The 115,343-nt window shown below is 63.7% G+C and carries 110 protein-coding genes (2 of these 110 cut by a window edge); 11 read left to right on the top strand and 99 right to left on the bottom strand.

The genetic code is table 11. The features are described 5' to 3' along the window. Positions 1–336, bottom strand: partial view of a DUF2914 domain-containing protein gene (locus IPP68_10925; GenBank protein ID MBL0350868.1) — the 5' portion only. Its footprint begins 105 nt before the window's first position; the window shows 336 of its 441 coding nt (coding positions 1–336); the start codon lies at positions 334–336; the stop codon falls past the left edge of the window. A gap of 80 nt (positions 337–416) precedes the next feature. Between IPP68_10925 and waaF the strand changes: the two genes are divergently transcribed. Continuing rightward, positions 417–1,406 (top strand): lipopolysaccharide heptosyltransferase II, encoded by a 990-nt coding sequence (gene waaF / locus IPP68_10920; protein MBL0350867.1) that lies wholly within the window; start codon positions 417–419, stop codon positions 1,404–1,406. Between the two features lie 106 nt (positions 1,407–1,512). Here waaF and IPP68_10915 read toward each other — a convergent pair whose 3' ends face one another. The 40 genes from IPP68_10915 to recG form a co-directional block, all read right to left on the bottom strand. Further along, positions 1,513–2,787, bottom strand: coding sequence for a 4Fe-4S binding protein (locus IPP68_10915; GenBank protein MBL0350866.1), 1,275 nt, complete (start codon positions 2,785–2,787; stop codon positions 1,513–1,515). 2 nt (positions 2,788–2,789) lie between these two features. Then, entirely contained in the window at positions 2,790–3,593 is an 804-nt protein-coding gene (locus IPP68_10910; GenBank protein MBL0350865.1) for an electron transfer flavoprotein subunit beta/FixA family protein, read from the bottom strand. Positions 3,594–3,702: 109 nt separating this feature from the next. Further along, a complete protein-coding gene (locus IPP68_10905) occupies positions 3,703–4,932 on the bottom strand; it encodes an acyl-CoA dehydrogenase family protein (protein ID MBL0350864.1) in 1,230 nt (409 codons plus the stop codon). Positions 4,933–5,018: 86 nt separating this feature from the next. Beyond that, positions 5,019–5,801 (bottom strand): ribonuclease III, encoded by a 783-nt coding sequence (rnc, locus tag IPP68_10900; protein MBL0350863.1) that lies wholly within the window; start codon positions 5,799–5,801, stop codon positions 5,019–5,021. A 9-nt stretch (positions 5,802–5,810) separates the two neighbouring features. Beyond that, positions 5,811–7,055 (bottom strand): beta-ketoacyl-ACP synthase II, encoded by a 1,245-nt coding sequence (fabF, locus tag IPP68_10895; protein MBL0350862.1) that lies wholly within the window; start codon positions 7,053–7,055, stop codon positions 5,811–5,813. 96 nt (positions 7,056–7,151) lie between these two features. Beyond that, entirely contained in the window at positions 7,152–7,391 is a 240-nt protein-coding gene (gene acpP / locus IPP68_10890) for an acyl carrier protein (GenBank protein MBL0350861.1), read from the bottom strand. A 131-nt stretch (positions 7,392–7,522) separates the two neighbouring features. Then, a complete protein-coding gene (fabG, locus tag IPP68_10885; GenBank protein ID MBL0350860.1) occupies positions 7,523–8,266 on the bottom strand; it encodes a 3-oxoacyl-[acyl-carrier-protein] reductase in 744 nt (247 codons plus the stop codon). Positions 8,267–8,304: 38 nt separating this feature from the next. Further along, complete coding sequence (fabD, locus tag IPP68_10880; GenBank protein MBL0350859.1) at positions 8,305–9,240, bottom strand: ACP S-malonyltransferase; 936 nt, start codon at positions 9,238–9,240, stop codon at positions 8,305–8,307. Then, positions 9,237–10,013, bottom strand: coding sequence for a site-specific DNA-methyltransferase (locus IPP68_10875; protein MBL0350858.1), 777 nt, complete (start codon positions 10,011–10,013; stop codon positions 9,237–9,239). The genes fabD and IPP68_10875 overlap by 4 nt, the downstream gene beginning before the upstream one ends. Positions 10,014–10,093: 80 nt before the next feature. Beyond that, on the bottom strand, positions 10,094–11,077 hold the full coding sequence (locus IPP68_10870; GenBank protein ID MBL0350857.1) for a ketoacyl-ACP synthase III: 984 nt from the start codon (positions 11,075–11,077) through the stop codon (positions 10,094–10,096). A gap of 2 nt (positions 11,078–11,079) precedes the next feature. After that, a complete protein-coding gene (plsX, locus tag IPP68_10865; protein ID MBL0350856.1) occupies positions 11,080–12,105 on the bottom strand; it encodes a phosphate acyltransferase PlsX in 1,026 nt (341 codons plus the stop codon). Between the two features lie 49 nt (positions 12,106–12,154). Next, on the bottom strand, positions 12,155–12,361 hold the full coding sequence (gene rpmF, locus IPP68_10860; protein MBL0350855.1) for a 50S ribosomal protein L32: 207 nt from the start codon (positions 12,359–12,361) through the stop codon (positions 12,155–12,157). 17 nt (positions 12,362–12,378) lie between these two features. Next, a complete protein-coding gene (locus IPP68_10855; GenBank protein MBL0350854.1) occupies positions 12,379–12,795 on the bottom strand; it encodes a DUF177 domain-containing protein in 417 nt (138 codons plus the stop codon). A gap of 121 nt (positions 12,796–12,916) precedes the next feature. After that, on the bottom strand, positions 12,917–13,063 hold the full coding sequence (locus IPP68_10850; GenBank protein ID MBL0350853.1) for a hypothetical protein: 147 nt from the start codon (positions 13,061–13,063) through the stop codon (positions 12,917–12,919). Positions 13,064–13,129: 66 nt separating this feature from the next. Continuing rightward, on the bottom strand, positions 13,130–14,296 hold the full coding sequence (locus tag IPP68_10845) for a glycosyltransferase family 4 protein (protein MBL0350852.1): 1,167 nt from the start codon (positions 14,294–14,296) through the stop codon (positions 13,130–13,132). Then, the gene (locus tag IPP68_10840; protein MBL0350851.1) at positions 14,283–15,959 is read right to left on the bottom strand and encodes an O-antigen ligase family protein; all 1,677 of its coding nucleotides are present in this window, start codon (positions 15,957–15,959) and stop codon (positions 14,283–14,285) included. Before IPP68_10840 ends, IPP68_10845 begins: the two co-directional genes overlap by 14 nt. A gap of 85 nt (positions 15,960–16,044) precedes the next feature. Beyond that, complete coding sequence (locus IPP68_10835; GenBank protein ID MBL0350850.1) at positions 16,045–17,397, bottom strand: FAD-dependent oxidoreductase; 1,353 nt, start codon at positions 17,395–17,397, stop codon at positions 16,045–16,047. Next, entirely contained in the window at positions 17,394–18,419 is a 1,026-nt protein-coding gene (locus IPP68_10830; GenBank protein MBL0350849.1) for an undecaprenyl/decaprenyl-phosphate alpha-N-acetylglucosaminyl 1-phosphate transferase, read from the bottom strand. The genes IPP68_10835 and IPP68_10830 overlap by 4 nt, the downstream gene beginning before the upstream one ends. After that, positions 18,416–20,401, bottom strand: coding sequence for a glycosyltransferase family 39 protein (locus IPP68_10825; GenBank protein ID MBL0350848.1), 1,986 nt, complete (start codon positions 20,399–20,401; stop codon positions 18,416–18,418). Before IPP68_10825 ends, IPP68_10830 begins: the two co-directional genes overlap by 4 nt. Beyond that, a complete protein-coding gene (locus tag IPP68_10820; protein ID MBL0350847.1) occupies positions 20,371–21,126 on the bottom strand; it encodes a glycosyltransferase family 2 protein in 756 nt (251 codons plus the stop codon). Before IPP68_10820 ends, IPP68_10825 begins: the two co-directional genes overlap by 31 nt. After that, positions 21,119–22,591: a glycosyltransferase family 39 protein gene (locus IPP68_10815; GenBank protein MBL0350846.1), complete on the bottom strand. Its 1,473-nt coding sequence runs from the start codon at positions 22,589–22,591 to the stop codon at positions 21,119–21,121. The genes IPP68_10820 and IPP68_10815 overlap by 8 nt, the downstream gene beginning before the upstream one ends. Next, positions 22,588–23,559: a flippase-like domain-containing protein gene (locus IPP68_10810; GenBank protein MBL0350845.1), complete on the bottom strand. Its 972-nt coding sequence runs from the start codon at positions 23,557–23,559 to the stop codon at positions 22,588–22,590. Before IPP68_10810 ends, IPP68_10815 begins: the two co-directional genes overlap by 4 nt. Continuing rightward, a complete protein-coding gene (locus tag IPP68_10805; protein MBL0350844.1) occupies positions 23,556–24,284 on the bottom strand; it encodes a glycosyltransferase family 2 protein in 729 nt (242 codons plus the stop codon). The genes IPP68_10810 and IPP68_10805 overlap by 4 nt, the downstream gene beginning before the upstream one ends. Further along, on the bottom strand, positions 24,281–26,326 hold the full coding sequence (locus tag IPP68_10800; protein ID MBL0350843.1) for an O-antigen ligase family protein: 2,046 nt from the start codon (positions 26,324–26,326) through the stop codon (positions 24,281–24,283). The genes IPP68_10805 and IPP68_10800 overlap by 4 nt, the downstream gene beginning before the upstream one ends. Positions 26,327–26,336: 10 nt before the next feature. Continuing rightward, positions 26,337–26,990, bottom strand: a complete 654-nt coding sequence (locus IPP68_10795) for a hypothetical protein (protein MBL0350842.1) — start codon at positions 26,988–26,990, stop codon at positions 26,337–26,339. Between the two features lie 33 nt (positions 26,991–27,023). Further along, a complete protein-coding gene (gene pilQ / locus IPP68_10790; GenBank protein ID MBL0350841.1) occupies positions 27,024–28,925 on the bottom strand; it encodes a type IV pilus secretin PilQ in 1,902 nt (633 codons plus the stop codon). A 49-nt stretch (positions 28,926–28,974) separates the two neighbouring features. Next, positions 28,975–29,433 (bottom strand): hypothetical protein, encoded by a 459-nt coding sequence (locus tag IPP68_10785; protein ID MBL0350840.1) that lies wholly within the window; start codon positions 29,431–29,433, stop codon positions 28,975–28,977. Positions 29,434–29,437: 4 nt separating this feature from the next. Then, positions 29,438–29,986, bottom strand: coding sequence for a type 4a pilus biogenesis protein PilO (pilO, locus tag IPP68_10780; GenBank protein MBL0350839.1), 549 nt, complete (start codon positions 29,984–29,986; stop codon positions 29,438–29,440). 1 nt (position 29,987) lies between these two features. Next, positions 29,988–30,548, bottom strand: coding sequence for a PilN domain-containing protein (locus IPP68_10775; GenBank protein ID MBL0350838.1), 561 nt, complete (start codon positions 30,546–30,548; stop codon positions 29,988–29,990). 19 nt (positions 30,549–30,567) lie between these two features. After that, a complete protein-coding gene (gene pilM, locus IPP68_10770; protein ID MBL0350837.1) occupies positions 30,568–31,698 on the bottom strand; it encodes a type IV pilus assembly protein PilM in 1,131 nt (376 codons plus the stop codon). A 126-nt stretch (positions 31,699–31,824) separates the two neighbouring features. Then, positions 31,825–33,660 carry a tetratricopeptide repeat protein gene (locus IPP68_10765; protein MBL0350836.1) on the bottom strand — a complete coding sequence of 612 codons (1,836 nt, stop codon included), beginning with the start codon at positions 33,658–33,660 and terminating at the stop codon, positions 31,825–31,827. Continuing rightward, positions 33,609–34,415 carry a prepilin peptidase gene (locus IPP68_10760; GenBank protein MBL0350835.1) on the bottom strand — a complete coding sequence of 269 codons (807 nt, stop codon included), beginning with the start codon at positions 34,413–34,415 and terminating at the stop codon, positions 33,609–33,611. Before IPP68_10760 ends, IPP68_10765 begins: the two co-directional genes overlap by 52 nt. A gap of 107 nt (positions 34,416–34,522) precedes the next feature. Further along, positions 34,523–34,942 (bottom strand): prepilin-type N-terminal cleavage/methylation domain-containing protein, encoded by a 420-nt coding sequence (locus IPP68_10755; protein MBL0350834.1) that lies wholly within the window; start codon positions 34,940–34,942, stop codon positions 34,523–34,525. A gap of 155 nt (positions 34,943–35,097) precedes the next feature. Then, positions 35,098–36,324, bottom strand: coding sequence for a type II secretion system F family protein (locus IPP68_10750; GenBank protein MBL0350833.1), 1,227 nt, complete (start codon positions 36,322–36,324; stop codon positions 35,098–35,100). A 79-nt stretch (positions 36,325–36,403) separates the two neighbouring features. Continuing rightward, complete coding sequence (locus IPP68_10745; GenBank protein MBL0350832.1) at positions 36,404–37,990, bottom strand: response regulator; 1,587 nt, start codon at positions 37,988–37,990, stop codon at positions 36,404–36,406. 18 nt (positions 37,991–38,008) lie between these two features. Then, positions 38,009–39,082: a type IV pilus twitching motility protein PilT gene (locus tag IPP68_10740; protein ID MBL0350831.1), complete on the bottom strand. Its 1,074-nt coding sequence runs from the start codon at positions 39,080–39,082 to the stop codon at positions 38,009–38,011. 19 nt (positions 39,083–39,101) lie between these two features. After that, positions 39,102–40,763 carry a Flp pilus assembly complex ATPase component TadA gene (gene tadA, locus IPP68_10735; GenBank protein ID MBL0350830.1) on the bottom strand — a complete coding sequence of 554 codons (1,662 nt, stop codon included), beginning with the start codon at positions 40,761–40,763 and terminating at the stop codon, positions 39,102–39,104. Between the two features lie 14 nt (positions 40,764–40,777). Next, positions 40,778–41,821 carry a phosphotransacetylase gene (locus IPP68_10730; protein ID MBL0350829.1) on the bottom strand — a complete coding sequence of 348 codons (1,044 nt, stop codon included), beginning with the start codon at positions 41,819–41,821 and terminating at the stop codon, positions 40,778–40,780. 38 nt (positions 41,822–41,859) lie between these two features. Then, complete coding sequence (gene coaD / locus IPP68_10725; protein ID MBL0350828.1) at positions 41,860–42,366, bottom strand: pantetheine-phosphate adenylyltransferase; 507 nt, start codon at positions 42,364–42,366, stop codon at positions 41,860–41,862. A 40-nt stretch (positions 42,367–42,406) separates the two neighbouring features. Further along, positions 42,407–44,527 (bottom strand): ATP-dependent DNA helicase RecG, encoded by a 2,121-nt coding sequence (gene recG / locus IPP68_10720; GenBank protein MBL0350827.1) that lies wholly within the window; start codon positions 44,525–44,527, stop codon positions 42,407–42,409. An 85-nt stretch (positions 44,528–44,612) separates the two neighbouring features. On the opposite strand from recG, the gene IPP68_10715 reads away from it, so the two are divergent. Next, entirely contained in the window at positions 44,613–44,804 is a 192-nt protein-coding gene (locus tag IPP68_10715) for a 50S ribosomal protein L28 (GenBank protein MBL0350826.1), read from the top strand. A 49-nt stretch (positions 44,805–44,853) separates the two neighbouring features. On the opposite strand, the gene IPP68_10710 is transcribed toward IPP68_10715, so the two are convergent. From IPP68_10710 to IPP68_10580, 27 genes are all read right to left on the bottom strand, one after another. Continuing rightward, on the bottom strand, positions 44,854–45,918 hold the full coding sequence (locus IPP68_10710) for a hypothetical protein (protein ID MBL0350825.1): 1,065 nt from the start codon (positions 45,916–45,918) through the stop codon (positions 44,854–44,856). After that, positions 45,915–46,706, bottom strand: a complete 792-nt coding sequence (locus tag IPP68_10705; GenBank protein ID MBL0350824.1) for a thiazole synthase — start codon at positions 46,704–46,706, stop codon at positions 45,915–45,917. Before IPP68_10705 ends, IPP68_10710 begins: the two co-directional genes overlap by 4 nt. 42 nt (positions 46,707–46,748) lie before the next feature. Next, positions 46,749–46,949, bottom strand: coding sequence for a sulfur carrier protein ThiS (gene thiS, locus IPP68_10700; protein MBL0350823.1), 201 nt, complete (start codon positions 46,947–46,949; stop codon positions 46,749–46,751). Beyond that, positions 46,946–47,668 carry a ZIP family metal transporter gene (locus tag IPP68_10695; protein MBL0350822.1) on the bottom strand — a complete coding sequence of 241 codons (723 nt, stop codon included), beginning with the start codon at positions 47,666–47,668 and terminating at the stop codon, positions 46,946–46,948. The genes thiS and IPP68_10695 overlap by 4 nt, the downstream gene beginning before the upstream one ends. Next, positions 47,665–49,461 carry an ABC transporter ATP-binding protein gene (locus tag IPP68_10690; protein MBL0350821.1) on the bottom strand — a complete coding sequence of 599 codons (1,797 nt, stop codon included), beginning with the start codon at positions 49,459–49,461 and terminating at the stop codon, positions 47,665–47,667. The genes IPP68_10695 and IPP68_10690 overlap by 4 nt, the downstream gene beginning before the upstream one ends. Continuing rightward, entirely contained in the window at positions 49,458–50,591 is a 1,134-nt protein-coding gene (gene lpxB / locus IPP68_10685; protein MBL0350820.1) for a lipid-A-disaccharide synthase, read from the bottom strand. The genes IPP68_10690 and lpxB overlap by 4 nt, the downstream gene beginning before the upstream one ends. Next, complete coding sequence (locus IPP68_10680) at positions 50,592–51,287, bottom strand: Gfo/Idh/MocA family oxidoreductase (protein MBL0350819.1); 696 nt, start codon at positions 51,285–51,287, stop codon at positions 50,592–50,594. It lies immediately after the preceding gene. Then, the gene (locus IPP68_10675; protein MBL0350818.1) at positions 51,284–51,586 is read right to left on the bottom strand and encodes a Gfo/Idh/MocA family oxidoreductase; all 303 of its coding nucleotides are present in this window, start codon (positions 51,584–51,586) and stop codon (positions 51,284–51,286) included. Before IPP68_10675 ends, IPP68_10680 begins: the two co-directional genes overlap by 4 nt. Continuing rightward, complete coding sequence (gene lpxI / locus IPP68_10670) at positions 51,587–52,393, bottom strand: UDP-2,3-diacylglucosamine diphosphatase LpxI (GenBank protein ID MBL0350817.1); 807 nt, start codon at positions 52,391–52,393, stop codon at positions 51,587–51,589. Between the two features lie 22 nt (positions 52,394–52,415). Continuing rightward, entirely contained in the window at positions 52,416–53,261 is an 846-nt protein-coding gene (gene lpxA / locus IPP68_10665) for an acyl-ACP--UDP-N-acetylglucosamine O-acyltransferase (GenBank protein MBL0350816.1), read from the bottom strand. After that, a complete protein-coding gene (fabZ, locus tag IPP68_10660) occupies positions 53,258–53,674 on the bottom strand; it encodes a 3-hydroxyacyl-ACP dehydratase FabZ (GenBank protein MBL0350815.1) in 417 nt (138 codons plus the stop codon). Before fabZ ends, lpxA begins: the two co-directional genes overlap by 4 nt. 67 nt (positions 53,675–53,741) lie before the next feature. Then, a complete protein-coding gene (gene lpxC, locus IPP68_10655) occupies positions 53,742–54,683 on the bottom strand; it encodes a UDP-3-O-[3-hydroxymyristoyl] N-acetylglucosamine deacetylase (GenBank protein ID MBL0350814.1) in 942 nt (313 codons plus the stop codon). Then, entirely contained in the window at positions 54,644–55,666 is a 1,023-nt protein-coding gene (lpxD, locus tag IPP68_10650; GenBank protein ID MBL0350813.1) for a UDP-3-O-(3-hydroxymyristoyl)glucosamine N-acyltransferase, read from the bottom strand. Before lpxD ends, lpxC begins: the two co-directional genes overlap by 40 nt. A 10-nt stretch (positions 55,667–55,676) precedes the next feature. Continuing rightward, the gene (locus IPP68_10645) at positions 55,677–56,348 is read right to left on the bottom strand and encodes an OmpH family outer membrane protein (protein MBL0350812.1); all 672 of its coding nucleotides are present in this window, start codon (positions 56,346–56,348) and stop codon (positions 55,677–55,679) included. Positions 56,349–56,435: 87 nt separating this feature from the next. Next, on the bottom strand, positions 56,436–58,751 hold the full coding sequence (gene bamA, locus IPP68_10640; protein ID MBL0350811.1) for an outer membrane protein assembly factor BamA: 2,316 nt from the start codon (positions 58,749–58,751) through the stop codon (positions 56,436–56,438). Then, positions 58,748–64,093, bottom strand: a complete 5,346-nt coding sequence (locus IPP68_10635; protein ID MBL0350810.1) for a translocation/assembly module TamB domain-containing protein — start codon at positions 64,091–64,093, stop codon at positions 58,748–58,750. Before IPP68_10635 ends, bamA begins: the two co-directional genes overlap by 4 nt. Before the next feature lie 64 nt (positions 64,094–64,157). Further along, positions 64,158–66,659: an ATP-dependent Clp protease ATP-binding subunit gene (locus IPP68_10630; protein ID MBL0350809.1), complete on the bottom strand. Its 2,502-nt coding sequence runs from the start codon at positions 66,657–66,659 to the stop codon at positions 64,158–64,160. A gap of 134 nt (positions 66,660–66,793) precedes the next feature. Further along, a complete protein-coding gene (gene ilvE / locus IPP68_10625) occupies positions 66,794–67,657 on the bottom strand; it encodes a branched-chain-amino-acid transaminase (protein ID MBL0350808.1) in 864 nt (287 codons plus the stop codon). Positions 67,658–67,727: 70 nt separating this feature from the next. After that, positions 67,728–68,417, bottom strand: a complete 690-nt coding sequence (locus IPP68_10620; protein ID MBL0350807.1) for an ABC transporter ATP-binding protein — start codon at positions 68,415–68,417, stop codon at positions 67,728–67,730. After that, the gene (locus tag IPP68_10615) at positions 68,414–69,646 is read right to left on the bottom strand and encodes an ABC transporter permease (GenBank protein ID MBL0350806.1); all 1,233 of its coding nucleotides are present in this window, start codon (positions 69,644–69,646) and stop codon (positions 68,414–68,416) included. The genes IPP68_10620 and IPP68_10615 overlap by 4 nt, the downstream gene beginning before the upstream one ends. A 57-nt stretch (positions 69,647–69,703) precedes the next feature. Further along, complete coding sequence (gene lysS, locus IPP68_10610) at positions 69,704–71,194, bottom strand: lysine--tRNA ligase (GenBank protein MBL0350805.1); 1,491 nt, start codon at positions 71,192–71,194, stop codon at positions 69,704–69,706. A 51-nt stretch (positions 71,195–71,245) separates the two neighbouring features. Next, positions 71,246–71,620, bottom strand: coding sequence for a response regulator (locus tag IPP68_10605; protein ID MBL0350804.1), 375 nt, complete (start codon positions 71,618–71,620; stop codon positions 71,246–71,248). A 52-nt stretch (positions 71,621–71,672) separates the two neighbouring features. After that, complete coding sequence (locus IPP68_10600; protein ID MBL0350803.1) at positions 71,673–72,113, bottom strand: hypothetical protein; 441 nt, start codon at positions 72,111–72,113, stop codon at positions 71,673–71,675. A 122-nt stretch (positions 72,114–72,235) separates the two neighbouring features. Continuing rightward, positions 72,236–73,355 (bottom strand): peptide chain release factor 2 gene (gene prfB, locus IPP68_10595; protein ID MBL0350802.1). Its coding sequence is split into 2 segments (ribosomal slippage): positions 72,236–73,297 and positions 73,299–73,355, totalling 1,119 coding nucleotides; the frame shifts between segments, so codons are not numbered across the junction. Between the two features lie 55 nt (positions 73,356–73,410). After that, positions 73,411–75,060: a hypothetical protein gene (locus IPP68_10590; protein MBL0350801.1), complete on the bottom strand. Its 1,650-nt coding sequence runs from the start codon at positions 75,058–75,060 to the stop codon at positions 73,411–73,413. A 254-nt stretch (positions 75,061–75,314) separates the two neighbouring features. Next, positions 75,315–75,458 (bottom strand): hypothetical protein, encoded by a 144-nt coding sequence (locus IPP68_10585; GenBank protein ID MBL0350800.1) that lies wholly within the window; start codon positions 75,456–75,458, stop codon positions 75,315–75,317. 392 nt (positions 75,459–75,850) lie between these two features. Then, the gene (locus tag IPP68_10580; protein ID MBL0350799.1) at positions 75,851–76,081 is read right to left on the bottom strand and encodes an SEC-C domain-containing protein; all 231 of its coding nucleotides are present in this window, start codon (positions 76,079–76,081) and stop codon (positions 75,851–75,853) included. A 236-nt stretch (positions 76,082–76,317) separates the two neighbouring features. Between IPP68_10580 and IPP68_10575 the strand changes: the two genes are divergently transcribed. The 5 genes from IPP68_10575 (at position 76,318) to IPP68_10555 (ending at position 79,924) form a co-directional block, all read left to right on the top strand. After that, positions 76,318–76,920: a hypothetical protein gene (locus IPP68_10575; GenBank protein MBL0350798.1), complete on the top strand. Its 603-nt coding sequence runs from the start codon at positions 76,318–76,320 to the stop codon at positions 76,918–76,920. Beyond that, entirely contained in the window at positions 76,917–77,285 is a 369-nt protein-coding gene (locus IPP68_10570; protein MBL0350797.1) for a transcriptional regulator, read from the top strand. The genes IPP68_10575 and IPP68_10570 overlap by 4 nt, the downstream gene beginning before the upstream one ends. A gap of 61 nt (positions 77,286–77,346) precedes the next feature. Continuing rightward, on the top strand, positions 77,347–78,483 hold the full coding sequence (locus IPP68_10565) for an NAD(P)/FAD-dependent oxidoreductase (GenBank protein MBL0350796.1): 1,137 nt from the start codon (positions 77,347–77,349) through the stop codon (positions 78,481–78,483). Next, positions 78,480–79,655 (top strand): hypothetical protein, encoded by a 1,176-nt coding sequence (locus IPP68_10560; GenBank protein ID MBL0350795.1) that lies wholly within the window; start codon positions 78,480–78,482, stop codon positions 79,653–79,655. The genes IPP68_10565 and IPP68_10560 overlap by 4 nt, the downstream gene beginning before the upstream one ends. Next, positions 79,652–79,924, top strand: a complete 273-nt coding sequence (locus tag IPP68_10555) for a hypothetical protein (GenBank protein MBL0350794.1) — start codon at positions 79,652–79,654, stop codon at positions 79,922–79,924. The genes IPP68_10560 and IPP68_10555 overlap by 4 nt, the downstream gene beginning before the upstream one ends. Before the next feature lie 17 nt (positions 79,925–79,941). Here IPP68_10555 and IPP68_10550 read toward each other — a convergent pair whose 3' ends face one another. The 9 genes from IPP68_10550 to IPP68_10510 form a co-directional block, all read right to left on the bottom strand. After that, positions 79,942–80,769 (bottom strand): hypothetical protein, encoded by an 828-nt coding sequence (locus IPP68_10550; GenBank protein ID MBL0350793.1) that lies wholly within the window; start codon positions 80,767–80,769, stop codon positions 79,942–79,944. A 162-nt stretch (positions 80,770–80,931) separates the two neighbouring features. After that, the gene (locus IPP68_10545) at positions 80,932–83,094 is read right to left on the bottom strand and encodes a glutamine synthetase III (GenBank protein MBL0350792.1); all 2,163 of its coding nucleotides are present in this window, start codon (positions 83,092–83,094) and stop codon (positions 80,932–80,934) included. A 165-nt stretch (positions 83,095–83,259) separates the two neighbouring features. Continuing rightward, on the bottom strand, positions 83,260–84,003 hold the full coding sequence (locus IPP68_10540; GenBank protein ID MBL0350791.1) for a tetratricopeptide repeat protein: 744 nt from the start codon (positions 84,001–84,003) through the stop codon (positions 83,260–83,262). Next, complete coding sequence (locus tag IPP68_10535; protein MBL0350790.1) at positions 84,000–85,802, bottom strand: protein BatD; 1,803 nt, start codon at positions 85,800–85,802, stop codon at positions 84,000–84,002. The genes IPP68_10540 and IPP68_10535 overlap by 4 nt, the downstream gene beginning before the upstream one ends. A 12-nt stretch (positions 85,803–85,814) precedes the next feature. Next, complete coding sequence (locus IPP68_10530; GenBank protein ID MBL0350789.1) at positions 85,815–87,443, bottom strand: VWA domain-containing protein; 1,629 nt, start codon at positions 87,441–87,443, stop codon at positions 85,815–85,817. Then, complete coding sequence (locus tag IPP68_10525; GenBank protein MBL0350788.1) at positions 87,440–88,435, bottom strand: VWA domain-containing protein; 996 nt, start codon at positions 88,433–88,435, stop codon at positions 87,440–87,442. The genes IPP68_10530 and IPP68_10525 overlap by 4 nt, the downstream gene beginning before the upstream one ends. After that, positions 88,432–89,358, bottom strand: coding sequence for a hypothetical protein (locus IPP68_10520; GenBank protein MBL0350787.1), 927 nt, complete (start codon positions 89,356–89,358; stop codon positions 88,432–88,434). Before IPP68_10520 ends, IPP68_10525 begins: the two co-directional genes overlap by 4 nt. After that, complete coding sequence (locus IPP68_10515) at positions 89,333–90,214, bottom strand: DUF58 domain-containing protein (GenBank protein MBL0350786.1); 882 nt, start codon at positions 90,212–90,214, stop codon at positions 89,333–89,335. The genes IPP68_10520 and IPP68_10515 overlap by 26 nt, the downstream gene beginning before the upstream one ends. 20 nt (positions 90,215–90,234) lie before the next feature. After that, positions 90,235–91,221, bottom strand: a complete 987-nt coding sequence (locus IPP68_10510; GenBank protein MBL0350785.1) for an AAA family ATPase — start codon at positions 91,219–91,221, stop codon at positions 90,235–90,237. Between the two features lie 458 nt (positions 91,222–91,679). On the opposite strand from IPP68_10510, the gene IPP68_10505 reads away from it, so the two are divergent. Together IPP68_10505 and IPP68_10500 are read left to right on the top strand one after the other, a co-directional pair. Further along, on the top strand, positions 91,680–92,795 hold the full coding sequence (locus tag IPP68_10505) for a porin (protein ID MBL0350784.1): 1,116 nt from the start codon (positions 91,680–91,682) through the stop codon (positions 92,793–92,795). 164 nt (positions 92,796–92,959) lie between these two features. Next, the gene (locus IPP68_10500; GenBank protein MBL0350783.1) at positions 92,960–94,147 is read left to right on the top strand and encodes an EAL domain-containing protein; all 1,188 of its coding nucleotides are present in this window, start codon (positions 92,960–92,962) and stop codon (positions 94,145–94,147) included. Positions 94,148–94,282: 135 nt separating this feature from the next. Here the strand turns inward: IPP68_10500 and rsmA are convergent, their stop codons facing one another. Further along, entirely contained in the window at positions 94,283–95,020 is a 738-nt protein-coding gene (gene rsmA / locus IPP68_10495) for a ribosomal RNA small subunit methyltransferase A (protein ID MBL0350782.1), read from the bottom strand. 143 nt (positions 95,021–95,163) lie between these two features. On the opposite strand from rsmA, the gene IPP68_10490 reads away from it, so the two are divergent. Beyond that, entirely contained in the window at positions 95,164–95,538 is a 375-nt protein-coding gene (locus IPP68_10490) for a helix-turn-helix transcriptional regulator (protein ID MBL0350781.1), read from the top strand. Here IPP68_10490 and IPP68_10485 read toward each other — a convergent pair. From IPP68_10485 to IPP68_10385, 21 genes are all read right to left on the bottom strand, one after another. Continuing rightward, on the bottom strand, positions 95,535–96,758 hold the full coding sequence (locus IPP68_10485) for a competence/damage-inducible protein A (GenBank protein ID MBL0350780.1): 1,224 nt from the start codon (positions 96,756–96,758) through the stop codon (positions 95,535–95,537). The genes IPP68_10490 and IPP68_10485 overlap by 4 nt on opposite strands. 35 nt (positions 96,759–96,793) lie before the next feature. Continuing rightward, positions 96,794–97,501, bottom strand: coding sequence for an ABC transporter ATP-binding protein (locus tag IPP68_10480; protein MBL0350779.1), 708 nt, complete (start codon positions 97,499–97,501; stop codon positions 96,794–96,796). Further along, complete coding sequence (locus tag IPP68_10475) at positions 97,494–98,273, bottom strand: ABC transporter ATP-binding protein (protein MBL0350778.1); 780 nt, start codon at positions 98,271–98,273, stop codon at positions 97,494–97,496. Before IPP68_10475 ends, IPP68_10480 begins: the two co-directional genes overlap by 8 nt. Before the next feature lies 1 nt (position 98,274). Further along, complete coding sequence (locus tag IPP68_10470) at positions 98,275–99,240, bottom strand: ABC transporter ATP-binding protein (GenBank protein MBL0350777.1); 966 nt, start codon at positions 99,238–99,240, stop codon at positions 98,275–98,277. A 13-nt stretch (positions 99,241–99,253) separates the two neighbouring features. Continuing rightward, a complete protein-coding gene (locus IPP68_10465) occupies positions 99,254–100,138 on the bottom strand; it encodes a branched-chain amino acid ABC transporter permease (protein ID MBL0350776.1) in 885 nt (294 codons plus the stop codon). A gap of 27 nt (positions 100,139–100,165) precedes the next feature. Next, complete coding sequence (locus IPP68_10460; GenBank protein MBL0350775.1) at positions 100,166–100,756, bottom strand: M23 family metallopeptidase; 591 nt, start codon at positions 100,754–100,756, stop codon at positions 100,166–100,168. A gap of 28 nt (positions 100,757–100,784) precedes the next feature. Then, on the bottom strand, positions 100,785–101,912 hold the full coding sequence (locus IPP68_10455) for a branched-chain amino acid ABC transporter substrate-binding protein (GenBank protein MBL0350774.1): 1,128 nt from the start codon (positions 101,910–101,912) through the stop codon (positions 100,785–100,787). Position 101,913: 1 nt separating this feature from the next. Then, on the bottom strand, positions 101,914–102,279 hold the full coding sequence (locus tag IPP68_10450) for a hypothetical protein (GenBank protein MBL0350773.1): 366 nt from the start codon (positions 102,277–102,279) through the stop codon (positions 101,914–101,916). Further along, positions 102,276–103,337, bottom strand: coding sequence for a threonine synthase (locus IPP68_10445; protein MBL0350772.1), 1,062 nt, complete (start codon positions 103,335–103,337; stop codon positions 102,276–102,278). The genes IPP68_10450 and IPP68_10445 overlap by 4 nt, the downstream gene beginning before the upstream one ends. A gap of 1 nt (position 103,338) precedes the next feature. Continuing rightward, positions 103,339–104,667 (bottom strand): homoserine dehydrogenase, encoded by a 1,329-nt coding sequence (locus IPP68_10440; GenBank protein ID MBL0350771.1) that lies wholly within the window; start codon positions 104,665–104,667, stop codon positions 103,339–103,341. Then, complete coding sequence (locus tag IPP68_10435) at positions 104,664–105,890, bottom strand: LL-diaminopimelate aminotransferase (protein MBL0350770.1); 1,227 nt, start codon at positions 105,888–105,890, stop codon at positions 104,664–104,666. Before IPP68_10435 ends, IPP68_10440 begins: the two co-directional genes overlap by 4 nt. Beyond that, on the bottom strand, positions 105,883–106,182 hold the full coding sequence (locus tag IPP68_10430; protein ID MBL0350769.1) for a hypothetical protein: 300 nt from the start codon (positions 106,180–106,182) through the stop codon (positions 105,883–105,885). The genes IPP68_10435 and IPP68_10430 overlap by 8 nt, the downstream gene beginning before the upstream one ends. Before the next feature lie 13 nt (positions 106,183–106,195). Then, positions 106,196–106,471 (bottom strand): HU family DNA-binding protein, encoded by a 276-nt coding sequence (locus tag IPP68_10425; GenBank protein MBL0350768.1) that lies wholly within the window; start codon positions 106,469–106,471, stop codon positions 106,196–106,198. Positions 106,472–106,539: 68 nt separating this feature from the next. Further along, complete coding sequence (locus tag IPP68_10420; GenBank protein MBL0350767.1) at positions 106,540–107,523, bottom strand: alcohol dehydrogenase catalytic domain-containing protein; 984 nt, start codon at positions 107,521–107,523, stop codon at positions 106,540–106,542. A gap of 70 nt (positions 107,524–107,593) precedes the next feature. Beyond that, complete coding sequence (locus IPP68_10415) at positions 107,594–108,583, bottom strand: hypothetical protein (GenBank protein MBL0350766.1); 990 nt, start codon at positions 108,581–108,583, stop codon at positions 107,594–107,596. Then, entirely contained in the window at positions 108,580–110,046 is a 1,467-nt protein-coding gene (locus tag IPP68_10410; GenBank protein MBL0350765.1) for an aldehyde dehydrogenase family protein, read from the bottom strand. Before IPP68_10410 ends, IPP68_10415 begins: the two co-directional genes overlap by 4 nt. 17 nt (positions 110,047–110,063) lie before the next feature. Next, entirely contained in the window at positions 110,064–111,095 is a 1,032-nt protein-coding gene (locus tag IPP68_10405; protein MBL0350764.1) for an arginine N-succinyltransferase, read from the bottom strand. After that, a complete protein-coding gene (locus IPP68_10400) occupies positions 111,092–112,453 on the bottom strand; it encodes a M20/M25/M40 family metallo-hydrolase (GenBank protein MBL0350763.1) in 1,362 nt (453 codons plus the stop codon). Before IPP68_10400 ends, IPP68_10405 begins: the two co-directional genes overlap by 4 nt. A 60-nt stretch (positions 112,454–112,513) precedes the next feature. Next, complete coding sequence (locus IPP68_10395) at positions 112,514–112,858, bottom strand: hypothetical protein (protein ID MBL0350762.1); 345 nt, start codon at positions 112,856–112,858, stop codon at positions 112,514–112,516. Positions 112,859–112,901: 43 nt separating this feature from the next. After that, positions 112,902–113,198 carry an ATP-dependent Clp protease adaptor ClpS gene (locus IPP68_10390; GenBank protein ID MBL0350761.1) on the bottom strand — a complete coding sequence of 99 codons (297 nt, stop codon included), beginning with the start codon at positions 113,196–113,198 and terminating at the stop codon, positions 112,902–112,904. A gap of 20 nt (positions 113,199–113,218) precedes the next feature. Further along, positions 113,219–114,637 (bottom strand): response regulator SirA, encoded by a 1,419-nt coding sequence (locus IPP68_10385; protein MBL0350760.1) that lies wholly within the window; start codon positions 114,635–114,637, stop codon positions 113,219–113,221. Positions 114,638–114,726: 89 nt separating this feature from the next. Between IPP68_10385 and IPP68_10380 the strand changes: the two genes are divergently transcribed. Continuing rightward, positions 114,727–115,343 carry the 5' portion of a DUF547 domain-containing protein gene (locus IPP68_10380; GenBank protein ID MBL0350759.1) on the top strand. Its footprint extends 178 nt past the window's final position, so the window shows 617 of its 795 coding nt (coding positions 1–617); it begins with the start codon at positions 114,727–114,729; the stop codon falls past the right edge of the window.

Below are 115,343 nucleotides of genomic sequence, written 5' to 3'. Positions count from 1 at the left end.
CGGCCAGACGGTTTTGTAACTCCAGGTGCGGGCGGGGGAGACGCTCAAGGTCAGGGGAACTTCGGAAACCTCTTTCCCGTCCACGGACCACACGTGCTTCAATGAACCCGGGACCGTGGCCGCTTTGGCCTTGGTCCAGCAATAAACGCGGGTCACGCCGGCGTCGAACGTCGCCGACTCCCCGGTCAATTCCCGGTTGTCGACGCCCGTGCCCACCGAAGCGCCCAAAATCTCAACACCGGCCGGAGCGGGGGCCGCCACCGGGGCCATCTCCTCGGCCCGAACGAAGGACAAACCGCCGACGACCAAACCCACCGCCCAAAGGATTTTCTTCATTACACACCTCCCGAAAAGATTGGGTTAAGCATACATCCTGCCCATGAAAAAGACCAGACCCGAACTGGTAAAATCTCCCCATGTCTTCCCGCGTGCTGGTTCGAGCGCCCAATTGGCTGGGCGACGCCGTGATGTGCGGCCCCTTTCTCAAAGGGCTTCTGGCCCGGGGCCGGCCGGTGGACGTGTTGGCCCGGCCCGCCGTCGCGGGCCTTTTCGAAGGGTTCCCCGGCCTCTCCGAAGTTCTGATTCTCAAACCCGACGAAACGCTCCGGTCCGCCGCCCGGCGTTTGGCCGGCCGCGGCTACGCCGCCGCCTACGCCCTGCCCCCCTCCTTTTCCGCCGCCGCCCTTCATTTTCTGGCGCGCATTCCCGAGCGGGTGGGGCACGCCACGGATTTTCGATCGTTCCTCCTGACCCGCGCGGTCCGCCCGGACGAACGATTCCACTACACCCGGCGTTATCTCCAACTGCTGGGAGACTCCGCCAAGGAACCCGGTCCGGGGGACTTTTATGTGCCCACGGCCGATGATTCCACGATGGACGCCTGGGTCGGCGCCCGGGGGATCGACGCCCGCCGACTGCTGATTCTGGCCCCGGGAAGCCGGGCCCCCGCCCGGCGTTGGGACCCCGAACGATTCGCCGCCGTGGCGGACCGCGCGGGCTCGGACTGGTCGGCCGTTCTGCTCCTGGGCGCCGCCGAAGACCGCCCGGTCGCCGACGCGGTGGCCCGCGAAGCCGAACGCCCCCTGGTCAACCTCTGCGGGGAGACCCCCGTGCCCTTGGCGGCGGCGCTCCTTCGGCGGGCGGCCGCCCTGGTCACCAACGAATCGGGAATGATGCATTTGGGATGGGCCGGGGGAACGCCCACGGTCGTGGTGGCGGGGCCGTCGGAACCCCAGGCCACTTCGCCCTTTGGGCCCCGCGTTCGGGTGATCCAACACCGGGAAATCCCCTGCGTCCCCTGCGTCCGCAACGTGTGCGGGCGCCGCGGCGAGGAGACCAACCTTTGCCTTCGGGCGGTGGGGGCCGAGGAAGTCATCGCCGCCCTGGCCGAACTTTCCCGCCGGTAGATAGACGGGATCGGAGGCGTGGAGGAGAGGGGAAGACGGATCGGGAAAAACGCGGGAGCGCGTCCCCGGGAGGGGAGCGCGGGAAAAGGAAGGACGAAGCCGCGGCCTAATGGCCCCGGCGTTTTTCGATTTCTTTGACGAGAGCCGGCAGAATTTCGAACAGGTCGCCGTCGATGGAGAACGTCGCCATTTTGTTCAAGGGCGCCTCGGCGTCCTTGTTGATGGAAACGATGACTTCGCTGGAACTCATGCCGGCCAAGTGCTGGATTTGGCCGGAGATCCCGGCGGCGATGTAAAGCTTGGGACGCACGGTGCGTCCGGTCAATCCCACCTGATGGCGGTAGGCGATCCAGCCGGCGTCGACGGCGGCCCGGCTGGCGCCGACCGCGCCTTTCAACAAACGGGCCAACGCCTCGATGGACTTAAACCCTTCCGCCCCGCCCACGCCGCGACCGCCCGCCACGATGACTTCGGCGGAGGTGATGTCCTGGGCTTCGCCCTTTTCGGCTTCGTAGCGGACAAAGCGGGTGCGCTGTTTGACTTTGGCCAGATCGACGGCCACGTTGATCACTTTTCCCTGGCGCCCGGCCTGCTTGGGCGCCCGGGGGAAGGCCATGGGGCGCACCGTCGCCATTTCGGGGCGGTGCTTTTCGCACAAAATCGTCGCCATCAAATTGCCGCCGAAAGAGGGCCGCGTGGCGTGGAGCATGCGGGTTTGGGGGTCGATGGCCAATTCCGTCGCGTCGGCGGTGATGCCGGTGTTGGCCGAGATGGCCACCCGGGAGCCGAAGGACCGGCCGATGGTCGAGGCGGGCATCAAAAGCTTGTTGGGTTTTTCCTGGATGATCAAATCGGTCAACAGCTGGGTGTAAATTTCGTCGACGAAGTTTTCCAGGGTGGGGTGGTCGAGCACGTAGACGCGATCGGCCCCGTGGTCGATCAAATCCTGGGCGTGTCGGGCGACGTCCTTGCCCATGAGCACGGCCGCGACTTCTTCCCCCAGCGTCTGGGCCAATCCCCGGGCCACGCCCAACAATTCGTAGGCGGTGGGCATCAGCTTGCCGTGGCGCATCTCGGCGAAGATCCACACGTTCTTGTAAAGAGAAACGTCGACGGTGGTTTTCCCTTCCACCTTTTCCTTCACCATGGTGATGGCGTGGAAGACGTCTTTGTTCTTCGACTTCTCGAACAGCTTGTCGCAGGCCTGGACGCAGGCGTTGCAAAAAATGCATTTGGCTTCGTCGATCACGGCGAGCTTCCGCCAGGTGACGTTGGGTTCCTTCGGTCGCTCCACCATGTCGATGCAGGAGACGGGGCACACCCGGGCGCAGGACGTGCAGCCGGTGCAGCGGTGTTTGTCGACGAAGATCGCGTTGGGCATGGTTAGATCAGCTTCATTTCCTGGAGCTTGTCCACGAGATTTTTGGCTTTCTCTTCGGCGGTGGCGCCGTCGATTTTCACCCCGCCCTTGCGCGGCGGCGGGTTGAAGGACTTGGACACGATGGTGGGCGACCCGCCCAGCCCGATGCATTTCTTGTCGGCTTCGATGTCCGCCTCGGTCCACTTGGGGATGACCGCCTTTTTGGCGTTCATCTTGCCCTTGAGGGAGGCCACCCGGGGCTCGTTGATTTCCTTCACCACGGCGAGCACGGCGGGCAAATCCATTTCCAAAACGTCGACCCCGTCCTCCATCATGCGATGAACGACGATCTTCTTGTCGTCGACCGCCTCCACCTTCTTGACGTAGGCGATGTTGGGCCAGTCCAGCCAGGCGGCGATGCCCGGGCCCACGTGGCCCGTGTCGCCGTCGTTGGTCTGCTTGCCGCAAATCACCAGCTGGACCGGGCCTTTTTCCTTCATGATTTTGCGAATGCCCATCTGGATCGTGTAGGACGTGGCCCAGGTGTCGGCGCCGGCGAAGGCGCGGCTGGTCAAATGGAAAGCCTGGTCGGCGCCGCAGGCGATGGCCTCGCGGAGCGAATCTTCGGCTTGAGGGGGGCCCATGGTCACGACGGAGACCGTGGTGCCCGGGAGCCGTTCCTTGATGCGAACGGCCTCTTCGATGGCGTAGGCGTCGAACGGGTTGATGGCCGCGGCCATGCCTTCGCGCTTGAGCGTTCCGGTGGCGGGGTCGATTTGAATGTTCGATGTCGCGGGCGTCTGCTTGATGCAGACGACGATGTGCAGTCCCATGGCGGTCGTCTCTTTACTTAGGTTATCGGCAGGTTCGTGATGTTTTTCACGAAGCGATGCACCATTCTAACTGGAAAAGCTCGTCTTTTCAAGGAGGGAACGCTCAGTCCCCCTTGGACGCCAACTCCTTGGTGATCATCATCCCGATTTCGTTGCGCTGAATCTGGTTGGTGCCTTCGTAAATCTGGGTGATCTTCGCGTCCCGCAGGTATTTTTCAACGGGGAAGTCCCGCATGTAGCCGATGCCTCCGCACAGCTGGATGGCGTTGTCGGCGACTTCAAAGGCCGTGTCCGAGCAGAACAGTTTGCACATGGCGGAGTATTTGGTCCACCGGCCGGAGGCGACGCGCTTCATTTCCTCGTACACCGTTTTGCCCGATTGCTCCGACGCTTCCACCGCCGCTTTGAAATCGACGTCCATGGCCCGCACCACGCTGTAGAGCAGCGCCCGGGCCGCTTCCAGCTTGGTCGCCATGTCGGCCACCATGTGCTGGGAGGATTGGAAGGAAAGAACCGTTTGGCCGAACTGCTTGCGCACCTTGGCGTAGTTGAGGGCTTCTTCCAGGGCGCCGGTGCCGATGCCCAGGGCCTGGGAGGCGACGCCGGGGCGGGAAATGTCCAGCGTGGCCTGGGCCACGAACAATCCCTGGCCTTCTTTTCCGAGCATGTTGGCGGCCGGGATGCGGCAATTGTCGAACACCAATTCGTAGGTGGCGCTGGAGCGGATGCCCATCTTGTGCTCTTTTTTACCGAAGGAGAATCCCTTGGTCCCTTTCTCGATCACAAAGCAGGTGATGCCACGGGCGCCCCGGGAGGGGTTGGTGGACGCGAACGTCGAATAAATTTCGGCCACTTCGCCGTTGGTGGCGAAATTTTTCACGCCGTTCAAAATGTAGTCGTTGCCGTCTTTCTTCGCCGTGCAGCGGGTGGCGGTGGCGTCGGAACCGGCTTCGGGTTCGGTGATCGTGAAAGCGCCGAGGCGTTTGCCGGAGGCCAGGTCGGGCAGCCAGCGTTTCTTTTGCTCCGGCGTGCCGAAGAGCATGATGGGGAAGGTGCCCAGGGCCGTGGCCGCCAGGCTGAGCGCGATGCCGCCGCACACCTTCGACAATTCCTCGACGACCAGGGCCAATTCAAACACCCCGCCGCCCAATCCGCCGTAGTTGGTGTGGAAGTAGACGCCGCACAAATCGGCCTTGCGGAATTCCTCGACGATTTCCCAGGCGAAGGTGTCCTCGGCGTCGTGCTTTTCGCGGACGGGCTTTATTTTCTTCTGGGCGATTTCGCGCGCGACTTGGACGATGGCCTGCTGCTCTTCGGTCAAGAAATAGTTCATGACGTCTCCTTCGGGGGTGAACTCAAAATCGATGGGTCCGGCCGGTCAACTATACAAAAATCGCCGGGGGGCAAACGTGACGCGGCTCAGGATTTTTCCTTTTCCTCGGTTCGCCGGGCGGCCCGCCGGGGGCTGGGCTCCGACAACGCGTGATCCTCCGCCATGTGGTGGGGATCGATTTTGGGGGCCAACCGGTGCTGGCGGATCTTTTTCAGCGCCTGATACGCCGCGGCCTGCTCGGCCTCTTTCTTGGAATGACCTTCCCCCTGGCCCAGGAGCCGCCGACGGACGTTCACCTGCATGACGAAGGTTTTGTTGTGGTCGGGGCCTTTTTCCTCCAACAGCAGGTAGGACGGGGGAATTTTATACCGCTTCTGAATGATTTCCTGAAGTTTGCTTTTGTAATCGGTTTCGACGATGCGTTTCTTTTTCGAAAGGAGGCGGACCACGAACCGTTGGGCCACGGAAAACCCGGCGTCCAGGAAGATCGCGCCCAGAAGGGCCTCAAAGGCGTTGGCGAGCAAGCTGTCCCGTTCGCGCCCGCCCGTGGCCTCTTCGCCGTCGCTCATCCACAAATATTTCCCCAGGCCGATTTCCCGGGACCACACGACCAGGGAGGGGCGCGCCACCAGCTGGGATTTCAGCTTGGAAAGCTTGCCCTCGTCTTCGTCGGCGTAGCGCTTGAAAAGGTAATGGGCGACCACCGTGGCCAAAACGCTGTCGCCCAGGAACTCCAGCCGTTCGTTGAAGGTTTTGCTCCCCCGTTCGATCGCGTGGGACTTGTGGGTGAGCGCTTCCTCCAGCAGTTTGGTGTTCTTAAATTTGTGGCGAAGCGCCTTTTGAAGGAGTGCGGAGTCCTCGCGCGGCATGACGGCCCGTTAGGATTTGAACCGTTTCACCACCAAAACGGCGTTGTGCCCGCCGAACCCCAAGGAGTTCGAGAGCGCGACGTTGATCTGCGCCGGCCGGGCCACGTTGGGCACGTAATCCAGATCGCATTCCGGGTCGGGGGTTTCCTGGTTGATGGTCGGGTGAAGGGTGTTGTGTTCCATGCTGAGGAGGGTCGCGATCAACTCCGCCGCGCCGGCGGCGCCCAGGAGGTGTCCGGTCATGGATTTGGTGGAGGACACGGCGAGTTTCTTCGCGTGGTCGCCGAACACTTTTTTGATCGCGAAGGTTTCCGTCTTGTCGTTGAGTTCGGTCGAGGTCCCGTGGGCGTTCACGTAGTCCACGTCCTCGGGCCGGAGGCCCCCGTCGGCCAGCGCCAACTGCATGGCGCGACTGGCGGCCTTGGCTTCGGGGGAGGGCGCGGTGATGTGGTAGGCGTCGTCCGTCGCGCCGTACCCGGCCAATTCCCCGTAAATCTTGGCGCCGCGCGCCAGGGCGTGCTCCAGGGTTTCCAGCACGACCACCCCGGCGCCTTCGCCCATGACAAACCCCGAGCGGCCCTTGTCGAAGGGACGGCTGGCTTTTTCCGGCCGATCGTTGAAATCCGTGGTCAACGCCCGGGCTTGGCAGAAACCGGCCACGCCCAGGGGCGTGATGGCCGCTTCGGTGCCGCCGGCCAGGATGACGTCGGCATCGCCGTAGCGAATGTGCCGGAGGGCTTCCCCGATGGCGTGGTTGGAGGTGGCGCAAGCCGAGGCCACCGAGTAATTGGGGCCCACCAGGCCGTATTCGATGGCGATTTCGCCGGGGGCGATGTTGGTGATGAGCATCGGAATCAGGAAGGGCGACACCCGGCGCATGCCTTTTTCCAGAAGGACGGAGTGTTCGGCTTCGATGGTCGGCAAGCCGCCGATGCCGGAGCCCACGATGACCCCGCACCGCTCCACGTTTTCCTTTGCAAAATCGATCTTGGAATCTTCCACGGCCAATTTGGCCGCCGCGCAGGCGAATTGGGTGAACCGGTCCATGCGGCGGATTTTCTTTTTATCGATGAATTGCTCGGGCTGGAAATCCCGGACTTCCGCGTCAATGTGGCAGGGGTAGGTGGAGGGGTCGAAAAAACTGATCCGCCCGAACCCGGGACGTCCGGATTTGAGACTCTGCCAATAGGCCTCTTTGCCGATGCCGATGGGGCTGACGATCCCCACCCCGGTGATGACCACGCGCTTTTTAATGTCCATGGAATCCTCTTCGCGAACGCCGAATCCGCGGGCGTTCAAAATCGTGACCCCGAAGGGAGGCTGATCGTCCCTTCGGGGTCCGGGGAAAAACTATTTCTTGTGCGACTTGATGTAATTGACGGCCTGGGTGACGGTTTGGATTTTCTCGGCTTCTTCGTCCGGAATTTCCATGTCGAAGGCCTCTTCCAACGCCATCACGAGCTCCACCGTGTCCAGGGAGTCCGCGCCGAGGTCGTTGACGAACGACGCCTCCGGCTTCACCTGCGCCGCGTCCACGCCCAACTGCTCCACGATGATGTCCCGCACCTTTGTCTCGATGTCGTCTGCCACGTGTTGCCCCCTTCATTGAGGTTGTTGGCGTTTGAGGCCCAACGTGCGTGGGGCGACTTCCCCGCGCGCGTTGAGCTTCCTCCACCGTGCTGCTGAAAAACAAAGGCCCCGCGACGTCCGGGGCCGTTCCCTTACATGTACATCCCGCCGTTGACCGAAATCACCTGGCCGGTGATGTAGGAGCTCTCCGGCGAGGCCAAAAAGAGGGCCGCGTTGGCCACGTCCTGGGCTTCGCCCAAACGTTCCAGGGGGATGAGGCTGGAAAGCTTTTGCTTCTGCTCGTCGGTCAATTTGTCCGTCATGGCCGTGCGGATGAACCCCGGAGCGATGGCGTTCACCAGGACGTTCCGGCTGGCAAACTCCCGGGCGCAGGTCTTGGTCATGGCGATGACGCCGCCTTTGGTGGCCGAGTAATTGACCTGGCCGGCGTTCCCCATGAGGCCCACGATGGAGGCGATGTTGATGATGCGCCCCCCCCGCTGTTTGAACATGGGACGGTTGACGGCCTTGGTGCAGTTGAAGACGCCCTTGAGGTTCACGGCGATCACCGCGTCCCATTCCTGGTCCGACATCCGCATCACCAAATTGTCCTTGGTGATGCCGGCGTTGTTGATCAAAACGTCCACCCGGCCCATTTTTTCGGCGACGGCGGCGACCCACTTTTCGCATTCGTCGAACACGGTCACGTTGACCTTGGCCGCGTGGGTGTCCACGTTGTATTTTTGCTTGATCTCGGCGGCGGTCTGTTGGGCCGCGGCTTCGTTCACGTCGCAGAGGGCGATTTTGGCGCCTTCCTTGGCGAAGGTCTCCGCGATGGCCCGTCCGATGCCCTGGGCCCCGCCGGTGATGAGTGTCACTTGGTCTTTGAGTCGCATGGTGTGTCCTTTCGCGAGAGGAAAACGAACGCCGCGCCTTAGCGCGGGGCGACGGCCGCCAGCAGCGCGTCCGCCGATTTTTTGTCCTCTATATTAGAAAATTTCTTGGCCTTGTCGGTGCGCCGCAGAAGCCCCGACAGCACCCGCCCCGGTCCGACTTCAATGAAGTTCTCGACCCCCGCGGCGAAGAGGCCCCGAAGGGTGTCTTCCCAGAGAACGGCGTGGTCTATTTGCCGTACGAGCTTCGCCCGGATATCCTCGGGGGAACGGGTTTCCCGGGCATCCACGTTCATATACACCGGGACGGCCGGCGAAACGATGGTCGCGCGACCCAAGACCCCGGCCATGGCGTCCGCCGCGGGCTTCATGAGGGAGGAGTGGAAAGGCCCCGACACGTTCAAAACGATGGACTTGGGCGAACCGGCCGCCTGGGCCGCTTGGACGGCCGCTTGGACGGCGGCGACTTCCCCCGCCACGACGATCTGGCCGGGGCAATTGTAATTGACCGGCTGGCAAACGCCGTGGACCGACGCCGTCCGGCAAATCTCTTCGACGACGTTCCGGTCCAGCCCCACGATGGCGGCCATGGTGCCCGGCACTTTTTCCGCCGCGGCCCCGATGGCTTCGCCCCGGGCTTTCACCAGGTCCAACCCGGTTTCAAAATCGAAAGCGCCCGCCGCGCACAGGGCCGAATATTCCCCCAGGCTGTGGCCCGCCACCGCGTCGGCCTTGAAACCCGCCCCTTTCAACACCTCCTGGGCGGCCATGGACACGATGAACAGCGACACCTGCGTGAACCGCGTTTGTCGGAGTTTTTCCTCGGGTCCGTTCAGAAAAACGTCAATGTACTCTCCGCCGAGCTTGGCCGCCGCGCGGTCCAGCACGGCCTTGGCCGCGGGGAAATGGTCCGCCAATTCCCGCCCCATGCCCACGTATTGGGACCCTTGACCCGGAAACAAAAAAGCCGTTTTCATTCGATCGCTCCCGCTTTTGTCAGCGCTTTCCGGGCTTCCGCCACGTACGCCGCGTCGATATCAAACCCCACAAAATTTAAGCCCAGCGATCGGGCCGCCAGTCCCGTGGACCCCAACCCCAAAAAGGGGTCCAACACCGTTCGAACCCGGTCGACGCCGTGCAGCTTGAGGCACATCGCCGGAAGTTCCACCGGGAAAGTCGCCGGATGGGGACGATCCCCTTTTCGGGACTGAATCGTCCGGTAAGGGACAAACCACACGTTGCCCCGGCACCGCCGGTCGGCCGCGCGACCCCACCGGGCGATGTTTGATTTGTCCCGGTAGGGAACTCCGACGGCCAAACGGTCCAGGGGGACGCGCCCCGTCTTGGTGAAATGAAACACGAATTCGTGGCCGCTGTGCAAATACCGCCGGCTGTTGACGGGTTTGTAATGCCCCAGGGAAAGCCCCGGGCGTCGACCCGTGGGATCGTCCTCGGCCCCCGTGGCCAGGGATTTGACCCACAGAATCTGGTTCTGCAAAACGAAAAACGGCCGAAGGCGATTGGCCACGTCGCCGGGAATCCAGGGGTTTTGGGGCGTTCCCCCCACGTTCAAAAAAAAGGACCCCTCGGGGGCGAGCGCGCGGTGAACTTCCCGCCCGAAACGCTCGATCCAATTCAAATAGTCTTCCGGGGTGCGCCGATCGTCGTAGGCCCCGTAGGCGATGCCCACGTTGTAGGGCGGCGACGTCACCACCACGTCCACCGAGCCGGGGGCCAGCCGGGTTCGCATGCCGGACAAACAGTCCTCCGCGTAAAGAGCGACGGTGGGCGGCGCCTTCGCCGCCCGGCGCGCGGAGGAAACCGCGCCCGCTACCAACGAAGGACCGCGGCCCCCCAGGTCAGGCCGGCGCCGAAAGCGATCAGTTCCACCACGTCCCCGCGCTTCACCCGGCCGTCTTGCACGGCTTCGTCCAGGGCCACGATGGTCGTGGCCGCGGACATGTTGCCGAACTTGTGGACGTTGCGGAACACCCGGTCGTCGGGAAGGCTCACCCGTTTCGCGACCGCGTCGATGATGCGCAAATTGGCCTGGTGCGGAATCAAAAGGCGCAAGTCCGAGGGGGCGAGGCCGGCCTTGGCCAGGGCGCCTTCGGCGGCTTCCACCATGCGGGTCACGGCGTGCTTGAAAACCTCCCGGCCTTCCATTTTAATCGTCGGTGGAAATTCCTTGGCGTTGCCGTTCACGCCCAGGGGATGGCGGGAGCCGCCGCCCGGAATCGTCAGGATGTCCCCGGCCCCGCCGTCCGCGGCCAAATGGACCGACAACAAATCGCTGGTTTGGGACGTCGCCTGGAGCACCAGGGCCCCGGCCCCGTCGCCGAAGAGCACGCAGGTGCCGCGGTCGGTCCAGTCGGTGAAGCGCGAGAGGGTGTCGGCGCCGATCAGGAGGGCCGTTTTGGCCACGCCGGTTTCGAGGAGGCCTTTGACGCAGGCCAGCCCGTAGATGAAACCGGAACAGGCGGCGGAGACGTCGAAAGCGATGCAGGCCGGCACGCCGAGATTTTTTTGGACCAAGCACGCCGTCGAAGGGAAAAGGTGGTCGGGGGTGCAGGTCGCGACCACGATCAGGTCGACGTCCCGGGGTTGGAGGCCCGCCCGCTCCAGGGCCAACCGGGCCGCCCGGGTGGAGAGATCGGAGGTGGCTTCCTCGGGCGCCGCGATGCGGCGCTCTTTGATGCCCGTCCGCTCCGTGATCCACTCGTCGGTCGTGTCGACGATTTTGGAGAGGTCCGCGTTGGTCAGGATCTTCGCCGGGAGCGCCGCCCCGGTGGCCAAAAATCGCACGCCGCTCACGGTTAGGCCGACACCTTGAGCGGGATGATGTGGGCGTTGGTTCCCTGCAGGCGGTCCGAAATTTGACGGTTGATGCCGGCTTCAACGAAGACCCCCGCGGTGCGCACCGCGTTCTTGATGGCCTTGGCGTCGGCGCCCCCGTGGGAAATCAGGGCCACGCCGTTGACGCCCAGGAGCGGCGCCCCGCCGTATTCCGAGGGATCGGTTTTGCGCAGCAGTTCCTTGAAGGCGCCCTTGAGCAGATACTTGCCGAAAATCGCCAGGGGGTGTTTGCGCACTTCGTTCTTGATCAATTTCAAAACGGCCGCGGCCAGCCCTTCGCCGAATTTCAACAAAATGTTCCCCACAAACCCGTCGCAGACGAAGACGTCGGCCACGCCCGAGGGGACGTCGCGACCTTCCACGTGGCCCACGTAATTGAGTCCGCTGGCTTTGAGCATCGGGTGGGTTTCCACGGTGACCAGATTGCCTTTGCCTTCCTCTTCCCCGATGGTCAGGAGACCCACCCGGGGGGACGGAATGTTCAAAATGGCGTGGGCGTAAATCGATCCCATGACGGCGAATTGAAGGAGGTGTTTCGGTTTGCAATCCACGTTGGCGCCCACGTCCAGGACGATGGCGTTGCCGACCAGGGTGGGCATGAGCGTGGCGATGGCCGGGCGGGAGACCCCGGGCAACCGTCGCAGGTGCCAAAGGGAAGCGGCCATGGTGGCGCCGGAATTGCCGGCGGAAATCAAGGCGTCGGCCTTTCCCTGGGAGACCAATTCGGCCGCGACCATGATGGAGGAGTCTTTTTTGGAGCGGCAGGCGTCCGCCGGCTTTTCGTGCATGCCGACGACGGTCGGAGCGTGCTGGATCAGGAATTGGTCCCGGGCGCCGTGGTGCTCCAATTCCTGCTGGATCAGGTCCCGGTCGCCGACCAGAATGATCTCGTGGTCGGTTTCCTTTCGGGCCAGCAGGGCCCCCGCGATGTTGACGGGAAGACCGTGGTCCCCCCCCATGGCGTCCAACGCAATGCGGCAGGTCATCGGCGGTTCAAGAGCGCGCGGGCCGAATCCGGGGCGAGTTCACCAAAAACTATTTCTCTTCGCCTTTGGACTTCTTGGTCTTGGGGGCGACCACCAATTCCTTGCCGTAATAGCCGCAGGCCGCGCACACGCGGTGGGGCGGTCGGGCGGCCCCGCAGTTGGAGCAGCGGGACATCGATCCCATCACGAGTCGGAAATTCGCGGAACGACGGCTGTCGCGGCGCGCGGGGGAGTGTTTTTTCTTTGGGTTGGCCATGGGTTCTTTTCCTTCGCTTATTGAATCAATTTTTTAAGTTCGTCAAAGGGAGACGGGGCCGGCTCGGCGGGGCACCCGCAGGGGCCCTGGTTCAAGTTTCGTCCGCATCGGGGGCACAGCCCCCGGCAGGCGGGCCGGCAGAGGGGCTGGGACGGCAACGCCAGCAACAAGCTCTGGCGGACTTCGTCGTCCACCACCAAAAACGTTTCAGTCACGGGGACGCTCATATCGAGGGTCCCCTCCAAATCGGTTTCAAATCGAGCCAGGCAACGGGCGCAGGTCATGGCCACGCGGCCCCGGGCGGTGCCCCAGGCGTGCACGGCTTCTTTGTCCGCGTCGGCGGTCAAGGCCACCCGGACGGGCCCCACCAAAGCGGGCCGATCGGGCGTTTCCAGGGGGAGGGACGCCGCCGGGATTTCCCCTTCCACCGCCATCGAACCGTGATCCTGAATTTCGTGTATGCGGACTTTCACGGCTCCTCCGAAAAGAGCAAAAAACCCCCTTCCGGGGGTTCCGTTCGATTTTCGTGAGGTATTTTAGCGTTAAGCGCCGCTGTCAATCCGGGATGGGGTCGGCGCCGCCGCCGGGGGATCGGTCCCCGGGCCAGGGGCCCCGGAAAGGCTCGAATTTTCGAAAACGGAACATGGCGAGGAGGGGAAGCGGGGTCGACCCGACGGTTCGTTCCCGGATCCGGACTCGCACCGAGCCATCCCCCGGCAAGTCCGGCCCGCCCTTCCCCGAACACCCCCGAAGGATTTTAGCGGGGCTTTAAGCGGGCGACGTTTTGGGCGTTCGCGCGGACCAAAGCGCGCTGTACAGGCGTTCCTGGGCCCGAACCATGCCGTCGATGTCGAATTCGTCGCCGATGGTTTCCCGAGCGCGGCGGCCCAGGAGAAACGCCAGGTCGTCGTCCGCCAATATTTGGAGCAGGCGCTCGGCCGTGGTCAGAGGGTGCCGCGGCGGAACCAAAAACCCGTTGACCCCGTCGTCGATCAAATCCCGGCATCCGTCCACCGCGTTGACCACGCAGGGACGCCCGGCGGCCATGGCTTCCACCAGGGATCGAGGAAGGCCTTCCCACAGGGAGGTCATGCAAAACGCGTCCGTACGCGCCAACAGGGCCGGCACGTCCCGCCGCCACCCGGCGAGCACCACGTGGTCCGCCAAACCCCGGCGGCGAATCTCCTCTTCCAGGCGAACCCGTCCGTCGCCGTCCCCGATGACCAGGAATTTGACGTCGCGACGCCGCTGAAGGACGGCCGCGGCGGCCCGGAGAAAATCCTTCAAGTTCTTCTGCGGTTTGAAGGGCCCGATGGTGGTGACCAATTTTTCCTCCGCCCCCAGGACGATCCCCGGGGGGGCGTCGCGGCGGGACGCGAGGGACCGGTAGGGCGCCAACGGCACGCCGCTGCGAATGAGGTGGTACTGGTCCGGACGGCCGATCCCCCGGGCCAGGGCTTCGTCCCGGTTGGCCCGGGACACGGCGATGAGCGCCGTGGAAAGGCGGGCCGTCCACCGCTCCACGGCCACGTAGGCGGCTCGGACCGGCGCCGGCTGGGCCGGGTGGAAACCGAACCCGTGGAAGGTATGAACCACGACGGGGACGCCGGCGGCGCTCGCCGCCCAACGCCCGAGAATGCCGGCCTTGGACGAGTGGGTGTGGACGATGTCGGGGCGGAGACGGCGAAGAAGGCGGCGCAACTGAAAAAAAGCCGCGGCGTCCTTGACCGGATGGACCGCCCGCTGGAGGGCGGAAACGAATTCCACCGGCACGTCGTCGCGACCCGCTTCCCCGTCCAATATTCCGCCCGGACCGCAAATCAAATGAGCATCGAAGAAATCGCGATTCAAGGTTCGAACCGTGTGCAGGGTGTTTTGCTGGGCGCCGCCCCACTCGAGCTTGGTGACGATGTGGGCGACCTTAATTCGGGGCACGGGGGCCTTCCTTCAACTTTTCGTTGATTTGCGCCGTCAACGCCGCCCGCGCGGCCGGAGCGCTCGCCATCACCCGGGGGTCCGACAGGGCCCGCAGGGCCGATTGGTACGACGTGCGAGCCTCTTCCGACCGGCCCGCGGCGCGCAACACATCCCCCCGCCTCACCCAAGGGACGGGGCTCAGCGGCAGAAACCGCACGGCGGCGTCGTAATGGGCGAGCGCCTCGTCGTTTCGACCCCGGCGGAGAGCCAATTCGGCCGCGTCCCTTCGAAAACCGGCGCTCGTCGGGGCCAGGGCCACGCAGCGCGCCAAGTCCCGGGCCGCCCCGTCCGAGTCCCGGGCGATCAATCGCAGGGCCGCCCCGAGGTCGTAGAGCTCCGGGTTCCAACGGTTCCATCGAAGGCCCCGGTCCACCCACTCCCGGGCGGACGGCCACCGGCCGGTCTCAAATTCTCCCCGGGCCCGCTCCAGGCATTGCCCCGAACGAAAGAGAGCGTAGGAGGCGAACCCCGCCGCCGCGCACAACGCGACGCCCGCCAAGCCCAGGCGGCGGTGCGTCGCCCAACGGGGGGGGGCGCCGTCGAGATCGGCGTCCGCCCACAGAAGGCCGGCGCCGGCGAAACCGAGCCAATACAAGGCGGGAAAGGAAAATCCGAAATTGGCCAAATTGAACGCCGCGAAAGCCGCGGCCGAAAGCGTCAGCGCGGCGCGGCGCGCCGACCGCGCGCCGCCCCGGCGAACCGCCAAGAACCCAAAAGCGAGGAACGCGCCGAGCCCCAGGAGGCCCCGCTCCGCCGCCATTTCCAAAAACAGGTTGTGGGCGTAAAGCGTGTTCAACCCCCAGGCCGAGTTTCGGAAAGCGGGGTAAGCTTCGCCAAAGGCCCCCGGGCCGACGCCCAGCCAAGGGCGCGCCGCCGCCATGGCCCCGGCGGCGCGCCACCAGGACCAACGGTCGGCGTCGCCGGAAAACAATTTTCCCCAATCCGCCCGAAATAGAAAGGCCATCGCGCCCACCGACAGGACGGCCATCAAAAGGACGAGCCGACGATCGAGGGGGCGAGCGCGCCGACGAACCCACCAAGCCACTCCGGCGGCGGTTTCCGCCGCGAGGACCAAGAAACCCCAGAAGGATTTCGTCAACACCAACGTCCCCAGAGCCACGACGGCGGCCGCGCGCCACCCCCAGCGTTCCCGAGGACCGGACAAGGGCCCCCACCCCAGGAAAACGAGGAGAGGCAAACCCGCCACGGACAAACAGGCCAGCAGGTTCGCGTTGACGAGGGAATGGGCGAATTGGTCCGGGGAGGAGAAAGCGGCCACCCCCGCGGCGGCCAACGGCAGGACGGCTCCGGCCGCCAGGGACCGGAAATAAAGCGGGCGTAGGCGCGAAGGCGCCGCCGCGGTCAATAAGAAGAAAGCCACCGCCGGCAAATCGTTCAGGACCGCCGGTAGAACGCTGTTGGGGTATTCGCTCCCCAGGGCCGAAAGGATTCCGGCGCCCACAAAGAAACCCAGAGCCGGCCCCGCCCCTCGAACGACGTCAAATAAACCTTCCAAAGCGGCCGCCCGCCCCCGAACCAACAGAAGGGATTCCAATCCGCCCAGGAAGGCCCACGCCAGGAGCACGAGGGTTTGGGCCCATTGGTCCCAAGCCCCGCGCATCAGGGGTATCAGCAACAACAAACAAAGAAAAACTCCGTGAAAAATATGCGCGGAACGGTGAAAAGGGCGCACAAACGCCGGTCGGCTAGGCCGCCGGGCTCCGGCGACGTCGGGCGTCGGATTCGGCGACGCGCTTGCCGTCCAGCAGGGCTTCTTCCATAAAGGAATATTTCCAGGCCCCGTACCGGCCGATGGAATCCGCCCCCGCCCGGCGGTCGAGCCACCGGAAGATTCGGTCGAGCGCTTCGGTCCGGTGCCGGTCATACACCACGTAGGCGTAGCGGATGGGAACGACGTGGGCCACGGGAATTTGATCGGACCGTTTTAGGATTTTTGCGGCGATCAACCCTTCCCGCACGCGGGACAACAACCGCTCCCGCGCCCCGGGCCCGGCCGGTTCGCGTCCGGGGTCGCAGGCGATTTCGACGTACATGGACGAACAGCCGCGGGGAACGACGTGGGGCGTGAAATTCATGGGAAAACCGACGCGGTAGAAAGGGTATTTTTTTTCGGGGAAATAAATCCACGAGGCCGGCGAGATTTTGGGCCGGGCGACCCCCAGGTTCACGCACAGCACCGTCGTCCAGCGGAGCCGGGACCGGGGCTCCTCCAATTCCGCCGGAAAGGGCGTCAGGCGCTTCAACAGCTCGGGCAAGGGCAACGTGGACACCAGCCGCCGGTAGGGCTGCCATTCGCCGGTCGAGAGAAGGACCCGGCGCTTCTCCCAATCGACGGATTCCAGAGCCGCCCCGAGGCGAAGGCCCCGGACCTCCCGAGCGAGCGCGTCGGAAAGGACCTGAATGCCGCCGGTGCGCGGGTAGAGAAACGTCGTGTTGTAACCGAAAGCTTTCCGGTGCGCCGTTCGGGCGCCCGCCTCCACCTCGGCCAACGTGGGCACCGGGACGAAATTCCCGCACCACTCCGGCGTGAGGTCGTCCACCCCGATCCGCCAGAGTTTTTCGTTGTAGGGAACCATGAAGTGCTTTGAAATGCCGGCCCCGAAAAGCCGGTCGCACCATTGCCGAAAAGTGAGCCGGCCCGCGCCCTCCAACGGCCGGTCCCCCCACCGCGCCCGGGACCGTCGAACGCCCTCGACGCATTCCCGGATCACGCGGGGCGGCAAAGCGGCCAAATTGGCTTGAAACGGATAGGCGGAAAGCACCCCGTGGGAGTGTATCCGCGCGTCCCGACGGCAGACCACCCAATTGCCCTTCAGCAAGCGCTTCACCAGGGCCGTGGTGTACGGGTGATGCAAATGAAGGAGGTGGCCGGTGAAATCAAAGGTAAACCCACCAATTTCAAAGGAACGGGCGGTTCCCCCGGGTTGGGGCTCGCGATCGACCACCACCACCGGACCATCGGCGTGATAGGCGCAGGACAAACCGGCCAAACCGGCGCCGGCGACGATCAACGGCGCGGGGGTCGGCGCCGGCCTCACTCCGCCACCACGTCGTAAAGCTTCAGCATCACGAACAGCCCGAGGAGCCCCACCGCTCCAATGACCGCCACGGCGATGTAAAACGGAGTCAACGTCAGGAAAAAGGCGGCGGCGGACAGCGCGGCGGCCGCCGCGGCGAAGACGAGAACCACCTGCCGCCCGGTCAGCCCGAGGCCGCGCAATTTTTGCGCCAAGTGGTCCCGGGACCCCAAAAAGGGCGACTTCCCCTGAAGCAGGCGAAGGCACGAGACAAAAAACGTGTCGTACACCGGCAAACCGAGAATCAGCAACGGGGCGAACACCCCCACCTGGTTGAGGCGCGAATAGTCCGTCCCGAGCGATATGCCGGCCAGCCAAAACCCCAGCGTCAAACTCCCGGCGTCGCCCATGAAAATTTTATGGCGCTTTGAAAAATTATGCGGCAAAAAAGCCAGGCTGGCGCCCGCCACCGCCGCCGCGGCCACGTTCACGTAGACGGCTTCCGTCGGGATGGCGATCAGGAGAAACGCCGTCGACGCCACGAAGGATTGGGACGCCGCGAGGCCGTCCATGATGTCGATCAAGTTGATGGCGTTCGATATGCCCGTCACCCACAACACGGTGAGAACGTTGGCCAGCCAAACCGGCTGAACGAATCGAATTCGGATGTCGAAGGCGATCAACAACGCCGCCGCCGCGAATTGAAAAAGGAATTTCATGTAAAACGTGAGGCCGTCCGGCTTCTTGAGGTCGTCGATCAATCCCAAGGCGAGGATCACGAACCCGCCGCACAACAATCCCCACAAAGCGTGCAGGGTTCCCGTCGGAAAATGGGTCAACCCCCGAACGATCACCAACGACCCCACCACGCCGACAAAGATGGCGACCCCGCCCAGATACGGCACCGGGACCTTGTGGGTTTTAACCGGCGTGGCCGGATGGTCCAACACGTCGAAGCGCACGGCGAACCGGCGGATCAACGGGGTCAACAGAAAGGCCAAGGCGAACGCCACCAGGAAAACGCAGGCGTAAATGAAAATCACGGGGCCCCCAAGTCGAACAGCGCGGCCTGCGGCGTCGACGCGAGGACGGTCAACCCCTTCAGCATGGCCTCAAAAACGGAGGCCCCGTGAGGAGTCAAATCCAACACCCGGTAACTCTTAAGACGTTCCGCCTCCCGGCGGTTGAAAAAAAGATGGGTGAACCCCAGGTCGATCAAACGGCGCCGAAGCGCGTCGGCGTCCGCGGCGGCGTCCGACCATTCCCGAAGGGGCGGGGGCAGGAGCGCCATGGGGGCCAGGTACGGCCGGGGGCAATAGTATCCCCGCTGATCGCCGACGAACAACACCCGGCTGGCGGGGGGAAGCGTCGACATCCGCTGCGTCCAGGGGTAGTAATCGAGTTTCTGATTCAAATACGCTTCCCGATCCACGAGCCCAAAGGCCACGGGAAAGGGATCGCGGACCCGTTCGACCCAATAAAACAAGACGGCGTTGGAGAGGACAAAAAGGCCCAACCCGGCGGCGACCACGCGCCGAAACGCGGCGCCGCGCTCCACCACCACGGCGTTCAGACCCCGCCCGGCCAATAGGCAAATCAACGGGAAAACAGGGAATAAAAACCGGAGCACCGGCCGAAGGCACGCCCACAAAAGGACGTGCGCCGTCGCGTAGGCCAGGAGAAAACCCCCGGAACCGCCGTTTCGGCGAAGGCCCAAAAACCCCAGCGGAAGGAGCAACAACGGAAGGGCCCAGCCCAAATCGCCGGTGACGTCGAACCCGCCCCCGAAACGGGTGGCGTTCGTCGCCAATTGAAACGGCATTTTGAAAAGGGTGATCAACAAACCGCTCGTCCCTTTGTATTCGTCGAGCACGGCGAAGTAGGCTTTGGAGGATTCTTTGAACATAAAAACCTTGGACGCCGGGAAAATCGACGGTAGAAAGGGAAAAACGGGGTTCCCCCCCGTCAACACCGCGTTCTTCACCATCCAAGGGAGAAACACCGCGAAGGCCACGGCGCCCAACGCCCCGGCGTCTTTCCACCGCTCGGCCCAACCCCGGGCCCGGGGCCAAAGGAGGGCCCCCAGAAAAAGCAACCCCGGGGTGAGGACCCCCGTGTATTTGATCCCCGCGGCATACCCCCCGAACAACCCCGCGAGGCCCCACCAGCCGCGCCGGGAACTTTCCACGCCCTTGGACGCCGACCAAACGGCCAAACACGTCCAAAAAGCCATCGGCACTTCCACGTAGGTTTCGCTGGAAAGAAGAACCACGCAGGGCGCCGTTAAAAACAAAACCATGTCGAACCGCGTGTTTTTTTGCAAGAACGCGGATCGTCCCCACCGCCAAAGGCCCCACCCGGTCAAGGCCGCCAACCCCACGTTCCAAAATTGGGCCGCCACGTCCGTTCCCAACGCCAGGAACCAACCGAAGATCATCTCCGTGTTTTGAGGGAAATGACTGTAGTGGTTGTAAGGGACGAACCCCACGCGGCCTTCCTGCAAATATTTCGCGGGCAAAGCCAAGTGGTAAACCAAACTGTCGTAGTAGGTCGGCGGGGCCATGGCGCACAAGAACGCGAGAGCGAAAACCCCGAGCGCCAAGAAACCGACGCCGCCGGCGGGCGCCGCCCCCCCCTCCGAAGTCGCCTCTCGCCCCCCGGCCGCCAAGGCCGGGCCGGCCACGACCGCCGCCCCGACGGTTAGAAAAAAAATGGCGCCGGGGTTGAAATGCCCGGTCACGCCCAAACCCAAAAGCGCCATCGAAAAAGGCACGGCCCCGGCACCGACGGAAAGCAGCCAGCGCTCCGCGTTCCCACCGGCGTCGGCGAATTCCCTCGGCACGGTCCATTGGAGGAGGCGTCGGCCGAGCCCGGCCAAAAGAACCATCAACCCGGACGCCAGCAAGACGTTCCACGCCACCGACCAAAGCCCGGGGATGGGGTATTCCAGGAAATAAAACGCCGACAGCGTGACGAAAAAAGCGGCGTAAACGATCAGGAGGGATTTGCGGCGAACAGGGGGCATGGAACGAGGCGGCATCGATGAAGCACCCACCGGGTCAATACCCAGAGGGTTCCCAAACCGTACACGACGCTCCGACGGAAACCGATGGAGGAGGAGGAACGCTCGTACCGCGTGGGCACGGGGACGTCCCCCAATCGAAAACCGAAATGGACGGACTGGACGATGAACTGCTGGTCGAAAACAAAATCGTCGGAATTCCGCTCCCAAGGAAGGGTCTCCAGGACCCGCCGGGAATAGGCGCGAAACCCGCTGTGGGTTTCGCCCAAATTCTGCCCGAGGACGAGGTTCTCCAGGGCGGTGAGAACCCGATTAAAAAAATATTTGTAGGCCGGCATGCCGCCCCGGAGGGCCTCGGCGCGGGTTCGAATCCGACTGCCGAACATCACGTCGCAAACCCCCCGTTCGATAAAACCGGTCATCAGCGACGTGAGCCGCGCGTCGTATTGGTAATCCGGGTGAATCATCACGACGATGTCCGCGCCGCGGCGGAGGGCTTCCCGGTAACACGTTTTTTGATTCCCCCCGTACCCCCGATTCGCCGGGTGACGGACCACCGCCAATCCCAGGCGCTCCGCCAAGGCGACGGTGTTGTCGGTGGAGGCGTCGTCCACCAGAACAATTTCGTCGACGTCGGCCCGGGGAATGTCGGCCAAGGTTCTCTCCAACGTCTTTTCGGCGTTGTAGGCGGGCAACACCGCAATGATTTTGGCTTTTCGCTCAACCATGGCCGTCAAAAATAAAAACGCGCGGGTGGTGGGGAAACCGGGGGAGCCGCCGCTCAAAAGATTGCCGCAAGGCGAACCGCTCCTTCAAAGCGTCCAGCACGGCGTCGTCCCCCTTTTCGTAAGTGGCGTAAATCAAGAAATCCTGCCCCCGAAGCGCCGCGGGGACCGGGCCGCCCGGGGCCCAGTCCCGAATCGATTCGTTCGTAAAATCCACCTTGACGAAATAACCGTCCCGGGCATTGAATTCCGGCGTGTGCGCCCAACGCAGGATTTTGGACCCGGGCGCGACGCGCGCGCGCACCCAGTCCGCCGCCTCCAAACGCGAATCTCGCGCCCGAATCATCGACAATTCGGCCACGTCGGCCCCGAGACCGAACAGCACGGAGGTCCCCCACAGCAGAAGGGGGAGGAAGCGGTGACGCCGCCCGGTCCATTGAAACCCGAGCGCCGCGAACAACGCCGCTACGGGATAGAGCGCCAACGCGTAATGGGGGGCGTGCCCCCGCCAGAGACCAATAAATCCCAGAAGCAGAGCCGCTCCAACGCCGACCCGCTTCCAGGGTAAACGGTCTCGAACCACCCGCGCCGCGCCCGCCACCGCCCCCCCCATGACCAGGGGGCCCAAACCCACGATCAACCCCCCGACCATCGCGACGAGGGGGATCGAGGTCCCCGGCGTTCCAACGATTTTGGGGAACAAATGGCCGAAACGGCGGCAAAAGTCGGGCAAGGCGACCAGCGTTTCCGGCGACCCCAGGGCGTAAGCCCCCAACGAGGCGGCGCTTAGTCCGGCGGCCCACCCGGCGGCCCCCGGTCGTCGGCGCCAAAAGGGCTCTGCGATCAATAGAGGCAAAAGGATTCCCGGGTAATATTTCATGGCCGCGCCCAAGCCCACGGCGACCGCCGCCCCCGCACCGTTCCGCCGTGTGGGGTTCCCCCAAAAAACATCGATTCGATCCAGCGCCAAAAGCGTCATAAAGGCCGCCGCCACGTCCACGGTGCCGTAATGGCTGTGAAGCACGTGGAGAGGATTCACGGCCAAAAGCGCCCCCGCCGAAAGGCCCAAAGTCCAACCGGAACGGCGCCGCCCCATGTCCACGGTCAAGGCCACCGTGGCCAACGCGAAAATCACCGTTAACCCCCGGGAGACACCGAGGAAAAAACGGGAATCGCCGCTCATATACGCGGCCAGCAATTCCGGCATCGAAGGGACAAACCCGATCAAATGCCCGAGGGCATGAGCGGATCGGATCGCGCCGGCCAAAAGGCAAAAAAACAAACCCGGGTAGTCAAAGAAACCGGGCGCCCACGCCCCGTCGACCATCCGCAGGGAATAAAACAAAACGACCGATTCGTCGATATGCCCGAATTTGAGCGGAAACCCCCAATCGAAGGCGACCCAACGGAGGCCCAAGGCGGCCGCGCCGAGAAGCCCAAGGGCGACCAGACGTTTTCGACGCGTCATGGAGCGGATTTTATCAAATTTGCCGTGAGCTCCCCATCGCGGCGCCGACCCCGCCGCCAAAGCCCGGGCAAACCCCACACCGCTGATGATAGAATTTGCCCGGCGTGCAAAATCAAAACGAAGGGAAGGACCGCGGCGGGCTCTCGCCCCATGAGCGTCAAGGCCCCGACCCCCGCGGCTTCAAAGGTCCCCACATACCCCGGGGTCGAGGGAAGGGCCACGCCCGCCGCAAGGGCCACCAAGAACCACGCGCTTTCGCCCCAGGTCAGCCCCAACCCGAAGAGACCGCCGATCGTCCGGTCCAAAGCCACGTTCAATCCCCAGATTCCGGCGGACAAAAGAACCGTTTTCACCAACGTGCGCGGACGGCGCGCCACCGACCAGGAGGACGAAAACCCCGACAAGAACCGCCGGATCCCATCCGGCCAGGAGGCTCGCTTAACCCAGGAAAATAAATTCCCGCCAAAAAACGCAAAAAGGCCGACCCCAAGAATGACGGCGCCGAACAAAAACAAGGCGGAACGACCGGACAAAACACCTTTTTGGGGGGCCGCGGCCAATAGCAAAAACGTCAGAAGAGCCAACGCGGCCAGGTCCGCGGCGCGATCCAAGGCGAGGGCACCAACGGCCGCTCCCACGGAGCGCCCGGTGTCCCGGTGGGTCCAATAGACGCGGGCGGCCTCGCCCGCGCGGAAGGGCAAAACGTTGTTGAGAAAAAAGGACCCCGAGACGACGGGAAAAAGAACGCGGCGCTCCCCCGGGGAGGCCCCGAGCAAAAGACGCCATCGCTCCGTTCGGAGGAGATACTCCCCCAGGCCCGCCAACGGAATTACCAGAAGGAGGTACGGCCGCGTCAGGAGGGTCAGGGCGCGACCGATGTCCCCCCACCGCACGCCGCGAAAAGCGAACCACAACCCCGCCGCGCTGACCAGGCATCCCATCAAAAACCGAAGGCGGGGGTTTTTCACTTCGGTTTTCGAAGACGCCGCAAAAGGTCCAACGTGGCTCCGATGGTCCGAAGAACGGGCATTTTGCTGGGCGTGGGTTTCCGGTCGTAGCGAAGGAGAAGCGGAAGTTCCACCACGCGCGGCGACAGGCGCCCCAATTTAAGAAGCCACTCCGCCTGGCAAGCAAACCCGTTTTCCGTGATCATCCGCCCCGGGGCCTCAAACCCTTTCAAAATCAATCCCCCCCCGTACGCGCGGAACCCGCACGTGTAATCCCGGACGCCGCGCAAGGGGATCGCGAGACGGAACAGCCACGACGCGGCGCGCCCCGTCAATCGACGGAAAAAGGGGACGCCCGAGACCACCGCGCCGCGCACGAACCGGGACGCGATGGCGATGTCCGCGGTCCCATTTTCAACGGGCGCCGCCAGCCGGGGGATGAGGGCCGGCGGATGCGTGTTGTCGGCGTCCAAAGTGACCAGGACGTCCTTCTCCCGCAGTTGGCCTTTCAACGCCTCCAGCCCGGTTTGCAGGGCCGCGCCCAATCCCCGATTCACCGAGTGACGGAGGGAGATCAACGGGATTTTCTGACGCCAATCGGCGACCACGGCGGCCGTCCCGTCGGCGGACCCATCGTCCACCACCCAGACCTTGTAGTCCCCGTCGGCCAACGTCCGGGCAATGCCGTTTAGAACGTCGCCCAGGGCCGCCTCTTCGTTGTAGGCCGCCAGCAAAATGTGAATCATCGAATTCCCTCCCGCCGTTTTCGCACCTTCTCAAGCAAAGGCCCCGTTTCCGGGCGCTGGGGCGCTGTTTTTTGAACGGTTCGAAGAAGGGCCTCGGCCCGATTCAAATCGCCCGCGTAAAACCAACACCCGGCTTCCAGAAGAAGGCGCTCGGGTTCGTTCGGCGGAAGGCCGCTTAATAATGGCAAGGCGTCCCGGGGGCGTCCGGCGGACATCCGGGCGATCGCCCTTTCCCGAAGAAAAGAGTCGGCGTCCCGCCGGAGAATCGCCTGACGATACGGCGACCCCGGTTCGCTCGGCGCGGGGGGTGTTCCCCAACGGTTCCACCAGCCGGAAAGCCATCGATCGGCGCCGGCGGGATCGCCCTCTTTCCGGAGGAGGCGGCCGAGTAGAAGAGCGGCCTCCCCGTCCGCCGGTTCCAATCCCAAGGCCCGGTGGGCTTCGATCCGCGCGGCCCTCCGTTCCCCGCTTCGTTCCAGAACTTCCGCCAATTCCACCCGCCAAGGAACGTGCAAGGGCCACAACCGAAGGGCGCGGGCGTACGCCTCGACGGCGTCGGCGTCCCGGGGCGGCGATTCGTGTTCGGCCGCCAGATGCGCCAATCCGCGCCAAGCTTCCGCCCGTTCGGGAAATTGTTCCGCCACGGCTTCATAGAGCAACCGGGCCGACGCGGGGTCGGGGCGTCGGCCTTCCGCCGGGTCGGGGTGAAGGCGCGCGTCGGCCCGCGACAAACGGTTTTCCACCCACCGGGGATCCCAAGGCACAGGGATCCCCACCGCTTCGCCCAAGGCCGCCCCCCCGCTTGCCAGCGCAAGAACCACGAAAGCCACCCCCGCGATCGCCCGGACGGGGAGGGCCCCGGTGGTGGATTTTCCGAGCCGCGGCCGCCGGGAGAACGGCGCCAAACCGAGAAGACCCCCCATCATCAACCCGTTGATGGGCAAAAAAAGCGGGAAATTGAACAGCGCCACAACCGATTGGGCGGCCACCGCGGCGGCCGTGCCCCGGCCCCAGGGCCCCGATGGACGGAGGGCGAAAAAAAGGCCCACGCCGAAAAACCAAAAAATCACCGCCGGAATACCGAGAGTGGCCCCCGCCTGTAAAAAATCGTTGTGGGCAAAAAGGGTGGAACGTTCGAACCGGACCGGATCGGTCTCCAACGGCTGCGCGTGAGCCCGGTAAAGACTTTCAAACCGGCCCGGCCCCCATCCCACCACCGGCCGCTCCAAAAGGCCGGACACCGCGCCCCTCCAAATCAACGTCCGATCGAACGCGTAAGGATCGTCGACTTTGGACCAACGTCGGACGGTCGCGGTCGGCAACAAAGCGAATCCCAAGGCGGCGGCCGCCGCCAGCCCCACGGCGCCCCGCCGGCCCCACCGGTGAAGGACGACCACGGCCGTCCCCGCCAGCAGACCCAAAACGATTGATCGTGAACGCGTTAAAACCGCCCCGCTCATCAACCCCGCGGCCGCCGCGGCCGACAGGAGGCGCGCCCGTCGAGAGAGCGTCGCCTCAATGGCAAAAGAAAGAAACACCAGTCCGGCGACCGCCATCCAAAAACCGCCGTACACCGGATTCCCGGGAAACAAGTCGGGAACCGATGCCCCCCGGGACCGGACCCCCGCCAAGGCGGCCTCGGCCCCCCCCCCCGCTCCCAATAAAAAGAGAAAGGAGCGACGGGTCCGTTCGGTTCCGTGAAGGGCGGCCAGGGCGCCGAGACAAAAGGGGGCCATCGTCTTTTGCAACGAGGGAAAAGACGCCGCCCAGTCGTCGGACAACACGAAGGCGACCCCCGTCCACACGAGGAAGGGGAGGACGGCGGGAAAGAGCGGATGGCCACCCAAATCGACGGAACGGCGAGCCAAAAAAACGACGGCCGACAGAAAGACCATCGCGCAAAGACCGTTCCAAACCAACGGAACTTTGCCCCCGCGGCCCGCGGCGGTGATCGTTAAGGCGACCGGAAGGATCCAGGGCGCCGTTGATGTTCGGAGGAAGAAGGCGGCACGCTCGGCCCAGGGGGAAGGAATCGAGCGCACGGAAAAACCGTTAACGCGAGGAACGCAGGCGAAGGTAGCCTTGGTAGAAGAGATAACCCAAGATGGCGAAGGCGGAAAAACGGGGCAAGGCCGATTCCATCAGTTGCATCGTCGGAGAGAGGGAAGCGCCGTTGGGGCCGGCTTTGAGACGAAGGAAGAACCAGCCCAGGAAGCAGGCCAGAGCCACCAAGGGAAGAATTCTTCCGGCCACGATGTGAAGCAACCCTTGAGGGCCGGGGGTCGTTGGCTTGCGCGGTTCGGCGCTGAAGAGAAACAGGGTTTCGATTTTCTTGAAGGTGGTTTTGTACGCCTCCACCTCCGGATGCTGGTTCATGCGGGAACGAAACTCCTCCATCACCTCATCGAGTTGCCCCGCGTTGTAGGCCGCGGCCAACAACCCGTCTACGGCTTTGACGTCCCCCGGGTTGGCGTTCACCAACCGCCAATATTCTTGAAGGGCCATGAGAAAAAAAGGGTTCAAACCCGTTTGGCGGGCCTTCCCCTCGTAGGACTGGGCGAGTCCAAGTCGCAATCGAGTTTCATCGGGGAAGGATTTCAGGGCGGCCTGATGGAGCTTCACCGCCTCGTCCCACCATTGACGTTGACGAGCGTTTTCGGCCTCTTTGAGCAGAGTCTCGAGGGAAGAGGACGATTCGGGGGACATGGGCGCTGAGCGGGAGGGCGCGCCGACGGTCGGTCAGTCGGGGACGATGCGCGCCGTAATGAAAACCAAGAGTTCTTGACGTTTTTTGGTGTCCGACAGGCTACGAAAGAAAACACCCAAAACCGGGAGGTCGCCTAACAGGGGAACTTTATTGACAGACTTGACCATGTTTTCGCTGACCAACCCTCCGATCACAATGGTGTCGCCGTCCCGCAAAATGACCTCGGTTTCGGCGGTCGTGGTATTGATGGTCGGTCCGGCGTCGGTGGTCCCTTCGACGTTGCTGGATTCGGGCTTCACTTTAAGGCGAATTCGGTTGTCTTCGTTGATCGTCGGGGTCACGTCGATGATGAAACCGACATCGGCGAACACCGTGCTTTGAGTGGCCGTGCCGCCGGGGGACACCGTCGTTTGAAGAAAGGGAACTTTTTGACCGATTTGAATTTTGGCGTTTTGATTGTTGGTCGTGATGATTTTAGGGTTTGTGAGCGTTTTCGCTTCGCTCTCGGTTTCGAGGGCGCCCAAAGTCGCCGTCAACAATTCGGAACTGTTGATGAACCCGAAGGTAATGCCCGCCTTGGTCGGCCCGGCGAGGTTGACGCCCGTGCCACGAGTGGCGGAGTCCAATGCCGTGGTGACGGAATCCGCGCCCGTGCTGTCCTTCCCCACAAAACCCACCTTGCCGGTGGGAATTTCAGTTCCGGTGGTGGTGACGCGCTGGCCAATGAGGCGGCGGTTCGCCGGGTTGCGATCGCTGAGGGGACGCGCGTTGGCGTATTCCCACTGAATGCCAAGGTCCAGGGATTTATTGAGGGACAACTGAACCAACTTGGTCTCGATCAGCACTTGGGTGGGCTTTCGGTCCAATTCCGAAATCAATCGTTCGGCCGCGGCGAGCCCCTCCGGCGTATCGGTGACGACCAGCGCGTTGTTCGGCGCGTCCACGGTGAAACGAGCCGTGGGAGAAATTTTCACCGCGGCCAAATGGGTTCCCAGATCGCTGGCTTTCGCGTAGTTTAGGAAAAAGGTCCTGTAGCTCGTGACGGATCGGGCTCGGTCGGTATTCAGGCCTTCGGGCGTGAGAATCCGGAGAATGTTGTTCCCGATTTGTTGCGACACAAGCCCCTGCATGGTCAACACGGTGGAAAACACTTCGTCGAAAGGGACTTGATCCAAATGGATGGTCACAAACCCGCGGAGGTCGGAGGCGTAGATCATGTTGATTCCGCTCATTTCCGCCAAAACACGGATAACATCCCGGATGTCGGCGTCGTCGAAATCGATGGTGATGGGGTTCTTCGGAAGACTCGACAAGATGTCCTTGGGACCCCGCTTTCCCGTTTTTCCGGACGTGCGCACCTGGGCGGCGGCGGACAGGGACTCCTCCGCCTCCCCTTGAACAGCCTCGTCATTCGCCGACGACGCGACGGTTTCCGTTGTTTCCTTTCCCGCGTTGAATCGAATCACGACGCTGTCGCCTTCGCGGGCCGTTTTAAAGGCCACCATGCGAGGCAAATCGAACACGATGCGGGCCACCATTTCGGGGGACGTTTTAAATTGAGAACTACGGATCCGCTTGAGGACATCGTCTTTGACGGAAGCTTCGTAGGGTTTGGGCCCATGAATCGTGTTCGGGAGTTCCACCACCACGCGCGGGGGCGAATTCAGGGTAAAAACCCGATAGGCGACTTCCTTGTCCAAGGTGATTCGAACCGCGTGCTGGTCGTAGGAAATGCGTTTTAAGCTGGCTTCGTTGTTCGAGGAAATCGAGGCGCCGTCGTTGGACGGCCCCACGTGACCGGATTCCAAAACGGCCATGCCGAAGGCGCCGGGTTGCGGCGCCAAGAAAGCCGCCAACGCCAGGAGGCGCACCGCCCGACCCGGCCGCACCGGCCTGCTTCCAACGATGCGACGTGTCAATTGAAAAGATTTCATAAGTTTTGGAGCCTCCTCGCTCGCCCGTGGAATCGGCGGACCGTTCGCCTCATTGTTTCTTGGCCGCCTCTTCGTCCTTCTTCGTTCGCAGTTCGAACTCTTGATTGCCCGGCGCCAAAATCACCACGGTCTTTTCCTTCACGATTCCCTGAAAACCGGAGATGAGCTTTCGCTTGGGGTCATACACCCGCCCGTTTTGAACCATGTAGGTCAATCCGTCCGTCGTCCGAATGAGGGCCCAACGGCCCGTCGGCGTTTTCAAAATGCCTTTCAATTCGGCCCCGGTGGGGTTGAAGGGGCCCAAGTCAACCTTGGCCATGGCCGATTCCATGGACACGGCGCCTTGGCCCGTCAGGGGAATGAACGGATCCCTCATGCGGTCCCCTTTGTACACGTAGGCCGGTTCGGTCGGGGCCGCCGCGGAAGACACGGCGACCTCCTCGCCTCGGGCGACGCCCAAGAACGCCGTGGCCAACAAACCGGCAAAAAAAATCAAGGCGCGTCGCATGGCATTATCCATTGTAAATAAAAGCATAGAGGGTAAACGTTCCGCTGATCGTATAACCTTTTTTCGTGTTGGGCGAATAGGAAATGTTCAAGTTCTTAGCGCTGAAAATACGCTCCTGCTGACCGATTACCGACAAAAACTTTCCGATGGAATGCATCGTGCCGGTCACGTTCAACGTGAACGGCACTTCCGTGTAGTAAGTCTGCGAAGACTCTCCGGCCGGGGAAAACGACGAGAAGCTCACCCCGTTTTTTTTGGCCAATTCGGTGACGATTCGGATGATGTCTTCCAAATTGCGGGTCCGCGGCAACCGCTTTTCCACTTTGGCGACTTGAAGATCCAATTCCTCCGTTTGCTTTCGTAATTGAGGCAACCGACTGGCCGTCATTTTGAGGCTGTCGACGCGCTGCAGAACCGATTGGAGCTGGGTCTCCGTTTCGGCGATGCTGGCGCGAGTGGGCGCCAAAAGATATTTGAAATAGACATAGCAAAAGGTGACGACGACCACGACCCCCAGCAGGATTTTTTGTTGTTGGTCCTTGTTCAATGCCATATCATCCGCTCCGCCGATAGGTGAAATTCATTTGAAAGGTAAAGACCGACCGCCCCTCGCCATCCTCGGTCACGCTGATGGCCCCAAGGCGAACATCGCTGCACAACGGCGACGATTGAAGGTTGGTCAACCAATCCGCAATGGCAAAAGTCGAAAGAGCCTGGGCACTGGTCTGAACCATCAAGCCGTAGGAAGAGTCGGTGCTCGTGCTCAGGCTGCCTATCCAAACATCCGCCGGGAGCAACGACATGAAATCCTCGAAGAATTTAGGGTAAACCAGGGTGCCCGTCACCAAACGTTGGATAACGTCGTAGCGGGTGCTCAGCTGCTGCTTTTTGACTTCCAACTGCTGAACGTCGTTCGCGATGGCTTGGTATTTGGATTCTTCGGTTTTGGCTTCGTTCATTTGCTTCGCCAGGGAAATTTCTTTTTTCTTCAAAAGACCGTAAAAGCCGAGCAACAAGGCCGCGACGAGAACCCCGATGCCGACGCCCAAAGAGGCCAATTGTCGGCGGGCCTTGTCGGCGTATATTTCACGGGGAAGAAGGTTGATCTTAATCATGGAAGGTGGCCCCGGGAATCTAGGCGATGTCTCCTTCCCGACGAAGGGCCAAGCCGACGGCGACGGCGAACAAAGGACGCATGTCGGGCGCGATGGATTGGGCGCCGTCGATGCGCGCGAAGGGATCGAACATTTCCACGGGGAGACGAAGCTCCTGCGCCAAGTAATTCACCAAATTCCCCAACCGGCTCGTTCCGCCGGACAACAAAACGCGGGTCACCTGCCGGTCCGTCCCTTGGGACAAATAAAAATCCAGGGAGCGCTGGATTTCCGCCAAGAGGTCTTTCATGACCGGCAAAATAACGGTCGACATCTGAAGAACTTCCTTGTTTTGGTCCGCCATGGCTTTCTCGCGCTCTTCCTGCGTCGCCAGGATCACGGCCTTGGTTTTCATGTCGTCGGCTTTTTTAGCGTCCACTTGAAAATTCCGCTGCAACGCTTTGGTCACCGTGTTGCCGGCGATGAACACGTCGCGAACCACCTTGGGCACACCGGCTTCGATGATGGTCATGGTCGTAACGAAGGCGCCGACATGAACCAAGAGCGCGGTTTCCTTCGCGTTCGCCCCCACGTTCAACTCGTAGGCGTTTTGAAGGGCGAAAGCATCGACATCGATCAAGGAAGGGGTCAGGCCCCCTTGTTGAATGATTTCCAAACGGCCGTTGATGATTTCTTTTTTGGCCGCGACCAAGATCGTCTCCATTTTCTTCTGGCCTTCCTCAACAACGTCTCCCAGGATGTTGAAATCAATGTTCACTTCCGGGATGGCAAAGGGAATGTAGGGTTCGGCTTCAATCACGATCATCTTGGAGAGGTCGTCCCGGGACATTTTGGGGAATTTCACAAACCGAACAATGACCGAGTTGCCGGACACCGAGAAGACGGCGTTTTTGGAGATGCTGTCTTTTTGCTTGGCGACGTATTCCTTAAGGAGGCTGATGGCCTGTACGCGCCGTTCGGGGCCGGCCACGTCGGGACCGGCGTTCGGGAGAGCCAATAGGTTGGCGCGGTGAACTTTCCAGCGCCCGCCGGCGCCTTTCAACTGGACGATCTTCAAAGCCGTCGAACCCAGGTCGACGCCGATGGCGTCTTTGGATTTGATCCGGAACTTGTCCAGTCGAATATTTTTTAATGCGTCCGCCAGAGCCATGATGTCCTTTTTTCGACCGTTTTCTCAATACAAACGCCGAGGAATTCCCCCGTCAGGGGAATCGCTCGGCGTTGGATCATTTTTGTTCAGCACCACCCTATATATATAGGTTCCCCGCCAATCTTGTCAAGGGTTTTTTAGCAACACATCGGCCGCGGCGCGAACCGGGCTTTTTTTCCGACGTAAACAGTCCTCCCGGTGGGTTCGGGCCCCTTCGTGATCGGGTTCGATTTCAAGGACCCGGTCGAACATTTTCCGCGCCGCCCCCCATTGCTCTTGCCGAAGCAAAGCCAACCCCGCGTTGTACCACGCCGCGGCCGAGCCGGGGTTGCTCTCCGCCGCTTCTCGAAACATCCGTTCGGCGTCCGCAAAACGACCCCGCTGAAAATAAGCGGCGCCGAGCGATTCCGATAAACCGGACAGGGTCGGATCGCCCCGGCGCGCCGCTTCCAGGCGCGGGACCGCGCCGGGGGCTCCGCGCAACAAATCGATGTGCCCGGCCAATTGCAGCACGACGGGATCCGCGGGATCGAACCGCAGGGCGCGCTCCACCGCCCCGCTGGCCTCCTCTAAATCCCCGGCCTCCAGCGCCAATTGGGCGACGGTCAAGGCGGCGGAGGCCGACCCGGGATTCACCGCGGCCACTTGTTTCCAGAGGGAAACAGGGTCTTTCCAATGGGCCGTTTGCCGGTGGGTCAGGAACGCGGCGGTCGCCAGGATCGCCGCGGCGGTTCCCGCGATCCAGAGGCGCGACGATCGGCGCTCCTGACCGGCCGAGGACCAACGACCGAACCCGAGAGCCGCGGGAAGACACGACAAGTAACTGTAACGGTCCGCCACGAACTGGGCCCCGCTTTGAAAAATTCCCGAGGTTGGAAGAAAGAACGCGAGATACAGCAGCCACCCCACGGCGGGCGCCGGTCGACGATAAAGAAAAAACAGGGCCGCCGCCGTCCCCGCCGCGGTTCCGGCGCAGCGAACCAAGACGGCCACGCTCGCGGGCCCCTCCGCCGGGAACGGATAGAGAGCGGCCAAGGGATGGGGCCACAGGGTTTTTTGAACGTAGAACATCCCCCCGTATCCCATTTGGGCCAATCGGTGCGCCAGGGGATAGTGGTCCAGGGTCAGCGCCGCGGCGGCGGCCACCTGGGCCCGGGCGGCGACCACGGCCGCCGCCGCCGCCAAAACCAGGTAGGGGATTTTTTCGATGAGCAACGCCCGACGTTCCGAGCGAGCCCGCCAACGATCGAGCGGAAAATGATCGAGCAACAACAACACCGCCGGGAAAACCATCCCCAGCGATTTCGCGGTCAGAGAAAGAACAAAAAACGAAAAAGCGCCGATCGCCCACCCCGGCCGGCGGGAACCGCGGTCGTCGAACCGTTTCAGGTAGCACGCGGCGGAGGCCAGGAGAAAAAAAGCGCCCAGGACATCGCGCCGCTCCGTAATCCACGCCACCGATTCGACGCGAAGAGGGTGCAGGGAAAAAAAGAGGGCGCCCGCGCCCGCCGCTGCGAGACCCCGGGACCGCGAAAACCCGGGATCGGAACGGGCGAAAATCAGGAGCGCAACGACGAACACCAGCGCGGCGTTCAAGGCGTGAAGGAGCAAATTGGTGAAATGGTAACCCCGGGGGTTTAGGCCAAATAGCAGGTAATCCGCCCCCAGGGTCATCCACGACAGGGGCGTGTAGTGGCCGCGGTGAAACGTCGTCCACATCCATTTGAGTTGGGCGGATCCCAATCCGCGGAAGGCGGGGTTTTGGAGGAAATTGCTCCGATCGTCCCAAGCGACAAAACCGTTTTGCAGAACAGGCCAAAACACCGCGGCGGTGATCAGGGCCACCGCCACCGCGGCCAGGGCGGCCGCTCTTCCCGGAGCGACCCGCACAACCGGGGCGGTACGTTGAATCAGAAGGCCCACCACCGGTCCCAGACGCCGGGAAACATCAAGTAAATCCACGCTCCGGCGGCCAGGAAGGGCCCGAAAGGCAAATACGTGCCCCACGCCATGCGGCGGAGAGCTTTCATCGCCAGAAACAAAACCGTGCCGAACAAGGACGCGGCGAAAACCGCCGCGAACACTCCCGAAGCGCCCAGAAGGCTTCCCACGCCGGCCATCAATTTGACGTCGCCCCCGCCCAGGGCTTCCTTGCCGAAGGTTTTCGTTCCGACGTAACCCAACGTCCACATCAAGGAAAACCCCGTCAACGCCCCGGCAAAACCGTGGAGAACGCGGGCCGCCAGGCCCTCCGCCAAAAGCGGGTTCAAGGGCGTCAATACCAATCCCGCCCCGAGCAATCCCAGGGAAAAAACGTCCGGAATGATTTTCAAGTGATAATCGATCCCAGAGACGATGACCAAAACAAGCGTGAAAACAGCGCCCATCCAAAAAACAAAGGAGGTCCCCGACCAGCGTCCGGCCAAGAGGGCGAACAATAAGCCGGTCAACGCCTCCACCAGGGGGTATTGGCACGAAATGGGGCGCCGGCACCCGGCGCATCGGCCCCGCAAGAGCAGGAAACTCAAAAGCGGAATGTTCCGATACCAGGGAATCGGCGCCCGGCAGCCGGGGCAATGGGAACCGGGGAAAACAACGGATTCCCCCCGGGGAACGCGACAAATGCACACGTTGGCGAAACTGCCCAACGCCGCGCCGGCCATCCCGGACAACAACATCTTAACGAGGGGCGTTAACGGCCCCGTGTTCATTTCCACAAACGACTTCCCTCCCTTCCCCCGGGGCCCCGCGCCTCACCGGAAAAACAAGCGGGAGAGGGGTCCGAAGACCCCTCTCCCACTTTTGAAACGTTGGACGCTCGGACTTACCAGCTGCTCCAGGTCGAGCTCTTGGTGTCGGTGTGCGTGCAGTTGACCACCACTTGACCGGATCCCGGGGCATACAACCAGTTCCCAGCGTCGGGTCCGTTCACGGTCTCGGTGTTCACGCGGCCGTGTCCGTACGCGGTCTGCGGGATCTGCACGTAAGGCATGTCCTGCAGGTAACGCGAGCCCGACGTTAACGATACCGCCAAGGAACCCGAGGCGGGATACACGCCTTCCTGGTCGGAGTAGTAAATACTCACGGCGCTGCGGATGGTTCCCAAGCTGCCCTTGATGCTGGCTTCTTTCGACTTCGTCACGAGGTCGGCGAATTTAGGGATGGCGATAGCCGCCAAGATACCAATGATTGCCACCACGATCATCAATTCGATCAGGGTGAACCCTTTCGCGACCTTTTTCATAAGTTGACTCATGTTGCTCACCTCCTTCTCGGCGATCATTTCCGCCGAGAAATCCGAAAGTTTCGCTGAACATATCATTCGCCCTTAACGCTGTCAAGCGACGATCGTTCCCTTAAGCCTATCCCCCCGATCGGATATTTTCAAGTCCTTTACGATCACCCCTGCTTGCCCGCCAGCTGACCCAATTCAAACATGGGGATGAACATCGCGATGACGATGCCGCCGATCACGATGCCCATCAAAACGATCACGATGGGTTCGATCATGGACGTCAACCCCTTGACGGCCACGTCCACTTCCTGGTCGTAGAAATCGGCGATCTTGTTCAGCATGATGTCCATGTTCCCGGTCTCTTCACCGACGGCGATCATCTGAACCACCATGGGCGGGAACACCCCGGATTTTTTCAGCGGTTCCGCGATGCGCTCGCCTTCCCGGATCGACTCCCGGGCGCTCATGACCGCTTTTTCAATGACTTTGTTGCCCGCCGTTTGAGCCACGGTTTCCATGGCCTGTAAAATCGGGACGCCGGACTTGACCAACGTTCCCAACGTCCGGGTGAATTTGGCCACGGCCACTTTTCGCAACATGGGACCAAAGAGGGGGAATTTAAGAACCTGGGTATCGAAGATTTCCGCCCCCTTTTCGGTTTTCACCCAGCGCTTGAAAAGGAAGAATCCCCCCACGGGAACGCCCACAAAAACATACCACTGTTGCTGGAGCGCTTCCGAAATCCCGATGACGATTCGGGTCGGCAGCGGCAATTCGGCGCCGAAGCTGGAAAAAATCTCCTTGAACGTGGGGATAACGCCGACCAGCAGAAACACGGTCACCGCGGCGGCGATGGTGCTGACCACCGCGGGATACATCATGGCGCCTTTGACTTTTCCGCGCAGCTGCTCCGCGGCTTCCAAGTAGTTGGACAAACGTTCCAAGATGACGTCCAAAATACCGCCCACTTCGCCGGCCTTGATCATGGCCACGTACAAATCCGTGAAGGCGTCCGGGTGCTTTTTCAGCGCGTCGGCGATGGGGAGGCCGGATTCGATGTCTTCTTTGACTTTCAGGACGATGTCGCGAAAGGTTTTGTTGATGATTTGTTCCTGAAGGATGTTCAACCCCGAGACCAGGGCGACGCCCGCCGACACCAAGGTTGAGAGCTGGCGCGAAAAGAGCACGATGTCTTTTTGCGCGACTTTGGGCTTGAACAGGGCCGACTTTTTGATCGCGTCGATTAACCCGGGCGTGCTTTCGTTGATTTCAAGAACGATGAGCCGCTGGCCGCGCAATTGATCAATGGCGGCGCGTTGACCGCTGGCTTCCATCGTTCCGGAGAGAACGCTTCCGGAGACGGCGCGGGCTTTGTAGGCGAATTGGGGCATGTTTATTTCCTATTCATCAATGTATCCGACTTTGGGCGTCCTGTCCAGAGGCAAACCGGCGCGCGACGAAAAAGGCCCTTCATTTCTTGGCGGGGACCGACGGCGCGTCTCCGCGCAGGACCGCGACAATGCCCGCGGCCACCCGCGCGGCGGCGTCCGACGGCAACGAGGGCAACCCGGCCCCCCCGAACGCCAACCGCACCGCGCCGCCCGGCGTGGAGGGCAAGGCGCTGGACGACCACAGAAGCAAGCGGACGCCCTCCGACTGGCTGAACGCCTGGGCTTTTTTCACCAGGGTGTCCAACGAAGGCGCCGGGGCTTCCCCAATTAACGCCGCGGCCCGAAGGCCGAGCACGCTCACCAACCGGCTCTGGGCCAGCGGCCCCCGAGCCAACCCATACCACGCGGCCAACTTCCTGAGGCCTCGGCCCGAGGGCAAATCGGCCGATCGGGGCTCGATGATCCAGGCGATAATCTGGGGGCGAAACTGGAAGGCCTCTTTTTCCACGTACGCCCACTGATCGGCCGGGGAAAAGGCCCAGTGGGTCGCGTTGATCACTTGAAGGGTTTGCCCCGGCCGCACCCCCGACGATCGCAGGGCGTTTTCCAATTGCCGGGCCAGGGTGTCGTTGTCGGCGGTGCGCGATCCGAAAGCCGCCGTCCCTCCCAGGAGCAGGACGCGCAGGGTGTCGGGGGGCGCCACCAGAGGGAAATCCCGATCGCGCAGGCCCCAGGAATTCACGCGATAGACAAGACCGTCGGAGGCCCATTGGGCGTTGGGTTCAAACTGGTACGGAAGTTCTTTGTGACGAGCGGACCGTAAAGGCGGTAGGAACACCGGTTCGCCAATGGCCCCTTCCGTCCAACGACAAAGGACCTCGCCGAAAACCCCAAGCCCCAGGCCCAAGAGGGTCAGCCGCCAGGCGGCGCCCCAAAGGGCTTTGGCCCCCCTTCGAACGACGGAAGGGCGATCCCCAATGGGCTCGTCATCGGAAGCCAATCCGCGAAAAGCGGGAGGCGCCCCGGATCGGCCGCCGGCGGTAAAAACCGCGTTCGGTACCGCGGACCCCCCGGGGGACATCCGAGATTCCGAGCGGTCCTCCACCCGAGCGGCCAACCGCGTTTCGTAGCTGTGGGGCGACGGCACCGCGCCGACCGCCGAGCGCGGCGGAAAGTCCGGCGCGGTGGCCGGGGCCTTGATCACCAGGGAGGGCGTTTCGGCCTCCCCGCCCGACGACGTGGCCTGAAAGGTGCGTTGACCGGCCATGACCGACTGAATCATTTTGATCAACTCGCTCGGCTTAAAGGGCTTGTTGATAAACCCCAAGACGTTGGGTTCGGCCTTGATCATCCGGACGGTCGAATCGTCGTAATTTTTGGCCGTCATGACGATCATGGGAACGCCTTGGGTGGTGGGGTTGGCTTGGAGGGCGCGCGCCACCTCGTAGCCGCCCATGTCCGGCATGACAATGTCGCACAGGATGACGTCGGGCCGTTGCCAAATCGCCTTCTGAATGGCCGCTTTGCCGTTCAAGGCCACGGTGACTTCATAGGCGTCGGAAAGCCAATCCTCGATAAGGGTGGCGATGTCTTGTTCATCGTCGGCCACGATAATTCGGGGGCGCGGTTTGACGTCCAGTTCGATGAGTTTTCCGGGATCCGTCATGACCGAGGGACGGCGGGGTTAGAACCCCGACGACGCTTCCTTCGGAAGCGATTTGCGCAATTCATCCACGTCGTTGGAGTATTCCAACGCCGTCGCGTGGGTGATTTGGCCGCGGTGAACCAACCCGAGCAGGCACTGGTTCATGGTCAGCATTCCGGTTTTACTGCCCGTCTGCATGGCCAAATAAATTTGCTCGACTTTCTGTTCGCGCACCAGATTGCGAACCGCGGGAGTGACCAGGAGCAGTTCGGCCGCGAGCACGCGCCCCGAACCCGACGCGTGCATCATCAAGCATTGGCTCAAAATGGCCTGCAGGGTAAAAGACAACTGGCTGCGGGCTTGCTCCTGACGTTCCGGCGGGAAAGAATCCAGGATCCGGTTAACCGTGCCGGCGGCGTCGTTGGTGTGGAGGGTTGAAAACACCAGGTGGCCCGTTTCCGCGATGGTCATGGCCGCGGCGATCGTTTCGGCGTCCCGCATTTCGCCGACCAGGATCACGTCCGGGTCCTGCCGGAGGACGTATTTGAGGGCCGAGGCAAAACTTTGGGTGTCGGTGCCCAGCTCGCGCTGATTGACCAGCGACTGTTTGTGGAAGTGAATGTATTCGATGGGGTCTTCGATGGTCACGATGTGGCATTGGCGGTTCTCGTTGATGTAGTCGATGAGGCTGGCCAAGGTCGTGGATTTCCCCGACCCCGTCGGTCCGGTCACCAAAACCAACCCCCGCGGCAGGTTCACGATGTCGTTGATCACCGGCGGCAAACCCAATTCCTCAAAACTCATGAACCGGGACGGCACCGAACGGAGCGCCGCGCCCACGCTGCCGCGCTGGCGAAACACGTTCATCCGAACCCGCCCCAACCCCTTGATTCCAAAGGAGATGTCCAGCTCGTTGTCCGACTCGAAGCGCTGCTTTTGCACGTCCGACAACAGGGAATAAATGAGCCGCTGGCACACATCGGGCGTCATTTTATCCAGGTTGGTTTGAACCAAGACCCCGTCCACCCGCAGGGCCGGCGGAGCGCCCACGGTCAAATGCAGATCGGACGCCTTTTTCTGCACCATCAAAATCAACAAATCGTTCATGCTGATCATGGAAGATCCCCCGTGTTCAACTTTGGTCGCCGACCCGCAACGCTTCGTCGATCGTCGTGAGACCCGCCAGGGCTTTGTTCACCGCCGCCTCGCGGAGCGTCACCCGTTCCGAGGTTTCCCGCGCCAAGGCGGCGCGTCCCGCTTTTTCCCACATCAACCGACGGACCGCGTCCGTCGCCGGCAACAACTCAAAGACCGCCGCCGCGCCCAAAAAACCGGTCCCCAGGCATTGGCCGCACCCCCGGCCCCGGTACAGGGTAAAGGAATCCGCCCGCTTCGCGGCCCGCATTTCTTGGCTCCCGACTCCCTGGGCCATCAGTTGTCGAAGAGAAAACGTGTGGGGCTCCCGGCAATGGGGGCAAACGGTCCGAACCAACCGTTGACCGAGAACGCCGACGAGCGCCTGGGCCAGCTGGGCCGCCGACACGCCCAACTCCCACATTCGCTCGATGCCGGCCAAGGCGGAGGAAGCGGTCAAGGCGGCCAGCACCAGACACTCGGAGGACGCTTGAAGGGCGGCTTCGGCCGTCGGCAAATCCCGCAAATCGGAAACGTAAAGGACGTCGGGCCCCAACCGACGGAGGATATGAACCCCGGAGGCCAGCGTCAACCGCGCGTCGGGCCGGGCCTGCAGTTGGGAGACCCCGTCCAAATACCGTTCGACGGGATCCTCGACGGAGACCAGGTGGCGCGACGGGTCGCTCAACCGGGCCAGGGCCGCGTGAAGGGTGCTGCTTTTGCCCGACCCCGTGGGTCCCACCGCGAGGACGAGGCCCTTCTTCGCCTCGAGCATTTTTTCAAAATGGGCCCGGGACTCCCCCTCCAACCCGAGTTTTTCCAGATCCAGCGGCATGGCCCGTTCCGCGTCGACCAATTTGAAAACGACTTTTTCCCCCAAGGACGTGGGGAGCGTCGTCACGGTCAGGTCCATGGAACGGCCCGACGCGGTCCACCGAAGGCGGCCCACTTGAGGCACCCAACATTCGCCGACGTTCAACCGGGCCAAGGTTTTTAGGCGCGCCACGAGGGAGGCCTGGTGGGCCAAAGGAACGTCGGGGCGGGTTTGAAGTCCGGACTTGCTCCGGTAGCGCACGTGCAGCGCCCGGGCGCCGGGCTCCAGAAAAATGTGATCGGCGCCGGCCTTGGCCGCGTTTTCCACCAAGGCGCCGATGACCGTGTCCATGGCCTCCGAGGCGGGCCCGGCCTCGGTCACGGCCACGACGTCTTTTTTGTCGGGGTAATAGCGGGCCACGGCTTTTTGAATTTCCGATTCCGAGGCGAGAACGAGCTTGATGTCGCACCCGGTTTGTATTTTCAACTCGCCGATGGAATCAAACTCCGCAAAGGGGTCCGCCACGGCCACGGATAGGACGTTGCCTTCCTTGGCCACGGGGACCAAATTTTTCGACCAGGCCAAAGCGGCCGGGATGTGGGCCAGAACCGCGGGCGGCACCGCGGAGCGGGTGGAGAGGGCCGTGAGGTAACCGTATCCCGACCGTTTGGACAAGACGGACAACACGTCCTCTTCCGTGCAGAACCCCAGCCCGATCAGCAGATCGCCCAGTTTTCCGCCTTTGGTGCGTTGGGCTTCCACCGCCCGCTCCAACTGAATGGCGGTGATGAGGCCTTCTTGAATCAAAATGTCCCCGAGCCGTTTTTTGGGACCGTTTTTCGACATGAGCCCTCTTTTCGTCAGTCCAAAAGCGACGTCAACGCGACCGTGTCCACGATGTCTTCGTCCGTGCACCCGCGGGACAAATCGGCCATGGGTTTGGCGAGGCCCACCAGAAAGGGGCCCACCGCCCGGGCGCCGCCCAAATGCTGCACCAGCTTGTAGCCGATGTTTCCCGCGTTCAAATCCGGAAAGATCAAGACGTTCGCCGATCCCGCCGCGGGGCCGTCGGGCACGCCTTTTTGCCGGGCGATGTGGTCCACGAGCGCCGCGTCCGCCTGCCATTCGCCGTCCACCGACAACGCCGGCGCTTTTTTCTTCGCGTGGGCCGCCGCCTGCCGAACCGCCGTCACGGAATCGTCTTCCGCGCTTCCCAAGGTGGAAAAACTCAAATAGGCAACCCGGGGCGTTTCGCCCGTGTGACGTTTGAAAAATTCCGCCGCCGCCACGCCCACGGCGCCCAGGGCCCGGGGGGACGGATGGGGCGACACCGCCGCGTCCGCCAACAACAACCGCCGCGGACCGCCCGCCGCGTGGGGGCACTCCATGAAAAAGGCCCCGAAAACAATGTCGGCCCCGGGAGCGAGGCCCAACCCGGCGAACCCCGCGCGCACGGTGTCCGCCGTGGTGCGCACGGCGCCCCCCACGACCCCGTCGGCCCGTCCGGCCGCCAGGGCCATCGCGGACCAGTATAAAGGATCCTCCACCAAACGCGCCGCTTCCTCGGGCGTCGTTCCTTTGGCTTTTCGCCGTTCAAAGAGCGCTTGGGCGAAGGCGGCCCGCGGGGCCGCTTCCGTGGAATCCAAAATCTCAATGCCGTCCAGGGGGTGGCCCCCGCCGGCGGCCGCGACGCGGACGGCCGCGGGATCGCCCACCAATACCGGCCGCGCCAGGCCTTCGCGCTTTAAAAAAACAGCCGCCGACAACACCCGCGGGTCCGTGGCTTCCGGCAGAAGAATCCGGCGACCGCGCGCGGCCGAGCGTCGACGAAATTCTTCCCAAAACGGGGAGGTTCCGGGCGATTTCTCGCCGCGTTTCCCAAGAATAACGCGGGGATGGGACACTGTCAAGGGAAGTCCCCGGGCGCCGCCCGCGGGCCCCCCTATCCCCGCCCCGCCAATTTTTGGCGGATTTTGGGCACCAGCGCGGCGGGCACAAACCGGCCCACGTCGCCGCCCAAACGAACGATCTCCTTTAAAAGGGTGGAGGAAAGGTAGGTGTATTTCTCGTCGGGCATGAGAAACACCGTTTCCAGTTTCGGGGCCAGGTGCCGATTCATGAGGGCCATTTGAAATTCGTATTCAAAATCCGAAAGAGCCCGAAGCCCCCGGGCCACGGCCACCGCCTTTCGCCGCCGACAGTAGTCCACGAGAAGCCCCGAGAAAGTGTCCACCGTCACGGCGTTGGATCGGATTTCTTTTTTCAGGGCGGCGGTCAACAGGTCCACCCGTTCCTGGACCGTGAAAAGGGAATTTTTGGAGCTGTTTTGGGTGACGGCGACGATGACGTGGTCGAAAATATGGCGGGCCCGATGGATGATGTCCAAATGACCGTTGGTGACGGGATCGAAGCTGCCCGGATAGACAACGATGCGGCCCTGGTTGCTCACCCTTGAATTCTAAACCCAGAATCGCGGTGTGTCAACGACATTACGCGGTCCGGCCGAAATTCATTTTTTGCCCGAATCGCGCGCGCAGGGCGGCGGCCAGGCCCCGGTGCTCCGTACGGCGAAGATCCGGGTCTTCTTCGACGGTTTGAAAAGCGGCTTGGCGCGCGGCTTCGATGATTTCACCGTCGATGACCAGATTCCCCGCCCGAAACACGGGCGCCCCGTGCTGGGCCTCGCCCAGGAATTCCCCGGGACCCCGGAGGCGGAGGTCCTCTTCCGCCAGCCGAAACCCGCTGGACTCCCGGCAAAGGAGACGGAGCCGAACCGCGGCCTCCGTGTCTTTTAAATGGGACACCAGGTGGCATTCGGAGGCGTGGCGCCCCCGGCCGACCCGGCCCCGCAGTTGGTGAAGTTGGGCCAAACCGAAACGCTCGGCGTTCAAAATCACCATCACCGTGGCGTTGGGCACATCGACCCCCACCTCGATCACCGGGGTGGCGCAGAGGATTTGAGTTTCCCCCCGGGCGAAGGCGTTCATGGCGGCTTCCTTGTCCCTGCTTTTGAGGCGTCCGTGCAGAAGACCGACGGACAATCCCCCGAACACCTCGTCTTTGAGCCGCTTCCACCCGTCCAGAACGGCGCGGAGATCCAGGCGCTCGGACATTTCCACGAGAGGAAAAACAACGTAGGCCTGACGCCCCTGGGCCACGGCGCGCCGCACCGCGCCCCAGGCGGTGGGTTCCGGCGACCATTGAGTAACGATCCCGGGCCGTCCCGGGGGCGACTGATCGAGAACCGACACCGCCAAATCCCCGTAAAGCGTGAGGGCCAGGGTCCGGGGAATGGGGGTCGCGGTGGTGAGAAGGGCGTGGGGCGCGGGGCCCTTGGCGGACAGGGCGGCCCGTTGGGCCACGCCGAAGCGGTGTTGTTCGTCGATGACGACGGCCCCCAGGCGGCGGAAGGACACCCCTTCCTCCAGAAGCGCGTGGGTGCCGATGGCCAAGTCGATGTCCCCCCGTTCCAGGGCCTCCCGGTCCCGTTTTTTTTGGGCGGCCGTGCGCCCGCCGGTCAAAAGCGCCCACCGGAGCGGGAGCCCCTCGAGCAGGCGGGCGGCCCCGTGGGCGTGTTGTTCGGCCAGGATTTCCGTCGGCGCCATCAGGGCGGCCTGGCCGCCGTTTTCAATGGCCAGCAGCAGGGCCGAAAACGCCACCGCCGTTTTTCCGGAGCCCACGTCCCCCATGAGCAAACGGCTCATGGGCCGGGCTTCCGCCATATCGGCGAAAATTTCGTTGATGACGTGTTTCTGGGCCGCCGTGAATTCAAATCCGAGGCGTTCCCGAAAGGGCGTCAATAGGCGCCGGGTGGGCGCGCAGGGAACGGCCGGGGGGCCGTCGTGCCGGCGCCGGCGGACCTTGGCCATGGCCAGTTCCATCAGGAAAAATTCGTCGAAGGCCAGGCGCCGCCGGGCCCGATCCCGGGCGGCCTCGTCCGAGGGGAAGTGAAATTCCCGGAGACTCCGCGCGAGGGGGTCCAAATCCTGGGAGCGGCGAAGGGCGTCGGGCAGGGGGTCGGGAACGCGGTCCGCCCATCGTTGGAGGGCCGCCGCCGCCACGCCCCGAAGCCATCGGCCGTTCACTTTCTCCGTCAATTCGTAAACGGGCGTCCAACGGCCGACGTGAAGGAGGGCGCCCCCGTCGGCGGGCGGAAGCTCGAAATCCTCCACCCGCACCGACCAGCCCCGGGGCCCCCGCTCCAAAGGGCCGAAAACGGCCAAGCGGACGCCGGGGATTAATTGCTGCGTCAGGTTTTGGAAAACATCGTAGCGGTAGGAACGGCGGCGGAACCACACCGCCTCAAAGGGACCGGCGGCCCCCCGACACACCGCCCGGCCGAGACTCAAGTCTTTTCCGGCGGAGGAGACCTCGAAGGTTTGGACGACGCCGGCGAGGGCCGCTTTGGCTCCCGGAGGGACCCGGCCCGGGTCGTCGACGATTCGTCGATCTTCGTGGGCGCGGGGGAGGTAAAAGAGGAGGTCCTGGACCGTTTCGAGGCCCAATTGGCGCAGCGCCTTCGATCGTTCCGGGCCGACGCCCTTCAAAAACCGAAGGGGCGTCGCGTCGGGCGCGGCGTCGGGGGAGGAAAGGACCGTGGGAGGCGTCATTTGAATTCCACCGGGAAAATTGGTAACATTCTTCGTCTTAAGTAGACGGAACCGCCCCCCCGCGGGGCTTCCCAAGGAGATGTCAATGGCTTACCGTTGCAGCGTGTGCGACAAGGGCGTTTCGACCGGCAAATCCGTCAGCCACTCGCACCGCAAAACCAATCGCCGCTTTCTGCCCAACCTTCAGCGGGTGAAAGTCGCCACCGACGGCGGTCCCCGCCGCAAGTACGTTTGCACCCGCTGCCTGCGGTCGGGCCGCGTTCACAAAGCCGCCTAACGCCGCGGATTGTTTTTCAAAAAAACCCGGGACTTCGGTTCCGGGTTTTTTATTTCCGGGGCGATCCCCCGGACGATTTGGAAGAGGCCCGGGGATCCTCTTCCTGGGGCAAGGGGAAGTTCAGCGACAAACCATACCGGTAAACGCGCTGGTCTTGAAGGTGTTCGGTCCGCAGGGCCAAATCCAACGTGTGCTTCTGGGGGGTGGCCAGGCTCAAGCCGTAGCTGTAGACGGTCTTGTTTCGGTCGTTGAAATCCGAGCTCAGGGCCCCGCCCCGGAGGGCCAGCCAGGGCAGCGGCGCGATTTCCAATCCGAAGTGCCAGAAATGGGGTTTGGGCGCGCCGCTCTTAAACCGTTTTTCGTAGTCGCTGTAGAAAACGACTCCGGGCACCGGTTGAAACCCCAATCCGGCCCGTCCCACCACCGGCAGTTGATCCGCTTTGTAACGATCCCAATAAATAATGCCCGGGAAATTCAAAATCGACAGGCCGTAAAGCACGGGACCCTGCTGGTCCCGAAATCCCCAATCCAAAGCGAACCCGTTGCCGTCGGCGATTTCGAGAACGGGCGGCTGGCCGGAGGCGGCTTGGGCGAACCCCCGGCGGCCGGTGAGGTAGGAGAGGCCCAACCCCACGCTGTAGCCCTTTTCGGTCTTTTGCGAGGCGCTGATCCCGAATTGGGAGACCTGCAGGGAGCTTTGAATAAAATTATTCGCCGGGTCTGTGGCCACCGTGACCGTGGTTTCGTCAAAGTCGGCCAGGGGCCGATAGAACACCGCCTTGGTCGGGGCGGCGAACCCCACGTAGGTGAGCTTCCGTCCCCGAAGGGAGGAGGCCCGGAGAATGGCGTCTTTGGGAAGGGCGCTCTGATTGGCGATGTCAAAATCCAACCCCAGCTGGGTCGCCGAGAGGGTGTCCAGGGCGGCGGGATTGTACATGGGGGCCTGGGGCGTCCCGGGCAAAGCCGCGCCGGATTCTCCCAGCCCCAGAAAACGGGCGCCCGAGGGTTTTCCGAGAAAAACCGAACCGTCCAAACCCGACCGGGGCTTGGCACCGGCGGGCGCGGCCGCCAGGAGTGACCCCAGAGCCAGGCCGACCAAAAAGAGGCGCTTCATTTCGGCCCCGCGGCCGACACCGTGCCGGCCAACGGCGACGAGGCCTGGGCGTATTCGCGCCGCGGCATCCGCCCGGCGAGGAAGGCGGCGCGGCCCGCTTCCACCCCGAGCCGCATGGCCTCCGCCATGCGCACCGGGTCCTGGGCTTCGGCGATGGCCGTGTTCATCAACACGCCGTCAACGCCCAATTCCATCGCCACGGCGGCGTCCGAGGCGGTGCCGACGCCGGCGTCCACGATCACGGGCACCGTGGTCACGGCTTCCCGAATGAATTGAATGTGAATGGGGTTTTGAATGCCCCGGCCGGAACCGATGGGAGCGGCCAGGGGCATCACGGCCGCGACCCCCATGTCCTCCAACCGCTTCGCCAAAATGGGATCGTCGTTGGTGTAGGCCAGGACCTGGAACCCGTCGGCCACCAGAATTTTGGTGGCTTCCACCAGGCCGGCCGCGTCGGGCAAAAGCGTTTTGGGGTCGCCCAGGACCTCGAGCTTGATCAGCGGGGTGTCCAAGGCCTCCCGGGCCAGTCGAGAGACGCGCACGGCGTCGGCCGCGTTGTAGCAGCCGGCGGTGTTGGGAAGAATCACCATGTTTTTGGGCAAGTGCCGCCAAAATTCGTCGGCCGTCCGGTCGTTCAAATTGACCCGGCGAATGGCCACGGTCACCATGTCGGCGCCGGAGGCGCGCAGGGCCGCTTCCATGAGATCCATGGTTTTGTATTTGCCGGTCCCGACAATGAGGCGGGAAGCGTGGGTTCGTCCGGCGATGATCAGGGGTCGGTCGTTCATGAAATTCTCCTTGATTTTAACTTTTCGGAAGGGCCGCGAGGGTCAACCGCCGCCGATCATTTGAACAATTTCGATTTGATCGCCTTCGCGAAGGGCGGTGGCGCCGTAGTCGGCCCGCCGGACCACCGCGCCGTTCACTTCACAAGCCAGCCGTCCCGGGGCCAGGTTCAAAGCCGCCAAAAAATCCGCCAGGGTGGCCACGGACGCCACGTCCTTCTCTTCGCCGTTGACCTGGAGTTTCATGGGTGAGGGAGCGTGGCGCCCGCGATCATGCCCAGGGCCAAAAAGGCCCAGCACCACGGATCGCGATTGCGGTGAATCCGCGGCAAAACGTCGGCCATGCTCACATAAAGGAAACCGCCGCCGGCCAACCCCAGGAGCACCGCCAGCCCGGGACCCGTGGCCCGGGGCCCCAAAACGCCGCCGATCAAAACCCCGAGCGGAGTCGCCAACGACAACACGCCGGAGAGGCGCCCCGCCCGGCCCGGGGCGTGGCCCGCGCCCAAAAAGAGGGACGACAGCGTCATGCCGTCCGAAAATTTGTGGACGACCACCGCCAAAGCCACCGCGGTGCCCAGGGTTTGGGAGGATTGAAAAGCAAAGGCGATGGCCAATCCATCGGCCAAGCTGTGGAGGAAGAGGGCCGCCAGGGCGCCGTAGCCGACGTGGTGCCGCACGCAATGCTCCGCCACTTCGCCGCAAGCGTGAACCACGGTGAATTCCTCCAGGACAAAGAGCCCCCCCAGGGCCGCCAAAACCGCGCCGCTCGCCCACCGGGGATTCATGCCCCAGGCTTCGGGCAGAAGATGCAAAAAGGTCATGGCCAAAAGGACGCCGCTGCCGAAAGCCAGGATGCGCCAAAGATGGGCCTCGGCCCAGGCGGGGCGGCGCAAAATCAATTGGGCGCCGCCCAAGGTGGCGCCCACGGAAACGACGGAAAACAGCAGAGGCGCGACGGTCATCGTTCGAGCAGCTGCAATTCGTAAAGTCGCCGGTAAATCCCGTCTTTGGCCAGGAGTTCGGCGTGGCTTCCGGTCTCGGCGATTTGGCCGTGCTCTAGGACCACGATGCGCGTCGCGTTTTTGACCGTCGCCAACCGGTGGGCGATCACCAGAACCGTGCGATTTTTCATCAACCGTTCCACGGCCTCCTGGACCAGTTTCTCGGATTGGGCGTCCAAAGCGCTCGTGGCTTCGTCCAAAACTAAAATGGGCGGGTTTTTCAATATCGCGCGAGCCAGGGCCAGCCGCTGTTTTTGACCGCCGGATAGGAGAACCCCCCGCTCGCCGATCATCGTGTCCAACCCCTTCGGTTTATCGCGGATGAATTCCCAGGCGTTGGCGGCCTGGGCCGCGGCGATGATTTCCGCCTCGGTGGCGTCGGCCCGCGCGTAGGCGATGTTGTGGCGGATGGTGTCGTTGAAAAGAACCGTTTCCTGGGTGACCAAACCGATCTGTCGGCGGAGACTTTTAAAACTCGCGTCCCGCAGGTCCACCCCGTCGATGCGCAGGGCCCCGGACCGGGGGTCGTAAAAGCGGAGCAACAGGGCCGAAAGCGTCGTCTTTCCGGAACCCGAAGGGCCGACCAGGGCGACGATTTCCCCCCGCCGGACCGTGAGCTGGATGTCTTTCAGCACGGGCTGGTCCGGGCGGTAGGCGAAGGACACCCGGTCGAAGTCGATCCGGTCCGCGAAAGGCGCCAGGTCCGTCGGGTTCGGTTTTTCCACGACGGTGGGCCGGGCGTCCACCAACTCAAACATCCGTTCGGCGCCGGCGAAGGCCAACTGCAGCGTCGCGTTGGACCGGGAAAAATTCTTGACCGGCTGGTAGAGGGAGAGGGCGCTCCCGATGAAGGCGAAAAAAGCGCCCGCGGTCCACACGTGATTGACCACGTCTTTTCCCCCGAACCACAAAATAACGCCCATGCCGATGGCCCCCAAAAATTCCATCACGGGGCTGGAAAGGGATTCGACGCGGGCGTTCCGCATGTAGATGTTGAAGTAGGCCCGGTTCTCCGCTTCGAAACGGGCCTTCTCGTAATCCTCCCGTTGAAACGCCTTGACGACGGGCGCGCCCGCGATGGTTTCCTGAATCAAGGTGTAGAGGTCCGACATTTTGGCCTGGCCCTGGCGGGACGTCTTGCGCAGGCTTTTGCCGAACCGGGCGATGAGGTATCCCGAAACCGGCAACAACGAGAAGGCGATCAACGCAAAACGCCAGTGCAGGTAAAACAGGAACCCGGTGAGGGCCGCGACCGTGAGGCCGTCCCGGACGATCATGATGGGAATTTTGGTCAGGGCGTTTTGAACCAATTGGGCGTCGTTGGTCAACCGGGCGATGACCCGGGCGGAATCGGTTCCGGTGTAAAAATCCAGGGAGAGGTTGTGAATGTTGTTGTAGGCCTCGTCCCGAAGCTGCTTGACGATGGCCTGGCCGATGTAGGCGGTCACGTAATCGTGCACGTAGGAGAGGGCCGCCTTGGCGAAATAGAGCAGGAGGACCAGGAGGACCGTGTCGGCCAGCATGGCGAGGTCCCGGTCCAGGAGGGCCCGGTCGATCACCTGTTTTAAAATCCACATGGCGCCCGCGGTCAGACCCGCCACGCCCGCCATGGCGGCCAGAGCCAACGCCAGTCGGGGGCCGTGGGGCTTGAAATAGGGCAGAAGGCGGCGGGCCACGAGGGAGGCGGAAGGGTCTTTGGCCGTCCGCTCGTCCACCAGGGGTCCCTTGGAGATCAAATCGTTGATGCCGCTCACGACCGCGCCCTTTCCGCCTCGGCCTTGATGGCCTCGGCGGCCCGGCGGGCCGCGCCGGCGCCGCCCAGGGAAACCCGAAGAGCCAGGAGATCCCGGCGCATGCGCCGTCGGTGGGAGGCGTCGTTCATAATTTTCTCCGCTTCCGCGGCCAGGGCGTCCGGGGTCGCGGCCGATTGTATTTTTTCGGGCACGATTTCCCGGTCGGCGAGGACGTTGGGCATGGCGATGTGCCGAACTTTGACCAGGGCCCGGGCCAGGGCGTAGGTCACCCAGGAGGTTTTGTAAACCACGACCATGGGGAGGCCCAGGAGCGCGTTTTCCAATGTGGCGGTGCCGGAACAGGTGAGGGCGAGGTCGAGCCCGGCCCGCCATTGGTATTTTTCATCCCGCACCAATTCCATCAAATAGGGTCGCTTCGCCCGGCCGCTTAAAAAACCGTCGTAAAAATCGTTGGGAAGGTTCGGGGCGGCGAAAAGCACGAACCGAAGGCCGGGCCGCCGGGCGGCCAGGCGGTCCGCCGCGGCCAGGAAAAGCGGCAGGTGGCGCCGCACTTCCGACGGGCGGCTCCCGGGGAGAAGCCCGATCACGGGCTCCACGCGGAGGGGCGGGTTGGCGTCGGGTTCGGGCACCGCGTCCAACAGGGGATGGCCGACAAAAGTGACGGGCACCCCGGCGTCGCGGTAGATCTTTTCTTCGAAGGGAAAAAGCACAAGCATCCGGTCGATCACGCTTTTCAAAATCCCCACCCGCCCCGGGCGGCTGGCCCACACCTGAGGGCTCACGTAATAAACCACCCGTCGGCCCGCGTCCTTGGCGGCCCGGGCCACAAAGCGGTTGAACCCGTAAAAATCCGTCGGCACCACCACGTCCGGCGACCCGTCCTTCAAAAACGGGCGGAGAGTGCCTTCCAGGATTTTGGCGAAGCGCGGAATTTTTTTGAGCGGCTCCAAAAACCCCATGACGCTTTCGGCCACCAGATCCAGCAGAAATCGATCGGCCACGGCCCGCAGGGCGGGCCCGCCCAGAGCGGACACCTCGACGCCCGGCCAGAGGGTTTTCAGTTCCCGGGCCACTTCGGCCGCCCGCTCGTCCCCCGAGGGGTCCCCCGCCACAAAGAGAACGCGGGCCATTTAAAGAGAATGCAACCGCAGGGAACGGCGGATTTCGAGGGCCAGCTCCAGGGCGTCCCGCCCGTGGGACCCGCTCACGAGCGGCGCCTTGCCTTCCCGCACGCACTGAAGGAAATGGCGGAGCTCCGATTCCAAGGGGTCTTTCTTTTCCAACCGCGGCCGCTGCACCGCGATGTCCAAAAGGCTTTTGATTTCGTCTTTTTTCTTCCGGTAGATTTTAAGGCTCCGCTCGGAGTAATCCAGCGACAGGTAGGCGTCCTTTTGGAAAACCCGGATCTTTCGGAATTTTTTGAGGCTGACCCGGCTGGCCGAAATATCCGCCCGGCAGCCCCGGGAGAAAAACAGGGTGGCTTTCACGATGTCCTCGTGGGCGGAAAGCACGCGCCCCCCCACGGCGTCCAGGCGGACAACTTTGTCCTGGGCCAGGGCGAGGACGATGTCGATGTCGTGGATCATCAAGTCCAACACGACCCCCACGTGGGCCACCCGGGGGTCGAAGGGGCCCAGGCGGGAGGCTTCGATAAAAAGGGGATCCTTGGCCTGCCGGGCCATTTCCACCACCGCGGGGTTGAACCGTTCGATGTGGCCCACTTGCAGAACCAAATTCTTCTGCCGGGCCAGTTCGATGATCTCCTCGGCGTCCTCCACCCGTTCGGTGAGCGGTTTTTCAATAAAGCAATGCCAACCGCGGTTCAAGAACGACTTCGCCAGGGAAAATGGGTCGGCGTGGGAGCGGCAACAACCACCGCCCGGGTATCGGCGGGAAAATCCTCGGCCCGGGCAAAGGCCTGGGTGCCGTGCTCGGCCGCCAGGGCCCGGGCGCGGGCCAAATCCGGGTCAGCCACGCCCACCAAACGGGCGGCGGGCAAACCGGAGAGCAGCCGCGCGTGGTGGCGGCCCATGTTGCCGACGCCGACCACGCCCACGGACACCCGGTCCGCTTCGGACACGGTCGGCTCCACAACCGCCGGTTTCTTGGAGGAAAACAATCCCATTTAAACTTCCTTCACGCCGACCACCACGAGGCCCGCGGCGTCGGCCCGCTTCAAAAATTCTTCCCGGTCGAAAAACAGGGTTTTTCCCGCCTCCACCGCCAAGACCGCCCCCCGGGCGGCCCCCAGGGCCTCCACGGTGCCGAGGCCGACCACGGGCACGTCGAACCGAAGGTCCTGCCGCGGCTTGGCGACTTTGGCCAGAGTGAATCCGGCGGCGTGCTCGCCCGCCCGGCGGACGCAGGCGTCGGTGCCTTCGATGGCCTCGACCGCCAGGACGGCTTGATCTTTCACGCAGACCGACTGGCCCAAATCCAGTCCGGCCACGGCCTTCGCCGTCCGAAGCCCGAAGGCGATGTCTTTTTTTTGGTCGCTCGAAGGGTTCGCCCGGGTCAAAACGCCCGCCGGCGCCAATTGATCCGCCAGGTAGACCGTCGACGAGAGGAACCGGACGCCGTGCTTGGCGAACTCGTCCGCCACGGCGCCCAAAATCGTGTCGGTTTTCTTGTCCGGCAGGGTGGCGATGAGCTTGATGGCCGTGGCGTCCAGGTGGCGGAGGTCGAAGACGCTCACGTGCTTGACCTGTCCGGCCATGACGGCTTCGTCGGCGCCCGCGTCCCGAAACACCCGAAGGGTTTTTTTGATCTGGCCCAGCTTGAGCCAGTGAAATTGATCGACCAGGGATTCCAGGGACGGGTCGGTTTCGCCCTCGATGGCGGCGACCACCACGGGGCGTCCCCGTCGCCGGGCTTCCCGCGCGACCAGCAGCGGGAATTGGCCGTTCCCGGCGATGAGACCGAGGGGGTTCAGGGGAGCGGGGCGGCCCGGCGGTTCAGAAGAACCCTTCCGTGGCGTCCTCGCCGTCGGCCGATTTGGGCGCCGGGCGGCAGAGGCCCCGGTGGGAGGTTTTTTTCAGGAACTCCAGAAACACCTGGACTTCGGCCGGCCGCTCCGTTTTTTCAATGGCGGCGATGGCCTCGGCCAGGGGCAATCCCATGCCGAAAACCGTCCGGTAGGCGGTTTTAATGGCGGACAAAGCGTCCCGGGAGGTCCCCCGGCGGCGCAGGCCGACCACGTTCAAACCGACGATCTTGGCCCGGTCGCCCTGCACCATGCAAAAGGGGGCGACGTCGGCGGGCACCATGGACCCGGCGCCGATCATGGCGCCGGCGCCGATGCGGGCGAATTGGTGAACGCCCACCAGGCCGCCGATGAAGGCCCCGGGGCCCACTTCCACGTGGCCGGCCAGGGTGGCCGCGTTGGCCATGATGACGCCGTCGGCCAAGATCGCGTCGTGGGCCACGTGGCAATAGGCCATCAAAAGACAGTTGGACCCGACCACGGTTTCGCCCGCCGCGGCGGTGCCCCGGTGGATCGTCACGCATTCCCGCACCGTGGTGCGGGCGCCCACCCGGGCCCGGGTTTTCTCGCCTTTGAATTTAAGGTCCTGGGGCTCGGTGCCCACGAAGGAATGGGGGTGCAGTCGGCATTCCTCGCCGACGGTGGCGAATTCCACCACCGCGTGGGCGCCCACCCAGGTTCCGCGCCCCAACTCGACGTCGGGACCGATGACCGCGTAGGGATCGATTTTGACCCCCGCGCCGATCTTGGCGGAGGGGTGGACGACGGCCGTGGGATGGATCCCGGCGGAGGACGGGTCGCCGGCGGGGGAGTTCATTTGGCTTCCTGTTTATCGACGATCGCGAACATGAATTCCGCTTCGGTCACGATTTCGTTCTTCACGAAGGCTTCGCCGCGGCATTTGCCCACCCGGCCGCCCCGCAGCACTTCCACCCGAAGTTCGAGTTGATCGCCGGGCACGACGGGCTTGCGAAACTTGACCTTGTCGATCCCCATAAAGAACGCCAACTTGTCCTTGAGTTCGGGTTTCGACAAAAAGAGCACGCAAGCCGACTGGGCCATGGCTTCCACAATGAGGACGCCCGGCATGATGGGACGCCCGGGGAAATGCCCCTGAAAAAACGGCTCGTTGGCGGAAACGGATTTGAAGCCCGTGATTTTCTTCTCGGGTTCGGTGATCGTCGCCGTGTCGATCATGAGGATCGGGTAGCGGTGGGGGATGGCCCCCATAATTTCGACGGTGGTGAGGGTGCGGGGCGCGACGTTGTCCATGGGAAAGAGTCCTCCGGGATTTAAATCAGTGATTCGACGTGACGGCGGTCTGGGACGGCGCTTCGCCGGTCATCTGCGCCGCCAATTTTTTGACCAAATTGACGTTGTGTCCGTGGCCCACGCGGTGGGCTTTGATGCGCGCCTTCAGGGGCGCGCCCAGCAAAAAGAGGTCGCCGATCAAGTCGAGCGTTTTGTGCCGAACGAATTCGTCGGGATAGCGGAGGGATTTTTCCTTGTTGTGGATGCGGTCCATGCCGACCACGACCGCGTTGTCCAGGGACCCGCCCCGGGCCAAACCCTGCCGCTTCAACGCCTCGACTTCGAAATCGAAACAAAAGGTCCGGGCCCGGGAAATCTCGTTCAGGTAGGATTCGCGCGTCACGGTGAATTCCCGGCTCTGCTCGCCGATGAGCGGGTGTTTGAAATGGATGCTCGTTTCGATGATCAACTCGTCGGCCGGTTCGACTTGGTAATGGGTTTCGCCGGCCGCGTAATCCAAGGGGTCCGGCTGAAAGAACGTCCGGAGCTCGGACAGCTCCGTCACGCCGGCGGCGTCCAAGGCGTCCCAAAAAGGCCGGGCGCTGCCGTCGGCCACGGGCGGTTCGTTGGCGTTCACTTCAATCACGGCGTTGTCGATGCCCAAGCCGTAGAGCGCCGACAACACGTGTTCGACGGTGTGCACCCGGGCTTCGTGGTTCTTTTCCCCGTCGAGGCTCAAGGTGGTGCCGCGCACGACGCTGGAAACGATGGAGTGGTGGGCGGGCAGGCGGGGTTTCCCGGGAAGGTCCGTGCGGACAAAAACGACGCCGTGCCCCGCCGGGGCGGGTTTAAAAATCAAATGGCATTTGTTGCCGGTGTGGAGGCCGACGCCTTTGTACACCGCCTCGCGGGCGATGGTGCGTTGGCGTTCCCCGGTGGAAAAGAGTTTCACGCGGGCGGATTCCCCTTCTTTTTGAATTCGCGCCATTCCTCCAACACGGCCGGAAGACGGCGGAGGGCGGCCTGACATTTCAGCTCGTCGCGGATCGGCTGGGCGGGAAGACCCCAGAGGACTTCTTTGGGGGTTTTAAGGGACTGGGTCACGCCGCCCCGGGCCGCGACGATCACCCCGTCGGCGATGCTGAGGTGCCCCGCGACGCCGACCTGGGCGGCCAGGGTGACGTAGCGGCCGATTTTAACGGACCCGGCGATGCCGGTCAAAGCGACGATCAGACAGTGCTCCCCGATCTCCGTGTTGTGGGCGATTTGCACCAAGTTGTCGATCTTGGTGCCCCGGCCGATTTTGGTCACGCCCACCGCCGCGCGGTCGATCGTCGTGTTGGCCTGGATTTCCACGTCGTCGCCGATCTCCACCGTTCCCACCTGGGGGATCTTGTAGTGTTTGCCTTCGTGAACGGTAAAACCGAACCCGTCGCAACCGATGACGGCGCCGGGCTGAAGGATCACCCGGTCGCCCAGGGTCACCCGTTCGCGCAAGGTCGCCCGGGGGTAGATCAGGCAGTCGCGGCCGATGCGGACGTCGAACCCCACGTAGACGTGGGCATACAACACGCTGTTGTCGCCGATCACCGCGCCCTCTTCCACCACGGTAAAGGCGCCGATGGTCACGTTTTTCCCCACCCGGGCGGTCGGAGCCACCTGGGCCGTCGGATGGACGCCCGCCGGTCGCCGGGTGCGGTCTTTTTCCAAAACCTCCAAGACCCGGGCCCAACCGTAGGGGGGGTTCTTGACGACGACGGCCGGAAGCGAGCCCGTCTCCACATCCGGGGACACCAGGACCGCCCCGGCTTTGGTCGTTTCCAATTGGGACCGGTATTTGGCGTTCCCCAGAAAAGTGATGTCCCGGGCCGTGGCTTCGCCCAACCCGGCCGCGCCCTCGATGACCGTGGCCCCGTCGCCGCGAACCGCCCCGCCCGTCAATTCCGCTATTTGCGATACCGTTAGTTTCACGTGAGGATCCTCAAGGTTTTCCGTCGTCCGGAAGCCCCCGCAAACGCCGGGCCAAGGGTTCCGTCAAATCGATGGCGCTTTGGCCGTAGAGAATGGCCGATTTATCAACCACCAGATCAACGCCCTTTTCCTGGGCCAACTGCACGAGGGTTTTGTACAAAGCGCCCAAAATCTGAACCGATTTCTTTTCTTCGAGTTCCTTCAACTCCCGAGCGGCCGAGGCCCGGGCCGCGGCGATCTCCTCGCGCTTTTGGCGTCGTTCCGCTTCCCGTTCCTCCGGATCCGGAGGAGCGGGCGGGGCGACCGCGGCCGTCCCCGTGGAAGCCGCGGGCGGGGTCAATTCCAGGGGCAAGGAGAACAATCCGGTGGACACCGCCGGGGGCGTCGAGGTCCCGCCCACGGGGCCGGGTCCGTCCAAGGAAGCCAATTCCTTTTCCCGGGACGCCAATTCGGAACGCCGTTTTTCCAGAGCCTTGTAGTAATCCGCCCGGGCCTTCTGGGTTTCCGGATATTCCCGGAAAATCTTGTCCATGTCCACGAAACCGACGCGGGTCGCCTGGTTGGTGCCCCGTTTCAAGGGAATCTCGAGGGACCGCAAGGGGGCCCCGGCCGTCGCCAGGAATCCGGCGACCGCGAAAAAGACGACGTGGAAACGTTTCCAATGGGATTGGGCGGACAACAAAAGATCCTCCCCCGTACGGGGCGAAACCGCTTTAAAACGCTGATTTTACACTATTGGATCGGGGCTGTCCACCGCCGAGGAACGGGGTTAAAAAATGTTCCCGATGGTGAAATAGAACTGGCTCAGGGGTTGGCCGGGCAAATGGTTCAGTCCGTAGCCCCAGTCCAATCGGATGGGAAAGACCGGGGTTTTGAAACGAACGCCGAACCCGACGCCCGACCGCATTTGGTTGAGGCGGCTTCCGATCCCGAGGTTGACGTCCCGGTTGCCCGCCCAGCTGCCACCCACGTCGGCGAAAAAGGCGCCCTGGAGAATGGTCCGGTGACTTTCCTGGACGATGGGGAATTTATACTCGGCGTTGTACACCATGTAGGTGTGGCCGCCGTCGACGCCCACTTCGCCGATGTCGTAGCCCCGCACGGTGTCGACCCCGCCCACGCGGAACAATTCCGAAAAAGGCAGCTCTTTGCTGGGCGGGAATTCTTTGACGAACGCCCCCCGGACGGAAAGCGTCAGAACGAATTTCCAAAAGGTCGGGAAATAGCGCGCCACCGACAGTTCGGGCTTGTAGAAATTCAAATCGCCGCCGAAGGGCCCGCCGGCCACTTCCACCGTGGCGCTGTGCCGGCCGCCCCGGGACGCGTCAAACACATTGTCGCGGGTGTCCCACACGACGCCGGTGGTGACCGCGGATTTGATGTCGTCCGACGGGGCGATGTTGTTGGCGGGGTCGTCGTTGCCGATGAATTTGGGTTCGATGTCGAACACCCGGACCCGCTCGTAGTTGTAGTTTTCGATCAGGGACAGTTCGTCCGAGAGGCGGGGCCCCAGGCGCAGGCCGAACCCGCGATTTCCCTTCTTGTAGGCGAAGGAATCGTTCTGGAAGGGCAGGGTCCGGACGGTGTCGAAGAGGTCGACGCCGAAGCTGACGGGCTTGTTGAGGAACCAGGGGTCCGTCCAGCCGATTTCGTAATTCTGTTTTTTCCTCCCGAATTCCCACATCAAGTTGAGGCGCTGACCCAAGCCGAAGAGGTTGATGTGTTGCACCTGGAGGGTGCCGACCACGCCGTCCAAACTCGAAAAACCCGCGCCGGCGGACAGGATGCCGGGCTTGCCTTCCTTGACGGAAAACACGACGTCGGCCAGGGAGGGCGACCGGGGCTGCTGGATGTCGACCTGCACGTCGTCCAAAAAGCCCAAATTGTAAATACGTTCGACGGAACGCCGCATTTTCCCCGCCGAAAACACGTCGCCGGGCTTGAGCAGCACCTCGCGGCGCACCACGTTTTCCTTGGTGTAGGTGTTGCCGTCCACGTAAACGCGGTCCACGTAAACGACCGAACTTTCGACGATGGCGAAGGTGACGTCCACGGTGCCCTGGGAATCGTCCACGGGGTGGGTCACGGTTTGGGGATCGATTTCGGCCCGCAAATACCCCTTGTCCGCGTACAAGTCCTGGAGCGACCGGAGGGATTCGTTCATCCGGGATTGTTCATACAGTTTGCCCGACCGCAGGGCGACGGCCTTGGCGAGTTCCGCGTCTTTGTAAAGCGTTGCCCCGGCGAAAGCGATCCCGCCCACGGTGTAACGCCGGCCTTCCCGGACGCCCAGGGTCAAGGTCACCCGCGTGTGATCCTCGGAGAACGTGCGGCTCGAGGCGTCCACCTGGACCTCCAGGAACCCCTGGTCCCGGTAGGCTTCGATCAGGTGATCGATGTCCTCTTTGTAAGTGTCTTCCTTAAAAACTTTTTTGCGGCGGGTTTTTTTAAGCCGTCCACGAACCTTCCGCGCCGTCATAAACCGGTTTCCCTCCACGCGGACCGCGTCCACCAGCACGCGGTTCCCCTCGGTCACGAAGAAGGTCAAAATGACTTTGTTGGTCCGGGGATTCAGCGAAACGTAGGACTCCGCCTGGGCCTCGGCGTAGCCCTCCTCGCGGTATTTGGCCACGATTTTTTGGACGTCCTGGCCGGCTTTGAATCGATCGTAGGGTTCGTCGGACTTGGACGACAACTCTTCGCGGAACTTGCTGTCGGAGAGCCGGCGGTTTCCCTTGAAATCGATGCGGCGAACCACGGGGCGTTCTTTGATTTTGAAAACCACCCGGACCTTGGGCGCGCCCTGGGCCGTTTTTTCCCCCGGAACGTCTTCCAGGGAAACCTCGACGTCGTCGTACAGGCCGGTTTCAAACAGGCGGTCGATGTCCGCCCGAAAGGCGGGGTCGGTCACCGTGTCGCCGGCCTTGGCTTTCACTTTGGAAAGAACCGTCCGGGAGCGAAGGAAGCGGTTCCCTTCCACCCGAAGATCCTTGATCACGGGATCGGCGTCGGCCCGCAGGCGTCCGAAGGACCCCAGGACCAACGACAACATCATCAGCACGCACCAACGGTTCGTTCGCTTCATGGAGGCGGTTCCTTCGGAATGGATTGGCGCCGGGGAAGCCCGAACCGCCATTGATTTTCCAACGCGATCCGCCGGTTGGGCGGTTGCCCCAGCAATTTTTCCGAGTCCAGTTCCGTGCTGGCCCGCAAGTGAAGGCTTTTGGCCACGCGGTAGACCAGTTCGATTTCGTCCCGGAAATAAAATTGATTCTGCGCTTCGTCCAGCTTCACTTTGTAAACCCCGAACAACCGGTCGGTCAGGCGAATGCGGGCCGACGCGCCGGCCCCGCGCAAATAGGTGGCCAAATCCCGGGCCGGGGCGGCGGTGGCGGACGGGCTTTGGGTCGGGCTCAAAGGGGAAGCGGACTCGGTCGTCTCCGGGGGCTCGTAAATCGTGTTGATCATATAAATTCCGAAGTTTTGAGCCAACCGCGTCGCCAGGGGGGCCGCGCTCGCCCCCACCAACTGAACGAGTCCGGCCCGAAAAAGTTGGTCCCGGTCGGACTGGGAAAGCTGATCCTCTCCCGAAAGCCCCAGGGCCCGCATGGCCACCCGGTCCGATTTTAGGCCCGGACTGTTGCGGGAAATGAAGCGCGGTTGGATTTCCCCCAACCGGGCGCGGTCCACCACCATGGTGACGACGTCGTCGTTGGCGAACCCCCGGGCGTCCACCCCGGCCACGGTTTTTTCCGCCACGCCGGAAATGTACGGGTAGACGCCGTGCGTGAGGCCGGGGCGGGTGTCGGTCTCGACCTCGAAGGCGCCTTGGGTCACGATGAAGTTTTGCCCCAAATAATTGATGACCCCTTGGCGGGCGCCGATCTTGCCGTTGGCCAACCAGGCGCCCGGCCGTCCGGCCAGGGCCAGGTTTCCGTCGATTTCCACGTTGACGTATTCGTTGCGGTACCAGGTGTCCTTCCCCGTGTGAAACCGGACGTCCCAGGCCGCTTCGCGCCAGAAGTCCCGCCAAAACCGGGGGCCCGGCACCCGGTGAAAAGCGCCCTTGGCGGGGGGGTAAGTGAACTGGGAATTGTTCAACGTCACGTCGGCCGTGATCACGTGGCGTCCCTGGGGACCGGTCGCGTGAAGGACGAAGATCGGTTCCCCCCGGGAAACACCCTTCAGGGATTCCTGAAAAACGGGCAGCCGGCTGAACACGGGTCCCGGCGGCACGGACAATTGGGGGACTTCCACCTCCACGCCCCGGTCGCCCAGGGTTTCCAGCCAGAGGTTGTACACGGGGGGCGCGTCGCGCGGAAGGAGGACGTCGCCCCGCAGGACCGCCCGGCCCGCGCCGATCCGGGCGGCGCCGGACTCCACCATCAACCGGTCGTCCACGAGCAATAGTCGCACCCCCAAATCCTTGACGTGCCGGGCGTAGGCCCGGTTGGTCAATTGGCCGTCCCGAATCTCAAAGTATCCGGCGGAACGGAGGCCGCCGTTCTTGGATTCGACGTTCAGCTCTCCGGAAAACGCTCCGCGGGCCTTTTTGCAGGTGGGCCACATGTCCTGGAGGATTTTCAATTCGCCGTCCTGGAGCCGCAGGTGCGCTCCGACGTCCCCGCCCCCGGACGGGTCGCCCGCGGCGGGACCGTGGGCTTCGCCCGTCAACAAATAACCGTTCGAACGGGCCACGCGCAGATCGCGCACCGTCACGGTGGATCCGGACCAGGCGACGTCCGCCTCCAGGCGGTCGTAGGGGACCGGCCCCAGTCGGCCGTCCCGCCCCCGAATCTCGGCGTCCAGACCCGGATCGGCGGGCGTTCCCCGGCCGCGAACCCGCGCGTTCCAACGCCCCGTCACGGGCCAGTCCAAATTGGCGATGGCCACGAGGGTCTCGGCCTCCATGCCCACCGCGCGGAGGTCGAAATCCCACCGGCGGGGACCCACCTCGCCGGACATCCACAAACGCCGAACGGAGCCCTCCCAGAGCGTCAAATCCTCCAAACGCGTTTGGGGCCAGTCGGCCAAATCCATTCGTCCGGTCAAATAGGGGGCCTCCCCGGACAACGGCTCGAATTCCAGGTTCCCGGGCGTCCAACGGATTTGCGCGAGATCGCGATCGACCCATTGCTGGTTGACCCACAGGGAACGGGCCGTCAGACGGGCGGAAATTTCTTGAGGGTCGCCGCGCCAAGCGCCGTCGACGGCCACCGCGCCGAAAAAGGTCAGGGGGCCCGCGTGAATGTTTCGGGCGTCGGCGACGAATTGGGCCCGCTCCCCGCCGGACGGGCCGGGAGCGAGGGTTCCCCCGGGCCGGATCTTTAACGACCCCTCGGGGGTGCCAAAGTCCGCCTGGCGGACGGTCCAAACCCGGTGGACGCAATCCGCTCCGATGGTCCATTCGATGGTTTCGCCCCGTTGAAGGTTCCCCGACGCGCGAAATTGCACCTCGGGATCGTCCATCGTCCCGCGACCTTCCACGCGGCCGGTGGCGCGACCGTCCCAGAGATTATCGGGGACGACGGCCGTGAGAACGGGCCCAAGCCGCAGGTCGTTAAAATCCGCCGACCATTGGGCGGCGGGCGGAGCCCCGGTCGTTGAAAACACCACTTCGCCGCGGGCGGTGGCCCCGCCGCCCGAGCCCAACCGCACCGAGGCTTTCGAAACGCTGAGACGGTGATCGGACCACGCCGCGGTCGCCTCGATGTCCACGCCGACGGATTTCCATTGAGCCCCGTTCACGGAACCCTGGAGCTCGACCCGGGGGTCGGCCCACGTTCCCGAAAAACGGGCCAGGGCCCGCCCCCGCCCCGGGACGACGTCCGAACGGCGAAGGAGGGGCGAGCGCACACCGACCGGAAGCAATTCGGCCCAACGGGCGTTGTCCAAGGAGGCCCAACCGTTCAGGAAGCCCCCGGCCCTTTCCCAGCGAAGTTCCCCCCGGAGGCCCGCGCCCGATTGAAAGGGCGCCACGGAACCGCCGGATCGGTCGGCGTGGAAACCCGCGCGGATCTCGCCCAACCCGATGCCGTCCCAGGACAACCCGGGCGAAATCGCCGTCCCCGTCCATCGGCCCCGATCGAGGGCGCCCGACACGACGGCGCTCCCGTCCCAGGCGCCCGCCGCGCGAAAATCGGCGGCCCGAAGATTCGCGCGCCAGGCCCAACGCGCCGGAGCCTCGCGGGTCCATTCCCCGTCCGCGTGGAATGCCCCGGACGATTGACGCAGATCCAAACCGTCCAACAAGATTTTCGAATGATCGAGAAAAAACACCCCGGTGGCCCGCCGGAATTCCACGGGCCCCCAGCGGCCGTCGGTCCACTGAAGATTGCCCCAGCCCCGCGTCTCGTCCAACGGGGCGCCGGGCGCCCCGGAGAGGGACAACTGCCCTTCCACCGTTCCGGACAGGAAACCCGCGCCGGACCAAAAATCGAAGGCCCGGGCCGCGTCCGTCTTGTTGAAGGTCGCCGACAATTGCCACCCCCGCTCCGGAATCCAGGCCCCGTCGGCCGTCACCGTGTCGTCCCAGGACAACCGCGGCAACCGGAGGTGTCGGCGGCTCCCGTGAAATTCCATGTCCGCCGCGTGAACGGCGCCGCCCGGGCGCCAACGAACGCCTTGGAGTCGGACGCCGCCTTCAAAACGGGGTTCGTTCAGGGGCCCGGTCAAAGCGCCGTCGGCGGAGAGCGTTCCAACGACCTCGGGGAATCGCCGAAGGATGGGCGGCACGTCCCGAAGGGGAAAGGCCTCGAGCCGGGCCCGCAGGTCCCAGGCCGCGGGATCTCCGGTCAACCGGCCGTTGCCCTCAAACGAAAAACCTTCCGGCGCGGCGTAGGCCAACCGATCGATCCGCCAGCCCCCGGAGGAGACGTCGACCGCGGCCACAAAACGCCCGCCGTCGCCCAAGGCCCGAAATCCGTCCTCCCGCAGGGACAGGTGGCCGGAAACGGTTTCCGCCCGATGGTGGGCCCCCCAGCGAAAATTTTCGACGGCCCAAGCGCCTTCGCCCTGCACCGGCCATCCGCCGGACACCGCCTCGGAACGTCGGCCGAACACGAATTGCCCGCTGGCCCGGCCGCCCACCTCGGGCCAACCGTTCGCCCCCGCCCAAACCCCCAAATCCACGTTTTCCGCCACCGCGGTCCAGGACGACACGGCGACGCCCGTGGACGGCGCGGGGGCCTCCAACGAGATCGTTCCCCCGCAGATCGCGGCCCGCCCCCCGAACCGACCGTCGGCCCACCGGGCCTCCACGCGAAGCGGCGGCAACGAGACCCCGGCCAACGTCCCTTGGTCCAAGGCGGCGGTCCCGTCGATTTTGGGGTGGACCCAGGGCCCGGCCCAACGGCCCGAAACTCCCAAGCGGCCCCCCAGAGGCAAATTGCGCCACAGGCCCCCGGCCCCGGCCTTGACGTCGGCCAAATCCAACCCGCCGCTTTCAAAGGAGAAATCCACCGTTCGCTGGTCGCGCTCCCAGGGACGGAGAACGGTCCCCGTCAGGGTCAACGTCCGCCAAAGCTCCAGACGGCCGACCGAAAGCCGGCCGCGATCCATTCGGGCTTGAAAACTCACGGGAATGCCCCGCGTCTCCACCGCGCCGCCTCCCCCGGGAATCCGGGGCCACCAACGGGCTTCCCGGGCCTCGGCCTCCACGTCCCAATCCGTGAGCGCCACGCGCCCGGCCTTGTCGGTCCCTCCGGTTCCGGCCCGGGCTTCAAATCGGGCCCGGACCAGGACCCGCCCCGACCCCGTCCATCGGCCCACGGCGGGCGGGAGAGCCCGGGTCAAAAATTCGGCGGGCAAACTCTCCAAGAGGACGCGCGCCGTCCCGACGGAAAGTCCCCCGCCGCCGTTCTTGAGAACGCCCGAAACGGCCCAGGCGCCGGGGTCGCCCACGCCCCGAAGGTTCCACGTCCATTGGTCGGCCGCCAGGTCGACCCCGCCGGCCACGTCCGCCAAACGAATCGGCGATTCGCCGACGCGATCCCATAGCAAAGCGCCGTGAATGCAATGGATCGAATGGCGCGGAAGGCGGGACCACAAATCCGCGGGCCAAACCAACGGCCCGCCGGTGGACGTCCAGCGAACCACGGGGACCTCCACGTCGGAACGCCCCAGGGAAAAAAAGAGCCAGGACCAGGGGGTTTCTTCGGTGACGGCCGTGTAAAACGTCCACCGACGGCAGGCGAAGAGAGGCGCGTCCGGGTCGCCGACGCGAAGATTTTCAACGGAGAAATGAAGGAGGAAGGGAGAGAGGCGAACGGCGTCGGACCGCACGGGTCGGCCGAGGGCCTGGGACAAAACCGATTCCAATTTGGATTTTAGCCAGCGCTGGGCGCGCGGAACCCCCGCGCCCCACCAGAGGGCGAAGAGAGAAACACTTAGGAGGGCGAAAAAACCGCCCCGTTTTCGCCAACGCATGATTGAGCCCCGTCGGGGGCGTTCGGACGCTCGCGGCGCCCGCCCCGGTCCCGCCGGGGACCGCTTATCCGCCGCTCTTGACGGCTTTTTGAGGAGGGGTGGTGGAGAAGGAGAGCTTCTGGCCTTGGGAATCCAAATCCACGAAAACCGACGTCCCCGCCGCGATCTTCCGCGAGAGGATGTCCTCGGCCAGGGGGTCTTCCAGAAGACGCTGAATGGACCGTTGCAGCGGCCGGGCCCCGTAATTGGGGTCGAACCCTTTGTCCACCAGGAACGCCCGGGCCTCTTCGGTCAGATCGACGGTGAAACCCTGGACCGCGAGTTTTTTGGAAACGCGGGCCAGCATGAGGTCCAAAATCTTCCGGCTGTCTTCCCGGGTGAGAGGATGGAAAACGATGATGTCGTCCAACCGGTTCAAAAATTCCGGGTTGAAGGCTTTCTTGACCTCTTCCATGACGGTGTCTTTCATGGCGGCGTAGTCCTTGGCCGCGTCCTCCTGCACGAGGAAGCCCAGGGATTTCCCCTTGGAAATCAACCGCGCCCCGACGTTGGAGGTCATGATGATGACCGTGTTTTTGAAGCTCACCCGGTGGCCCAGATTGTCCGACAGGGCGCCGTCGTCCATCATTTGGAGCAGAATGTTGAAGGTGTCCGGGTGCGCTTTTTCGATCTCGTCCAAAAGCACGACCGAATAGGGTTTCCGACGGACGGCCTCCGTCAATTGGCCGCCCTCTTCGTACCCCACGTAGCCCGGGGGCGCGCCGATGAGGCGCGACACCGCGAATTTTTCCATGTATTCCGACATGTCGATGCGGATCAAGGCCTCTTCGTTGCCGAAGAGGAATTCCGCCAGGGCCCGGGCCAATTCGGTTTTTCCGACGCCGGTGGGGCCCAGGAAAATGAAGCTGCCGATGGGTTTCTTCGGATCCTTCAAACCGGTTCGGCTTCGCCGGATGGCCTGGCTGATCGACACGATGGCTTCCTGTTGGCCGATCAGGCGCTTGTGGAGTTCGGCTTCCATGTGGATCAGCTTTTCCTGCTCGGTCTCGGTCAATTTGGTGGTGGGGATGCCGGTCCATTTGGAGACGACGGCGGCGATGTCCTCGCCGACCACGACGGGCACCGTGGCGTCCCGTTTCTCGCGCCAATTTTTGCGCGCCTCTTCCATCTGCCGGCGCATTTCCTTTTCTTTGTCGCGCAGCTTGGCCGCTTTCTCGTATTCCTGGGCGGCGATGGCGGCTTCCTTGTCCTTGGTGACTTTGTCGATCTCCCCCTCGCGGTCCTTCAATTCCTGGGGACGCTGGGTGACTTGAAGCCGCGAACGGCTGCCGGCTTCGTCGATCAAATCGATGGCTTTGTCCGGCAGGAACCGGTCGGTGATGTAGCGGTCGGACAATTCCGCCGCGGCCGAAAGCGCCGAATCCTCGAACTTGACCTTGTGGTGGGTTTCGTAGCGGTCTTTGAGGCCCTTTAAAATCTTCACGGTGTCTTCGACCGACGGCGGGTCGACGACGATGGGCTGGAACCGGCGTTCCAGGGCCGCGTCGTGTTCGATGTACTTCCGGTATTCGTCCAGGGTGGTGGCGCCGATGCACTGGAGTTCGCCCCGGGCCAGGGAGGGCTTCAGCATGTTGGAGGCGTCGATGGCCCCTTCGGCGGCGCCCGCGCCGATCACCGTGTGAAGCTCGTCGATGAAAAGGATGATGTGATTTTTCGCGCGGCGGATTTCTTCCATGATGTTTTTGAGCCGCTGCTCGAATTCGCCGCGGTATTTGGTGCCGGCCACGACCGCCGCCAAATCCAGGGTCATGACCCGCTTGCCCTGGAGAAGTTCGGGGGCTTCGTCGGAGGACAGGCGCTGGGCCAGACCTTCCACGATGGCGGTCTTGCCCACCCCGGGGTCCCCGATCAGGACCGGGTTGTTCTTCGTGCGGCGGAGCAAAATCTGGATGACGCGCTCGATTTCGGTTTCGCGGCCGATGACGGGATCCAGCTTGCCGTCCTTGGCCATCAGAGTGAGATCCCGGCCGAATTCATCGAGGGTCGGGGTTTTCGATTTGGTCCGGGCCGGGGTTTGGTGGTGCGCCGGGGGTTGGGAACCGCCGGGAGCGCCCTGGGCGCCGGCTTGTCCCTCGCCCAAAAGCGAGATCACTTCTTCGCGGACGACGTCCAAACGAACGCCGATGTTTTCCAGAACGCGGGCCGCGACGCCCTCCTCTTCCCGAATGAGCCCCAGGAGGAGGTGTTCGGTGCCCACGTAATTGTGGCCCATGTTCTGGGCTTCTTCGACGGCCAGTTCCAACACTTTTTTGGCGCGGGGGGTGAAGGGGATTTCGCCGAGGAGCATGACGTTGTCCCCGGTGCCGACGATTTTTTCGATTTCCGCGCGCACGCGCCGCAAGTCGACGCCCAAGTTGGCCATCACCTGGGCCGCCACGCCTTCGCCCAGGGCGATCAGCCCCAACAGCAAATGCTCCGTGCCCACGTAGTCGTGGTTGAGGCGTTTGGCTTCTTCCTGGGCGATCAGAATGACTCGTTGCGCGCGTTCGGTGAATCGGTTGGACATCTCGACCTCCGCGATCGACGGCTGTTTCGACTTCGCTGAATTCTAGACCCTTTTCCGGGGGCTGTCAATTTCAACTTCGGCCGGAACCCGCCTTTACTTGAACGCGCCCCGGGGCCGAAAGTTCCCGACGGAAATTAAATCGGCGTCCCCTCGCGGGCGGCCAATTCCCGGAACGCCTGGATGAGCTTTTGCGTTTTCGGGCCCGGACGGCCCGCGCCGATGGTGCGGGCGTCGATGCGGACCACCGGGATGACTTCCGCGGCCGTTCCCGTCAAAAAGACCTCGTCGGCCGTGAACAGGTCGAAGGGCGTAAAGAGCATTTCCTCGGGCGCGAGCCCGGCGACGGACGCCAGGTCCCAGACCACGGCCCGCGTGATGCCTTCCAGGGCCCCGGCCACCGTGGGCGGCGTCACCAGGCGGTTGCCTTTGATGAAAAAAATGTTGTCCCCCGTGCATTCCGCCACGTAGCCTTCCAGGGAGAGCATGATGGCTTCCCGGGCGCCCGAGAGGCCGGCTTCGATCTTCGCCAGAATGTTGTTCAAATAATTCAGCGATTTGATGTTCGGATTGAGCGCCTGGCTGGAATTGCGCCGGGTCGACACCGTGTTGACCTCCAAACCGTCGGTGTAGCATTCCGGCGGGTACAGGGCGATGCGGTCGGCGATGATGAACACCGTGGCCTTGGGACACTTCTTCGGGTCGAGGCCCAGATCGCCCACGCCCCGGGTCACGACCAGGCGGATGTAGGCGTCCCGCAAATTGTTGGCGCGCAGAGTGTCCAGGACGGCTTTTTCCATCTCCGCGATGGGCAGGCCGATTTCCAACACGATGGCCCGCGCCGAGCGGTAGAGGCGCTCCAAATGTTCCTTCAACCGGAACACCCGGCCGTTGTAGGCGCGAATGCCTTCGAACACGCCGTCGCCGTAGAGGAGCCCGTGGTCGAACACGGAGACCACGGCCTGTTCCTTGGGAACCAAGCGACCGTTCAAGTAAATCATCAGGGAGGTCCCCCCCGGAAGGGAGGCGGCGGTTGTTGCGGACTGGGTTGGAACGGTCACGTTTTCTCCTTCACCGGGCGGGTCCCGGAACCGGGTCGGCCAAGCGGCCGTCCACCAGTCCCAGCCGCCGGTCCATGTGCGCGGCCAACGTTTCGTCGTGCGTCACCACGATCAAGGTGGCGCCCCGGGCGCGCGCTTCCTCGTTCATCAGGGCTTCCACCTCGCGGCCGATGCCGCGGTCCAGATTGCCGGTGGGTTCGTCGGCCAACAGCAAAGCGGGTTCGCCCACCAGAGCGCGGGCCAGCGCGGCGCGCTGACGTTCGCCTCCCGACGCGTCCGCCGGACGGTGGTCCAGCCGGTGCCCCAGGCCCAACCGGACCAGCAGGTCCCGGGAGCGGGACGCCGCTTCGTCGGGAGACCGCCGTCGGATGAGAAGGGGAATCATAACATTTTCGAGGAGGGACAAATCCGGCAGGAGGTGGTGGAACTGGAACAGAAAACCGATCTTTTCGTTCCGCCAGCGGGCCCGCTCCGCCACGGAAAGACCGCCGACGTCCCGTCCGAAGAGGCTCAGGGTTCCGGCGGTGGGCGGGGTCATGAGACCCAGCACGTGAAGGAGGGTGGATTTCCCCGCCCCCGACGGGCCCCAAACGCAGACCCGCTCCCCCGGGCGCACGTCGAAGGCCAAGTCCGTCAGCACCGGGACGGCGCCGAAACGTTTGCCCAGCCCTCTCGCCGACACCGCCGGCGCGTCGTTCATTGGCGCACGGCCTCCAGGGTGTCCATTTTGGCCGCCGCCCGGGAGGGGTAGAGGGTCGCCACCAGCACGATGACCATGGAACAGAGGAGGACCAGGAACACGTCGGAAGGGACCACGCGGACCGGCAGTCGCTCCACGTAGTAAACGTCCGCCGGCAGTTTGACGAATTCGTATTTCTTGAGAAGCCACGAAATGGAGAGGCCCAGGGCCGTGCCCGCGGCCGTGCCGAAAGCCCCCATGAGCAGGCCCTTGAGCAGGAAGATCCGCTGGATCATGCCGGGGGTCGCGCCCATGGCTCCCAAAATGCCGATTTCCCGGGTGCGCTGGGCCGTGACCAGCAGCAGGTTGGACAAAATGGTGAAGGCCGCCACGAGCGTGATCAAGGCCAGGATCAGGAACATCACGATTTTTTCCAGGCGAAGGGCGGCGAAGAGCGGCCGGTTGAGGGCCAGCCAGGAGCGCACAAATCCCAGGGAGGAGAATTTCGCCTGGAGCTTCATGGCCGGTCCCGTGAATTCGTCGGCGTCTTCCAGCCGGACGCCCAGGCCGGTCAAGCGGCCGGGAAGACCAAAAAGGGTTTGGGCGGACCCCAGGCCCATAATCAACAGCGACGAATCGTAGTCGTAGAGCCCGGTTTCGAGAATCCCCGCCACGGTGTAGGCCGATAGATCGGGCAGAGAGCCCAGGCCCGCATCGCCGCCGTTGGAGACGGCGAGAACGATCCGGTCGCCCAACCCCGTTTCGAGCCGCGCGGCCAATTCCTTCCCGAGGAACACCGGGGGCGGGTTGCCTTTGGCCGGCGGACGGCCGAGTTCGGCCCAATTCCCAATGACCAACCGTTTGTCCAACCCCGTGACGCCGGGTTCCCGGGCGGGGTCGACGCCCTTGACCACCACGCCCTGGGCGCCCTGGGCGCTGCGAACCAGGGCCTGACCCAAAACAAAGGGCGACCAGGCGACGACGTCCTTCACCCCGGAAAAGCGTTCTTGGTAGTCGGCGTCGGGCAGGGTGCCGTTCCCCGGCGGCTGAATCAATAGGTGCGGTTGGGCCCCGAGGATTTTGGCCCGGATGTCCTCCCGAAACCCCGTCATGACGGCCAAGGTGGCGATCAAGGCGGCCACACCGACCGTCACCCCCGCGATGGCGATGGCCGAGGTCAGGCTCCCCCCCAACGTGCGGCGGGACCCCCGCAGGTACCGGAAGGCCAAGAAAAGTTCGAGGGATTTCATCGGGCGACGCCCCGCGCTGGACCGTCGGAGAAGGGGCGGCGCCTCATGGGCGGCGGGTCAAGAGGGACGGAGAAGCGGGAAGAGGATCACTTCCCGGATGGAATCGGTTTCGGTCAAAATCATGGTGAGGCGGTCCACGCCGATGCCGAGCCCCCCGGCGGGCGGCATGCCGTGCTCGAGCGCGATCAGAAACTCCTCGTCGGCCGGCATGGCTTCGTCGTTGCCGGCTTTTCGTTGGCGGGCCTGTTCCTCAAAGTGTTTGCGCTGAACGTCCGGGTCGTTTTGTTCGGAGTAGGCGTTGGCCACTTCCTCGCCGCAGATGAAAAGCTCGAACCGTTCGGCGATTTCCGGGGTGGCGGGGCTTTGCTTGGCCAGGGGCGAGAACACGGCGGGATAGCCGTAGACGAAGCTGGCCGGGGGCACCTTGGACAAAATCCGCTCGTCCAGGATGGCTTCGAAACATTTGGCCTCCGGGGCGCCTTCCACGTCCAGTCCCACCTTCGCGGCGGCGGCTTTCCAACTTCCGTCCCGGCAAATGGCCCGGTAGTCCAAGCCCAACTTCGTGAATTCTTCTTCGACGGAAACCCGGGCGAAGGGCTCCGCCAGGGCCACCGTTTTGCCCCGGTAGGAAAAAGAGAGCCGGGCGGGGTCCGCCGGGGGCGCGCCTTCCACCGGGGCACGGGGAACGGCTTTGATTTTGCGCGCGGCGTTGCGGATCAACTCCTCGGTCAAATCCATCATGCCGTTCACGTCCGTAAAGGCCTGATAAGCCTCCAGGATGGTGAACTCGGGGTTGTGGCGGGTGTCGATCCCCTCGTTCCGGAAGGCGCGGCCGATTTCGAACACGCGCTCCAACCCCCCCACGAGGAGGCGCTTTAAAAAAAGTTCGGGGGCGATGCGCATGAACAGCTCCATGCCCAAGGCGTGGTGCTGGGTGACGAAGGGCTTGGCCGCCGCGCCGCCGGCCACGGCCTGCAGGATGGGGGTTTCCACCTCGATAAAATTCTTTTGGAGAAGGACCTCCCGCAGGGCGCTCACGATGCGCTGGCGGTCCAGAAAACGCTCCCGGGCTTCCGGGTTGCTGAACAAATCGACTTCCCGCCGGCGGTAGCGGATTTCCACGTCCGTCATGCCGTGGAATTTTTCCGGCGGCGGGCGAAGGGCCTTGGCCAGGAGGCGCCAGCTTTTAACGTGGACGGTGATTTCGCCGGTGCGGGTGCGGAAGGGCGATCCCTCGACCCCGACGATGTCGCCGGAGTCCACGGTTTTCTGGAAAGCCAGAAAGGCGTCGGGGAGTTCGTCCTTCTTAAAATAAATTTGGATTTTCCCGGACAAATCCTGAAGGTGGGCGAAGATGGTTTTCCCCATGTCGCGGCAGGTGACCACCCGGCCGGACACGGCCACGGGTTCGTCGGCGTGGCCGCTGGGGGGCAGGTCTTTGTGGCGGGCCAGCACGTCGGCGGCCGCCGAAACGCCGTCGAAGCGGGTGGGGTAGGGATTCACGCCGTCGGCGCGGAGCGCCGCCACTTTGGCCCGGCGCTGGGCCATCAATTCATCGAGCGACGTCGTGCGGGGGGGCGTTTCGGTCACGGAAAAAAATCAGCGGCGCCCGTGTTGGGCGAGGATTTGCAGGACCCGTTGACGAAGGGCCTTCACGTCGAAGGGCTTGGCGAAGAAGTCCGCCACGTTGGTGAATTGGCGGAAGGTGTCTTCCAGGGCGTTTTTGCCGGTCATGACGACCACGGGAATGTCCCGGGTGGCCGTGTCGGCGCTCAGATGGGACACCATGGTGTAGCCGTCCATCTCGGGCATGGACACGTCCATGAGGATCAGGTCGGGGGTTCGTTCGCCCAGCGTGGCCAGGGCTTCGGCGCCGTTTTTGGCGGTGTGCAGGGTGTGTCCGTCTTTCTGAAGAACGGCGACCAATAAATCCGAAGTGGTGTTCTCGTCATCGACAATAAGAAGGTAAGCCATGGGGCTAGTGTATCACGCCCCGGCGGACCTGTCAAAAGCGTTCGCGGGAAGGTCAGCCGGGCTTTTTGTTCTGGGGGAGGCGGTCAAAAAGCTTATTGATCATTTCCGCCAGGCTGTGAAGCTCGTCGCCGTCCCGCAGCTTGATGGGCCGGATGGGCCCTTCGGTTTCCAGGGCTTCCCGGATGGATTTCTCCAGGCGGTACAGGGGGCCGGCGATCTTGTGGGAAATGAAGATGGACAGGATGGGGATGACCACCATATAGATCAAACCGCTGGACAGCATCCAGAGTTGCAGGGAATGCATCGTATCGACCATGCCCGGGGTGGCGTTTTCCGGCTCGATGGTCCGAATGACCAGAAAGGTGTGGGCCTGCATGAGGATGACCATCAAGGCCAAGACCGCGCTGATGATGATGGCGTACTTGATCTGGAGGCGCTTGTTGACCAAGTAATTGCGCCGCATGGCCTTGTAGTTCGGCTGTGGGTTCTCCATCGAATCCTCCTCAATGTGGGCACCGACAAAAGCCCCGCCCTCTCCCCCGGAGGGGAAGACGGCGTCTCCGCAATTATAGGGCGGGTTTGTCCCCTTTGCAAGGGGACGCCCGGCCGCCCCGTTCAATCCGGTCCGGACCCCTTTCGCGGGGGAGCCCCGGACAGCTTCCATTCCAAATACGCGTGAATAAAAGGATTCAAATCCCCGTCCATGACCGACTGGATTTGACTCGTTTCGTAACCGCTCCGAAGATCTTTGACCATTTGATAGGGCATGAACACGTAACTGCGAATCTGATTGCCCCAGGCGATGTCGCCCTTGTCGTCGTGGTGCTTTTCGGTCGCGGCCCGCTGTTTTTCCATCTCCAGGTCGTAGAGCCTGGCCTTGAGAAGTTTCAAGCACATGGCGCGGTTTTTGTGCTGACTGCGTTCGATTTGGCAGGCCACGACGACGCCCGAAGGCACGTGGGTGATGCGCACGGCGGATTCGGTTTTGTTCACGTGCTGGCCGCCGGCCCCGCCGGACCGGAAGGTGTCGACTTTCAAATCCGCCTCTTTGATGTCGATTTCCACGTCGTCGTCGATTTCCGGGATCACGTCGCAGGCGGCGAAGGAGGTGTGGCGGCGGGCGTTGGCGTCAAAGGGGGAAACGCGCACCAGGCGGTGGACCCCGGACTCGGATTTGAGGTGGCCGTAGGCGAATTCGCCTTCCACCAGAAATTCCGCCCGCTTGTAGCCCGCGCCGTCGCCGGGCATGAGGCTGGTGGTCGTCACTTTAAAACCGTTGGCTTCGGCCCAGCGGGTGAACATGCGGAAAAGCATTTCCGCCCAGTCGCAGGATTCCGTTCCCCCCGCGCCGGCGTGGACGGACACGATCGCGTTTTTGGCGTCCATGGGGCCCGACAACTTGGCCTGGAGGGTCAGCCCGTCGATTTTTTTTCCAGCGGCGTCGACGCCCTGGGACAATTCCGCCCATTCGGCGTCCCCGCCCCCTTCCTCGCACAATTCCCGGAGGGCGTCCAGGTCCGTGATCTGGCGCTCCAAACTTTCGTATTTTCCGATGGTGCTTTTAAGGAAGGCGGTTTCTTTAAGGATTTTCTGGGCGGCCTGGTTGTCGCTCCAAAAATCGGGACGGGCGGTCTGGGCTTCGAGGACGGTCAGCTTTTCGCGTTTGTTGGGGACGTCAAAGAAACCTCCCCAGCCGGGCCAGCGATTCGCGGGCGCGGGTCAAGCCTTGGGTCAATTGCTCGACGGTTGGATTTTCCACGGAGGGACTTTACTTCAGTCGGCCCCCTCTGTCAATCGGAAAGAGCGGCCTCCAGAACCGGGGCCGCCGCCGGGACTTCCGCGGAATCTTTTTCCAGCGGCCGACCGTACTCCGTGCGGGTCAGCGGGGGGTGTTGGAAAAGCTGGAACCGCAGCGTGAACCCGGTCCACAGGGCCATGCCGAAGGCCAGGAGCGACTGGGCTTTTTCCAGCCGGGTGGCGGGGCCGAACGTTCGATGAACGTCCGCTTGCAATTCGCGGATCCAGGCCCGGACGACGCGGTTGGGGCCCAGGAGGCGGCCCGCCAGAAAGATCGGGTACGAATTGCGGATTTCCTTCGCGTAAAAATCCGCCTTCTGTCGCATCAAGGGGTTGGGCGAATCTTTCAGTTTCCGATACCCCAAAAACCAGGATTCGATGACCCGGAACAGGCTGGGTCCCAGGCGCTGGAAGTCCTGGTCAAAGCACCATTGCTGGATTTCCTCGATTTGGGTCGGCGTCAAGGTTGGATGCTTGATCATGGTGGTGAACCCGTCGGCCCGGCGGTAGAACTTTTCGGGCTCGTTCTTGTAATCGTCCCGGAGCAGGTCCGCCTTCCGCACCCGGTCGTAAAACGGGGTGCTGGGAACGGGACCGTAGATGAGGAATTGAGCCAGGGAGGGTTTCAACTTCATCAGCCCCGCCAATTCCTCGGCGACCACGGCGTGGTCCTGGTAGTCGAAGCCGACGATCATGGAGGCCAAGATCGTGATGCCGTGTTCCCGGAACTCGTTAAAAATCTCCTCCACGGGCCGGCCCTGCTGTTTGGCGTAACCCGATTGGGTGCCCTCGTAGCCCACCCAGAAACCGTCGATGCCCATTTCCAGGATCTGCTCCACGGGGTATTGGCTGATGGCCTTGACGCTGGAGAAAACGAAGATGGACGGCAACCAGCCGCTTTTCATCACGTGGTCCCGAAACTCCAGGGCCCGGGTTTTGTTGAGCAGGAAATCCTCGTCGAAAATGATGAAGACGAGCTTCGGGTCTTCTTTCCGGTAGCGCTCCACCTGGTCGAAGATGTCCTTCCCGGTGGGAAGCAACTTCACGTGGCGGCGCTTGAAGAAGTGGGAGGTGCAGCAGAAGTCGCAACCGTTGGGGCAGCCCAGTCCGGCGAAAATCTTCGCCGTTTTGGACACGGGCACCGAAAAGATCTTCAGGTCGCTCACCAGGTGCGGGTGGCGGTAGGGTTTGGGAAGCTCGGGTTCCCCCAGGAGCCGGCGGAAAAACGCCACGCCCTCCTCCCGGCAAATGAAATCGCCGTAGGGCTTCAGGTCTTCATCGGTCAAAATGGTGCCGTAGCCGCCCAGGACGATCTTGCTTTGGGGCGCGTGCTCCCGAACCAAGGCCACCGCGTCCTTCATTTTATGGAACACGGCCATCAAAAAGGAGACGCCCACGTAGTCGTACCCTTTTTTTAATTCGCGGATCAGTTCGCTCTTGGAGGGGTATTGGAGCACCACCGTGGGGGCGTCCAGATTGGCGGCAATGTAGTCCAGGGCGAAATGAACGTGCAGGGCCCGGGGGCTGAAGATGCCCTGGGCGCGGGTGACTTGCTTGTGGAGCAGTTCGTAGCCGACGGAAGCGGCGTCGCCTTCTTTTTCCCCGAAGGGGCGGCAGACGCTGGTTAAAAGGACTTTGGGCATGTTTTTCCTTTGACGTGGGGTGTGCGGTTGGAACGGATGGGGGTCCAACGGGCGAAGGCCGGCGGAACGGGATCAACCGTTTCGGAGCGACCGCCTGTGCGCCATATCGTTGGGAGACTCTAGTTGAATGCGCGGCGTTACCGATATGACCACGGTCATACGCGTTGGCGTTCGCCAACCCAAATCGGGACGCCGCCCGGGGCGGAGAACCGGGGCGCGAAATCCCCCTCGCAAAGGCGGATCGTGTCGTTGGCCTACAGGCCGGGGCAATCCAGGGATTCCCGATCGGAACAAAAATAAACGACGGCGGGTGGAACCGCCGCGGCCCCCGCGTTCAACGCCGCCAATTTTTTGGCCGGGGCCTGCCTTTCCGCCAACACGGGATCAACGGCGCTCAAGGGGGGTTCCCGATCGTCGCCCGGGGCCAGGGTCTTCTCCAACCGGTCGATCGATTCAAGAAGGGGCGGGGGCCTTTGGGCATGGAGCGTTGCCGCGATCGTCCTCCACCCGAAGGCGCCGATTCCCCTCCGCGCTGTTCTCAAAAGATTCGTCAGGGGCCAACGCCGCCTTGCCCCCCCCGGCCCCATCGAGGGCGGGTCGGTTTAATGGCCATGCGGTTTGGACAAAAAAACAACCTCCAGCAATCAAATCGTTTTTATCGTCCCCCGGCGAAAACCGGGGTCCAGTTTGTAAAACTTCTCTCGAAGGCTGAGCCACCAACTGGATTCCGGCTTTCGCCGGAAGGACGAACTTATCGATGGAAAATGCCCTTATCCAAACCGTGTTGGGTTTAAGGGGGTCCGCCTTTGGGCGGGTTTCGCCGAAAGGGCCGGCTCCACCGTGAAAAACCCCGGCGGGAGACTTCCCGTTCATTGAGCGGCACGTTGCCGATGGCGACGGCGTCGTGAGCCGCCTGGGCGCCGGCCCGGGCGTTCTTCTCCCCATCGGAATCCCGATGGCACGCTTTGTATTTTTTTCCGCTTCCGCAAAAACAGCGGTCGTTCCGCCCGAGGGTCTTCAAACGCTTCTCCGCCTCGGAAGCGCCGGCGGGAAAGGGATCGCTCCAAAGGACCCGCACAACGACAAGGATTCCAACGATCAACGATAAAAGGAGTGCCACGGTTAGGAAGGTCATTTTGAGTCGACGCCCGCGTCGTCCGGGAATTCTAACATGAAACGCGCGCCCGCCACGGCCCCGGGAACGACCATAAACTTTCTATTGCAAAGTTCTTTGTTTGCTGCTATCCTTAAATCGCCATGGACGCCATCGCCTCCCACATTCACGACGCGCTGACCCAGGTGCGGGAACTTCGCCGGAACATTCTGTCGAAGCAGCGTTTCAAAGGCTACTCCGGCCGGGCCCGCATTCTTTCGGGCTCCCTGGCTCTCGGGGCCGCGGCCTTGATTCAAACCCTTCCCCCCTCCAAATACACGGTGCTCTTCGGCTGGCTGACGGTTCTGTCCCTGGGGCTTTTCATTAATTACGGCGCGCTCCTTTACTGGTTCCTCTTCGACCCGGAGGTCCGGCGGGACGTGACGAAACTCAAGCCCGTCCTGCGGGCCATTCCCTCCCTGGCGGTGGGCGGCGTGCTTACCCTGGCCATGCTTCGGTCCCGGATTTTCTGGCCCCTTTACGGAATTTGGATGACTCTTTTCGGGCTGGCCAATTTGACCGGGGAGGATGTTCTTCCTTCCCGCATTCTTTACGTGGGTCTATTTTATCTGGCCTGCGGAACGATCTATTTAATGTCCCCTTCACCCACCTTTTTGAATCCCTGGCCCATGGGCATCGTTTTTTTCACCGGGGAATGGGCCGCGGGATTGGTCATGCACTTTGACCGGGAGGAAACCCAGCCGTGACAAACCCCTTTGATGAAATCAAAAAAGTGTTCCACGAACCCAATCGACTGGCCATCATGTCGGCCCTTCTGCGGGCCCCGGAGGGATTGTCCTTCGCGGACCTCAAGGCGGCCTGCCGGTTGACGGACGGCAACCTGAGCCGCCACCTCAAAGCCCTGGCCGATTTGAACGCCCTCAAAATGAAGAAATCCTTCGTGGGCGTAAAACCCCGGACCACGGTTTATGTCACGGAGCGGGGCCGGGATCACTTTCTGCGTTACCTGGCGGCGCTGGAAGAGGTCCTTCACGCGGCGCAATCGGCCCGGTCGACCGCCCCCGATCGGCACGCCCATGGACCGGACGGGGCCGCGGCCGCGGCGGGCTAATTTTTTTGATCACATGCTTTGCAATGCAAAGAACTTTATTACCTGCACCCACGGAGGCTCTATGAAAAACATCGACGTGTTGGTGGTCGGAGGAAGTTTCGCCGGATTGGAGTGCGCCCGCATGGCCGCGCGGGCCCGTTGCCGCGTGACCCTGTGGGACCCGAAACCCGACGCCGGGGCCGGCGTTCGCACGACGGGGCTTCTGACACCCGAGGCCATGGCCGATTTGACGCCCCCCCGCTATCTGACCCGGCCCATCGATGGGGTCCGTCTCTATTCCCCCCGTCTGCGGTGGGCCGACCTGGACGGCGGCGGCTACCGCTATCACGCCACCGACACGCCGGGACTCCTGCGTTGGATGGCCAACCGGGCGGTGGACGTCGGCGCGGAACTGGTGTGGGGCGAGCGGTTGATCTGGGCCCGGCGGGACGGCGACGCCATCCGCGCCGGCGACCACCGGGCCCGTTACCTGGTGGGGGCCGACGGCGCCCGCTCCCGGGTGGCGACGACTTTTGGCCTGGGAATCAACCGGCGGTTTCTCTTCGGCGCCGAGTGGGAGTTCGAGGGGTTGCGGGGGATCGACGAAAATCGCCTGCACTGCTTTCTAAGCCGTGAATTCGCCCCGGGGTACCTGGGCTGGGCCGTGCCGGGACTCGGCGTCACCCAGATCGGCGTCGCCGGAACGGCCCCCTTCCACCCCCGACTCGACGCCTTCGTGGAGCGCCTTTCGAAAATCTTCGATTTCGGTCGGGCGCGGGTGATCGCCCGGCGCGCCGGGTGGATCCCCGTCGGCGGGCCGGTGTCCCCGGCCGACGCGCCCGGGGTGCTTTTGATCGGCGACGCGGCCGGGCACGTCTCGCCCTTGACCGCCGGCGGGATTCGGCTGGCGCTGCAGGGGGCGTCGGCGGCCGGGGCGGCCATTGCGGAATTTCTTCAGGGGAAAGGCCCCGCCCCCGCCGCCGGACTCGGCGTCGACAAAACCCGATTCCTTGCCAAGTCGGTCTTTCGGTGGCTCCTCGAAAAGGCTTTTTCCGATGGCATGGCCGAAACCCTGATCGACGTGGCCGCGGCGCGAAAATGGGCCTCCGATATTTTCTTCTCCCCCCGGGGTCTTCCCACGCCGGGCCGGGTCCGGCCGCCGGCTCCGGCCGCCTGGACCCGGGAGCTCGCCGCCCCCCGAAAGGAGAACCGGTCGTGAGCGGCGCCCTTCGTCGATCGGCGATCGGGGGCGGCGCGGCCGTCCTCGGCCTTGTTCTGGTCAAGGCCCTCTGGGTGGGGGGGGTCCGGGTGTCCGCCCGGGAGCTCTTGGAGGGCGGCGCTCGGGAGGATTTGATGACCCGCCGGGCCTACCTGCTTGACCGCCTGGCCTTTCAAAAAGGCGAAGGGGATTCGCCCGCCGGACTTCCCGAAAAATTCCGGGGCGAATGGGCCCTGGGCGCTTTGTCCATGTCGGGCACGGCCATGGTCCAAATCGCCCTGGCCGATCCCGAAACCCGGGAGGAATCCCGGGACCGGGTGGCCCAATGGATCGACCAAGCCCAGCGTCCCGCCCTCCAGCGGTTCGACACCCGGGCCTGGGGCCGGAACGCGTTGGCGACCCTCGAAAGCCCCGAGGGGCACCTGGGCTACCTGGGGCACCTGAACCTCCTCCTGGCTTCCCACAAATATCTGGGCGGGGACGGCCGATTCGACGGCCTTCACCGGCGGATTACCGAAAGCCTGCGCGCCAAATTGGAGCGATCGCCGGTCCTGGTGGCCGAAACCTACCCGGGAGAGATCTACGTTCCCGACGTGGTCGCCGCAGTGGCGTCCATCGCGCTCTTCGAAAAAGCCACGACGGGCGATTCTCCCTTCGCCCGAAGATGGGTGGCCCGGGCCCGGGAGCGCCTGCTCGACCCCGCGACGGGAGCCCTGCCCTTTTCCGTTGACCTCCCAGGGCGTGTCCGCCAGGGGCCCCGGGGGTGCGGCATGGGGTGGAACAGTTTTTACCTGGGCTTTGTGGACCCGAAGTTCAACCGGGAACAATACGACGTCATGAAAACGGTTTTCGCCGGCCGGGCCGGGGGGATCGTCCCGGGAATCCGGGAATGGCCCCGGGGCGTCCGGCGGGGGGGCGACGTGGATTCGGGACCCTTGATCGGGGGTCTCACCCCCTCGGGCACCGGTTTCGCCATCGCGGGCGCGGTCTTGAACGGCGATCGGGCGTTCCTGGGAGACCTACTCAACACCTCCGAAGGAGCGGGCTTTACCGTTCAATGGAAGGGGCGTCGGCGGTATGCGACGGCGCCCTTGGTGGGCGACGCGATTCTCCTTTCCATGAAAACGGCGCGCCCCTGGGACACGCGCTATCTTCGGAGGAACCCTCGATGAAAATCTCTTCGGGCTTTCTGGCGGCCGCCCTCACCCTGGGGCTCCAGGCCTTGTGGTGGGTTCAAAACAACGGGTGGGTCTTTCACGGGCGGGGGTACAACTATCAAAACTATTACCGGAACACCGACGCCGTTCGTTGGTTGGCGGCCTCCGCCGCCAATCCGGTGACGGTGATTCGGTTCTTCATCTTCTGGGGAGCGCTCGCGGCAATCCTCCGGGCACTTTCCCGGGACGGCGGGAGGCGATCGATCCGCCGCCCGATGGAATAAAAAGGGGAGGACCCCCGTTAGGACTCCTTGGGCCAATGGGTGTTCAGCCAGTCCGACAGTTCCAGGGCCCCCCGGCGTCGGGCCCAAAATCGAAGGTCGCCTTCGGGCGGGGGGGACGCCTCGCCGTCAAATCCATAGTCCGGCAACCCTCCCTCCCGATGGATCTGGGTTTTCCATCGGGAAGGCGAGACCGACCAAAGCCGCTCAAACACCCCCGTCGACACCCCGCCCAAGACGCCGGCCAGCAGAGGGGTCGGCGTGTCCGCCCAGTCGGGACGGACGTCCTCCGCCGGGCCGTCGGCCAGGCACCGGGCGAGGTCCAGCCGGTCGAGCCAGGCTTCGTCGTTCATTCGCAAGGCGGTGAGAAGGGCGTCGAAACGGGTTCCCCGGGGCGCGTACGGCCATAGGCCGGTGTATATCTCCTCCCCCCCCAGGGCCCAGGCCGCCGTTAAAAGGTTCACCTTGGCCGGCCAAGGGAGTTCCACATAACCGGACGGACGGCCGGGGATCCAGGGGACCCCGGACGTGTCCACATACCGTCCGCTGGGGAAAAGAGAGGATCCCGACGTCCATCGGTTGGGAGCGGCGATCGAGGAATCCACCGACGCCGGATCCGCCCCGAGTTCGATCAACCGGCGGACGTTGGCCAAAGACTTGGATTCGATGGCGAGGAAGATCGGCCGGGCCCGATCGGGAACCGGATCGTCAACAAGTCGCGGGTCCTTTTCAAAGCAAAAAAGCGCCGACTCCCAGTCCCCCCGGTCAAGCGCTTGATACAGCGCCGACCGGAAGTTGGGATGGCCCCAGGCGGACCGCCATTCCAAGACCCACTTTGTCCAATTCATGACCGACCGCCCCCTTGAGGCAAGAATTTGTTGATCTTATTGCCCCGCCGATAATCTGTCAATGGAGAAACGGCGGGCCGCCCCCAAAAAAAACGAAGCCGCCCCGCGAATTTCGCGGGACGGCTTCGGGGAAACCGATGTTCCGGTTGAACCGGACGGTTTTTAGAGGTTGAACAGCATCTCCGCGTAGGTCGGAACGGGCCAGAGGTCCGCGGGCAACAGCGTTTCCAGCGCGTCGATGTCCTTGCGGAGATCGGACTGGGCGGTGAACACGTTGTCCCGGAAGGCTTCGGCTTTCTTTTCCACGTCGTCGATGTTGTTGGCCATGGCCGTCGCTTCCTCGAGGGCGCCGAGCTTGTCCGTGGCGGAGGCCAGGAGCTCGTTGACGTCCTTGAGCAGGGCGGCTTGAACCTTGGTGTCCGCGCCGGCGGTCTTCAGGGCGTTGACCGTTTCGGCCAATTCGCCCGTGTAGGCGATGACGGCGGGCAGATACTGGTTTTTGACCATCTGGATGGCGCAGCGGGCTTCGATGTTGATGTGCTTGGCGTACTGCTCCACGTAGATTTCGTAGCGGGAGTGCAGTTCGCGGCCCGAGAGCACCTTGTATTTTTCGAAGAGCTTGACCGCGCCGTCGGTGGCCATGGCGGCGAAGGCTTCGATGGAGGATTTGATGTTGGGAAGGCCGCGCTTGGCGGCTTCCTTCACCCATTCCTCCGAGTAGCCGTTCCCGTTGAAAATCACGCGCCCGTGCTTTTGCACGGCTTCGCGGACGATGGCGTTGACTTCCTTCTCGATGTCCTTGCTCTTCTCGAGGCGGTCGGCGATCTCGTCCAGGGCTTCGGCGGCGATGGTGTTCAGGATCGTGTTGGCGCCGGCGATGGAAGCCGAGGAGGGCACCATGCGGAACTCGAACTTGTTGCCCGTGAAGGCGAAGGGCGAGGTGCGGTTCCGGTCGGTGTTGTCCATGGGGAGCTTCGGCAGGGCGTCGGCCCCGATGGTCATGAACTGCTGGCCCTTGCTCTCGGTCTTTTTGCCCTTGGCGATGTTCTCGAGGATGTCCGAGAGCGATTCGCCCATGAAGATCGAGATGATGGCCGGCGGGGCTTCGTTGGCGCCCAAGCGCAGGTCGTTGCCCGGGTTGGCGGCGCCGGCGCGGAGCTTGTCGGCGTGGCGGTCCACGGCGGTCAAGGTCGCGGCCAGGAACACCAGGAACTGTTCGTTGTCGTGGGGCGTGTGGCCCGGCTCCAGCAGGTTCAACCCGTCGTCGGTGGCCATGGACCAGTTGTTGTGCTTGCCCGAGCCGTTGACGCCGGCGAAGGGCTTTTCGTAGAGGAGGCAGACGAGGCCGTTGCGGAGAGCGACCTTCTGCATGGTTTCCATCACCAGCTGGTTGTGGTCGGCGGCGATGTTCGACAGGGAGAAGATGGGCGCCATTTCGAATTGGGCGGGGGCCACTTCGTTGTGCTTGGTTTTGGAGGCGATCCCCATTTTCCAGAGCTCGACGTCCAAGTCCCGCATGAATTTGGAGATGCGGTCCTTGATGGCGCCGAAATACTGGTCTTCCAATTCCTGCCCCTTGGGCGACGGCGCGCCGAAGAGGGTGCGGCCGGCCAACTGGAGGTCGGTGCGGCGGTCGAAGTAGTCCTTGTCGATCAGGAAATATTCCTGTTCGGGTCCGACCGTGCTGATCACCCGTTTGGATTTCTTGTTGCCCAGGGCGCGGAGAACGCGCATGGCCTGGGTGGACAGCGCTTCCATGGAGCGAAGCAGGGGCACCTTTTTGTCCAGGGCTTCGCCGGTGTAGCTGACGAAGGCCGTGGGGATGGTGAGGGTGACGTTCCCGGCGGCGTCTTCCTTGAGGAAAGCCGGGGAGGTCGTGTCCCAGGCGGTGTAGCCGCGGGCTTCAAAGGTGGCGCGGATGCCTCCCGAGGGGAAGCTCGACGCGTCCGGCTCGCCTTTGATCAAGGTTTTGCCCGAGAAAGCGGCGATGGCGGATCCGTCGGGTTGGGGGTCCAGGAAGCTGTCGTGCTTTTCGGCGGTTTTGCCGGTCAGCGGCTGGAACCAGTGGGTGTAGTGGGTGGCGCCTTTTTCGATGGCCCATTCCTTCATTTCTTCGGCCACGACGTGGGCGACGTCCAGGGTCAGCTCGGCTTCGCCGGCGATGACTTTTTGCATGGCGGCGTAGACGTTTTTCGGCAGGCGTTTGCGCATGACCCGGTCGTTAAAAACATTGGACCCGAACAGGTCGGTCAATTTCGCGTCGCCGGCCTGATGCTTGCCGTTGGTGTGGGTGGAAACTCCAAGAATTTCTTGTTTGGGTGACATCGTAACCTCTCTTTTTAAAAGTCAATAACGGTCGCGGGAGCGACCCCAATGAATCCCCTAGTCCCGCGTCATTGGCAGGTGTTGTTATCGGTGGACGCCGTTGTCCGGCCGTGGTTGGATTGTTACTGGTTGCTGCGGACCTATTATACCAAAATTGGCCAAAAATCAACCGGCGGGGGGCGCCTCCGGAAATTCGACGGGGGCCACCGTGTCCGCGCCCACCCAGCCCTTGAGGCCCTTTTCGGGCAGGCCGATTTGAACCCATTCGCCCGACGCTTCCAGCCACGCCACCCGCTGGCCTTCGGGAACCAGAAATCCCACGCGCTCGGCGGCGCTCGGACCCGTGCGGGCCTCGACCCGGGCGGCCACGACCACCGCTTCGGGCCGGGCGGCCTGCCGTTGGGCGGCCACGAAAGCCACGATCAAAACGGCCAATACCACGCCGCCGATCCACCGCCCCCACCAGAGGGTTTCGCTCTCCCGAAACAGGGACAACGCGCAACAGGCGAAGAAAAGCAGATTGGCCAGGCCCAGCAGACCGGAAAAGAGGACGACGTGGTCCGCCCAATAATCCTGGACGTCGGCTTTTTCTCCCACTTGGCTTCGAAGCAAATCCCGGTTGTGGAGAACGTCCTCGTCCCCCGGGGATTCTTTGAGGGCCCGTTCATACCACAAACGCGCCCGGCCGATTTGCCCCTGGCGATAATAGGCGTTGCCCAGATTGAAGTAGAGGGGAGCGCCGGCGTATCCCCGGGCCGCGAGTTTGCCGTAGGCCGCTTGGGCGTCGGCGAAGTTCCCCGCCGCGTAGAATTTATTGGCCGCTTCGAAGGCCGTATCGGGAGCTTCCGCGGCGCGCCCTATAATAGGAAGGGCCGCCAGGAAGAGCCCCCACAAAAGTCTCTTTTTCATGGACGCCCCTTCCATTGGGTTTCCAGGGATCGGAGGAGTTTCCGCAGTTCCGCGGCCCGGTCGCCCGCGTCTTTCGGGGTCAACAACCCGGGAGTAAATCGGGCCTGGTCCAACAGGTCGGACAAGGCCCGGGCCCGGCCGCGGGTTTCGGCCGGGACGCCCGCTTCGCCCATGGCGGCCTCGATTCGGTCGGCCGTCAATCCCTGGGCCGGAGCCCCGATTTTGGCCGAGAGGAAATCCGCGTAAATTCGGTGGAGGCGGTCCATGAATGCCGCGGGGGCGGCGGTCTCTTTTTGGGCCGAAGCCACCTCCCGCTCCGCCCGGCGCAGGGCCGCCCGGAAGGAACGGCCGGACAAGTTCGCCAGGGAATGCTGGCGGAAGCTCACGGTTCCCCAGAGGCCCAAGAAAAGGACCGCCGGCATCAGATTCAATAAAACCCAGGTCCGGGACCCCGTCCAAGGCGGCCGCCGTCGGCGGAGCTTCCCGTTGGATTTGATGTAGCGGATGTCCCGACCGATGACTTTGACCCCTTCCGAGAGTGGAACGGTGACCGCGCCGGAGGAATCCGCCACGGGTTCCAGGGAGAGCGTTCCCGGAACCACCTTCAAGGGCAGGGCCGCCGAGCGGACCGTTCGGAAAATCCGGGCCCCGGGGTCGAAATAGGAAAAAACAATGGGCGGCACCGTGAGGGTTCCCGTGACCTCGGGCTTGAGAACGGTGGTGAACACCTTGGACCCCAGGACGCGGCCGTCTTTTTTGGCGATGTTCAGGCCGCTCAAGGTCTCGTAGGTTTTGAATTCCGGCAAAGGCGGCAAGCCCGGCGCCGACAGGGCTTTGATGTTCCCCTCCCCCTCCACCGCGACGGTCAACGTCACGGGTTCGTGCACCTGGGCCTCCGCCTTGTCCAATCGCGCCGAAAGGGCGAACCGTCCCACATCGCCTTTGAATCCAGAGGGGCGGCCCGCGGTCGGGAGCGGAGCGACGCCCACGGAGATGGGATCGCTTCGAAGGACCACGCGTTTGGCGGCGCCGAAGGCCTCGTCGAAGAAAGACGGGAAACCGCCCGGAAAGGATTCCCGGGAGAAATCCTGAACGCGGCACTCCAGGGCCGCGGGTCCGACGGTCCATCGGCCGGGCGCCGTGGGGTAAAGGGCCGTTCGCAGTTCCACCACTTGATAACGCCGCCCGCCGATGATTTCCGTGTATTGGCGCTGGGGCGGGAGGTCCTCGGTCAAAAACCCCGTGACGTCCGGGGCCTGGTAACGGGGCTGGGAAAGAAGGGGCGCCCGGCTGTAAAATCGAAAGGACAGGACCACCGTTTCGCCCACCACGGGATTCTTTTTGTCGATGGTGGTCGTCACGAAAAGATCGCGCCCGCCATCGACCGGGGCGGGACCGCCGCCGGAGCGGGGCGCCGGGGCGGCGCCGGCCGAAAGGACTTTGATTTTGATCGGCCGGCTGGAGGCCTTCTGGCCGCCGGCCTCGATCGTGAGGGACGGAAGGGTGTATTCGCCGGGGGCCTGGGGCTCCAGGGCGTAGGAGTAAACCACCTGATTGGAAACCGTCCCGTTCACGAAGCTCAGGTTCTGGGATTGGCCCGCGGACACGGCCCGGAATCCGGGGAGGGGCGGCAGTTCCGGCCGCGACACCGAGAGGCCCGCCCCGGAAATCGAGAGCCGAAGGGTCAGGCTGTCGTTCATGGTCAGGGCGTCCCGGTCCACGGTCGCCTCGAAAGAAAGGTCCCCGGCCCGGAGGGATCCGGCCGTTAAAAACAGGACGAGGGTCAACAGTCGTTTCATGGGCGAATCATTTTACCAGTCCGGGCCCCGGGGCGGCTCCTGGGGTTTGCCGCCGCGGGCGTTGCGCTGGGCCCTCTTTTCCTGGTCCTCGACGGCCTGCAACAATCGTTCCGCGTCTTCCTGGGTCATGGCGCCGGCGCTCTTGGGTTCGCCTTTCTTGGAATCCTTGGGGTCGCCGCCCCCGCCCGGGGATTTCGGATCGTCCTGGGGGGAGCCGGATGGGCCCTGGGGTTTCCCCCCGGCCTTTTTCATTTTTTGCGCGAATTCCAGATTGTGTTTGGCGTCCGGGTCCGACGGCGCCAGGCGAAGGGCCTCTTTGTATTTTTTGATGGCCTCGTCCAATTTCCCCTGCCGAAAATAAGCGTTGCCTTCGTTGTAAAACGCGGCGCTTTTTATTTCCGGCGCGGCGGTCCGGGTCCGGGCCTTTTCAAAGGCCTCCGACGCGGCCGCGTAACTCCCCTCCCGATAAAGTCCCTGGCCCCACTGAAATTGGGCCCGGGGGTCCTCCGGATTTTTTTCAACCGCCCGGGAGAGTTCGCTCGAAGTCGGCGCCCGGCCCATGGCCCGGGCCGAGGGGGTTAAAAAAACCAGGCCCGCCGCCAGGGGCACCGTCGACCGAAGGGCCTTCCACATCCGCCGTCCCTGCCCCCCCGCCTCCGGGATTAGAAATTCCAGGAGCAACAGGCCGAAGGCGATCCACAAAGGCCACCGGTAACGATTCTCCCATTGCCCGTAGACCCGGCTTTCCAGGGACCGTTTTTCCATTTGGCGGAAGGCCGACAGGAGGCGCGGCACTTCAATTTCCCCCTGGCTGGCGGGAAAGTAAGTCCCGCCGGTCTTCTCCGCCATGGCCCGGAGGGCTTTTTCATCCAGTTTCGACACGACCGTTTGGCCGTCCTTGTCTTTTTTGTAACCCGACAAACTCCCGGATTCGTCCCGAAGGGGGATGATTTCCCCCTGGGGACTCCCGAACCCGATGGGGAAAATCCGAACGCCCTCCTCGGCGGCCCGGGACACGGCCGCGTCCAGGACCCCGGAGTGGTCCTCGCCGTCGGTCAGGAGCACGACGGCCTTGTATTTATGGAGCCCGCGCGGGAAGGCGTCCAACGCCTGGCGAAGAGCCGCGGCCAAATCGGTGCCGGGCCTGGGGATCAGATCGGGGCCGATCAAATCCAACAGGGTCCGGGCCGCGCCGTAGTCCAGGGTCAAGGGGCATTGCAAAAAGGCCGCTCCGGCGAAGGCCACCAACCCGACCCGGTCGCCTTCCAGGCCGTCGATTAAAAGCGTCAGTTCCCGTTTGGCCTGGGTCAGGCGGTTGGGTTTCACGTCCTCGGCCAACATGCTGGCGGACACGTCCACGGCAATCACCACGTCGATTCCCCGGCGCTGGATTTCCTGGAACAGGGCCCCCCACCGGGGTCCCGCCAAGGCCAACACCAAGAAAACCGCGGCCAGTAGTCGGAGGACCGCCTTCCCCCGTTGATAACGGCCCGTCCGCGGATCCACCAGCCGGCGAACCACCGCGGGGTCGCCCAACCGGGCCGCGACGCGGCCCTTCCATCGGAAGGCGGCCAGCGTGAGCAGACCCAAAACCGCCGGAAGGGCCAGGAGTCCCAGAAGAGCGGGCGAGGTCCACATCACGGGTAGCGCCTCCAGAGGGTTTGGGACAAAACCCCCTCGGTGATAAAAAGCAGAAAGGCCAACCACAACCAGGGCGGATAGACGTCCCGGTATTCGGCGAAGGTTTGGGTTTTGACGTCGGTCTTTTCCATCCGGTCGATTTCTCCGTAGATTTTCTTAAGGCTCGCCAGGTCCGTGGCGCGGAAATAAGCGCCGTGGGTGTCCTCCGCCACGCGCCGGAGCGTGGCTTCGTCCAATTCGTTTTCCGGGGTCCGCACCAGCCGCTTGCCGAAAAAGGGATCGTCCACTTCGATCATGCCGCCCCCGGGGGCCCCGGCCCCCACGGTGTAAATTTTGATCCCGAAGGCCGCCGCCGCCCGGGCGGCGGTCGGCGGATCGACTTCCCCCGCGTTGCTTTGGCCGTCGGTCAAAAGCACGATCACTTTGCTTTTGGCCTCGCTTTTTTTCAGGCGCCCCACCGCGGTGGCGATGGCCGTTCCCACGGCGGTGCGGTTGGGGTCCACGACCCCGATGCCCACGCTGTCCAGAAAACCCAACAGGGCCCCGTGGTCCAGGGTCAGGGGGCACTGGGTGAAGGCCCCGTTGGCGAACAAGACCAACCCGATCCGGTCCGCCGGCCGGTGTCCCACGAATTCCTTGATGACTTCCAAAGCCGCGTCCAACCGGTTCTTGGGCTTGAAATCCAGGCTCCGCATGCTGTCCGAAACGTCCAGACAGAGAACGATGTCCGTGGCGGGGCTGGTGACTTCCTGCCGTTCCTGCCCCTGTTGGGGACGGGCCAGGGCCACGAGTAAAAAACCCAGAGCCCCCAGGCGAAGGCCCGCCAGGAATCGGGACGGCCCGTCCACCTCCTTCCCCGTCCCCGGCGGAAGAAGGGCCAGGGACGACAGGCGAATCCGCGCTTTGGCCCCGGCGCCCCAGCGGACGTCGTAGAACGCCAGGAGCGGCAGGAGGAGGAGTCCCCAGAGAACGTGCGGGTGGGCGAAGGTCACGAACGTTTTCCTTCCGCGGGAGCGGGAATGGTCGATTCCACGAAGGAGCGGACCAAATCCAAATGGGTCAGTCGTTCCTCGTTCTCCGGTTCCGTTTTAGCGAACTTGGCCAGGTCGCTCACGTCGAGCAATTCCCGAATCCGGCGTTTCTGTTCCGCCGTCACGGGAAGATTCTTCAGGGATTGGGCGATTTCGCCGGTGGTGCGGTCCAGGGCGGGCAGGCCGAACCGGGCCTCCAGGTAGGCGCGCCAGATTTCCGTCAAACGGCTGTAATAGGGTTTCGCCGGTCCGACGATGTTTTTTTCCAACGCCTCCAGAGCCTCCAGCGCCAGGACGTGGGCGGGCCGGGGCGGCGGCGCGGGCGGAAGGACGGCCCCCGGCCGCCGGCGGATTAGAAGGAAATAAAACAGGGCGCCCAGAACCCCCGCCGCGGCCAGGGGCCCCCAAAACCATTCGTTCGGGACCCGCGGCAACCGACCCTTGAGGCCGCGAATGTCTTTGGCTTCCGGCGGAAGGACCGATCGGACCGTCACAAGGATCTCCGGGGTGGACTGGGATTTCGCCGGACCGCGACCGATCCGGTAGGGGACGGACAGCGGGGGAATCGTGGCCACGCCGACCTCGAAAGGGACGAGGGTGTAGCGAAAAACGCGAACCCGGGAGGAGGCGTCCTCGGGCGCGTCGGCCTCCGCCGCCGCGACGTCGAAAATTCCCAGGGACGCGCCCACCGACGGGGAGGAAATTTGAACCTCGCCCTCGGTCACGACGCGAACGCTCAACACCAACCGGTCCCCCACCGTGGCCGTGGAGGGATCGACGGTCGTCTCCAGGCGCACCCGCCCTTCCCCGGCCAAGGCCGAGCCCGCGCCGAGGAGGAGGAAGGCCAGGGCCCGGCGTTTAATGTTGGCGTTTGGCGCGTTCATGGAAAAATTTGAGAAACGCTTTGGCCTCGAAGGGGCCCGTTTCGGCGAAGACGGCGTCGGTGCCGCTCCGACGGAGGTCGCGGGCCAGCCGGTCCCGGCGCTCGCGGTTGTGGCGGTCGATGGCCCCGCCGGCGGCGGCCGCCGGAACGCTGGCGGGGCGGCCGGTCTCGGCGTCCTCCACCAAAAGGCGGACGCCCGCCGGCCAGATTTTTTCCCAGGCGTCCCGGAGGGGCACCGCGACGACGTCGTGGCGCCCCTGGGCGATCCGGAGGGCGCGCTCGTAGCCCGCGTCCATAAAATCGGAAATCAGAAACACCACGGCCCGCCTCCGCTGAACGCGGTTCAAGGTGTCCAGGGCGGTTTTGATCGACGTGCCCCGGCCTTGGGGCGCGTGGGAGAGCACCTCCCGAACCAGTCGCAGAACGTGGCCCCGGGTTTTCCGGGGCGGAACGTATTTTTCCACCCGATCCGAAAAAAGCATTAGGCCGGCCTTGTCGTTGTTGCGGAGGGCCGAGAGGGCCAGGAGGGCCGTGATCTCGGCGGCCCGTTCGGATTTGAATTGGCCCCGGCTCCCGAACCCCAGGGAGCCGCTCACGTCCACCAGGAACATCACCGTCAGTTCCCGTTCCTCGACGAATTTTTTGACGAAGGGATGGCCCAGGCGCGCGGTGACGTTCCAGTCGATGCTCCGCACGTCGTCGCCCGGCAGGTATTCCCGCACCTCGGCGAACTCCATCCCCCGGCCCTTGAAGGTGCTGGAATAGGACCCGGCGAACAAATCGCTCACCAGGCGCCGGGCGGTGATTTCGATCCGGCGAACGTGCCGAAGGACTTCGGGAGACAGCGCGGCGGGCATGGAGGCCGACCCGGGCGGGGTTAGGGAACGTCGACTTCGTTAAAAATGTGCTGGAGGACGTCCTCGACGGTTTTCTCCTCCGCCTCGGCTTCGTAGGTCAAAATCACCCGGTGGCGAAGGACGTCGGGGCCCATGGACTTCACGTCCTCGGGGGTGACGTAGCCCCTTCCTTTAAGGAAGGCGAAGGCCTGGGCCGCCTTGTGGAGGGCCAGGGTGGCCCGGGGCGAAGCGCCGAATTGGATGAGGCTTTTCAGGGGGGCCAGGGCGGCGCCCTCGGGGCGGCGGGTGGCGCCCACGATGTCCAGAATGTAGTTTTTGATCTTCTCGTCCACGTAGATCTCGTCCACCACCCGCCGGGCCTGGGCGATCCGGTCCAGGGTAATGACCCGACGGGCCCGGGGCGGTTCGGGAAGGGACATGCGCTCCATGACGGTCTTTTCCTCCTCCCGGGAGGGGTAGGTCACTTTGATTTTCAGCATGAACCGGTCCACCTGGGCCTCCGGCAGGGGGTAGGTGCCTTCCTGTTCAATGGGGTTCTGGGTGGCCAACACCAGAAACGGTTCGGGCAGGGCGTGGGTCGTGTCGCCGATGGTCACCTGACGCTCCTGCATGGCCTCCAAGAGAGCGCTCTGCACCTTGGCGGGGGCCCGGTTGATTTCGTCCGCCAGCAGGAGGTTCGTGAACACCGGGCCTTTCTTGACGGAAAAAGACCCCTCTTTGGGGTTGTAGATCAGGGTGCCGATGACGTCGGCGGGCAGGAGATCCGGCGTGAATTGAATGCGCTGAAACTGCGCCTCGATGATCCCGGCCAGGGTCCGCACGGCCAGGGTTTTGGCCAGGCCCGGGACCCCTTCCAACAATAAGTGCCCGTGGCCCAGAAGGCCCACCAGCAGGCGCTCCAGCAAGGTTCGCTGGCCCACGATCACGCGTCCCAATTCGGCGAAGATTTCCTCCACGAATTGGCTTTCCTGTTTCACTTTTTCACTGACAAGGCGTAGGTCGGTCATGTCGGTTCGTCTCCCGTTTCGATTCAACAAAAGCTGGCCCCGGCGCTCTCCCGGTCCCCTCCATTAACGAGGATCCCCGGCCGAAAGTTCGGTGAGCGCCGCCCAAAACGACAAAAGGATAATTTCCCGCGGGCGGCTTTGTCAATCCTCCGTCGGCGCCGGACCCCGCTTGACACCGGGACGGAGGTATGATAGCTTCTTGTGGCACGGTGACGTGCGGAAACCTTTCAAGGCTCTAGGACAACGCGGTCCTCCCTTCGGCAACACGGCGGGAGGACTTTTTATTTTGGACCTTCGGGTCCCCGACGCGCAAAGCGGCGCGCCCCCCTTTTCGAACGACGGCGTTCGTCCGCGGAAACTCGCGACGAACGCCTTTTTTATTGCCCGCGCACGCCGCGGATCAAATGGGGATGAGTCCCTTTGGACCGTCCACAACACACAGCAGAGGAGGAAGAACAATGAACATCAGCAAAAAGACACAGCGTACGGTGCTCGCCGTGGCGGTCGCCGCCCTGGGGATGGGCAACGCCTTGGCGGAAGGTCCGACGGTCAGCGGTTTCATCGACTTCGGCTACGTCTACAACATGAACGGCCTGAGCGCCAACACCTACCGGGCCTTCGACGGCAGCGCCAACAGCTTCACGTTGCAAAACGCGGAAGTGGTGCTGCAAGGCAAATCCAGTTCCGACGTGGCCTACCGCGTCGACGTGGACTACGGCCAGGACGGCGGCGTCGTCAACACCTTCGACGGCAGCGGCGACGACCAGATTGACCTGCAGCAGGCGTACATCAGCATGACGTGCCCGCTGACCAAAGGCACTCTGACCCTCGGGAAGTTCGTGACGCCTTTCGGCGCCGAAGTGATTGAAGCGAAGGACAACTTCAACTACTCGCGCGGCCTGCTCTTCACGAACGCCATCCCGTTGGTCCACACCGGGGTCAAGCTCGACAAAGGGCTCTTTGACGGCAAACTCGCCCTCACCGGCGGCCTGGTGAACGCCTGGGACGCGTCCGTTGACACCAACAAGGGAAAGACGTTTCTTGCCCAAGCGGGATTCACGGGCATTCCCAAAGTGAGCGTCATTGTCGGCGGCGCTTACGGCCCCGAGACGACCTCCCCGGCCTTCTCCGTTGCCAGCTCCACCGGCACCGAAAAACTCAGCCGGAGCCTCGTGGACGTTATCCTGAAATACACCCCCACCAGCAAACTCACCCTGTTGGCCAACGCCGACTGGGGCGTGGAAGAAGGCGCGGGCTTCCAGCCGACCGCCACCGACGACGTGACGGCCAACTGGGCCGGCGTGGCGCTCTACGCGAACTACGCCTTCACCGACACCTGGGCCGGCACCCTTCGTTACGAGAACTTCGACGACGAGGGCTCCCGCCTGACCGGCGGCGCCACGCACCAGACGATCAACTCCATCACCGGGACCCTTCAGTACAAAATGAAGGACGTCATCACCCGGCTGGAATACCGGACCGATCAATCCACCGACAAGGTCTACACGAAAAAAGACGGAACGTTGGACGACACCGAGAGCACCATCGGCCTCGAGGTGATCTACTCCTTCTAACCGAAGGCGTTCATCGCACGGAAACGGGCGGCGCCCGTTTCCGCCACCAATTGGCTCCCCGGGTGTCCCCTTACATCCCCAACCCCGGGGAGCCTTTTTTGGTGGGCATCGACCCCTCGGGAGCGGGCCGATCGGCGCTGAATCAAAGGCGATTGAGGTAAAATATGATTTCCATGAGCGGCATCGACATACGCCAATTGATTTCCGAAAACCGCCTTTCCGTCCGGTTGGAGCCGGTCATTTCCATCCGGCAGAAGGCGCTCATCGGCCACGAAGCTCGTTTGGCCCCCATGGAGGGGCTCCCCACCGGCGCCGCGCTCCGGGCCGAGGCGAGCCGTCAAAACGCCTCGGTGGATTACGACCGCTGGTTTCGCCGCGCCGGCATGGCCGTCCTGCCCAAGTCCCCGGAGGAACGGGGGCTCGTCTTCCTGGCTTTTGACACCGCGGTGTTGGATTTGGGGGTCGCCGGGTCCGGCCATCTCTCCAAATTGGTCGCCGAACAGGGGCTGGCTCCGTCGGAGGTGGTGATCGCCATTCGGGAATCCAAAGTGGACGACCTGGAAGCGCTCAAAGCCTTCGTCGCCCACCATCGGGCCCAGGGATTTTTGATCGCGTTGAAAGGCTTGGGCGAGGGCCACTCCAATTTGGAGCGGCTGACTTTTGTTCGGCCCGACATTCTCAAAATCGGCGAAGGGTTGACCGCGGGGCTCGAAAAGGATTTCTTCCACCAGGAAATCGTCCGTTCGTTGGTGGCGCTTTCCCGTAAAATCGGCGCCCTGGTCGTGGCCGAGGGGGTCACCGAGGAATCCCAGGCTCTGGCGACGCTGGACCTCGGGGTGGACATGCTTCAGGGCACCTTCTGGACCGCGGAGGGCGGCTGGGCCTCCCGACTGGAGCGCCTTGCGGAGAAACACAAAACTTTCGCGGTGGAAAAAGCCAAGGCGGCGGGTCTTCGGGTCCGGGGCTTTGAGACCCTCCTGGGCCAGCTGGTGAAGTCCTTGAGCGGCCAGCCGATCGCTGGGGCGGAAACCACCCTGACCCAATTCGTCGAGGCCCAGCCGACGGTGGAATGCGCTTTCGTCCTGGACGCCGAGGGCCTTCAAGTCACCGACACCGTGGCCCGGGCCGCCACGGCCTTTAAAAAAAGCCCCCTGTTCCATCCGGCCCGCAAGGGAGCCGACCATTCGTTGAAAGACTATTTTTATTTGTTGGGGGACACCTTCGTCACCCGGTACCGATCGGAACCCTACGTCTCCCTGGCCACCGGACACCTGTGCGTCACCCTCACCGCCCTTTTCCGGGACGGGACCAACACCCCCCACGTCGTCTGCCTGGACGTTCCCTGGGCTTAGCCCCCCGCCGAGCCGACCGCTCCTGTCGTTGGTCATCCCGGAATTACTTTATCCGGAATCCGAATTCTTTCTCCGACGGAAAGAAACCCCTGGATTCCGGCCAAAGGCCTGCCGGAAGGACGGACCGGAAGCTGTTCAGCGGCCGGTGAGCTCCTCCGCGAGCGCGACCCATTGGGGCAGGGGAACGACTTCGGCGCGGGCCCGGAGGTCGACCCCGCATCGAATTAATGTCTTTTCCACCGCCTCCCGGTCTTTCGAAAACGCCCCCGCCAAATTGTTCGCCAAGGTTTTCCGACGTTGGGCGAACCCGGCCCGCACCACGTTAAAAAACGCGGCTTCGTCCCGAAACAGCGGCGCGGGACGACGGCGGAAACGGAGGACCGTGGAAGTCACCCGCGGGGGCGGGTTGAAGGCGCTGGGCGGCACGTCGAACAATATTTCCGTGGTGGCGCGGGATTGGACCGCCAGGGAAAGGATTCCAAAGGCCTTGGTGCCGGCGGCGGCGCCGATGCGGTCGGCCACTTCCTTTTGCACCATGAACACCGCTCGGTCCCAACCCGTCCACGACAAGACTTTCTGAAGGATGGGCGCCGCCGCCGAATAGGGCAGGTTGCCGATCACGCGAAAAGTTCCCGCGGGAACCTCCGGCGGGGTCCAATCCAGGAAATCGGCGTTGACGATTTCCGCCTTGGGAAAACGCGCGGGAAGGCGGACGGCCAAGTCCCGGTCGAGTTCCACGGCGATCAAGCGTCCCGCTTTCTCCGACAGGCATTGGGTCAACGCCCCCCGGCCCGGACCGATCTCCAACACGGCGTCGCCCGGAACGAGCTCCAGGGCGTCCGCGATGCGGCGCATCGTGGGAGGATGGGCCAAAAAATTCTGCCCCCATTTCGTTCTCATGGGAAAAGAGAACGAACGAAAAAAAGGTCAAAAATACTCTTAGAATTCATCGATTCACCTATTAAACACACGCCGTTCTGTTGTTGCTTCCAATCGTGTAATGTATATTTTCAGCCATGTCGACCACCGTGAACGCCAAAAAAGAGTTGGGATTGCGAATTCGGAGCCTCCGCAAACGCCAGGGCCTCACCCAGGAGGAGATGGCGGATAAGTGCGGATTGCACTGGACCTACATCGGCGGCCTGGAACGCGGGGAGCGGAACCCGACCCTGACCACGATGCAGAAAGTCGCCGAAGGTCTGGGCGTCGGCCTGACCGAACTCCTGAGCGCGAAGGCCTTTCAAGAGACCCCCGCCATGGACCAGGACACCAACGAAGGCAAGCTCATGCGCCTTCTCCGTCGGGAAAACGGCGACACCGTGGCCTTGGCGGCGGGCATTCTCCGGGAAGTCCTTTCCTGGCGCGACAAGAAGGCCTCGAACCGCAATTAGTTTTTCCCCAGCTTTCTCCGCAGCGCGTCGAGGGCCCACAGGGCCGACTGCTCGCGGACGACCGTTCGTTCGCCCAAAAAGTTTTTCTCCCACACCCGCGTTTTCCCCTTTGACGCCAACGCGATGTAAACCCGGCCCACGGGCCGCCGGGGCGTTCCGCCCGCCGGGCCCGCCACCCCGGTGATCGAGAGGGCGTGGTCGGTGCCGGCTTTTCGCCGGGCCGACTCGGCCAGGGCCCGGGCCACCGGACGCGACACGGCGCCGAAACGTTTCAAAAGGGCGGCCGGCACCCCCAACCGCTCTTTGGCCCGGTTATCGTAAACAATCCATCCGCCCCAGAAATAGTCCGAACTGCCGGCCACGGCGGTCAACCGGGCGCCGAGCCCCCCGCCCGTGCAGGACTCCGCCACCGCCAGGGTTTCCCCCCGGGCGCGCAGCCGCCTTCCGACGACCTCCGCCAGGGTGTCCCGCCCGCTCCCAAACAAGGCCGACCCAAAAGCCCCGCGCAGGGTTTTTTCCACACCGGCAAACCGCCGCTCCTCCCGGGCGGGATCCGCGCCGACCAACGTCAGTTTGACGTCCACCATGTATTGCTGGGCGAGAATTCCCCAGACTTCGCCGGAACGGCGGGGGAGGGCCCGCAGCGCTTCGTCCACGGCGCTTTCCGCCAGACCGAAAAACCGCCAGACCCGGGTCGTGCGCCGCCCGGCGGGGAAGCGCCGCTCAAAGTGGGGCGCCCAATAATCTTCCACCATGGGTTTCAACTCCCGGGGCGGCCCGGGCAATAGCACCAACATTCTTTTGCCCGTCCAAAGGCATTGCCCCGGCGCGGTACCCCAGGCGTTGGGCAAGACCGACGCGCCGGACAGGATCAGGGCTTGCCGCCGATTGGCCGGGGGCATGCGAAGTCCCCGGCGGCGGAAACGCTCTCGGACGGCCGCTTCGACCGCCCCGTCCCGCCGCAAACGCCGCCCCGTCACCTTGGACCAAACTTCCCGCGTGACATCGTCGAAGGTGGGGCCCAACCCGCCGGTGGTGATCACGACATCGGCCCGCCGCCAGGCTTCCCGAAAGACGGCCTCCATTTCCAGCGGGTCGTCGCTCACGATCGTCTCCCGGGCCAACGGCCACCCGCGCTCTTCCAGGAACGCCCCGAAGGTGGCCCCGTGGGCGCTCGTTTTCCCGGTCAACAATTCGGTCCCCACGCACAAAAGTTCCACGCGCGCGGAAGCGGCCCGCCGAAGGCCCCCGGAAATCAGGAGACCCCCAAATAGGCGTTTCGGACTTTGGGATCGGTGCGGAGGTCCGCCGCCGGGCCTTCGTGGGCGATGCGACCGGTTTCGATGACGTAGCCCCGGTGGGCCACGCGCAGGGCCTCGTTGGCGTTTTGTTCCACCAACAAAATCGGGGTGCCGTCCCGGTTGATGTTCCGGATGATTTCGAAAATTTTCTGGACGACCAGGGGGGCCAATCCCATGGACGGTTCGTCCAACATCAAAAGGCGCGGCCGGGCCATGAGGGCCCGCCCCATGGCCAGCATTTGCTGTTCCCCGCCGGACAGGGTCCCCCCGGATTGGGACAAGCGATCCCTCAGCACCGGAAACAAAGAGACCACCCGGTCGATTCCCCGGGGCACCTCCGCCGGGGCGCCGTGGTACGCCCCCATTTCCAAATTCTCCCGAACCGTCATCCGGGGGAAAATGCGCCGCCCCTCGGGCACGTGAATCAACCCGCGTTCGGCGGTGGCGTGGGCGGGGAGCGAATCGATCCGTCGGCCCTCAAAGAGGATTTCCCCGGAATCCGGCCAGATCAGCCCCGAAAGGGTTTTCAGCAGCGTGCTCTTGCCCGCGCCGTTGGCGCCGATCAGGCAAACGATCTCGCCCCGGCCCACGGCGAGGCTCACCCCGTGCAGGGCGCGGAGTTTCCGGCCGTAGGAAGCCCGCACGTTCTTCACCTCAAGCACGGTCGGCCTCCCCCGACGGCGCGCCCAGATAAGCCTCGATCACCCGGGGATCGGCCTGCACCGCGGACGGCGCGCCTTCCGCGATTTTTTTCCCGTAGTCCAAAACAATGACCCGGTCCGACACCCCCATCACCACCCGCATGGCGTGCTCGATCAGCAGGACCGTGACGCCCTCCCCCCGGATGCGGCGGATCAGGGACATCAACCCGTCGCTCTCCTGGGGGTTCATGCCGGCGTTGGGTTCGTCCAACAACAAAAGCCGGGGTTCGGCCGCCAGAGCCCGGGCGATTTCCAGTCGCCGTTGGTCCCCGTAGGGCAAATTGCGGGCCAGGGTGTGGGCCTCTTTTTCCAAGCCGACCGCTTTCAACCGCTCCAGGGCGGAATGGCGGATTTCGCGCTCCTCGCGGTAGAACGATCGGGTGCGAAGCAGAGCGGGCCAGAGCTCGGACCGGGTGCGGCAATGGCGGCCGACCATGACGTTTTCCAAGGCGCTCATGCGTCCGAAAAGCCGAATGTTTTGGAAGGTGCGGGCGATGCCGCGCTTGGCGATGCGGTGGGAAGGCAAGTCGTCGATTCGTTCCCCCGAGAATTCGATGGCCCCGGCGTCCGGCCGGTAAAAACCGGTCAGCAGGTTGAACAAGGTCGTTTTTCCCGCGCCGTTGGGGCCGATGACGCTCACGATTTCGCCGGAGCGTATATCGAATTCCACGTTGTCCACGGCGGCCACGCCGCCGAATTTTTTCGACACGCCGCGAACGGCCAGGAGGCGCATGTTATTCGTCCCCCGAGGACAGCCGGTCCACGTTCCGCGGCCAGAGTCCCTGGGGGCGGAAAATGGCCATGGCCACCAAAATCGCCCCGAAGACCAAATACCGCGCGTTGACCGCCTGGGCGCCGCCGATCCATCGGAACACGTCGGACCGGAGGACTTCCGGGAGCCCCAAAATCAGCGCCACGCCCAGGAGGACCCCGGGGAGGGACCCCATGCCGCCCAGGACCACCATGGCGACGAGCAGGGCCGATTCCCAAAACGTGAAGGATTCGGGCGTGACGAAATTTTCCCAACGGGCGAAAATGGCCCCGGCCACCCCGGCGAACCCCGCCGAAAGGCCGAAGGCCAAATTTTTCAGGCGCGGCGCGTTGATGCCCATGGCCCGGGCCGCCAATTCGTCGTCCCGGAGAGCCATCCAGGCCCGGCCGATCCGGGAGCGGTTGAGGCGGGCGCTCACCAGGATTCCCAGGGCGAGGAGCGCGTAAATCAGATAGAAAAAGTGGGTGTTGGTGCGAATCCCGAATCCGAAGAGCCGGAGAGGCGGCACGGCGGCCGACGAGAGAAGGGAAAGGCCCTTGGGACCGTTGGTCAGGGAATCCCAATTGTTGAGGGCGATGCGGGTGATTTCCCCGAACCCCAGGGTGACGATGGACAAATAATCGCCCCGCAGTCGGAGCACCGGCCAACCGAGGAGCGTCCGGACCGCCACCGCGGCGAGGACGCTGGCCGGAAGGCACAGCCAGAAGCTCACCCCGCGGAGGGACAGCAGGGCCGTCGTGTAGGCGCCGATGGCGTAGAACGCCATGAACCCCAGGTCCAAAAGCCCCACGTAGCCCAAGACGAGATTGACCCCCAGGGCCAGAAGGCCGTAGAGCCCCATCAAGGCCAGGATTCGAACCACGAAGGCCCAGGAGGTTCCTTGTAGGACCAACGGGGCGGCCAAAAACGCCGCCGCCGCGACCCCCATCAAAACCGCCGATTTAAACTTTTTCGGAGGTGTTTTCACCGAGAAGTCCCGACGGTCTTAAGAGGAGAACCAGAATCAACACCGCGAAAGCGAACACGTCTTTCCACTCCGGTTCCGGCAAAAATCCGGCGCCCAGGGCCTCCAAGACCCCGAGGAGGAACCCGCCCAGCATGGCCCCCGGAAGGTTGCCGATGCCGCCCAGGACCGCGGCCGTGAAGGCCTTGACCCCGGGCAGGAAGCCCATGTTGTATTTGACCGATCCGTAATAAAGGCCGTTCATGACGCCCGCGGCGCCGCCCAGGGCGCCCCCGATAAAGAACGTCAGGGCGATCACGCGGTTGACCGGAATTCCCATCAGTTCGGCGGTGTCGGCGTCCTGGGCGACGGCGCGCATGGCCTTGCCCATTTTCGTGCGGCGGACGAAAAACGTGAGGGCGCCCATGAGCGCCACGGACCCCCCGATGATGAACAATTGAAGTCCGTTCACCGCGAGGGGACCGCAGTGGAACGAACGGACGGCCAAGGGCTGTGGGAAGGCCATTTGGGAATCCCGCCAGAGGAATACCAGGTTTTGCAGAAAGAGGGAGGCGCCGATGGCGGAAATGAGCGGCGTCAGCCGCGGCGAACGCCGAACCGGCGCGTAGGCCACGCGATCCAAAAAGACCGCCAGAACCCCCGAAGCCCCCATGGCCAGGACAAAAGCCGCGGCGAGCGCCCCCGCCCCCGCGTTCGCCGGGAGAATCCCCAAAAACAGCGCTCCGGCCACGCCGCCCCACATAAACAATTCCGAGTGGGCGAAATTGATCATCAGGAGAACGCCGTACACCATGGTGTAACCCAGGGCGATAAGGGCGTAGATGCCGCCCAGGGTCAGCCCGTTCAGCAATTGTTCGGCGATGGTCGTCGAGAGGGGATTCACGCGGGGTTATTCTACTTTTTTGACAGGGGGTTCCTGGACGGACCGGGGTTTCGCCCGGGAGTCCTTGCCCGGTCGCGCGGCGGCGTCGCGCGAAGGCGCGGGGACGCCTTTCGACTTCCCGGCGGGGGGCGGGCGGGGCGGGAACAAAAGAGGCCCGGGATCCAGGTAACGTCCCGACGGGGTGATGACTTCAAAATGCAGGTGGGCCGTGGTGGCGTTCCCGGTGCGGCCGACGATCCCGATTTTCTCCCCCGCGGCCACGTGGGCGTTGGGCCCCGCCAGGGTTTTTCGAAGGTGGGCGTAACGCGTGCGGTAGCCCCCGGCGTGTTCCAGAAGAACCGAGCGGCCGTAATGGCCTCCCCGCCCGATCCCCACGACCCGGCCGTCGGCCGCCGCCAGGACGGGATCGCCGCCCCCCCGGGTCTCCAAAAGATCAACCCCCGTGTGCAGGCGCCCGTGGCGGTTTCCGAAGGGCGACAACACGCGCGCCCGTTCCAAGGGAAGGCGAAAACGGATTTTGAGGGGGGGGTCGGACGGGCCCCGGCCGGCCACGGGATGAAACCGCGACCGGGCGAAGGGCCCCGCGCAGGCCGCCAAAAAAAGAGCGGCTCCGACGACGCGGAGGCTAGAGAGAGGGAGTGAAAGCGCCTTTTTTGATGACAAACAGGGTGATGGTTCGGTTCCGGGTGTCGCCCTTTTCGTCAAAGGTGGTCTCCCCCAGCACGCCGGCGTAGCGAATGGTCCGCAGAGTGTCGATGATCTTGGCTTTGTCGGGACCGACTTTCTCCAGCGCTTCCAAAAGAATGTTCGTGATCTCGTAGCCGTAGTGGTCGTAGGCTTTGATTTCCTGGCCGGGGTAGCGGAGTTTGTACTTCTCCACGAAGGCTTTGGCGGTGTCCAACAGTTCGGGCGGGCGGCCCAAATAGGTGACGTAGGCGCCCTCGGCGGCCGGGCCGGCCATGCGGACGAACTCCGGGTCGAAACTGTTTTCACCCGTCAAAAAGAGGGCCGTGATCCCGGCGTCCCGGGCCTGGCGCAGGACGAGGGCGCCTTCGGTGTAGGTGCCCCCGTAAAACAGGGCCGCGGGATTTTCGGCCTTGACGCGCGTCATCAGGGCTTTGAAATCCTTGTCGCCGGTCTGCACCCCGTCGAAAGAAACCACCTCGCCGCCCAGCGCCGTGAACCGCTTTTGCAATTCCTCGGCGATCCCCTGGCCGTAGGACGTTTTGTCGTGGACGACGGCGACGGTCTTTTTCTTGAGCGCCTTGTTCAGGAATTCCGCCGCGAAGGTCCCTTGGGCGTCGTCGGTCGTGTTGGCCCGGAAAACGTTTTTCGGCCAGGGCCAGTTGGGCGAGAGCTGTTGGCGCGTCAGTTCCGGGTTGGAGGAGCCCGGGCTCACCATGGGAAGCCCCGCCTGGGCGTACACCCGGGAGGCCGGGATGGAACAGCCCGAATTGAAATGGCCGATGACCGCCACCATGTCCGGGTCCGAGACGACGCGGTTGGCCACGTTCACGGCTTCCTTGGGGTCCGACCGATCATCGAAGGGAATCAAAACGACGGGCGATTTAAACCGTCCCGCGGTCGTGGCTTCCTCCAGGGCGAGGGTGGCCGAGCGCTGAATGCCCTGGCCCACGGAGGCGATGTCGCCGGTCAAGGGCAACGCCAAAGCGATTTTGATTTCCCGGGGCCCGCGCTGGCAAGCGGCCACCCACGGCAAGGCCAATCCCAAAATCCACCATCTCGATTTCATGTTAAGCCCCCGAACGTTGATTGTCGCGCACGCGCAGCTGGCAGGCCGCCGCCGTGGTGAGGGCGGCGTAGAGAACGGTCGCCGCCGTAAAATTGAGCGTTTGGGAGCCGACGACGGAACGGAAGGTCACCGCCCAGGCCCCGAACACGATCATGCCCAGAACCAGCGCCGCGGTGAAGATCCCCCAGGCCAACACTTTGGACCGAAGCCCGGCGTTCACCAGACCCAGAAGGATCAACCCCAGGGGCAGATAGAGGGCGGCGTTGTTCACGTCGATGTTTTCTCCCCGGAGCGCCCGGGCGGCGAGGCCGCCGACCATCAAGGCCGCGCCGAGGCCCAGGGCGATTTGTTCCACCCGGCGGATCACGGCTTCAGTTCCGCCCGCAGGGCGTCCAAGGTGGGCGGAATGGACTTGGGCCGGGGCGACACGGCCAGGGCCCGGTCGGGGTCTTTCAACCCGTGGCCCGTGAGCACGCAGACCACCGTGGCCGCGGCGCGGGCGAATTCCGGGTTTTCCCGGGCGAATTTTTTGACGCCCGCGACGGACGCCGCGCTCGCCGGCTCGCAGTAAACGCCTTCCCCCGCCAAGGCCTTGTAGGCTTCCAAAATTTCCTCGTCGGTGACCGCGCCGATGAAACCCCCGGATTCCTCCCGGGCCGCCAGGGCGCCCTTCCAGGACGCGGGGTTGCCGATCCGAATGGCCGTGGCGATGGTCTGGGGGTCTTTCACCGGGGCGCCCAACACGATGGGGGCCGAACCCGCCGCCTGCCAGCCCATCATGCGGGGGAGCTTGGCGCTCCGCCCGGCCGCGCGGCTTTCCCGGTAGCCGCGCCAATAGGCCGTGATGTTGCCCGCGTTGCCCACGGGGATGAAATGGAAGTCCGGCGCCTCGCCCAACTGCTCGATGACCTCGAAGGCCCCGGTTTTCTGGCCTTCCAAGCGGTAGGGGTTGATGGAGTTGACGATGGTGAGGGGCAGGGTCTCCGCCACTTGGCGGACCAGGGTCAAGGCGTCGTCGAAATTTCCCTTCACGGCGAAGACTTCCGCCCCGTGAACGAGCGCCTGGGACAGCTTGCCCAATGCGATGTTGCCGTCCGGGATCAACACGACGCAGCGCAGGCCCGCCCGGGCGGCATAGGCGGCGGCCGCGGCCGAGGTGTTCCCCGTGGAGGCCGTGATGACGGCTTTGGAACCTTCTTCCACCGCCTTGGAAATCGCCAGCGTCATGCCCCGGTCCTTGAAGGAGCCGGTGGGGTTCAGCCCCTCGTGTTTCAGGAAAATTTTGAGCTTCGGCGCGCCCGCCCACTCGGCGACCCGGACCGCGGGAATGAGCGGCGTTTCCCCCTCCATCAGGGAGACGACCGGGGTTTGGGCCGAGACGGGCAGGTGCGCCCGGTATTTGTCGATGAGTCCTTGGCGGGGCATGTCAGCGCAGGGGGTCGATGCGGAGATGGACGGGACGTCGCGCCAATCCCCGGACCCGGCGGGTTTCCTTCAAGGCCGCCTGGACGGCGCCCTCGGGCGCCTCGTGGGTGACGATGACGATGGGAACGGATTTGCGCACCACGTCGGCCAGGGCCACGGGCCCGTCCTCTTGATGGACGGAGGCGATGGAGATTTCGTGCTTGCTCAAAATCTGGGTGACGGCGGCCAACACGCCCGGACGGTCCGCCGCGCTGAAGCGGAGGTAGCGGCGCATTTGGTGGTCTTCCAAATCCATGATCTTCAATTTCCGCCCCGCGTCGTAGGTGGTGTAGGGCATGCGGCCGGCCATGCCGCCCGCCACCTGGCGCGCCAGGTACATGACGTCCGACACCACGGCGCTGGCCGTCGGCATGGCGCCGGCGCCCTTGCCGTAAAACATCACGTCCCCCACGGCGTCGCCGTGGATGACGAAGGCGTTGTATTCGTGGCGGACCGTGGCGAAGGGATGGTTTTCGGGGATGAGCGTCGTGTGCACCCGGGCCAGCACTTTGTCGCCGTCGATGTCCGCCATGGCCAAAAACTTGCCGACCAGGCCCAGCCGCCGCCGGGCGAAATTCAAATCCCACAGTTCCAACCCCGACAACCCCTCCCGGGACACGTCGTCGGTTTTAACCCACCCCCCGGTGGCCAAGGACGCCAGGATGGCCAATTTCTGGGCCGCGTCCACGCCTTCGATGTCGAAGGAGGGGTCCGCTTCGGCGAAGCCCGCGGCCTGGGCGGCCTTGAGAGCGGCGTTAAACCGGAGCCCTTCCTCGTTCATCCGGGTTAAAATGTAATTGGTGGTGCCGTTCAGGATGCCGAAAATTCGGGAAATCCGGTTGGCCGCCAGCCCTTCGTTCAAGCCTTGAATGACGGGAATGCCGCCGCCCACGGCGGCTTCAAAGTACACCAGGCCCCGGGCCGACTGGGCCGTGGTGAAAATTTCCGGCCAGTGGCCGGCGAGCACGGCTTTGTTGGCCGTGGCGACCTGCTTGCCGGCTTTGAGCGACGCCAGGATCAGGGTTCGAGCCGGTTCCAACCCGCCGATGAGCTCCACCACGATGTCCACCGCGGGATCCGACACGACGTCCCGCCAGTCTTTGGTGAACCGGGGACGGACGCCCCCGATGACGGGCAAGGTCCGCCGACGGCGGCTGGCCACCCACCCCACGCGAAGTCGCGTGCCCACCTTCGCCTCCAGGACGGGCAGGTTTTCCTCAAAAACTTTGAGCAGACCCGAGCCGACGACGCCCTGGCCCACCAGGCCGATGGTGACGAGGCTCTTTCTCAAGGCCGGGCTTTGCCTTCCCGGGCGGGACGGACGGCTTTTTCCCCCCGTCGAAGAAATTTGCGGATGCGGAGGGCCGCGTCGTAAAACCGGTCGTCGTGGGTCACCAGAGACATGCGGACGTAGCCTTCCGCTTCGGGGCCGAACCCGACGCCCGGGGTGACCACGATGCCCGTTTCCTTCACCAGCTCCTCGGCGAAGGCCAGGGACCCGCGGGACTTCCAGGATTCGGGCAGGGGCGCCCAGACGTACATGGTGGCCTTGGGCAGGGGGACGGGCCAGCCGATTTTGTTCAGTTCCCCCACGAAATAGTCTCGGCGCCGACGGTAGGTTTCCACCATCTGGGCCACGCAGTCCTGGGGCCCGTCCAGGGCGGCGACCCCGGCCAACTGGAGGAAGCTCGGAACGCCGTAATCGACGAAGGCTTTAAACTTTTCCAAAGGGGCCAAAAGTTCTTTCTCGCCGCACACCCAACCGATGCGCCAGCCGGCCATGTTGTAGGTTTTGGAGAAACTGTGGAATTCCAGCGCCACGTCCCGGGCCCCGGGCGTTTCCAGGAAGCTCGGCGCGCGGTAGCCGTCGAAGGTGATTTCGCAGTAGGGGTTGTCGTAGGCGACCAGGATGTCGTGCTTTTTGGCGAAACGCACGGTCTCTTTGAAAAAGTTCGGATCCTCCACCACCGCCGCCGTGGGGTTGTTGGGGTAGCAGAGGAACATGATCTTCGTGCGCTTCAACACCGACGCCGGGATCTTTCCGTAGTCGGGCAAATAGCCGTTTTCCGGCTTGAGGTTCATGTAGTGAATCCGGCCGCCGGCCAGGATGACGCCGTTGGAATGAACCGGGTAGCTCGGCACGGGGACCAAGGCGTAATCCCCCGGGTCAAGATAAGCGGCGCAAAGATGGGCGATGCCTTCCTTGGAACCGACCAGGGCCAAAACGTTCTGTTCCGGATCGAGCTTGACGCCAAAACGGCGGTCCATGTAGCGGGCCACCGACCGCCGAAATTTTGGCATGCCTTTGGCCTGGGGATACCGGTGGGTCCGGGGATGGTTTTTGACCGTGTCCACCAGGCGGTCCACCACGTGGGGGGGCGTCGGCAAGTCCGGGTTGCCCATGCCGAGGTCGATGACGTCCAGGCGGCGGGCGTGGGCCTCGGCGGCCAGGGCTTTGATCCGGGTGAAAATGTAGGGGGGCAGCTGTTGAAGTTTTTTGGCGCACTCAACCATGGGATTCCTCTCGTTGAAGGGGGCGTTCGACGGACACCGGCAGGCGGCGGCCGTACACGCGAAGGGCGGCGGCCATTCCCAGGCAGGCCAACCCGTAACACAATTCAAACCCCGCGTAGCGGAACCACTGCTCCCGGGTGACGAACTGCCACGGCGCCGGGGAGAAATGATTGGCCTCGGGCTCGCCCCCGAAACAGTCCCACAGGCCCTTGAGCGCCATCGCCGCGCCCCAGCCGGCGAACATCCACGCCGACAAATGGGCCAAGCCGCGCACCGCGACTTTTTGATTCATGCCGCCGGGCCGATCAACCTTTGACGAGTTTCTTGAGGGAGAGGCTGGGTTTGAAGGAAATTTTTCGACCGGCCGGAATGGCGATGGTTTCGCCGGTTTTGGGATTGCGGCCCGGGCGGGCTTTTCGCGCCTTCACTTTGAAGGTGCCGAGGCCGGTCAGGGAAATTTTATCCCCGGAACGAATGGTGTCCCGAATGGCGCTGACCAGGGATTTGACGGATTTGATCGCCTGGGCGCGGGTCACGCCGGCGTCCTTGGCCACGCGCTGAATGAGTTCGAACTTGTTCATGATTCCTCCGGAAAAGGGGCGATCAACAAATTAAATCGACTCTATTTTTCGATAAGAAAAGTCGCTTGTCAAGGGACGATGACCGCCCGGAACCGCACCTCGCCCCGGGAGACCCGCTCGTAGGCCCGGGCGATGTCTTTCAAAGGAAAAACTTCCGTCACCACTTTAACTTTCCCCCGGGCGACGAAATCCAGCGCCTCGTAGAGGTATTCCACGTCGTTTTGCAGGGACCCGATGATCCGGTGGCGGTTCATGATGGCGCCGGCGGTGACGGCCAGGGGTTCGTCGGAGAGCCCCATAAGAACCAGGCGGCCGTCGGGACGAAGGCCCTTCATGGCGTCTTGGGCGGCCTTCCAGGAATTGCCCGTGGCCAAAATCACGTCGGCGCCCCCCGCCCGGGACAGCCCCTCCCCGTCGGACACCACGACGTCCGCGCCCAAATCCTGGATGAGCTTCTCCTTGTCCTTGGAATGGGTAACGGCCAGGGTTTCAAAACCGGCGGCTTTGGCGTATTGAACGGCCAGGTGGCCCAACCCCCCGATGCCCACCACGGCGATTTTCTCGTGGGGTTTCGGGTCCGCGATCCGAAGCCCGCTCCAGACCGTGTAGCCGGCGCAAAAAATGGGGGCGGCCTGCTCGAAGGCAACGCCCGCGGGGATCAACACGGTGGCCTGGGCGAAGGCCGGCATGAACTCGGCGTGGCTTCCGGGGCTTTCGACCCCGGTGCCGATTTGTTCCGGGCAAAAAAGTCCTTTGCCCCGCAGGCACCATTCGCAACGACCGCAGGTCGACTGAACCCAGGGAACGCCCACCCGGTCGCCCACCCGGCGCGTGGTCACCGCCGAGCCCACGGCGACGATCTCCCCCACCGGTTCGTGGCCCAGAACCCGGGGGAATTTCGTCGGCAGGACGCCGTTGGTGATGTGGACGTCGGTGTAGCAGAGGCCGCTCGCTTTGATTTGAATCAAGACCTGGTTGGGACCGATTTCGGGCCGGGGCACTTCCCGGACTTCCCATTTTCCTTTAACGGAAGGGACGACGGACGCGCGCACAAAAGGCTCCTTTAAACGGCGAGAAGAAGACTTATTTTATCTTTTTTCGCGGGCGGTTCTTGGGGACCCGTCAGGCGGGGCGGAACAAGCGCTCCCGACGGAAGGCCGCGACGGCGGGCGGGGCCTCGACGGGCAGGGGTCCCAGGTCGGCCACCATGCATTTGACGGACCCGCCGCCCTTTTCCAAGAACTCGGAAACGTCCGCGGTCGCCACGTCCACGCCGCGTTCCCGAACCGCCGCTTGCAGGGCGGCCGTGGCCCGGTGGGGCATGAAAAGGACCGGCCGGTCCCCGTCGAGTTGAAAACTGTTGGCCGAGAAACCTTCGCCGTCTTCGGGACCCAGGGGGATCAATCGCTCCCGGAAATGGTCCCGCAACCGGTCCTGGCTTTCCGGCGACAGGGCGGGCAGATAGGCCATCAAATGTTCCCGCCGGGGGCCGAAGGCGCAGAGGCAGGTGTCCCCGTGGTAATGGGTTTCCCGGACCAGCGTCAGGGGAATCACCGGGGTTCCCGCGTGGGGTTTTAGAAGGTCCAGGGCCTCCCGATCGCTTCGAAACCCGTAGACCCGGCGGTACGGGGGCCACCCCCAACGGGGGACGAAACGCTGGCGCTCCAGGGGACCGGAGGTGAAAAGGTGGACGTCGCCGGCCTGGAACAAATCCGCCTCGCCCTCGAAACGCCGGGAGAAGGTCGTGTCCACATTGAACCCCAAACGCGACAGGAAATCGCCGAAGAGGGCCCGCTCGGCCTCCCGGGTGGGCAGGGCGCGGCTCAACAAAAAGGTTTTTTCCGCGAGAGGGATTGCCTCGCCCCGGCGGGTGAGAAATCCGGCGTTGGCCGGAAACACCATGCCCGGGGAACCGCCGACGGCGGGGACCACGTAGACCTCGGCCCCCCGCGCGGTGAGGGCCCGGGCCAGGGCGGTCCATTGCCCGAGGGCGCGCTCCCCGTCGACGGATTTCCGCCGGCCCCAGGCGTCCCGCGTGTGGGGGTTCGCCCCGCCCCGAATTTCAAAATGGGCCGGATGGCCCATCAGAACCGCCGAGCGGAAACCGGTCATCGGCGCCGGGGGGGCGTTTCCACGGACCCCACCGGGACGGTGCAGGCGAAAGGGACGAAGAGACCCGCGGGCCAGCCGTTGCCGCTGGCCTTGGTGCCGCCGAACGGCAGGACGCCCGGGGTCATGGCCGTGCTCCGGTTCCAATGGACGACGCCGTTGTCGAGACGGGTTCGGATCCGCTCAAAAGCCGGGCGCGAGGCGGTGAACACGCTGGCCACCAAGCCGTAACGGCTCGCGTTGTTCAAGGCGATCATTTCCTCTTCGTCGTCCAACACGTAGACGGCCAAATCCGGCGCGAACAATTCCTCGTCCCAATAGTCCCGGGAGCCGATGAGCAGTCGGGAGGGAAACCCCTCCCAAAGATGGACCGAGGGCGCGACGTAGTGACCCGAGCGGGATTGGGGCGCGGGGACGCCGCGCTTCAAGGTGGCGAATCCCAATTTTTCCGCCCGGTCCTGAGCGGCCTCAAAGCGCTGGACGGCGCGGGCGTCGATCAAGGGCCCCAGGCCCGGAGACTCGGTGAAATACCCAACGGAAAGCGCCGACGTTCGGGCCATGAAATCCCGGATGAAACGACGGGCGATTTTTTTGTGAACGAACAGGCGGCTGGTGGAGGAACAGCGTTGGCCCGCCGTGGCGAAGGCCCCGTGCACCACTTGGCCCAGGGCCGCCTCCCAGGGGGCGTCGGGGAGAATCAACGCCGCGTTCTTGCCCCCCAATTCCAACGCGAGCAAACGATCGGGGCACCGGTCGCTTAAGGCGCGAACTTTTTCGCCCGTGGCGACGGACCCGGTAAAAAACAAGGCGTTCACACCGGGTTCGGCGGCCAGGGCCGCGCCCACATCGCCCCCGCCCTGAACGAGGTTGAACACCCCGGGCGGAAGATCCGCCTCATCGAAAATCTCGGCCAGGACCTGCCCCACGAAGGGCGTGAATTCCGACGGCTTGAAAACGACGGTGTTCCCGGTCAGGAGAGCCGGGACGATTTGTCCGTTGGGCAAATGGCCCGGCACGTTGAAGGGGCCGATGACGCCCACGACCCCCCGGGGGCGATGGCGGAGCACGCTTCGCGACCCGGCGTCCAGGGGGGCGGCGCGGCCGGCCACGAGGGGCAAGCCCCGGTCCACGGTCAGATCCACTTTCGCGACCATGGCCGCGACTTCGTCCTTGGATTCCTGGAGGGGTTTGCCGGTCTCCCGGGACATGACCCAGGCCAGGCGGTCGCCGTGCAAAACAAGTTTCTTTTGATAACGCCGAAGCAAGGCCGTCCGCTTAGCGAGGGGCCAATCCCGCCAAGCCGGCGCCGCCGAACGCGCCGCGGCCACGGCGTCGGCCACCAGCAAGGTCGAGCCCCGGGCTTCTCCCACGGGACGGCCGGCGTCTCCGGGATCCTCGCTCGGGAAACGGTCCCCCTCCGTCGGCGGAACAAAGCGGCCCCGAACGTAGGCCCCCCGGAAATTCATTGGGCCGAACTCCCGTTTCATCGATCGATTCCCACGGACCACGGCGTCTCAGCGGCGCGAAGACTCAAAGACGCCGAAGCGTCCGGGGACAAAAGGAGACGCCCCCCGCGCAAAGCCGCGGGCGCGACCAGGGCCCGGACGTCGGCCCCGCGATCCACCAACACCAGGCGGCGGGTTTTTCCCGGGGGCGAATTTTCCGCCCACGCCGTCCGCCGCGCGCCGCGAACCAACGGGACGCGATCGGTATCGGCTTCGAAATAGGGGCCGCCGTCGAAGGGTTCGATTTGGGAGCAATAGGCGAACCCGACTTTGCGGAGAAGTTGGGCCGCCGGCAGGGAAGGATTCCCGACCTGGCCCAAATAACGGACCACGTCCGCCGGAAAAAAGTCCTGATACAGCGTGCCCGTCGGGAAAAGGGACACGATGAATTCCTTGTTGTCGATGCTCAGCCGGTCCGCGGTCCGGTAATCCAATCCCGTGAACTTTTTCCCGAAGTATTCCCAAAAGGGGCTGACGCCGTTTTTGGCGAAGGCCGGAAGGTATTCGGCCAGCAAACGGGGGCGAAAGCGCCGCCGTCGGGTGGCGATGAACAACAGTCGCACGTAGGAAAGCCAGTGGCCCAATTTTTCCGGGCGGCCCCGGTGGGACGGCAGGAGAACCAGGCCGCCCAGTTCCGTGGGCCCCCGGTCGGTCCAACCCATTTTCAAGCAACGGTGCTCCACCGACCGGCGAAGGGTGCGGCTTCGGCGCCGCTCCACGAAGGATTGAAGGAAAAGGTGCGGGAGGCCCGGCGTTCCGTGCTGGGCGATGACGAGCGAGGAACCGACGACCCGGCCGAGGGACCGGTCCTCCAGCAGGAACAGGAATTTTTCCCGGGAATGGGACGGGGGGCGCCCGCCGAAGGAGCGGGCGGAATCGCTCAACAGCGTCCGCAAGCGGGCCCGGTCCGCCGGCAAATTGTACGAGTCCAAATGGCGGGCCAAACGGACCACGTCGTCCAAATCGTCGAGCCGCGCGCTTCGAAGAAGAAAATTCGACGGGGCGGTCATTTTGTTTTCGCTTCGCTTTTTTGAATCCATCGTCTTAAAAGAGCTTCGTAAAAATCCACCGCCTTGGCAAGGTCCCGCTCCGAAATGGATTCGTTGGGGCGGTGGACGTTTCCGGTCGACCGGCCGGGGCCCCACACCACGGCGGGGACGCCCCAGGCGCTGTAGAGACCGGCCTCGGTGCAGGTCTTTTTTTCCGTCCATCGGCGGGGGATACCCGCGTCGAAAAGGGCCCGGTCCACCCGGCGGAGCGGCGGCGACCCGGGGCGGGCCGAAAGCGCGGGGTCGTCGATCAAAAGCCGCGGGGCCGGAGATCCGGCCCACAACCGGCGGACCACGCGTTGAATTCGCCGGGAGGAAACCCCCGCCGGGAACCGAACGTCGAACGTGAGAATCGACGCGGCGGCGTCCTCCCGGAGGACGCCGAAATTAAAAGAACACCCCCGGGGGAGCCCCTTTTTAAACCGGTCCAGGGCCCCGGCGATAAATTCCCAATGGACGACCCGGCGGGAAATCCCCCCCTCCCCCCAAACCCAGCGCATTGCCGATTCGGCGGGGACTTGATTCGCCGCCGTTCCCCCCGTCCAGGAAAGAACCCGGGGCGCCTTTCCCGCTTTCGTCCATCGGCCGAGGACGTCCAAAGCCAGGGCCAAGGCGTTTCGACCCAAACGGGGAGTGCTCGAGTGGGCGGCGCGGCCGCGAAACCACCGGGACCGGGCCTTTCCGCCGGCGGCCATTCGTTTTTTCGGTATTCGCCCTTCGAAAACAAGGTAACCGCGATGGCGATGGATGGGCCGCCCCTGGGACGGTTCCCCGACCAACGCTAAAACGGGCTTGGGCCCCCGCCAGGCTCGGACCAATCGACGGGCCCCGTGCAATCCCCGCTCTTCCCCGTAGGTGGCGGCCAGCACCACGGGGCGTGAAAAAGGGACCGGGCCCAAACGCCGAAGGGCCTCCCATTGGCAAAGCAAATTGAGCTTGACGTCGGCGACGCCCAGCCCGGTCAGGACGCCGGACCGGCGCGCCAATCGGAAGGGATCGCGCCCGCTCCGGGTCCACAGGTCGGCCGGCCCCGGAGGAACGGTGTCGGTGTGGGTGTTGAGCAGAAGGGGGCGCCCCCGGGGCGGCCCCCGAAACAAAAGGAGATTTCCAAAATAAACGCCTCCCTCCCGCCGGAGGTCGAACCGCGCCCGAAACCCCTGGCCGGCAAAAAGGGATTGCAGACGTCGGAGAAAAGGAAGGTTCGAGCGGGTGGTGACGGTGTTGAAGGCGATCCAGCGGGCCGCTTCCACCCAGAAATCGGCGGGCAGGGCGCGCGACAACCCACGGGGGGCGGAGCGCCCCCCTCGGAGGGAGATCACGGCGCGGGGCGACGCCCGGGCCGCGACCGCCGGGGCTTCGTCACGAACGAAGCCGGCCGGCTAAATGAGAACCGTGAACGATCGCGCTTTGGATTTCAAAGCGCGCTTTCCCACGGTGATGCGGGCGATGAGGGCGTGGGGACCCGATCCGTAACCCGACCAGTCCAACCACCAATGCCCCACGCTTTCGCGGGCGGGCTGAAACTCCTTGCCGTCGATGGACACCTCGACGCCCGCGCTCGCGCTCGTCGTCAACCGGATCGCGTAGGACGCGCTCGTGACGATTTCGCCTTCCTGGGGATAGTCGACGGCGACGTAGGCCTTGGCGGCCTCGTCCGTGGTCGACGGTCGAGCCTCGGCGGGTTCGGACGAACGCGCCGGCGTTGCCTTCTTCTTGCGTACCATGGTTTTCCTCCCGAACATTAGTACCTCCCGGGAATCCTTGATGTCACTGGGCCACCTGCACCCGCAATCGAATGTCTTCCAGAACGGCCGCCACCGCCTCGCACCGTTCCCGCGGTCCGGAATAAACCGTCGCACTGCCGGTGTGGTGCACCACGTTGGCCAAGGCCAACCCGCGCGTGAAATCGCAACGGATGGCCTTCGTCAACTGCAACGCCACCTCTTGAAACGAATGGCAATCGCAATTAAACAAAATCGTTTTCCACCCCAGGCCCCGGCGCCCGTGATCGGTGGTTTCGGGCCGGTCCGCGGCGGCCCGGGCTCCGATCGACGTCGGACTCATAAGTTCATTTTACCATTTCACTAATAAACATACCGGCTGCCGCCGATAAATTCCCGCAACAGGGAGTCGTCGGGGACGTCGTCGGTCGACGCCGGGGACTTCAACGCCGCCATCAGTCGCTGGAGCCGTTCGGCCCGCAGGAGGGCGTCGGCTTTTTTGGGGTCCCCTTTAAATTTATCAACGATGGCGGGCATGTGGTCCGCCAGGCGCGCCCGGTGGTACGGCAGTTCGTAGGGCAGGGCGCCGTTGAAAATGTAATCCACCTGCTGGATGTAGGGAACGATGTAGCGCAGTTCGCTTCGGCGCACGTAATGCCAATGGCCCACCGTCATGGCCGGGTCGTAGCTGCGGTGCCAGCTGTCCCGGACCATCCGCCGCATGAGACGCAGATCGGCCCAGCGGACGAACTCGCCGTCGGCGTCTTTGATCTGGGTCAGGGCTTCGATGTAAAACTTGAACTTGGTTTCGGGGGCCACGCCCCCCGTCATGCCTTCGTAAAGGCCGTGCAAGCTGTCAATCAGGAGGATTTCGTTCTCCCGAAGGCGGAACTCCCTGGTTTCCTTTTCCCGTCGGCCGGTTTTGAAATTGTAAACGGGCATGCGGATCGCCCGCCCTTCCATCAACTGGCTCAGATGCTCGTTGATCAAGGGCAAGTCCAGGGCCACCGGCATTTCAAAGTCGTAGTCGCCGTATTCGTCCTTGGGTTGTTCGGACAATTCCCGAAAATAATTGTCCAAATTGAGCAGGAGAAAAGGGTGGCCCTTGGATTTGAGGCGCTCGCTGATTTTCATCGTGGTCGTCGTTTTGCCCGAACTGGAGGGCCCGGCCACGATGACCAACCGGACGTCGGGCAGGCGCTTCAACACGATGTCGGCCACGTGGTGGATCTCATCGTGGTAGGCCCGTTCGGCGTCCTTGATAAGCTTTTTCCAACCCCCGGCCATTTGGGCGTTCAAGCCCTCCACCGTGTGGCACCCGTGGTCCACGTTCCAGGACAACACCCGCCAGAGGACTTTGTAGGGGATGTAGTCTTCGACCGCGGTGACTTCGGGCTTCTTCTCCCGCGTGCGGGCCCGCTCCAGGCGGTAGAGGATGAACGCTTTGGCCGTTTTGGCGTGGCCGTTTTCAATGAGCACTTTTTCCACCACGTCCTGGATTTCCTCGACGGAGGGGGTGGAGCCGGCGGGATACGCCGCGCCCAGGGCTTTCATCGCTTGGTCGGCCAGGGCCTCGGAGCGGTCCCGGTCCCGCCCGCCGACGGCCACGGCGGCGCGGTAAATGGCGTTGACGATTTTCAGCTTGTTAAAGGCCACCAATCGGCCGTCGCGCTTGATGATGTGGGTGATCTTGTTCCGCTCGGGCTGAGCGAACAGGTGGAGCTGGGCGTGGGGCGAAGAGGGGTCCATTTTTCCGTCGATCTCGTGGTTATTTTGCCCCATTTGGGGACCCGTCGTCAAGGACCGGGGGCGCGACCCGCTTGCGGGAGGCTCGCCGAAAAGGCATCGTCCCCTATTCCGGAGGACTCCCCATGAACGCACGAACCGCCATGGCTTTTTTCTTTCTCGCGACCGGGACGGCCGCCGCCGCCCGGGCGGCATCGCCCGTCGACGACCTCGACCGCGTTTTGCGGGCCCGGGTCCGGGCCGACGGCCGGGTGGATTACGCGGGACTGCGCGGGGCCGACCGATTGGGCCTGGACGGCTATTTGGCCTGGGCCGCCACGGCCTCCGTCGCCGGGTGGAGCGACGGACGGCGCGCGGCGTTTTGGATCAACACCTACAACGCGCGGGTATTGGCCGTCGTGGCGGGGCGGCCGACGCTCCGATCCATCAGCGAAGATTTCGCCCTTTTCGACGTTCCCTTTGACGCGGCCGGGGAACGGCTTTCCTTGAACGACATTGAGCACCGAATTCTTCGCGGAAAGTCCCGCCAAGGGAAAAAGCCGCTCCCCGCCCTGGGCCCCGCCGTTTTCGATCCCCGGATTCATTTTGCCCTCGTGTGCGGGGCGCGGGATTGTCCCCGCCTAAGGTCTTTCGCCTACACCGAGGAGAATCTGGAAAAAACATCGACGGAAAACGCCGCCGATTTTGCGAACGCCCCCCGGCATCTGCGGATTGAGAACGGGCGTCTGATCGTGTCGAGCCT

The sequence above is a fragment of the Elusimicrobiota bacterium genome (genome assembly GCA_016722575.1).
In the GTDB taxonomy this organism is placed as follows: Bacteria; Elusimicrobiota; Elusimicrobia; order FEN-1173; family FEN-1173; genus JADKIY01.
This window is presented reverse-complemented; position numbering and strand designations above follow the sequence as displayed.

What these genes read in the sequence shown, in the direction of transcription:
- waaF (MBL0350867.1), top strand. Translation starts at nt 417, where the DNA reads ATGTCTTCCCGCGTGCTGGTTCGAGCGCCCAATTGGCTGGGCGACGCC.
- IPP68_10915 (MBL0350866.1), bottom strand. Translation starts at nt 2,787, where the DNA reads ATGCCCAACGCGATCTTCGTCGACAAACACCGCTGCACCGGCTGCACG.
- IPP68_10905 (MBL0350864.1), bottom strand. Translation starts at nt 4,932, where the DNA reads ATGAACTATTTCTTGACCGAAGAGCAGCAGGCCATCGTCCAAGTCGCG.
- rnc (MBL0350863.1), bottom strand. Translation starts at nt 5,801, where the DNA reads ATGCCGCGCGAGGACTCCGCACTCCTTCAAAAGGCGCTTCGCCACAAA.
- fabG (MBL0350860.1), bottom strand. Translation starts at nt 8,266, where the DNA reads ATGCGACTCAAAGACCAAGTGACACTCATCACCGGCGGGGCCCAGGGC.
- fabD (MBL0350859.1), bottom strand. Translation starts at nt 9,240, where the DNA reads ATGAAAACGGCTTTTTTGTTTCCGGGTCAAGGGTCCCAATACGTGGGC.
- IPP68_10875 (MBL0350858.1), bottom strand. Translation starts at nt 10,013, where the DNA reads ATGCGAACCCGGCTGGCCCCCGGCTCGGTGGACGTGGTGGTGACGTCG.
- plsX (MBL0350856.1), bottom strand. Translation starts at nt 12,105, where the DNA reads ATGACCTGCCGCATTGCGTTGGACGCCATGGGGGGGGACCACGGTCTT.
- rpmF (MBL0350855.1), bottom strand. Translation starts at nt 12,361, where the DNA reads ATGGCCAACCCAAAGAAAAAACACTCCCCCGCGCGCCGCGACAGCCGT.
- IPP68_10855 (MBL0350854.1), bottom strand. Translation starts at nt 12,795, where the DNA reads ATGGCGGTGGAAGGGGAAATCCCGGCGGCGTCCCTCCCCCTGGAAACG.
- IPP68_10840 (MBL0350851.1), bottom strand. Translation starts at nt 15,959, where the DNA reads ATGCGCGGGGCTTGGGACCAATGGGCCCAAACCCTCGTGCTCCTGGCG.
- IPP68_10825 (MBL0350848.1), bottom strand. Translation starts at nt 20,401, where the DNA reads ATGCCCCCTGTTCGCCGCAAATCCCTCCTGATCGTTTACGCCGCTTTT.
- IPP68_10820 (MBL0350847.1), bottom strand. Translation starts at nt 21,126, where the DNA reads ATGGTTGAGCGAAAAGCCAAAATCATTGCGGTGTTGCCCGCCTACAAC.
- IPP68_10815 (MBL0350846.1), bottom strand. Translation starts at nt 22,591, where the DNA reads ATGACGCGTCGAAAACGTCTGGTCGCCCTTGGGCTTCTCGGCGCGGCC.
- IPP68_10805 (MBL0350844.1), bottom strand. Translation starts at nt 24,284, where the DNA reads ATGATTCACATTTTGCTGGCGGCCTACAACGAAGAGGCGGCCCTGGGC.
- IPP68_10795 (MBL0350842.1), bottom strand. Translation starts at nt 26,990, where the DNA reads ATGTCCCCCGAATCGTCCTCTTCCCTCGAGACTCTGCTCAAAGAGGCC.
- pilQ (MBL0350841.1), bottom strand. Translation starts at nt 28,925, where the DNA reads ATGAAATCTTTTCAATTGACACGTCGCATCGTTGGAAGCAGGCCGGTG.
- IPP68_10785 (MBL0350840.1), bottom strand. Translation starts at nt 29,433, where the DNA reads ATGCGACGCGCCTTGATTTTTTTTGCCGGTTTGTTGGCCACGGCGTTC.
- pilO (MBL0350839.1), bottom strand. Translation starts at nt 29,986, where the DNA reads ATGGCATTGAACAAGGACCAACAACAAAAAATCCTGCTGGGGGTCGTG.
- IPP68_10775 (MBL0350838.1), bottom strand. Translation starts at nt 30,548, where the DNA reads ATGATTAAGATCAACCTTCTTCCCCGTGAAATATACGCCGACAAGGCC.
- pilM (MBL0350837.1), bottom strand. Translation starts at nt 31,698, where the DNA reads ATGGCTCTGGCGGACGCATTAAAAAATATTCGACTGGACAAGTTCCGG.
- IPP68_10755 (MBL0350834.1), bottom strand. Translation starts at nt 34,942, where the DNA reads ATGAAAAAGGTCGCGAAAGGGTTCACCCTGATCGAATTGATGATCGTG.
- IPP68_10750 (MBL0350833.1), bottom strand. Translation starts at nt 36,324, where the DNA reads ATGCCCCAATTCGCCTACAAAGCCCGCGCCGTCTCCGGAAGCGTTCTC.
- IPP68_10745 (MBL0350832.1), bottom strand. Translation starts at nt 37,990, where the DNA reads ATGACGGATCCCGGAAAACTCATCGAACTGGACGTCAAACCGCGCCCC.
- tadA (MBL0350830.1), bottom strand. Translation starts at nt 40,763, where the DNA reads ATGTCGAAAAACGGTCCCAAAAAACGGCTCGGGGACATTTTGATTCAA.
- recG (MBL0350827.1), bottom strand. Translation starts at nt 44,527, where the DNA reads ATGACGCCTCCCACGGTCCTTTCCTCCCCCGACGCCGCGCCCGACGCG.
- IPP68_10715 (MBL0350826.1), top strand. Translation starts at nt 44,613, where the DNA reads ATGGCTTACCGTTGCAGCGTGTGCGACAAGGGCGTTTCGACCGGCAAA.
- IPP68_10710 (MBL0350825.1), bottom strand. Translation starts at nt 45,918, where the DNA reads ATGAAGCGCCTCTTTTTGGTCGGCCTGGCTCTGGGGTCACTCCTGGCG.
- IPP68_10705 (MBL0350824.1), bottom strand. Translation starts at nt 46,706, where the DNA reads ATGAACGACCGACCCCTGATCATCGCCGGACGAACCCACGCTTCCCGC.
- thiS (MBL0350823.1), bottom strand. Translation starts at nt 46,949, where the DNA reads ATGAAACTCCAGGTCAACGGCGAAGAGAAGGACGTGGCGTCCGTGGCC.
- IPP68_10695 (MBL0350822.1), bottom strand. Translation starts at nt 47,668, where the DNA reads ATGACCGTCGCGCCTCTGCTGTTTTCCGTCGTTTCCGTGGGCGCCACC.
- lpxB (MBL0350820.1), bottom strand. Translation starts at nt 50,591, where the DNA reads ATGGCCCGCGTTCTCTTTGTGGCGGGGGACCCCTCGGGGGACGAGCGG.
- IPP68_10675 (MBL0350818.1), bottom strand. Translation starts at nt 51,586, where the DNA reads ATGGGATTGTTTTCCTCCAAGAAACCGGCGGTTGTGGAGCCGACCGTG.
- lpxA (MBL0350816.1), bottom strand. Translation starts at nt 53,261, where the DNA reads ATGAACTCCCCCGCCGGCGACCCGTCCTCCGCCGGGATCCATCCCACG.
- fabZ (MBL0350815.1), bottom strand. Translation starts at nt 53,674, where the DNA reads ATGGGGGCCATCCCCCACCGCTACCCGATCCTCATGATCGACACGGCG.
- lpxC (MBL0350814.1), bottom strand. Translation starts at nt 54,683, where the DNA reads ATGGCGCGAATTCAAAAAGAAGGGGAATCCGCCCGCGTGAAACTCTTT.
- bamA (MBL0350811.1), bottom strand. Translation starts at nt 58,751, where the DNA reads ATGAAGCGAACGAACCGTTGGTGCGTGCTGATGATGTTGTCGTTGGTC.
- IPP68_10635 (MBL0350810.1), bottom strand. Translation starts at nt 64,093, where the DNA reads ATGCGTTGGCGAAAACGGGGCGGTTTTTTCGCCCTCCTAAGTGTTTCT.
- IPP68_10630 (MBL0350809.1), bottom strand. Translation starts at nt 66,659, where the DNA reads ATGTCCAACCGATTCACCGAACGCGCGCAACGAGTCATTCTGATCGCC.
- ilvE (MBL0350808.1), bottom strand. Translation starts at nt 67,657, where the DNA reads ATGATTTACTTGAACGGTCGCTTGGTTCCCAAGGAACAGGCCGTGGTC.
- IPP68_10620 (MBL0350807.1), bottom strand. Translation starts at nt 68,417, where the DNA reads ATGAACGACGCGCCGGCGGTGTCGGCGAGAGGGCTGGGCAAACGTTTC.
- IPP68_10615 (MBL0350806.1), bottom strand. Translation starts at nt 69,646, where the DNA reads ATGAAATCCCTCGAACTTTTCTTGGCCTTCCGGTACCTGCGGGGGTCC.
- lysS (MBL0350805.1), bottom strand. Translation starts at nt 71,194, where the DNA reads ATGGCCCAGCGCCGGGCCAAAGTGGCGGCGCTCCGCGCCGACGGCGTG.
- IPP68_10605 (MBL0350804.1), bottom strand. Translation starts at nt 71,620, where the DNA reads ATGGCTTACCTTCTTATTGTCGATGACGAGAACACCACTTCGGATTTA.
- IPP68_10600 (MBL0350803.1), bottom strand. Translation starts at nt 72,113, where the DNA reads ATGGAGAACCCACAGCCGAACTACAAGGCCATGCGGCGCAATTACTTG.
- IPP68_10590 (MBL0350801.1), bottom strand. Translation starts at nt 75,060, where the DNA reads ATGCCCAAAGTCCTTTTAACCAGCGTCTGCCGCCCCTTCGGGGAAAAA.
- IPP68_10575 (MBL0350798.1), top strand. Translation starts at nt 76,318, where the DNA reads ATGGACGCCATCGCCTCCCACATTCACGACGCGCTGACCCAGGTGCGG.
- IPP68_10565 (MBL0350796.1), top strand. Translation starts at nt 77,347, where the DNA reads ATGAAAAACATCGACGTGTTGGTGGTCGGAGGAAGTTTCGCCGGATTG.
- IPP68_10555 (MBL0350794.1), top strand. Translation starts at nt 79,652, where the DNA reads ATGAAAATCTCTTCGGGCTTTCTGGCGGCCGCCCTCACCCTGGGGCTC.
- IPP68_10550 (MBL0350793.1), bottom strand. Translation starts at nt 80,769, where the DNA reads ATGAATTGGACAAAGTGGGTCTTGGAATGGCGGTCCGCCTGGGGCCAT.
- IPP68_10545 (MBL0350792.1), bottom strand. Translation starts at nt 83,094, where the DNA reads ATGTCACCCAAACAAGAAATTCTTGGAGTTTCCACCCACACCAACGGC.
- IPP68_10540 (MBL0350791.1), bottom strand. Translation starts at nt 84,003, where the DNA reads ATGAAAAAGAGACTTTTGTGGGGGCTCTTCCTGGCGGCCCTTCCTATT.
- IPP68_10535 (MBL0350790.1), bottom strand. Translation starts at nt 85,802, where the DNA reads ATGAAACGACTGTTGACCCTCGTCCTGTTTTTAACGGCCGGATCCCTC.
- IPP68_10520 (MBL0350787.1), bottom strand. Translation starts at nt 89,358, where the DNA reads ATGAACGCGCCAAACGCCAACATTAAACGCCGGGCCCTGGCCTTCCTC.
- IPP68_10515 (MBL0350786.1), bottom strand. Translation starts at nt 90,214, where the DNA reads ATGCCCGCCGCGCTGTCTCCCGAAGTCCTTCGGCACGTTCGCCGGATC.
- IPP68_10510 (MBL0350785.1), bottom strand. Translation starts at nt 91,221, where the DNA reads ATGACCGACCTACGCCTTGTCAGTGAAAAAGTGAAACAGGAAAGCCAA.
- IPP68_10505 (MBL0350784.1), top strand. Translation starts at nt 91,680, where the DNA reads ATGAACATCAGCAAAAAGACACAGCGTACGGTGCTCGCCGTGGCGGTC.
- IPP68_10500 (MBL0350783.1), top strand. Translation starts at nt 92,960, where the DNA reads ATGATTTCCATGAGCGGCATCGACATACGCCAATTGATTTCCGAAAAC.
- IPP68_10490 (MBL0350781.1), top strand. Translation starts at nt 95,164, where the DNA reads ATGTCGACCACCGTGAACGCCAAAAAAGAGTTGGGATTGCGAATTCGG.
- IPP68_10475 (MBL0350778.1), bottom strand. Translation starts at nt 98,273, where the DNA reads ATGCGCCTCCTGGCCGTTCGCGGCGTGTCGAAAAAATTCGGCGGCGTG.
- IPP68_10470 (MBL0350777.1), bottom strand. Translation starts at nt 99,240, where the DNA reads ATGGGGGTCGCGGCGGCGGCGTTTTTGGCCGCCCCGTTGGTCCTACAA.
- IPP68_10455 (MBL0350774.1), bottom strand. Translation starts at nt 101,912, where the DNA reads ATGAAATCGAGATGGTGGATTTTGGGATTGGCCTTGCCGTGGGTGGCC.
- IPP68_10445 (MBL0350772.1), bottom strand. Translation starts at nt 103,337, where the DNA reads ATGCCCCGCCAAGGACTCATCGACAAATACCGGGCGCACCTGCCCGTC.
- IPP68_10435 (MBL0350770.1), bottom strand. Translation starts at nt 105,890, where the DNA reads ATGGTTGAGTGCGCCAAAAAACTTCAACAGCTGCCCCCCTACATTTTC.
- IPP68_10430 (MBL0350769.1), bottom strand. Translation starts at nt 106,182, where the DNA reads ATGAATCAAAAAGTCGCGGTGCGCGGCTTGGCCCATTTGTCGGCGTGG.
- IPP68_10425 (MBL0350768.1), bottom strand. Translation starts at nt 106,471, where the DNA reads ATGAACAAGTTCGAACTCATTCAGCGCGTGGCCAAGGACGCCGGCGTG.
- IPP68_10415 (MBL0350766.1), bottom strand. Translation starts at nt 108,583, where the DNA reads ATGACCGGTTTCCGCTCGGCGGTTCTGATGGGCCATCCGGCCCATTTT.
- IPP68_10410 (MBL0350765.1), bottom strand. Translation starts at nt 110,046, where the DNA reads ATGAATTTCCGGGGGGCCTACGTTCGGGGCCGCTTTGTTCCGCCGACG.
- IPP68_10405 (MBL0350764.1), bottom strand. Translation starts at nt 111,095, where the DNA reads ATGACCGCCCCGTCGAATTTTCTTCTTCGAAGCGCGCGGCTCGACGAT.
- IPP68_10395 (MBL0350762.1), bottom strand. Translation starts at nt 112,858, where the DNA reads ATGGTACGCAAGAAGAAGGCAACGCCGGCGCGTTCGTCCGAACCCGCC.
- IPP68_10390 (MBL0350761.1), bottom strand. Translation starts at nt 113,198, where the DNA reads ATGAGTCCGACGTCGATCGGAGCCCGGGCCGCCGCGGACCGGCCCGAA.
- IPP68_10385 (MBL0350760.1), bottom strand. Translation starts at nt 114,637, where the DNA reads ATGGGGCAAAATAACCACGAGATCGACGGAAAAATGGACCCCTCTTCG.